Genomic DNA, 115343 nt, shown 5'->3' with positions numbered 1-115343 from the left:
ACAACAAAATCCCCTGCTTTCCGACGAGTCACAATAACATCATCTTCTAATTGAATGGATTCAAACGAAGTAGCACTCTGGTTTTGGAATATTTCTGTACATAGATTACTGCTGTACACCATACCGGCATGCTTATTTGGATTACTACGATTTACCTCATCGCGGTAAAACATATAAGGCACACCTGTTTCGAGTTGAGAACGCATAATTCGTTTCATCAAGTCAATCGCTGGAACTGTTTCACGAGATAAACGACTATCATTTACACATTCCTCGTATTTTTCTCGGAATGAACCTTCTCCACGTTTCTCATCGTAGAAATCTTCTAGAGAATAGCCTTTTAACTGACGAACTTCATGTGGATCAAATAAATGCCACTCATCACGAGCATCTACTTTTTCCATGAATAAATCCGGCAAGCACACACCCGTGAAAATGTCGTGCGCACGAAGACGCTCATCCCCGTTATTTAAGCGTAAATCTAGAAATGTGAAAATATCTTTGTGCCAAACATCTAGGTAAACTGCAATTGCCCCTTGACGCTGACCTAGCTGATCTACACTCACTGCAGTGTTGTTTAATTGTTTGATCCAAGGAAGGACCCCGCTTGATGCGCCGACAAATCCACGAATAGAAGAACCACGACTACGCACTTTCCCCATGTATACACCAATTCCGCCACCAAATTTAGAAAGCGTCGCTACGTCTGTATTGCTATCGTAAATCCCTTGAAGACTGTCATCAACTGTGTCAATAAAACAACTAGATAGCTGTCCGTGAGGCTTCCCTGCATTAGAAAGTGTTGGTGTTGCAACAGTCATATATAAATTACTCATTGCCCAATATGCTTCTTTTATCTTGCCAAGACGATTTTTTTTCTCATCTTTCATAAGTGTCATTGCAATAATCAACCAGCGTTCTTGCGGAAGCTCGACGATCGATTTATCAAAGTCCTTTGCTACATAACGATCAAGTAACGTTTTTAATCCGATATATGTAAATAAAAAATCTCGTTGCGGCACAATAAGTTCTGCTAACAGTTGCAGTTCTTCTTGGGAATAAGATTCTGCAAGACGTTTGTCGTATAGACCTTTTGCCACTAATGCTTGTACATTGCTTGCAAACTTACTGTATACTGCGTCTGGCGTTGTGTTTCTATGTATTGCTACTTTTTCATATACATCAGCTAAATGAATGCGAGCGGCGACGAATGTCCAATATGTTTCTTGTTCATCTAAAAAGCTTAGTGCCTCGAGTGACATGGACTTGGACCACGCAGACGTTGTACCTTCTGGGAATTTCTTCATCCATCTTTCATGAGTTTTTAGAAGAGGTGCTATATTTTCTTCTCCAAACTCTTTTATTAATTGATGTAATACTTCTTGTTTTTCTGTATTCGTAACAGTTGTCATTTCTTATTCCTCCTTGTTTTTAAAACAGCAAAAAAGCGATGCCTCTTAGCCTCTTCGGCTGAGTCATCGCTCACGTTTAAAAAGTAGGAAACAACAGACACATCAATGGTTCGAGATAGAGTCTTCGCCCCCACCTCTCAACCCCCGAAGAAAGTGTTGCTTCACCGATGAAGAGGCAGGTCTACTGGCTCGTGCTTCGTTCTTCTGTTGGCCTTCCCACGATTGCTCGCAGTGGCTATTTCAACAGTCGTCCACACTTACAGTTGCGGGGACAGCTTCGGCTTTAACCGAATTCCCTTTTAAACCATAAAGGTACCTATTCATCGTTCACATACTATATATTGTGTTCACTTCATTTATACAATCTAACATATTGTGTTTATACTTGTATAGAGGGAAAAAAGAACTGTGTCTCTGAAAAGCAGTTCTCCCAACTGAATACGTCCGGATAAATATTTTTCTGACCGGATAGAAAAATTTATGACCGTATAGTTTCATTTCTGACCGGATAATATTTTTTATGACCGTTCAACCTTATTAATCATCCGATTCACCCGAAAATGTAAAAAGCAGACATCCTACTAAAATGTCTGCCCATACTTCCTTACATAAACACAATAACCGCTAACACAGCCGCTAAAATAAGACGATAGATTGCAAATGGCGTTAACTTAATACGTTCAACAAGTTTTAAGAAGAATTTAATAGAAATTAGTGCGAACACAAATGCACTTAAAAATCCTACAATATAAAAGCCCAGGTCATCCATATTAATTTGTTCCCAGTTTTTCAGAACTGAAACAAGACTTGCTCCAGCCATAATTGGTACAGCCATAATAAATGTAAAGTCTGCAGCTGTCTTATGACTCATTCCAAACAAGACACCACCAGAAATCGTTGCTCCTGAACGGGAGAAACCTGGCCATAATGATAGACATTGAACAAGACCTACTTTAAATGCTTGCGCATATGTAATTTGGTCAAGCGTAACAATCTTCGGTTTTTTAGGTCCAAATTTATCCGCAACAATCATCAAAATAGCACCTGCAACAAGACTGAAAATTACGGTTTCCACTCCAAATAAATGATCATCAATAAAGTCTTTAAAAGCAAATCCGAGAATAGTCGCTGGTAACATACCAACAATCACATGTAGCAAATTGAACTGCTTGCTCGATTGTTCACTTTCTATTTTATACAATCCTACTAAACTAAATAATCGTTTCCACATAACTACAACTACAGCTAAAATCGAACCTAGCTGTACAACAATTTTAAATGTATTAGCCGAGTACATCCCTAAAAACTCTTCTGTTTTCAGCCACATATCATCGACAATAATCATATGTCCTGTGGATGAAACAGGGGCAAACTCTGTCATACCTTCAACAAAACCTAATATAAGTGCTTTTAACAATTCTAGAATTTCCATAAGATCTCCTTAGTCACGTTTTTTAAAATACCAAACAAGAAATGCAACACCAACTATTGCTAAAATAATATACACTATGTTGGAGTAGATATCCATATACCCTACGATTTCATTCCAGTTATCACCGACAGCTGCTCCAACGGAAACTAACACTGTATTCCAAATTAATGTTCCTAACGTTGTAAACCATAGGAATAACCAGAATTTCATATTCGACATCCCTGCAGGAATCGATATTAAACTTCTTACTAGTGGCACTAGTCTTCCGAAAAATACAGCCCAAACACCGTACTTGTCAAACCACGCATCCGCTTTATGAATATCTTTAATCGACAATCGTAAAAACTTGCCGTACTTTTTCACAATTTTCTCCAAACGTTCTACATCCAAAAGTGTGCCTATCCAATATAAAATAGCTGCTCCAACAACAGACCCTGACGTAGAAGCAATGATAATACCTAGCTTTGTCATCGTTGTTGTTGTCGTCATAAATCCTCCAAGGGTTAAGATCACCTCTGAAGGAATTGGCGGGAAAATATTTTCTGCCAATATTAATAAAAATACACCAAGATAACCAAACTGATTCATCCAGTCTGTAATCCATGCTTCCATTATGCTTTCACATCCTCTAACTTAATATTTACCACCCACAACTCTGATTGGCTGCCTAATCGAATAGGTGGACCCCAAAACCCAAATCCTGATGATACAATCGCGTGCAAACTTCCCTTTTGTTTATATCCATAATCAAGTTCAAATATTTTTCGTGTGAAAATATGATTCGGCCACATTTGACCTCGATGAGTATGACCAGAAACGTGAAAATCTACTCCTTCTTTTTCAGGAATTAGTAAATTCGAAGGCGTATGATCCATGACAAACCATGGTAAATTGCGCTTTTCTGGCGCTAATCCCGAAAGTTGCTTTCTTTTTTTATTCGTCAAATCTTCACGACCTGTCAAATACAACGAATCTGCCAGTAAAATGGTTTCATCTAACAACATATGTACATTGGATGCTTCCATTTCTTCTACTAATAGAGGAATCTTTTTACCATAGTATTCATGATTTCCAAGGACCCCATATACACCATACGTGGAATCTAGTTGTTTCATCACTTCGGACATGCCGTTTTTCACAAACCAGATTGGATCATCATCTACCAAATCACCGACTAACAATATCAAATCTGGATGTTCTTCATTTGCTTTTTTTACAAAACGTTTTAAATGCGCCTTATTGGATAATAAACCAAGATGGAAATCAGAAGCAACTACTACTTTTAGTTTATCCAGCTTTGCATCCTTTTTCGTCATCTTTATGGATAGATCTCGAACAACTGGTGTAAAGGCGTTGTAAGTTCCAATCATCAAAATAAACAAAAATACAGCCAAGATCATCCAGCCAATCCATCTTAACTGACTTGGGAAAATCCACGTCACTATGGTCCCTATCGGAAAAAGAATAATTCCATACTGCATAATAATCATCCAGTAGGATCCTATTATATTAAATAATCGGAGCCGGTGGTCAATTCTCGCAATTAATATTGCATATCCAATTAAACCCCATACAACACCGAAGAACCATTTATTCACAGGTATGAATGTTTCTAACCATGCATGGACACTCCACCCAAAATAAAACACAATAGCCGAGTATACAAGGATTACTAATAAAATGGCTCCGAATCTTTTCATTTTAAGTCTCCATTTTTTGTATTTTTTATTTAGTATAACAGATTTTTAATGGGCTAATCCCTTCTACGTCTCTGGACCTAGAGAAATATCATGTTTAAGCCCGTTTGGATATGTTAACGGAATTGATAAGCTATATATACAAACGAGAGGAGGAACAAACATATGAAAAAATTTGGTTTAGTTTTACTTGGGTTTATCGCTGGGATTGTGGCACTAGTTAACTTAGGTCCACTTTTAGGGCTCGCGGTATCGGCGTTGATCGTCTTTGCAGGGGTGCATTTTTACTTAAAAAGTGAATCTACCTTTTTAAAAATCTTTTGGGCGAGTGTTGGAATCATTGGATTACTTTCCGCTGTTGCCAACATACCAGGATTCGTTGGAATATTAGCCATCGTAGGTGTGTATTACGTTGTGAAGACATGGAAAAAAGAAGATGTTAGCTTTTCATCATCCATTGTGAAATCGGATGACCCATTTGTAAACTTTGAAAAACAATGGAACGAGCTTTATAAATAAGGAGGAAACGGATATGTCATTATTAAAAAGATTAAAATACTCAATAGAAGCAGACTTGCACAAGCTTTTTGATAAAAAAGAAGAAAAAAATCCAATCACGATGCTCAATCAATACATTCGCGAAGCAGAAAAACAAACAGAGCAAACAGGTAAATGGTTAGAACGCCAAGGGAAATTAAAACAAGAACTTGAAAAAGAGCTAGCCGAAACATTACAAATGGTTGAAAAACGTCAGCATCAAGTAGAACTTGCAACCGCTAGCGGTGAAGAAGATTTAATCCTTTTTGCACAAGCAGAAGTGAATGCGTATAACGAACGAGCAAGTGTTTTACAAAATAGCATTCACCAAACGATGGAGGAGCTTTTCGGCTTAGAACGTAAATACGAAGAAATGAAGCATAAAGTAAAAGATATGAAAGTACGTCAATTACAATTGATGGGAAAAGAAAATGTAACACGTGCACATCATCAAATGGACAAAATACTGCAACCTGAGCAAAAGCAAAAAAACTTTGGTACATTTCAAGAGATGGAACAATACATCGATCGCCTTGGACAAAAAATTGAAAAAGAGCATGAAGTAACTTCTATGGAACAAAGATTAGAAATGTTAGAAAAAAACGAACAACCGAAGTCTGAAATTGTGTAAACTAATAAGTATAGTCGGGAGAAGGTACTCGCCTTCTCTTTCAATATTCTTAATGCGAAGAAGGAGGATTACTTCATATGAAAGAAAACCAAACAAACAAGTTAGCCTTCATTCTTATTTGCTTTGTTTTCCTTATGTTTATAGAAGCAACCGTTTTTGGTAATGGCAATATAGTATTAGTTCTTCTTGGCATCGGGATGATGTACTTTAGTTTGCGCAAACAAAGACGTTTTTTATTTTGGACTGGTTTTATTTTGCTCCTTATCGCTATTTTTTCTATGTGGAGCTTACGTCTATTTTTAATAGCAATTATGCTGTACGCCCTTCATAAGCTTTGGAAAAATGAGCCTATCTCTCAGGTGATTAGACCATTTGGGGCTGTTTATGAAGAAACACCAAATAGTATTATTCAAAATAAGTTATTTTCTGCACAAACGACTCCGTTTCAAGCGTATGAATGGCAAGATATTCACGTACAAAGCTTTTATGGCGAGTTTGTAATTGATGTGACAGAAACCGTTTTGCCAAAAGGTACATCGCTTATTTCTATCCGTCAGTCCCTTGGAAAAGTAGTCATTTATGTCCCATATGAAATTCCTGTCAGACTCCATTATGCAACAATTTTAGGAGAAGCGAATATTTTAGGTCGAGGAATTCAACGTTTATGGAATCAATCTGTCTTATTAAAGGATGGCTATTTAGAGGATGTAAACTATGCTTCAGAGCTAGTAATTTCCGTTTCTACATGGATTGGAGATATCGAGGTGATTCGTAAATGAAGATATTCCTAGGGCAAGGTTTCTCGATTTTTATTATTTTATTAACACTTGCAACCTTACTGTTGTACGCCATTTGGGGATGGCCAAACGAGGAAGCATGGTGGTTATTACTTGAAATGAAATATGCACAAATTCCTTTTGGTGCATGGGTCATTATTGTATTGGCATTTATAAGTTTTAGCTTTTCCTCAAATACACTACAGAAGGTTCGCGATCAGGAAAAGAAAATTGAAAAAAGTTTAAGACCTTTGCTAGATGCAGAAACATTCGTACCAAACAAAAAAAAATATACGTATTCGAAGCGAATGCATGTCACTGCCAATCAATTAGAGCAACTCATTTTGACCCAACGAAAAACATTGCAACGAATTACGAACGAAAAAGCGGAAGCTCAAGATAAAATTATACAAGAAAGAATTGTCCAAGAGCGTCAACGATTAGCAAGAGAGCTTCATGATTCCGTTTCACAACAATTATTTGCAGCATCTATGCTCCTTTCCACGATGGTTGAAATCGAAGTAGCCCAAAACGGAGAAGCTCCGAAAACCTTAATGCAAACAGAAAAAATTGTTCAGCAGGCACAGCTTGAAATGCGCGCATTGCTCCTCCACCTACGACCAGCAGCCCTGCACGATAAGACACTAAAAGAAGGTCTAGAAGAATTACTAGTAGAACTACAAGAAAAGGTCTTTTTCACAATCCGTTACCGATTAGAGGAAGTTTCTCTGTCGAAGGGCGCCGAGGATCATTTATTCCGCATCGCACAGGAAACGTTGTCGAATACGTTGCGTCATTCTAAAGCTACAGAGGTGGATTTATTATTTGTAGAACGTGATGGCTTAGCCATCTTCCGTGTGCAAGATAATGGCGTTGGATTTGAAATGGGCGAAGGAAAAAATGGCTCCTATGGCATTCAAAGTGTACGGGAAAGAGCAGTTGAAATTGGTGCTATCTGTAAAGTAGTATCTGTCCCTTCGCAAGGAACAATCGTCGAAGTGAAGCTGCCGATCGAGAAAGAGCTTGTTCAGCCACTTAGCGTTGAAAAGCAATCACTATCCGTAGTGCAGAAAGCAATTACCGAGGAGGAAGCTACTGAGTCACCAAAGTGACCTCGAGCAGCTATCGCTTAGGATAGTAGTAGAAGAAAGGGGATGCAGGGAATGATACGTATTTTATTAGCAGATGACCATGAAATGGTACGCATTGGCGTGTCTGCTTATTTACAAGCACAACCTGATATGGAAGTAGTTGCGGAGGCGGTGAATGGACGGGAAGCCGTGAGCCTTGCACTCGAACTTAAGCCAGATATTATTTTAATGGATATGGTTATGCCGATTATGAATGGTGCGGAGGCAACACGTGAAATCGTTCAAAAGTGGCCCGAAGCCAAAGTGATGGTTGTGACGAGCTTTATTGACGATGATAAGGTATATCCTGCATTAGAAGCAGGAGCAATAAGTTATTTATTGAAAACATCCAAAGCCTCTCATATTGCGGAATCCATTCGTAAAACATTAAATGGAGATGCAGTTTTAGAGCCTGAAGTGACGAATAAAATGATGAAGCGCATGCGTCAAGGATCTAATCACTCTCTGCACGAAGACTTAACGGAGCGAGAGCTAGAAGTGTTACTTCTTATGGCAGAAGGCAAAACAAATCAGGATATAGCGAACACTCTTTTCATCGCACTGAAAACAGCTAAAACACATGTCAGCAACATATTATCCAAACTGGAAGTGAGCGACCGCACACAAGCTGTTATTTATGCATTCGAGCATCAATTGGTTCCGCCCAAAAAATAACCTATATGAGCAGTTCATCATATGCTAATGGAAAGACGGAGTAAAGGATGTTTGTGTTCATGATACCGGAAGATCCAAATAACGAGCTGCAACCTAACTTGAGCGACACCATCGGATTCATTGGCTCTGTCATTGTTACATTTGGATACATTATTGGCACGCTCGGTGAAGGTATTGCATTATCTGAAGCGGCTCGTGCAGAGCAGAAAGACAAACAAGCAGGATTAGAACAGCAACAACAAATGAAGCAGATACAAAGTAAGCTGGATTATCTCGTACACGAAATGGAAACATTGAAAAAGAAGAAGAGATGACCTATTCACTAGGAAATCTCTTTTTTTATGAGGCATGAAGTAACCTAAATCAGAATGTTTTAGGTTAACCTCTTTTATTCCAGTTCCAGCCATTCTTCTAAAAACTCACTATATTCCCCTTGATAATACTCATTAAAGAAGAACTTTCTTCAATGTACCTCCCCCATAGAGTAGATTTAAAAAAGGATAATCCCGTTAAGGATTATCCTTTTCTCATATCATGTAACCATTCTTCAGTTTCTTCGGCGCTAATAAAATGATGCACTTTATGGGGGTATTTCTTGAACTTCTTTAGAAACTCCGGCTTCATTTGCTCTTCAAAATATTTATTCCATTTGAACATTCGGCAAAAAATAGTGAATGTTGGTCGATAGTTAGCTTTTTCTATTCTCAAGAGCTGCCGAATATACCGTATGATTATCCGCTGTAATCGCTTCCTAATAGGAATGTCTAAAAAAATAATGTGATCTGCTTCTTTCAACCCAGCGTCTGTCCAATCCATATGCACACCTTCTATGACCCAATTATCTAATGCGATAGCATTTTGTAACAATTGATCGCGCACTTCCACTTCATTACGAATATCGGCACCTACTGGATTTCTGGTCCATACGAAGTTATCAGTTTCAAAGTGGGGTACCTCCAGTTTACTTGCTATTTTTCGAGCAAGCGTTGTTTTGCCACTTCCCACCGATCCGACAATATAAATCTTCATTATTTATTCCGCTGTAGCACGATTTAATGCATGAATGATTCCAGCATGAATGCCTTCGTGCCAAATTATGAATTGCACAATAGCCTCTACTGTTTCCATTTGATGAAATTTACCGATTGCCATTGGTTCTGTTAAGCTATTTTGCAAATTATCTTTGAGTACCGCTTTAATTCGTTCAGGTTGCTCCTCTAATGCACGTACCAATTCATCCATTGTTGGGGGTTCTACTTCCCAGTTACCTGGGCTTGTACCAGGAACAAATAGAGGAAACCACTCTGGATGCATGGGCTCATATGACGGAATTGCACGTTTCGTAAGTGTTTCCATTGTCGCAAATAGATGCCCCGTGTTCCATCGAATCGTATTGTTAAATCCACTTGGCTTTATGTCGTAAGCAGCTTCTTTACTTTGTTTCACTTTCCCCAACGTGTAAATTCGTGCAAAGTTTAATTGACTTAGTGTTTCCATTATTCCAAAACCCCTTTTTTCATTAAATTATAGCATGCAATAAAACTTCGGAAAGTCTCTTCCGAAGTTTTTAATGTTAAATCACTGTTATTTTCACAGTTACTTTAAATAAATCACCGTCTACTTCCATCTTCAAGCTGCCTCCGTGTAAATCGACAATGGATTGGGCAATGGCAAGGCCTAGACCTGAACCGTCTGTATGACGCGATGTGTCTGCTCGTTTAAATCGCTCCGTTAATTCATTGACATTATTGCCTAATTCATACTTCGCAATATTTTTAATAACGAAAACGGCTTCTCCGTCGACCTGATCCAAATTGATATACACTCGTGTATTTGGAAGTGCATACTTCAATGTGTTGATAATTAAGTTATCTAGTACTCGCCACCATTTTTGTCCGTCTACATAGGACATTATTGGTTTTGTACCGATGACTACGCGGTATTCTAACCCCGATTTATCAATGTCTTCTTGGTGCTCGGCTATTGCTTGCTGCAATAACTGCGTTAAATCCACTTTTCGCTTATCTAACTCTATATTGCCTGAAGCCATTTTCGATACTTCAAACAAATCTTCTATTAACGTTTTCAAACGCATCGATTTTTTATCCAAAATGGCAATATAGGATGCTCGCTCTTCATCTGTTATGCTTGGATTTTTCAATAAGTCTGTATACGTAATAATAGAAGTTAATGGTGTCCGTAAATCATGACTTACATTGGTGATTAGCTCTGTTTTGAGTCGCTCACTTTTTGCTTGTTCGGAATGAGATGATTTTATTCGGTTCCGAAGCTCATTTAAGCTAATCGCATACCCTGCAATTGCAGATTTACCTTTTACTTCAATTTCATTTCCAATAACACCTTTCGCCATTTCTTCCGTCTTTACGAAAATACGGTTCAAGTAAGCCATTCTGGATAATAAAACCACAAGTACCGGGATTCCTATTAATAAAGTCGCTGGTATCCAAACAATTAATGCCACCGGTAGCATGAATACAAGCAACGTTCCAGCTCCCCAGAAAAACACTACGATTAACATGATTAACGTTTGTAACCCGATAGATTGTTTCAAGAAAAATCCTTCTAAAGATTTTCTCCATCTATAAACAAGACTCTCCTCCCAATCAACCTTACCAAGCCCAGCACGCATCCACTTCCATTGATACAGCGTGAACGCTGTAAAAATAACCGCTAAAATAAATGTAATTATTTGCATGTCATAGTCTCTATATAATACGAACCCTACTAAACTTCTCGTGGTAGTAATAGCCAACAAAATACTTAAGAGGAAAAATGCTAATTTTACATCAATCGGCAACTCTCGATACTTTTCTTCCCTACCTTCATGTCGAAACGTATCACTTTTTCTTCTCCACAATAAAGTAAATGCAACCGCTGCTAATACTCCAACTACGAGTATTCCATAAAACTTGCGTTGGTTAGCTAAAAAGGATTTATATTCATTAGCTCTTTGCCCGCTTAAAATACTAGATTCCGAAATAGCAATTGTTCCTTCAAAACGTGCAAATGGGTTTCCCATTATGTCAGTGACTAGCCAGCTGCTATCATTGACTTGTTGATAGACCGTGCGTTCTTTTAAGTAACCATACTTACTAGAATATTCTTTTATAAATGCGTTTTTCGAACTTATTTCTCCGTTTGTAAACTCTTCACCAGTTTCAACGTTTTTTAAGTTATATACAAAGTCTTCTTTTTGACTTAATAGATCATTTTTTGCATGTTCAATCGCTTTGTAATAAGCATCGACTTGTGCTTCTTTTTCCGCTCGAATCTTTTTTTCTACATAGCTATCATCTGTGAAGTTTTTCGTGATATCCGCTAACTTTTTATCACGCTCTGCAAGTAAAGTCTCGTTCGGTGTTTGGACTGTTGTGGTTTCTTCTTGTACTGCGTCTGAGGCTGCTTCTTTCGTTACTTCCCCTGTCTCACTTTCGTATTGATATCTTATCGAATCTAACTGGCTTTGCAGGTCCCCGTACCGATAGCGATATTCTTCTATTTCCTCTGACGTTACCGTGATCTTTTTCTTCACTTCTACTTTATCTGGAACCGCTAAAACTACTGGAACGATAGACGTTTCAAATTCGGATAGCTGCCACCCAAAATCATCACTTTCGAAATAGTTCGTACCGATAAACTTTCTTCCTTGTTCTGTTAGAGTAAATAGTGAACTTATAGTGAGTACCAACAACGCGCTAAGTAAAATATTTCTTCCTATTGCATGCTTCATCCTGCAACGCCTCCTTTCATATTTCGAATAATTTGAACAAAACTTTCTTTAATTTCTATTATTGGCATCCAGTTAGCTAGACAGTAGGTTAGACAAATGATGCCGCACGCAATTGCTAAAATAGACAATAGTAAATTCCATTTACTTGTCGATTTTATAGCCAACACCCCACACCACCTTCACATATCTCGGGTTCTTCGGATCTGTTTCTATTTTTTCGCGTATTTTACGAATATGAACTGCCACAATATTTTCAGCGTTATATGCGGGTTCATTCCAAACACGCTCATAAATTTCATTGATAGAAAAAACGCGCCCTGCATTGATCATAAGCAGCTCCGTGATTTTAAATTCAATTGGCGTCAGTTTAACCGATTCTCCATCTACACTAAGTTCCTTTGCTTCTTGGTTCAACGTAAGACCGTCAACCTCAATCACCGCTTGTTGCCCCTGATAAGTACCAAGTTTTGTGTATCGTCGCAGCTGTGATTTTACTCGTGCTACTAGCTCCATTGGATGGAATGGCTTTGTCACATAGTCATCTGCTCCAACAGATAGACCATGTATTTTATCCGAATCCTCTGCTTTTGCACTCAGCATGATGATAGGAATATTTTTTTGTTCTCTTATTTTAAAAGTCGCTGAAATCCCGTCCATTTTCGGCATCATAATGTCCAACACTATCACGTGCACTTCATTTTCTTCTATTAACTGTAGCGCTTCTAGACCGTCCGCTGCTTTCAAAACGTTATAACCTTCATTTTTCAAATAAATTTCAATTCCATCTCGAATATCCTGGTCATCATCCGTCACTAATACTGTAAACTGTGTCAATTGCTTACCTCCTAGGCCCGCACGATGCGGGTCATGCATCCGTTGCCACAGAATGTGGTGTACTTAGGATGACTTCCTCATCGTTTCTTATGTTTCTTATTGTACCGTTCATTTCTTAACATTCCAGCAGGATAATTATGAAGAAATTCTTAAGAATCCAGTTTATTTACTAATATTCGATTTCCTATTGTTTAAAGCTTTTTGAAAGGTTCAACAGATTTAATATGTTTATTTTATTTCAATAAGTGAAAAAGGGGTTCTTCCATTTAGCTTGGTTCTGCAACACGATTACATTTCCATTACATCCCCTAGCTAGTCATTCTCATATATCTTTCCGATTCAAATCACCTGTGATATGATGACAGAATAATAAAGTGTGATTTTAATCAAGGGGTGTTTAAAATGTATCAGGAGACACATAAGATCGATTTAGTGCAAAAGGTTTTTAAAAACTGGAAAGGCTTTTTCATCCCATATGAGATGGCATTATATGAGTTGAAGAGTGATTTCAATATTATTGATCTTGAATGGAAATCGAAACACGGATACTCTCCCATTGAGCATATGAAAACACGCATGAAAACTATTATGTCATTGGTTGAGAAGATTGAAAATAAAGAATTACCGCTGACTCAAGAATCTATTAAACAAGAAATACGAGATATTGCTGGAGTACGAATTGTCACTAGCTTTATTGATGATGTATATTTGCTGAAGGATCATATCGAGCAGCGTGAAGATATTCGCGTGATTAGAGTAAAAGACTATATTAAAGAACCTAAAAAGAGTGGCTACAAAAGCCTTCATCTTGTTGTGGAAACGCAAGTCATCTTATCTAATGAAGTAATATGGGTTCCCGCGGAAATCCAAATCCGAACATCCGCTATGGATTTTTGGGCATCAACAGAACATAAACTCAACTATAAATATCAAGGTGAATCAATACCGGAAGAAGCTCAGAAACAATTAATTGAGCTATCCAATGCTTCCTCGTTACTGGACAAAGAAATGTCTAAATTAAGACTTCAACTACTATCTGGTGAAACAGATTCAAATGGATAAATAATGAAAACAGAGACAATCTACTTGTTAGGTTTTCTCTGTTTTTTGTTATTTCTATAATAGTTCTTAAGAATTTAGTTTTTGTACATGATAATAATTAAATAATAGACAATTTCTTTTGGTTTTAATTTTTTCTTTTCAATTAAAATAAAAACACCCCGTAAAAGTTAGATTTTGTGTCTAACTTTTACGGGGTGGTTCATAATAGTAGTGGTTTCTTCATCTATTTTACTATCTACTTTTACCAACTTGTCTGCTTTGTTTTTCGGCGTGTGAAGTAACATATCTAATGCGCCAATGACTTTCTCTCGAGGATATTCTTTCAACATGTCTTCAATAAATTTGTCGATTCTTTCTTGTTCCATGGCAGCCACCCTCTAGTTTAATGTTGCATTGTCACATCTTTTGAAAAATTTATCCTGCAGTTTATCATTTCAACAGTTTGAGTTCGCTTATATAGCTTCTCAAGTGGTATGCACACTAGTTCTTCTTATTATACGAACATCTGTTTCTTTTTGCAACTAAAATCCACTTACCTTGAAATGTAAAATTAAAGAGTGAGGATAAAGCCAAAAGTAAATGCTAAAAAAGTTTCCTGTTGTATGGTCATTAATAATATCGGTAAAGATTGAAGAAGTGTTAAGCAACTCATTAACGGCCAAGTGCAAACTTAGCGTTTAATTTGATAGTGTAATTTAATTTCTTCTTCCATCTATCGTATCCATATTGTTATTCTGTTGAATAGATTGAATCACCTCATTTCTAATAAGCGAACAATCTATTTAGCCGTGAGAGCAACCAAATCAATAAAGGGGCTGTCCCTAAAGTCATACATTGACTGAGAGGATGGTCCCTTTTCCAATGTATTGATTTCCATTCCAGACGGGCGCTTTCCGCGGGGTGAGCGATAAGCCAACACAACCGCTACGCGTCGTTTGTGATGTATTATCTGTCTCACTCATCCCGCTGGAGTCGCCACTTGCCGCTTCAATCAACAAAGTGATAAATGTTTGCATTTTAATAACAAAGTACTTTTTATCAAATTAACTTATTTATCTTTCATTTTCAGAGCCAAAATAAAATAAGCGTTCGTTAAGTGAAAATTCCACTCTTACGAACACCTTACTATTTCTTTTGAAAATATCATTTCATAAACATATCGCATTTTTTTCTACTTCCGTATAATCATTTGCAAAATCAATCTTCAGATATAGTTCCAAGGAATTTTGAGGTATAAATTTAGGTCCTCTTCATACTACACTCCATATTAATCTTTTTTATATGAGTATTTATTAAATAAATAATATTGAACAAAGAATCCTTCTTTAATCGCATCATATTGCTCTGGATTAACACCAAAACCAAATTGTTCTGCCGGCCCGGTACCCCATTGTCCATGTGGTATTTCGTTATGATTAACATCAAATAAAAGAACATCATTCATACCACTGGTCGATGAAAATCCATCTGGACTGATGATATAATTAACGAGTAAATCTCCACTTTGACGGTCTAATTTATACTCGCTTCCGAAGGAAAAATAAATATCGTTCTCTCTATTCCACACTTCCATGAGCACCACGTTTGTTTGGTCGTCCTTAAATACCACTTGATCAATTGTTTGGGGTTCTTCTGAAGTGAATGATATCCATTCCGGCTTAATAAAAAATTCGGTTGGTACACTTTCTTTTTGAAGTTTAATTATATAACCTTCTTGATTTATAATTCTCTCTTTCACAGCATCCTCACTAAAATTTTCGTTATAGATAAAAACTCCGGCCATTATAAAAAGCAATAAAAAGAATAGAATAGAATGAATTTTCTTCATTTATTACCACTCCTTTTTTACTAACTATACCAATCTACTATTTATTTTTCATTATATTTGTAACTTTCTGAATAGCTATCAGTCTAATTACTTAAAGGAGTGAACAAGATGAAAAAAATAGTATGGGCTGTATTCTCTGTCTTAATGCTTTTAATCATTACTAGCTGCGGAACTAGTAATTCTAATACTACAACTGGGGGCCAAGAACCTGATAAAGGTATTTTAACTAAAATTGATTTAAACGATGATGGAGATGCGATCTTCATTATCAAAAATGAAGGAAAGGATGAAGCTAGTTTAACGTTTACGAGTGGGCAACAAATAGAATTTCAGCTGTTAAATGAGGCGAAGGAAGTCATCTACACATATTCTGCCAATAAGTTATTTATGCAAGAGACGCAAGAGAAGAAATTACAACCTGGAGAAGAATGGGCTATTCCACTATACCTTCAGGCAGAACTTGCAGGAGTGCCAGCAGGAACTTACACGTTAATGGTTTGGTCGACAGCGGAAGGGCTAAATGATCTTAAAATAGAGATCACCTATGATTGGGCTGGAATTGCAACGTCTGAATCAACTGGAAAACTCGTCGTCGAAATACAGAAAGTAACTTATATCGGCCAACAGGACCTCCATTCAATTGAGGTGAAAAATCTAGAAGGCACTACCGAAGCAATGCGCCTATCTGAAGTTGCAATCCCTTTCTTTGATGGGCTAGAAGAAGGAACAAAACTTATCGTTGAGTATGTAGTAGAGAATGAACAAAAAGTCATTCAATTTGCCAGCCTAGCAGAATAAAACGAGCAAGGGGAATATAAAAGTTCCCTTTGCTCGTTTGCTTTTGTTAAAAAGTAGATGTTAAGATAACCGGTTTGAACTCATCTTTTACTTCTTGATATCCATTGTTTATATCGTAATTTTCTTCACGTTCTAGGTTGAATTTCTCCATAATTGGTAGATCGTTTGTTTGGAAAAGTAAACTGTCAGTAGTTGCAACATGCTCATGCAACGACCAGTTGGTACAACATCTGGTTTTTTCTTTTTTAAGTCATTCTTCGTTCATGCCGATGCAACGTTCGCACTCGTAAAGGGATGATTCTACGTGCTCATTAATAACACATCCGCACTCGCGACAATGTTTGGTGTTTACTTCTTGAGTAGTTGTTTTCATGCAAATCACCTCCTATAAGGGTTCGTTTTTTTTAGTTAATTTTTTCGTAACCAGGCAACGTCAGAAACTCGATAAATTCATCTTTGCTTATTAAGGAAAGAAATAGGTCAGCAGCTTCCATGTAGCGTCCTTTTGAATAGGCTTCATTGCCAAACGTTGCTTTTATCTTTCCTAATTCTTCTGTCAAAATCTGTTCGGCTAGTGAAATGGTGATATTACGACCGTCTTCTAGTTTTCCTTCTGGGTGACGAATCCATTGCCATACTTGAGTACGGGAAATTTCAGCTGTTGCGGCATCTTCCATCAAGTTATTGATCGGCGCTGCGCCATTTCCACGTAACCAAGAGGCTATATATTGAACCCCTACGCTGCAATTTAGACGAAGTCCATCTTCTGTAATTGTCCCCTTAGGTACTTCGAGTAAATCTGCTGCTTTTACTTGAACATCTTCCCTTTTCCGATGGATTTGGTTCGGTGTTGGCATATGTTCTTCAAATTGCTCCAAAGCGACAGTCACTAAACCTGGATGCGCTACCCATGTTCCATCGTGCCCATCCGTTGCTTCTCTACGTTTATCTTCTCTCACTTTGGCAAAAGCTGCTTCATTCGCTGCTTCGTCGCCTTTGATGGGAATTTGTGCAGCCATTCCACCGATTGCAGATGCATTCCGACGGTGGCAAGTTTGAATACAAAGTTGTGAATACGCTCTCATAAATGGTGACGTCATCGTTACCTGACCGCGATCTGGCAAAATCACTTGTGATTGATTACGAAGTCGTTTAATGTAACTGAAAATGTAATCCCAACGTCCGCAGTTTAAACCTGCCGAATGATCACGGAGTTCATATAAAATCTCATCCATTTCGAATGCCGCCATGATTGTTTCTATTAACACAGTTGCTTTGATCGTACCGTTTGGAACACCTAGTTGCTGCTCCGCATAGAGGAAAATATCATTCCACAGCCTTGCCTCTAAATGGCTCTCTAGCTTTGGCAAATAAAAGTAAGGACCTGTTCCGCGAGCAATCGCTTCTTTCGCATTGTGGAAGAAATAGAGTCCAAAGTCGAAGAAACTACCAGATATCGCTTCTCCGTGAATTCGTGCATTTTTCTCCAAAAGATGTAATCCTCTTGGGCGAACAATTAACACTGCGGTTTCTTCCTTCAAGCTATATACTTTCCCTGTTTCAGGTTGTGTGTAAGAAATCGTTTTTCGAGCAGCATCTCGCATATTGACTTGGCCCTTGATCATATTCTCCCAAGTTGGAGAAGTTGCATCTTCAAAACAGGCCATAAACGTTTTTGCACCAGAATTTAAAGCATTGATAACCATTTTACGATCCACTGGACCTGTAATTTCTACTCGGCGATCTTGTAAATCCTCGGGAAGTGGAGCAATTGTCCAGTCCCCATCTCGAATTGCTTTTGTTTCTGGTAAAAAATCTAGCGTTCCCCCGTTATCTAGCTTTTCTTGGCGAACCTGACGCGCTACCAACAATTCTTTTCTTCTATGATCAAATAGGTGATGTAAAGAAGCCACGAATTCTAATGCTTCGGGCGTTAAAATTTCACGACTACCTTTTACATCCTTCCCTACGATTTCAATCATTTTAGCAGTAGTTTGTTCCATAAAGATTCAGCCTCCTTTCTACTATAATTATCAAGCAAATTGTGCAACTTCTGTTGAGCCTTTCATTGCTGTTGTAGAGGAAGTTCCTCCAGATACAATTTGTGAAATTTCATCAAAATAGCCTGTTCCTACTTCACGTTGATGTTTCGTCGCAGTGTAACCATTTGCTTCATTTGCAAATTCTGCTTGTTGAAGCTTCGAGTAAGCAGCCATACCATTCGTTTTATAGTCATGTGCTAATTCGAACATGCTGTGGTTTAATGCGTGGAAACCTGCCAGTGTTACGAATTGGAATTTGTAACCCATTTTTCCTAACTCCACTTGGTATTTTGCAATTGTTTCATCATCTAAATTCGCTTTCCAATTAAAGGATGGTGAACAGTTGTATGCAAGCATTTTATCTGGAAACTGTGCACGGATAGCGTCAGCAAATTGTTTTGCTTCTTCTAAACTTGGGTGAGACGTTTCACACCAGATAAGATCTGCGTAAGGTGCATATGCTAAACCTCGTGCAATTGCTTGTTCAATGCCTGGTTTCGTTTTGAAAAATCCTTCCGGAGTTCTTTCTCCAGTTATGAATGCAGCATCACGTGAATCGATATCACTTGTCACCATATCTGCTGCATCTGCATCTGTACGAGCGATTAGTACAGTTGGTACGCCAGAAACATCTGCCGCAAGACGAGCTGCCACTAGATTGCGAATGGCATTTTGTGTTGGAAGAAGTACTTTCCCACCAAGGTGACCACATTTCTTTTCAGATGCAAGTTGGTCTTCTAAGTGAACCCCCGCTGCTCCCGCTTCAATCATGCCCTTCATTAGTTCAAAAACATTTAAAGGTCCACCGAATCCTGCTTCTGCATCTGCAATAATTGGTGCAAACCAGTCAAAATTGTCTTCTCTACCTTCCGCTTGATCAATTTGATCTGCACGTTGTAATGCTTGGTTAATACGCTTTACTACAGCTGGTACACTGTTTGCCGGGTAAAGGCTTTGATCGGGATACATTTGACCCGAGAGGTTTGCGTCTGCTGCAACTTGCCAACCACTTAAGTAGATTGCTTGAAGCCCTGCTTTTACCTGTTGTACAGCTTGATTTCCAGTTAAAGCTCCAAGTGCATGAATGAAATCTTCTTTATGAAGGGAACTCCATAAACGCTCTGCTCCTTTGCGAGCTAGCGTATGTTCAATTTGTAGTGAACCACGGAGTCTGATTACTTCTTCCGGTGAATATGGACGTTCTATCCCTTTCCAACGACTTTCTTCATTCCATTGATTTTGTAACTCTTCTACTTGTTGTTGTCTTGTTGACATGTGCAACACGCCTCTCGATTAATTTTATTTGGAAAAATGTAAAATATTACTTTTTCACTGTATCATAACAGTGTTTTTTCTTGTAATCTAATATATAACAGAATGACTTTTTCTGTATGTTTTTTTGGATAAAACACCTTTTTTTAAGGATGAAAAAGTAATAGAACGGATGAAAACGGAATATTTTGATTTTGGAGGTGTATTAGTGGAAATTACGAGGGAGCAATTAAAACGGTATAGTAATTTATTAGAAGAGTGGATTCCCAAAGAGGCATCCATTGCAATAGCAGCAAGAGATCAATACATTTACTACGCTGCTGGAGAACATGATTTACAGTTAAAAGAAGGTCAAAAGGTACAGCCTGGAAGTATTGCAGACTTGGTGTTACAAAATGGCATTCGAGCAGAGGCTGTATTAGATGATGCACTGTTTCATATCCCCTATTACGGGGTGGGTTATCCAATTGATATTAGTGGAGAGAACGCGGCATTAGTAATCATACTTCCCCCTCCACATGCCATATCTCCCCCTCCACCTTATCGTTTTTTGACAGGTAAACAGGATGAAGATTGGCGCCCCATACCCGTTGATAAAATTGCTTACATGGAAAGCTTGCAGAAAAAAACATGGTTCTATACGGAGAAAGAACCTTATAAAACAAACATTCCTTTAAAGGATTTACAACAACGATTACCCGACAACTTTTTACGAATACATCGCTCTTATATCGTTAATGTTTCATTTATCGATCGTATCATTCGAGATTTTACATCCAATTTTTTAGTCCTTCTTCATGATGGCACGGAGCTTCCTGTAAGTCAGTCTTATATAGCCGAAGTTCGCAATACTTTAGGATTTTAATAGCTTCTATAAGTTCGCCATTAACAAAAAAAATCACCCATTTGGAGTAAAAGGTTCGGTTAATGGAGAGAAAACATTAAATAACACCTAATCGGGGAGACAAAGGAAGGCGTAGGTAGTAATAAAGGGGAATTATTAAACTACCATGGAAGAACGTAATTTTCTTGCATATTCGAAGCAGGGCTTCATGAATGGCTACCGGGTGCTTTACTTAAAGATCATTGAGCTGTTTAGACAGCTCATTTTTCTTATTCAACTAAAGCTGCAATTTAGTCGAATAAGGAATAGCTTAATTACTTTGTGAATACTAAATTATTTAAAACTTTTAGGGGGGATTAATATTGGAAAAAACAAAAGTTCAAGCTTACTTTAGCTTAAGCAATAATGATGATGATTTTCCATTAGATGAGGTAACCAAAAGATTGAATATACAGCCGTCTAGGACAGCAAAGGTAGGGGAACCATTACCTTTAAATTCAGCTAGACATTATTTCTATACCACTTGGGAATATGGTTTGGGATATAAAGAAACGCTTGATGTGGATGAAGTATTAATGCCTGTTATTGAAAAATTCGAATCAAAAGTGAATGATATTTTGCTTTTGAAAAAAGATTATAATTTAGTAGCCAAATTTTACATTGTAATTGAAATACATAACAGGTGTTCTCCAGGTCTCGCCATTTACACAAGGGCAAGTAAATTAGCTACTGAAATTGGTGCAGATTTTGATATAGATTTGTATGCATATCCGTTTAACGAACTAGACGAAGTGTAGTTAATATTTTTGGAAGAAGGGAATGGAAGATATTAAACTAACGGAGTGCTTTACTACAAAAGGAGTAAGCCTTTTTCCTTCTTCAACTAAAGCAGCAGGTTGGTTGAAGAAGGAAATAATGAATGGATTGGAGAAATCATTTGTAAACGAGGAGGAAAGTTAATGAGTAAAAATTTACAGTCTTTTTCTATTGTGTTCTTGGGAATATGTATTGTTTTAGGTTCATGGCTAATTTCCCAATCTTTAATAACCAATCACGTAGATATTGAAGAGACTGAAAACGAACAAATTAGATATGATTTTATCACAATAGCAGACGATTACTTTGTCATCTTCGATAAACAAAAAGGGGAATATTGGATGAAGTTAGGTTCTTCTGATTGGGAAAAACAGAAATCTTTTTCTAATTTAACAGAATAACTAATTCTGTTGGATTAAGTTTTCTCGCTAACTCAACAAGAAATATGAGTTCTTTTTTAAATTAAGAACTAACGCTCTTATTTTGGCAATAAAAAATGACCAGGCTCACAAATTTTTGTGATTACCTGGTATTTTTTTAGATGAATTTAATGTAACGGTTGGTAGCCTCTCAAGAACTAATAAACATTATTAATTCGAAACTTGAGTTTTTTTCATCATTGAAATTAGCGCCATTCCAATTAAAGAAACAATCCCTAAGAAGAACAATAAGAATCCAATTGGGATTAAGAAGAAGGGCTCTTCTAAGGTACCATCTGGTGCTACATTACTTCCAATGATAGCCTTTGCAATAAAGCAGATTACTCCTAAAAAAATTGGTGTTGATGCGATAAAATATTTTTTCTTCATATCATTATTCCTCCATAAAAGTTAGTTTAATCATTTTTTATATTCCAAGATATCACCTGGCTGACAGTCTAATACTTCACATATTTTTTCTAATGTTGGAAATTTGACAGCTTTTGCTTTTCCATTTTTTAAAATTGAGACGTTTGTCATTGTGATACCCAGTTTTTCCGATAATTCAGTAACACTCAATTTCCTCTTTGCCAGCATTACATCAAGATTAACTATGATAACCATGTTACCCCTCAAAAATCGTAGCCTACATTAATGTCTGAATAGATACTCCAACCTATACATAAAGCAAAAAAGTAAGGAATGCCAGTTATCCAAATAAAAGCAATTAAAGGTTTATATGACTCTTTTAAGGAATCAGAATCTAACAATATATTCTTCCCTGTTTCTGGTCCAACATAGACACAGAACAATAAACCAAATAACCAGCAAAACACAATAATAATTTTTAACCAATTTGCTAATTCCTTCTGTTTCAATGATTCACCGCCTTCTCAACTTTCTAATGCTAGAATAACCAACGGCACATCCTTAGTCAATGTTTTTTTATCGTAAAACGATAAATTGTTATTACTTTACTATAAATGCCCATTTTTCGAATAATTTTTCGTAAATTAAAACCAGGTACTCATGAATACAGTGAGTCCTGGTCTTTTGCTTAAATGTTGTTCATTTATAATTAAGTTTGATTTAGAATCATCTATCCTCTATAGATTTCTAAGAGGTGAGATGATTTTTTATTGGATATTTATGTTAATATCACTATAAAGATTGTGAAGAAATGTACTTAAACTAACGCAGCAGTTTAGTTGAAGAAAAAGAAGGGGGATTTAAATGGCTTTTGGAATATTAATGATAATTTTCGGGTTTAGCCACCTAATGAAGAGTGACTTTTTTTTATCAAAAAAAACAAGAGTTATTTTAGGCGAGAAAAAGTTTCAATCTTATCAAAAAGGATTAATTTTTCCTTATTTATTTTTAGGAACCTTAATGATTTGTATGGGAATAGTTGAGAATATGGAAATTCTCCAAACATCAATATTTATCACTTTATATATTATCTTAGGCATTATTCCTTTTATATTGTTGATTGCAAATAATAAAAAAAACACTGGTAGATATTGGTTTTGGGTAAAAGATATTTAAGTAAAGTGGTAACGTAAAATATTTCTTCTTCAACTAACGGGTGCTTTAGTTGAAGAAGGCTCATTTAATTGATCAAACTTTTTTATAAAAATCTCATACTTAGTTAGAAAGATTAACTCCATTTTGATCAATCTTTTTTCAAAATGGAGTTTTTGCATTTGCTTATAAATGAAGGTTGAAGGAAATTTTTTAATCAATCTTTATTCTAAAGATTATCTTTTCATTCTTAAATAACGTCGGGACTATCTGTATTTTTGACACCTACATCAAACTTTGAAACTGTTTTTTCAAGTTCTTTCACCATTTTATTAAGCTTTAAAACGGCATAAAGGATATCTTGATTGTAGTTTTCTTGTTCAATTGTTCGGTCGACCACACTTCCTGTTGCCTTTGCAGCCTTATTTGCAAGCATCGTCGTTTCCATTATTCCTGCTGTGATTTCCTCCGAGAATGCTGACATTTCTTCTGAAGTTACAGAGACTTGCTTCGTATGAGATACTACGCCCTGAATAGAATGGAGAATACTTTCAAATGATTTTCCAGCTTCCTCAACAGCTTGTATACCGTCTTCTACATTTCCTGTTACAACATTCATTGTTTGTACTGTTAAATTCGTATCCACATTTATTTTAGAAATCAAATCCGATATGCTATTTGCTGATTTTTCCGATTGCTCAGCTAGCTTTCTTACTTCCTCAGCTACTACAGCAAAGCCCTTTCCAGATTCACCAGCTCTAGCCGCTTCAATCGCAGCATTTAATGCAAGTAGATTCGTTTGTGTAGCAATGTCACGAATGATATTTATAATAAGCGAAACTTCGTTTGATTGATTCTCGAGTTTTTTAATTGCATTTGCCGATAATTGAACAGATTGATGAATAACATTCATTTGATGAATCACTTTTTCAATGCTACTATTTCCGATCTCTACATTTTGTAGACTAATCGATGATAATTGAGATACATTTGAAGAAGCTTCAGCAATTTGTTGAATGCCCTCTGACATTTGCTCTAATGTAACAGAGCTTTCCTCCGAGCTTTTATACTGTGCATGCGCTCCTGCCGATACTTCCTGAACGGACGCAGAAATCTGGCTAATTGCTTCACTTGCCTTCTCGCTACTTTTAGCCACTGAATTGGTCGTGTCAATTAACTGCTTGGACCCAACATTAATGCCAAGAATGATATTTTGTAAATCTAATACCATTTGTTGAAACGCTTGCGTTAGAAGTCCAATTTCATCTTTTCGACCAGTTTCTATCACGACAGTTAAATCACCATTACCAATTTTTCTCACTTGTGATGTTAATTTTCGTATAGGTTTCGTTAAATAATCTGTGAAGAAATAAACAATGCAGATTCCTACTAATAAGACAATCAGTGTAATAGTAATAATTTTCATTTGATTGGCATCCATGGCTTCATAAACTTCTGTGGCATCCAAATCTGCCCCCAATAATCCAATCACATCTCCAGCCTTATTTTTTATCGGAGCATAAATAGCTAGTATAGCACCATATTCTTCATCATTTGATAACTGAAATTGTACTTTCCCTGTTTCAAATACTTGTCTCATCTTAGGATAGGATTCTGGTGATTCCTCTTGAACACCAATCGTTGAACCCTCACTTGGCGTACTATCTACCATATAGTAGTATTCGTAGTCTTCACCCTTCTTCACACGAGACATCGTATACAAACTAGATACCTCATAAAACTCTTTAACAGAGCCTAGTTCTTTTTGTAATTCTTGATAATACCCTTCCTTTTTACCATAAATTTCTAAATTTTGATAACCTTTATCATCTATCTTAGAGATTGCATGATCAATCATAGCTAAATTTTGTTGACCAACAGTCTCTTTCACTAGATCTAACGATGAACGATAAACAAAAAAGCTAATCAGAAAACACGAAATAACAAGTAAAATTGAAAAAACCATTAACATTTTAATTTTTAAGCTACTTCTCATCGATGAACTCCCTTTGATTATTTTAATATTCCATTTCCTACCGTGGACATATCCCGCAAATTTAAGAATATCAGGAGTTATAAATTTTGCAATATTTTCCGGAGTATAATATTGGTATTTCTAAAATATTATTTTACTTGTTTATTTATAATAAAGTTGATTTAAAATCATCTTTCCTCTATAGATTTCTAAGACGCGAGATGATTTTTTTATTGGATATTTATGTTAATATCACTATAAAGATTGTGAAGAAATGTGCTTAAAAATGGCAGATTGCTTATGGTCTAGGAGAAATCAGTGAAGAAAAATTATCGATTAGAATATTTTTAAATGATTTCTTAAAAGATGAAGACGATTATGTACGAAGGCGTGCTTCCTTTGCATTGGACAAACACTTAGGGCAATGATTGAACCAAAACTTCTTATTGAACTACCATGGAAGAACGTAATTTTCTTTCATATTCTGTGGTGAAGCTGGTCTTCATGGATGGCTAACGGGGGCTTAAGTAAAAAAACATGGGGTTGCCAGAGGTAACTCTTTTTCTTATTGAACTAACGAGCAGGTTAGTTGAAGAAGTAATATCTTATTTTTGGAGAATAAGGAGAAAACTTAAATGAAAAAAACTATTAATTACGATAAACTCATTGAAATTGCTTTAGAACATTATGGGATTACTGATTTTTCATCAAGTTTTATAAGACATAACGACAATATTACAATAAAAATAGATAATAATGAAGATAACAATTCTTATGTTTTGCGGATTCATTCCCCTATTATTTCTGGACTACAAGGTGTACAGCATACCTTTGAAGGACTAAACGCAGAGATGGAATTGCTAAATAGTTTAAACGAACAAACTTCTTTACCTTTACAGCAACCAATTAAAAACAAAAAAGGAAACTTGGTTTCTACAATTGTTGATGTGGATAATAATTTTATTCAATTGGCAACGCTCCTCACTTGGAAAGAAGGCAATGTTTATACCGGAAAGGAAATAAATTCAAAAAATATTGCTTTTGAAATAGGAGTTGTATTAGCTAAATTACATAATTTCTCAAATAACTGGATTATTCCACAACCATTTATACGACCAAATTATGATATTGAAAAGTATAGGAATTTGACTGATAGATTACAGTATGGTGTTGAAATTAACTTATTCACATCAGAACAATATGATCTGATCTTAGATACAATGAAATATATAAAAATTATTTTTGCTAGAACACCAAAAACGAATAATAATTGGGGAATTATTCACGCCGACCTACAAGGTGGAAACATAATTGTAAATAATGACACTGTTATCCCTATTGACTTTGGTTTCTCAGGTTATGGTTATTATCTATTCGATATTGGCATTACGCTCACTTCTTTTAATATTAATTATAGAAAAAAAGTGTTAGAAGGATATAAAACATTAAGAAATCTTAATGATGAAGACGAATTTCTAATAAGTGCGGGTTTTATTTTAGCTATTTTTGGGGGTTTTGGTTTTAAAGTCAATAACCAAGAAGCTCACGAATGGATACAGCGGAGAATGCCCTATGTTACACAAAATTATTGTAGGGCTTTCCTCGATAAAAAATCTTTTCTGTTGGAAATAGAGTAGTAAATGACTTTTTTCTTCAACTAAAGGAGTGCTTGAGTAAAAGATCATGGGGTTGCCATAGGTAACTCTTTTTCTTATTGGACTAACGAAGCAGGTTAGTTGAATAAGTAAGATAAAAATTACATCAAAATTCACAATTCAAGTGAGCATAAGATTTCGAATAATTTTCTTTTAGAAAGGTGCTTGAGAGTAAATCTTGTAAGGTAAAATGCACATAAATGATTATGTGCATTATGAATATTTGATATTTATGAATTTGTCTTTTCCGCCTCATAATACCCTAATTTATGGAAATTATAAAGCTGATTAATATCCTCCTTAGGATATGCTTCTAATAATTCAAGAATTTCTTTTGCAAATTCTAATGAAGCTGTTCCATTTGCGGTCACAATTTTTCCGTCAGAAACTGCTTGCTCTAGTACATAATTCATTTCATTTCTGTAGTTATCTTTTGCATAAGTTTTCAAATCATTAAGATCATTGCTTGTATGCTTTATTTCATTTAACCATCCATTGGCTCCCATAAAAACTGTTGCATCACATATTGCCCCTACTGGAATATCCATTGTAAGTGCCTTTTCCATTATTGGAATGACGTTATTGCTTAGTGGCTTACGCCAAGATTTTCCCCCAATTAGTATTAAACCATAAAAGATTTCCGGTATACTTTTTAAGGTATAATCTGGAAGAACATTTAATCCGCCGATTGACTTTATAACGCCCTCACTTATACTAACTATCTTAGTGATGTAGTTGTCTGTATTATTTAAAAAAGCTGCTACATAAGCCATTTCCCAATCAGCGAATTCCTCCAACACTACAATTAAAATCTCTTTTTTCTCAGTCTGGTTCATTCTTAATCCCTCCTAATTAAATTACAAAAATTTTAATAATTTGATACTGTCTTCAGTATATAATGTAATAGTGACAAATGATGACACAATTAGCAAAAGGGGGAAAATTTTGAGTAAGGCAATTAGATTAAATGAATTAAGGTTGTATATTAATCGAGTCAAAAAGTTTAAGGTAGATGATTTAGCAAATGAATTTAATGTTTCAAGAAGGACGATTCTTAGGGATTTAGAAGAACTAAGTATTTTAGGGGTTCCATTAATTTCAGAGGTAGGAGCTAATGGAGGATATCAAGTTTTGGAAGAAAAAAATCTACTTGCTGTTTCTTTTACAAAAGAGGAAACTTTCTCTATCTTTTTTGCTCTTTTATCTTTAAAACATTTTATTAGCTTACCTTTTGAATCGGAATATAATTCAATCATCAAAAAATTCTACCTGAACTTAAACGGAAAAATGAAAGATGAAATTGATTTAATCAAAAATAAGATTGATTTCAAAATAGATAATCAGAGTAAAGAAAGTCCTCTATTAAAAGAGTTATTTATGGCGGCAATAGGAAATGAGCCGCTTTGGATTTCTTACTTAGGGGTTAAAAGAGACATTCAACCAATTGGATTATTTTCTCAATATGGACGATGGTATTGCCCTTCGTATTGTTATCTTAGGAAGGAATTTAGACTTTTTCGTTGCGATCGAATATCAGAAATCGGATTAAGTGCAAGAAATGACAAGATGGATCTAAAAGAAACCAACTTAAATGATATTATTAACATTTTATCAACAAAAAAAGAGTATGAGCTTATTGTGGAATTAACACCAGAAGGAGTAGAAACATATAAATCTAATGTTTCGCCATATTATCAAATATCAATAGACAGTAAAGGTTATGGAGTCATTAAGGGTTCAATAAGTGAAACAGAAATAGACTTTTTGGCTGATTATTTCATACAAATGGGAAAGCATGCAAAAGTAGTTGAACCCATAGAGTTAAGAGCTGAAATAAAAAAGAAAATTTTAGTATTGAGTGATTTATACCGTGATTTGGTATAGGAAACAATAATAAAGTCATTCATCTATACTCATTTTGTTGAACTTATTCAACTAACCTGGACTAGTTACTTTTTAATCATCGAGATAAAAAAATAAAAGAAGGTGTTAATAAGTGTCTGGTAAACCACAAGATTCAATCGAGAGTTATATAGATTCACCAGAAAAACTAAAGAGCTTGTATAAACGTGTGTTGTTCGTTGTAAGTCTATCACAAATCTTCGGTGGTGCAGGGCTTGCAGCAGGAGTTACTGTAGGTGCCCTAATGGCTCAACAAATGCTTGGGACTGATGCTTATGCAGGAGTGCCGGCAGCTTTATTTACTTTAGGTTCGGCAGGAGCTGCTTTAATTGTAGGAAAAGTTTCACAACGATATGGACGCCGTACAGGATTATCAACAGGTTTTATTATAGGTGGACTCGGTGCAATTGGAGTTGTGATTGCTGCCATGATGAATAGTGTAATTTTATTATTTGCTTCTCTACTGATCTATGGTGCAGGTACTGCGACAAATTTACAAGCTCGTTATGCAGGAACTGATTTAGCAAACAAAAAACAACGAGCAACAGCTATTAGTACTACGATGGTTATGACGACATTCGGGGCAGTTGCTGGCCCAAACCTAGTAGAAGTTATGGGTGAATTTGCTAGTCTCATTGGTGTTCCGTCACTTGCAGGTCCATTCATATTATCAGCTACTGCATTTATTTTAGCAGGTCTTATACTTTTTATTATGTTGCGTCCCGACCCGTTAGATATTGCAAACAGGATAGCAGCTTATAAACAAGAATATGAACCTGTAAATCAAACGGATTCTGTTGATAAAGCAATAAATAGAAGAGGTCTAATGGTCGGTGCCACGGTTATGGTTCTTACCCAAATTGTAATGGTTGCAATTATGACTATGACACCGGTACATATGAAACATCATGGTCATGATCTAGCCGAAGTTGGAATTGTTATTGGTTTTCACATAGGTGCAATGTATCTTCCCTCACTTATTACAGGAGTCCTAGTAGATAAAGTGGGTCGAACAGCTATGAGCATAGCCTCGGGCATTACATTGTTATTAGCTGGTTTATTAGCAGCATTCGCACCAAGCGATTCAATGATTCTATTAGTAATTGCTCTTTCTTTACTTGGATTGGGATGGAACTTTGGCTTAATTAGTGGTACTGCTCAAATAGTGGATTCTACAGAGCCTTCAACACGTGCAAAAACTCAAGGAACACTTGATGTTTTTATTGCATTAGCAGGAGCTTCTGGCGGTGCGCTTTCGGGAATGGTAGTAGCTAATACAAGTTATGCTACATTGTCTTTGAGTGGAGGACTTTTATCCTTAGTTCTCATACCTATTATAATTTGGTCGCGAAGAGGCAGAGTAATAAAGTAAAAAAATTACTTATTATTCATTAAGGATTAAATAATTATATAAATTAAAAATGAGACAACAGTAAAAGCCTTGTTACGTAAAATTATAGCAAGGCTTTTATTTTTCTCCCACTGAAGATGAAGTGATCACCTATTCACTATTACTAATGAAACTGATGTTAAAACAGTTATTGAAAAAATCATTAATTTAGTTTAAGTGAAAGAGATAAGACGCTTTTATTCTATATTTATAGCAGAATATTTATTCAACTAACGGAGTGCTTTAGTTAAAGATCGTGGGTTGCTTAGGCAACTCTTTTTTCTTATTGAACTAACGGTGCAGGTTAGTTTAACAAGCCTTATGCTTTTAATGGTAAAAAATAATAAAATTCTGGTTTAGAATTAAAGGGGGAAATTATGTCTTATAATGCTATATTATTCGCAGTTGTTGCAGGTGTTTTAACATTTACACTTATGAATACATTGAATCCTATAAACCCTATTTTAATAACCAATATTTTATTAGGACTAATAGTAGGAATACTGATAGATAGAAAGAAATCTTAAGCTAACGGGTGCTTTAGTTGAAGATTGTTGAGCTGTGCAGACGGCTCTTTTTTCTTATTCAAATAAAGCGACTAAAGTTTAAAGTCAATTAAAATAATTTGAGTTAACCAAAAAGAGATATGAAATATACAATTGGATAAACGAGAATCAAGAACCTTTTTTGTAGCTACTATCTCATTATTTCAAGAAGACTAAATGATTATATATTAACATCCCTTTTTTAATAGAAAAGTTTACACCATGTAAATTATATCAGGTAAATGTCGATATATATTATGAAGGCGAGTCCATTGGATTCTATATTAAAGAAGAGGTGTAATAATATGAACAAAACAGATTTGATTGAAAAAGTAGCAGAAACATCTGAAGTTTCTAAGAAGGATGCTGCCAAAGTGGTTGACGCATTATTTGATTCTATAAAAGGTGCATTATCGTCTGGCGATAACGTTCAAATTATTGGGTTTGGAACGTTTGAAACAAGGGAACGTTCTGCTCGTAAAGGGCGTAATCCTCAAACGGGGCAAGAAATCAATATTCCTGCTTCCAAAGTTCCTGCATTTAAGTCCGGAAAAGCATTGAAAGATGCCGTGAAATAACTATTACGACCATACATACCAAGGGGTTTTAGAGTAACTACTGAAGTTAGTTAATTAAAATTATTGACAAAAATTGAAAAAGGCAAACTTATCGAAAGATAAGGACGCAAAGCTGCGGGTCTAAGGTTCTATGAACTATGATAGCCGAGTTTCCAAAAGTTTGTGATTAAATTAATATATCGGTTATAGAAGTAACCATTTATTCAAATTTATCCACCATCTTTTTGGTGGATTTTTTTTGTAGCAAAAGTAAAGGGGCTTCTATAACTGGCAGAATCAATACACAATATATCTTATTCAAAAGCAAACATGAATGATATTTTTTTTGTGAATAATGGAAAAGAGATTATGGGTACAGTGATCAATATATGTGAAAATACATAGTTATTGAGATAAATTTAAAAGTAGCAAAAGAAGTAGAAATTGAAAATGCACGTACGGTTATAAATCATAGGAACTACAAGATTGTTAAAAGGTCTGAAAAACGGTCTCAATCTCTAACTGAATATGGTTGTAATTTGTCATGTATTAATTAAATCAAAAAAATAAACGCAGGCTGCTATAAATGTTTTTCTTGAATCTTATTTTTATAAGTGAAGTAGAACGAGGGAAACTGGAAGAAGAAATACTCTTATCCAATTCTAAAGTAAATAGAGAAGTGATATTTTCAATGGTGTTTTGGTATAAAGGCATTCTTATTGAAGAATCGAATCAAGATTAATACGAAAGAGAGGTTGAAATAAGATGAAAGCTATCAGTAAAGAACAAGTCTGTTTTAATTGTAAGGAACGAAAGTGTATTAATGACTTTTATGAGAAAGGAAATCGCTTTTTAAATTGTTCAGAATGTCGTAAGGCTAGAGTCTATAGAAAAAAATCATTTGAGTTTTTTTTGAATAAAGAGAAGAAAACAAGCCAATATATTTAATCTGAAATTTATACCCAACGTCTGTAATTATAAATTAGTAATGGTAGTTATCTTGACTGATATTGGCTGTTCTAGCCATGATTTTCACATAGAAAGGGGATGTTTATCTTGACCGTGTTATTTGGATCTGTCGAATATTTCGAAAAAGAAATAGTGAACCATATGACTAATGAACAATTGCAGAATTTGTCCATTAGTAAAAGTTTAGAAATTGCCTATTCATCCATAAAAAATCATCTTGCGAATGTTTTTATATGTAGCGAAATAATTCGGAGGGTTTTATTGGAGAATCTTGTAAAAGCATATGAAAATGTTAGAAATTCTATGGAGGGCGTTAATCAAAGGTTAACTTAAGCATGTGAAGGAATGTACTTAATCAAAAAGGGTTATGTACATTTAATAAGGCTTTATATACAAGATTTTTTATGCAAGTCTTATATATAAAGCCTTATTTTTATTCAAAAAACATACTGCCAAATAATTTGCTGTTGAAGTATATGCTGATTAGTATGAAATTTACTTTGTTTTTAACATTTTTCTCCCCACAAACCGAACCCGCTACATTTAGAGGCAAATCTCTTTTTATATTTCTATTACTATTTTCTTCGTTGATTTGCTACCAACCGTTAATACAACTATGCTTCCAAGTAATAACAAAATCCCGATCCAAGACGTTGTACTGAGCGCTTCTCCAACGATGAATACTCCTAGCAAAGCGGCTGTTGTTGGCTCTGCTAAGGATAAGGTGAGTGCAGAGGAAGATGGTATTTTGTGAAGACCTCTTCCATATAACACATATGCCACACTCGTTGTCGCTAGTCCTAAATAGAAGATAATGCCTACATTTCCGACGTCCATTAACCAACTGACATCATATAGGAAGAAGAAAGGCATCATTAGCAACGCACTAACTGAAAAAGTCATAGCTACAACGGGGATTGCTTCTTCCTTTTGTAATAATGCTTTACTCGACATCGTATATAAAGCAAATATAATTCCTGCTATAAGAGAATACACGATTCCAATAGGATTGATCGTGATTTCTCCTTTATTTAAAAATAAAAACAAGCATCCTACAATAGCGAAGGAAGTTGATATTCCCCAGATTCTTGTTGGCCGTAATTTTAAAAATAACCATTCTATTATTCCTGAAAATACAGGAGCACTTCCAATCGCAACAACACTTGCAATGGCCACACCTGTTAATCGAACGGAAGAAAAGAATAATAGCTGGAATAAGGATATACAAATGGCTGCATACAAGGTTTCTTTCCACGGCCAGGTTTTAAATTTAATTTTTTTTAGTAGAATCATAAAAATGAGTAAGGAAAAGCCTCCAACCGCTGAACGACCTGCACTTATAACAAAAGGGTGCGCATCATTTGGTAAAAAAGTTTGTGCAGTACCCGTCGTACCCCAAAGAATTGCACCTAGTAAAACAAAAATATACGGTAGAACAGACAAACTATTTCACTCCTTTCAGATATTTCGTGACCAATCAAAACAAACTGACAAACTTGCCAAGTTGTATACAATCGAGCATATTGAGATACTTCTTTCCGTACATTATACTATAAGAGATAGGAGGCATTTGCACATGTATATGACAGTGGACGAAACTGCGGATTATTTATCCATGCCTATTGATCAAGTAAAAAGGTATATTGCTGAAAAAAAGATTCGTGCTATCTTCGACGGTGAAGACTATTATGTAAATAGTGCGCAATTTCAAACACATTTGCAACAAGTAGAAGATCTGAAACGTCAGATTGATGAATGGCGAAACACCCCCATTCCAGATGATATTGACGTAAAAGACGAGGATTAATGTAAAAACAATCGATAAATAGAACTTAAGTGTGTGACAGACAAAAAGGACTTTCTCCAAATGAGGAGACTGTCCTTTTTCTATTGTAAAATTTTAGATGCTTGCCATTTTATTATATTGTTATAAAAAACCCTGCTCGTTTTCCAATAATCTCTGCATAATCTTCTACCATAACACTTGCCGTTGGGTACATCCCTGCTCCAGGACCAACTAGTGTAAGTGTCCCAATGTAGTTTGTATCTAAAGAAACAGCGTTGTTTACTCCCTCAATTGCGAATAAAGGATGATCCGGACCTACAAGTTGTGGACCTACTGATGCGTAAAGTTCCCCATTGTCATCTTGTTCAATTTCTGCAACATGACGATAACGAAGCCCTTCTTTTTTCGCTTTTCTAACATCTTCTAAAGAAATCCCATCAATTCCAACAACTCTTACGTCCTTCCAGTTTGGTTGCTTACCAAAAGCAAGTGCACTTAAAATCATTAGCTTTCGGAATGCATCTTGACCAGAAATGTCGTTATACGGATCTGCTTCTGCATAACCAAGGGCCTGTGCTTCCGTTAGGGCATCGCCAAACTGGCATTCATCTAAACGCATTTGCGTTAGAATATAGTTCGAAGTCCCATTTAAAATCCCTTGAATCTTCTTCACCGAATTCACTTGAAGTAAATTTTTCAGTGTTTTAATAACCGGAACCCCACCTGCAGTAGTCGCTTCAAACCCGACATAGACACCACGTGATTTTGAGCGTTCTTGTAGGGGGATACTATATTTAGAAAACATCACTTTATTTGCCGTAATAACGTGACACCCTTTGTCAATCGCTCTACATAAATAGCTATACGCTGGTTCTTCATTGACTATAGCTTCAAAGACAACTTGAAGGCCAGGGATATTCATAATATCCTCGAAATTATCTGTCACAAGTACTCCAGGCGTTTCTGGTCTATCTTTCGATAAATTATTAATAAGAATGGCACTAATTTCAATATCCAATCCTAACGATTTTTTTAAGTCTTCTCTTTTTTCATTCACAATATGATAAATCCCTTGGCCAACTGTTCCAAAACCTAAGATTGCCGCTTTTATTTTTGCCATACTTTCTCCTCCAAATGAATCTGCACAATTGAGTTCAAATATTCATATTCTAATAAAACACCAACCGAACATTGATTGACTATTTTACATATTGTAGACTATTTTCTCTCAACTAACAACAAAATTCTATCTAGAGAGGACATTTGTTTTCCCTACGAGTACTTTATCTAGTGCGTTTTGCAAGTCTTCCACTGCTTCTAACCCTACAGACAAGCGAATTAAGTCCTCTGTAACACCTGATCTTACTAAGTCTTCAGGAGTTAATTGTTGGTGTGTGGTAGATGCAGGGTGAATAATTAACGATTTTGCATCACCTACGTTTGCTACATGCGACCAAATTTCAATGTTATCGATAATATGTCGGCCAGCTTCTTTTCCACCCTTTACCCCAAATGTAAGAATCGAACCAAAGCCATTGTATAAATACTTTTGTGCCAGTTCATAAGATGGATGCTCTTCTAATCCTAAGTAGTTAACCCATTCAACACCCTCGTGATTGGATAAATAATCTGCAATTTTTTGAGCGTTTTCATTGTGCTTAGGAACGCGTAAATGAAGTGTTTCTAACCCTTGAAGGAAAGAAAATGCTGCATCTGGGCTTAAGGATGGACCAAAATCACGAAGCAATTGAACGCGTAGTTTAATCGCAAATGCTACGGTAGGCACATCAATGCCATATCGCAAGCCGTGATAGGTTACGTCTGGTTCTGTGAATCCAGGGAACTTCTCTGAATCCCAATTAAAGTTTCCTCCGTCTACTACTACTCCTCCGATTGTTGTACCGTGACCACCAATCCATTTCGTCGCAGAGTGGATGACTACATGAGCACCGTGTTTAATCGGATTCGAGCCATATGGTGTTGCGAATGTATTATCTACTAAAAGAGGAACTCCTACTTCATTTGCAATCGCTGCCACTTTTTGAACATCTAACACGTTCAAACTTGGGTTACCAATAATCTCAGCGAAAAATCCTTTTGTTTTTTCTGTAACTGCTGCTCGGAAATTTTCTGGGTCTGTGGAATCTACAAATTTAACTGTAATTCCATAGCGTGGCAATGTATGTGCAAATAAATTAAAGGTACCACCGTACAAGTTTTCCGCTGCAATGATTTCGTCTCCTGCTCCCGCAATATTCAAAATAGAAAATGCAATTGCTGCCATTCCAGAAGAAAGGGCAACTGCTGCTGTTCCACCTTCTAGTAGAGCAATTCGCTGTTCAAAAACATCTACAGTAGGATTTGTAATACGAGAGTAAATATTACCAAATTCTTTTAAAGCAAATAAATTTTGTGCATGCTCTGTGTCACGAAATACAAAAGAAGTCGTTTTGTGAATTGGAACTGCTCGTGAACCTGTTACTGGATCTGGTTGTTGACCACCGTGTAAAAGAAGTGTTTCTGGTTGAAGATTTGTCATTTGAATTCCTCCTAGAAAGTAGTTTAGATGGATACTTCGGAGACGGGAGAGGATTGAGAACAAACAAAAACCCCTCTTCAATTTAGAAGAGGGGTGCGATTTCGCATGTTCCTCCTCTTATCTTCCAAATTCGTAACCTGAATTTGTAGGATGTAGCACCTTTCCAAGTTTAGAACTTGTTGGTTGCCGGGCATCGTAGGGCCTAGTCCCTCCGCCACTCTTGATAAGAGTATTAGATTATTTTTCCATCTTGTTACACAGTATATGATTCTATTTATCTGTTCGTCAAGTGTTTTTCACAAAAATTCTGAAACTTCTTTGTACTTGATACGTTTAATATAGTGGAATACTTTTTGGGGAGTGACATACGATGGTAATTTGGAGTATTAGCATCATAGTAATTAGCTATTTAATTGGAGCTATGCATGGTTCAAAGGTAGCCCAATTTTTTAGTGGAGTGAATATTAAAAAAGAAGGCTTAAAAAACTCTGGTGCCTCCAATGCAGCAATTGTTCTTGGAATGAAGTACGGGATGTTAGTTGCAGCAATCGATATTTTAAAAGGTGTGTTCGTTATTATCGGTGTCCGCTTTTTTACAGAGCAATTTGCTACTTTTTCAATTATCGAGTTGGATTTATTGCTTTATCTAGCTGGTGCCGCAGTCATTTTAGGACATAACTTCCCTATTTACACTCGTTTTAAAGGTGGAAAAGGGACTGCATCCATTATTGGTGTGCTTCTGGCTATTCATTGGCCTATTGGGCTAATCGGTCTTTTATTATTAATTGGTGCTACTTTTTTAACAGATTATTTATTAATTGGTGTATTTGTATTTTACTTTGTATTTGTGGGTGCTTCTATTTGGACTGCAGATGGAGTTGCACCAATTGCAATTGCTGCACTTTTATTATTCATGGCGTCTATTTTGCATATCGAAAACTTCCAACGCTTAGCTAGGAAAGAAGAGCCAAGGATATCTGCATTTCTAAGGAAAAAGAAGACTTCCATGTAAATGAAATGGGTGATTTGCATAAACAAAAAGAAGAGGTGGATTGTGCTTATACCTTTATTAGTGATTGCTTCTAGCGGAATCGGTATGTGGATGCTTACTAGTAAATGGATCAATGATGGACTGGAACCTAAAGCAGATGGCTCGAATGAATACGCCATCGTTTTTGGTGCCAAAGTGAAGGTAGGCAATATCCCTTCCCTCGCGTTACGTTATAGATTGGAATCTGCACTAACTTATGCTACAGAAAATCCGCATGTGAAGCTTGTATTGTCTGGTGGACAAGGACCGGACGAAGACATCGAAGAAGCTGCGGTCATGAAAGCTTTTCTATTGGAGCACGGAATAGCGGAAGATAGACTTATCGTAGAGGATCAATCTACTTCTACTTATGAGAATTTGCTATTTTCTCAAAAGCTCCTTCCGAAAAACGTAGAATCCGTAACGATTATTACAAGTGACTACCATTTACAACGTGCGAAAATTCTTGCAGAAGAGATCGATTGGGACGCAGATGTTGTAGCAGCTAAGACACCAAAAATTAGCGAAATGAAGTCGCGTTTACGTGAACGCGCTGCATTACTGAAAACCTATATTGTAGGGAAATGACTCCGAATGTGTACGTTTAGGGTCATTTTTTGTCGTGTTCATTTCCGTCGAGACCGCTCTCGTTTGTACACGCGGGCTCTCGCATAGACATGGTGAGCTCTCGTAAGAGTGTAATTGCTCTCGGATCAACCTAGATTGCTCTTGTTCGGACGCAATTTATCTAGCAAAGGATGATATTTCAACCTGTAAATAGTACTTTATTAATTCATTTAAAAAAGGCTTCCAATTCCTCGGAAGCCTTTCTATTTCAAATTTTCTTCGTATGGTATCCCTTATCCCCATATGGCTGTAATTGTTCCATCCATTTGTCCAATAGCTTTTCTAGTTCTTTCTTTTCAGACGTGGAATGATTTTTAGATGCTTTATATACTTCTATTTGCTCGATTTCAAATGCTTCTTTACCGAATTGTTTCCAATCTTCTTGGAGTAATCGATTAGTATGCGTTCCTGTTTCTAACGTGAATTTGGTGCCATTTAATGTTTTGAAGTTTCGTGTAGAAGCGACAAACTTTTTTCCGTTTTGTTTGTTCGTGATGACATAGATGCCACATTCTATTTTAATTTCTTTATACTCTTGTTTTAGTTCCTTTTTTCGCTCCATTTTTTATCCAATCCTCTACTTTAGTTTTTCACCCAGTACGCACTGCCGTCGTCTTTCCTATCTAAAAAGCCGTATTCGATTAGATAACGTCTTAAAGTGACGAAGTCAGCATATACATTTTTAAGTACTTCGTTTATTTCTTTTTCGCTGTAGATGCGTTCTAGTTCAAATCGTTTGATGATGACACGAAGTGTAGCCAGCTTTTGTTTTTCTTTCTTTGGAAATTTTACTAGCGGCCCGTCTATTCCTGCTGGGAAAAATTTCTTTTCAACCTCTTGCTGCTCTTCGGTTGTTATATTGTAACGGTCGTCCACCATCGTTGCATTTTTATGAAGTGGAAGAAAGGTTGGTGCATGGTCATCTTTTTCCTTCAACAATTCCATCATCGTTAAGAATATTTTTGCTTGGCGCTCTTTTTCCTTCAATACAAAGCGATGGTTGCGAATGGTTGATGCACTTCCAATATTTAATTCTAATTGTATTTCCGCATCGTTTTTGCCTTCATAAAATAATCGTAGGAGGCTATTTTGATGGTCGGTTAATCCAGTTAATTTTTTATTTAACCCGATTAGATAATGGAATACAGATCCATGCTCCGTTTCGATATGCCGTTTCATATAACGTTCTGCTTCATAGAGCACATTATTCTCAGGATAAATAAGCCCTTTCTCTACCTGTTCTCCACATAATAGGCAAACAAATACTTCTTTTTCTTCCATGTAACCTTGCCTTAATTGATTATCACCAGCATTCCAAAACAATTCTGAAATCTCCACCAATAAACACATCCAATCTTTGTTTGTTAATTTATAAACATTTTATAATATAGTCTATAAAAAATCAAATTAAGTTTAATAGTTGCAATTTATCTGAAAATATTAAACAATTAAGTTGTAAACGCTTTTATTCTAAGAAGCGATCGAGAGGAGAATACCTTTGGTTACATTTCAAGATTATGAGTACAAACGACCAAATTTAGAAGAAGACAAAGTAAAGTTTAGTGAGGCATTGGCAAAGTTTAAACAAGCTTCTTCAGTTGAAGAACAAAGTGCAACAATTAAAGAACTGAATGGACTTCGCAATGATTTTTCGACGCAATCTAATTTAGTTTACATTCGTGCATCTATTGATACGAATGATGAATTTTATCAAAAAGAACGTGATCATTTTGATGGAATACTTCCAGAGATAGAAGAGTTGGTTACGGAATATTACAAAGCACTTGTTGATTCACCTTTTAGAAAAGAATTAGAAGACAAATGGGGCAACCAATTATTTGATCTTGCTGATTTTCAAATCAAAGCCTTTTCTTCTGAAGTGATTTCACTTTTGCAAAAGGAAAATAAATTGTCTTCTGACTATTCGAAGCTTGTTGCTTCTGCACAAGTGGAATTTAACGGGGAAACATTGACACTTGCACAGCTTGGCCCATACGGAGAATCGACGGATCGTGATGTGCGTATAAAAGCTATGGAAACAAGATTCGGTTTCTTCCAAGAGCATGAAGCGAAGTTCGATGATATTTATGATCAGCTTGTAAAGGTACGTCATGAAATTGCTACGAAGCTTGGATATAAAAACTTTGTGGAGCTAGGCTATATCCGTATGAATCGAATCGATTATAATGCGGAGATGGTGAAAAAATTCCGTGATCAAGTTCGTGACTTTATCGTACCTGTTGCAACTAAGTTATATGAGCGCCAATCGAAGAGAATTGGGATTGATAATATGAAGTATTATGATGAATCCCTTAATTTCTTGTCTGGAAATGCTACACCACAAGGGTCACCTGAGTGGATTGTAGAGAATGGAAAGAAAATGTACGAAGAGTTATCTCCTGAAACCGCTGAGTTTTTCCAGTTTATGATTGATCGTGATTTATTGGAACTAGTTGCTAAAAAAGGAAAAGAGTCAGGTGGTTATTGTACATTTATCGATAACTATGAGTCTCCATACATTTTCTCTAATTTTAATGGAACTTCTGGTGATATCGATGTGTTGACTCACGAAGCAGGGCACGCATTCCAAGTATACTCCAGCCGTGATATTGGAATTCCAGAATACCTTTGGCCAACATACGAGGCTTGTGAAATTCACTCGATGAGTATGGAATTTTTCACTTGGCCTTGGATGGAATTGTTCTTTAAAGAGCAAACAGACAAATATAAATTCGCTCATTTAAGTAGTGGCTTGTTATTCTTACCTTATGGTGTAGCTGTAGATGAATTCCAACATACTGTTTATGAAAATCCAGAAATGACACCAATTGAAAGAAAAGCGGCTTGGAAAAAAATTGAGGAAATTTATTTACCTCACCGTGATTATGATGGGAATAGTTATTTAGAAGCGGGTGCTTTTTGGCAACGTCAAGGACATATCTACAATAGTCCATTCTATTATATCGATTATACATTAGCACAAATTTGTGCATTCCAATTTTGGAAGCGTTCAAGAGAAGATCACGAAGCGGCTTGGAAAGATTATTTACACCTTTGCCAGCTAGGCGGTTCTAAATCGTTCACAAAATTAGTAGCAGAAGCGAATCTAATCTCTCCATTTGAAGAGGGTTGTGTGGAGTCTGTTATTGGATCGATTGAAGATTATTTAAATAGCGTGGATGACTCTGCTTTGTAAGAAGGGAGAGAATAATGACAAATCCGGCTGGATTTTGGATACGTTTTTTCGCAGGTATCTTTGATAGTTTAATTATTGGTATTCCACTTTCATTCATTAGTTTCTTGATCTTTGGTGATTGGGAAGAAACTCCTGTAACGAGTCTCGGAAATTTAATGTATACATTACTAGTTCCTGCTTTATGGTATGGATATACAGTAGGAAAGAGAATATTGGGTATTCGAATTGTGAAAGTAGATGGCACAAATCCTGGCTTTGGAACAATGATTTTTCGAGTTATTGTTGCTGGTTTTGTATATGTATGCACTTTAGGAATAGGCCTTATCGTAAGTGCATTTATGGTAGGACTACGAGAAGACAAACGAGCAATTCATGATTTTATTGCAGGAACGTATGTAACTAGTAATCCCCCAGAATATTAAAAGATGCAAGAACAGGCTTGAGCAATTATTCAGGCTTGTTCTTTTTTTATTTTTCTTTTGCATACAATATTGCAGGATATTAAATTTCAGTAACGAATATAAGAATAGAGGGGTGTTGCTTTTTTATGTGGAGTAAAATTATTTCGGTTTTCATTGCGGTTATGGGAATTGTTTATATATTCTTCATACCAGAAGATCCTGTATCTACTAAAATTATTTTTAAACTTATTCCAATGCTGCTCATTTTATTGTTGGCATTTATTCAACCTTCTGAGGAACCTAAAAAGTATAAATTGCTCATTATAGTGGGGCTATTTGTTTGTATGCTTGCAGATGGGTTAATTTATTGGTTTATTATTGGACTGATTACATTTTTAATCGGGCATATTTGGTATATTTTCGCTTTTAGACAAATAAAAGCAATACTTATTCCGAAATGGGCTGCTGTAATGTTGCTTGCGTATGGAGTTGCAATGGGCATCTGGATTGCAGGTACTGTATGGTCACAAGGTGAATATATTTTAACTGTTGCAGTAGTTATCTATATGCTCGTTATTTTAACGATGGGTTGGAATGCTTTTCAAACGGCTAATAAATTTGCTATCATTGGGGCAATTTTATTTATTTTCTCGGACTCTGTACTTGCGATTAATAAATTTATTATTGATATTCCCTTTTCGGACGCCTTTATTATGATTCCCTATTATGGAGCACAATTTTTAATTGCTTTTAGTATCTATGCTCATTATTCCGCATCCCGAAAGAATCTGCTAAAATAAGAATATACTTATAATTTTGAAAGGGGATTTATTCTCATGAAAGAAACATTAATCGAGCGCTTAACACGCTATGCAAAAATAGATACACAATCTGACGCTTCTAGCTCGTCTTGCCCATCTACTGAAGGTCAATGGGATTTGCTTCATCTTTTAGAAAAAGAACTTGCCGAATTAGGTTTGGAGGAAATTACTTTAGATGAAAACGGGTATTTGTTTGCTACATTACCTTCTAATACAGACAAAGATCTTCCGACAATCGGTTTCTTAGCACATGTTGATACGGCGACAGATTACACAGGGAAAAACGTAAACCCTCAGCGTATCGATAAATACGATGGCCAAGATATTAACTTGAACGCAAGCACAGTTATGACTGTGAAGGACTTCCCTGAGCTTAACAATTATGTTGGACATACACTTCTTACAACTGATGGTACTACTCTTTTAGGTGCCGATGATAAAGCAGGTATTGCAATCATTCTGACCGCAATGGAATATTTCATTCAAAATCCAGAAGTAAAACACGGAAAAATCCGTGTTGCCTTTAATCCTGATGAAGAAATCGGCCGTGGACCTCATAAATTCGACGTGGAGAAATTCGGAGCAAAATTCGCTTATACATTGGACGGAGGCCCTCTTGGTGAATTGCAATTCGAAAGCTTCAATGCAGCTGGTGCAAAAGTTGTAACAAATGGCACAAGTGTGCACCCTGGTTCTGCAAAAGGTAAAATGGTAAACGCGATTACCATGGCGACTAAGTTCCAATCACATATGCCAACAGATGCTGTTCCCGAAAAAACAGAAGCTTATGAAGGATTTATCCATTTAATGAATATTAATGGGGATGTTGAAAAAACCGAACTTAGCTATATAATCCGTGATCATGACCGCGAAAAATTTGAAGCGAAAAAGCAATTGTTCTTAGATACCGCAGAGAAAATTAAAGCAGAATACGGAGATGCTGCTATTTCAGTTGAATTAAACGATCAATATTACAATATGGGTGAAAAAATTACACCTGTTATGGAAATTGTAGATGTAGCGAGAGATGTGATGGTTTCATTAGATATTGAACCACTTATTATTCCAGTTCGTGGTGGTACAGATGGATCTCAACTTTCTTATATGGGAATGCCTACTCCAAACGTGTTTACAGGTGGAGAAAATTATCACGGAAAATATGAATTTATATCAGTGGATGTTATGGAGAAAGCAACAGAAGTAGTAAAAGGTATTATTCAAGCGTTTGAAAAACAAGCGTAAGTAGGTGGTCATTTGCGTGAAATATTACTTGGTATTTTAGCGTCTTTATTTTTTGCAGTAACCTTTATACTTAATCGTTCGATGGAAATATCGGGTGGAAGCTGGCTTTGGAGCTCTTCCCTCCGATTCTTTTTTATGGTGCCATTTTTGCTTCTTATCGTATCTTATCGAAGAGGTCTATCTTCTACATATAAAGAGTTAAAAACTGCTCCGGCACAGTGGCTGATATGGAGCTTTGTTGGTTTCGTATTGTTCTATGCTCCACTAACGTTTGCAGCAGGCTATGGACCAGGCTGGTTGATATCTGGAATGTGGCAATTTACAATTGTAGCCGGTGTCCTTCTAGCACCATTATTCACTATAAAGATAGAGAATCGAATTATTAAACAAAGAATTCCAATCGTCTCTCTTTTCATCTCATTAGTTATTTTAATAGGTATTATCCTCATTCAGATTCCTAATACGCAAGCTATTTCGTTAAGTATGATCCTTCTTGGAATTTTACCCGTTATAGTAGCGGCATTTGCTTATCCATTAGGGAATCGGAAGATGATGGGGCATTTAGACGGGCGACTGGATACATTTCAACGGGTTTTAGGTATGACAATTGCTTCTATGCCCGCTTGGATCTTATTAGCGATTTACGCAATTTTCACGGTAGGTTTACCTTCTATAGAGCAAATTGTTCAATCTCTAATTGTTGCTGTCAGTTCGGGTGTTATCGCAACGATTTTGTTCTTTATGGCAACTGATCGTGTTCGTGGTCATCAAGGAAAATTAGCGGCTGTAGAAGCAACACAGTCCACTGAAATCATTTTCGTTATTATTGGAGAAATGGCGTTGCTCCATGTTCCATTACCAGAACCAATTGCTCTAGTTGGACTCAGCGTTATTATTTTGGGTATGTTTTTACATAGCTACTATACGAAAATATTAAATACGAAATCATCGGTATTAAAATCAAAAGAAAATACGTGAGAAATTAGCTTTAATAAAAAATGCAGCATTATCACGGCTGTTGATTATCCAATTTGACCATAAAAATTTCACAAGAAATGCGAAGAATCCCATTTCGCATTTGTACGTTTTTGGTTCGCTTTGGACGAAATAATCGCTACATCATTACCGAGGGCAAAGTGTAGCAGGAAGTGACTGCTACACTTTTTTCGATCATCCTGTTGTGGATATTTGTCCGTTACGTACCTACAGCGCTCAAATTGGTTAATCAACATGTGTGTAGCATTATGAATGTTTTCATTTATAACGTTGTATTTTTTTTATTTCTTATATCATATATTTCCCTAAAACCTTTTCCACAGTATTTACAAAACTTCCTCCCGCTCCCCAATCAAAGCGAAGAAATACCCCCTGTCCTCCACCTGAAGCAACAGCGTGCACTTTCGTTTTATTCTCCAAATTATCAATTGTTATAGTTAATGAAGTACGATTACTTGATCGCATATAGTACTTTTCTAGAACACATACAACCACTTGATGCTCTCCAACTACACGCTCATATACATCTACAACTGCCCCTGAAATACTACCTTGAATTAAAGAATTTTGGAAAATGTCTATCGCAGCTTTTGGTGATAATGATACATAAAATTCACGTACATCCATTTACATATCCCCTCTTTTCCTCTTGTTCTTCCATTTACGTTTGATGAGAAGAAAAGTTTCTATGAAAAATAGCATTTTCTCAATATCGCTATTGAAATGGATAAAAGGGTAAATAATAAAATGGATTATCCACACTATTTTGTTTGAAATCCAGAATATTTGAGCGTCACCAATCCAAAACTTATATTAAAAAAACGTTCCAAAGAGACAATTATAGCCTCTTAGAACGCCTTAATTATGGTTACGATTGTTTTAATGCCGGTTGAAATAAAACAGAAACTCCTGAATCGATTGCAGCATCTTTAACTGCTTGCGCGACCACATTCACTACTCTTTCATCAAATGCATCCGGAATAATGTAATCCTCTCGTAATTCGCTATCTTCAATAAGGGAAGCTATTGCTTGCACGGCTGCTAGCTTCATTTCTTCGTTAATATCTGTTGCTCTAACGTCTAGTGCACCTCTAAAAATACCTGGAAACGCTAAAACATTATTCACTTGGTTCGGATAATCAGAACGTCCTGTTGCAATAACCTTAACGCCCCATTCTTTCGCTAATTCATAGGCAATTTCCGGTGTTGGATTTGCTAAAGCAAAAACAATTGGATCCTCATTCATCGCATCAATCATATCTTTTGTTAAAAGATTCGCTACGGAAACACCGATGAATATATCAGCCCCATCCATTGCATCTTTTAATGTTCCCTTTAAACCGAGTGGATTCGTCGTACTAGCAATAGAATCTTTAACGGAATTCATTCCTTTTTCTCGACCTTTATAAATAATCCCTGTCGAATCACACATTATTATTTGTTGATACCCAAGTTGTTGGAGAACTCTTAAAATAGCCATCCCTGCTGCACCAGCACCGTTTATTACTACTTTCAAAAAAGGAATTTCTTTATTAACAAGCTTCACTGCATTTTGAAGACCAGCACCAACTACAATAGCTGTACCGTGTTGGTCATCATGAAATACCGGTATATCTAACTCCTGACGAAGGCGGTCTTCTATTTCAAAGCAACGTGGGGCAGAGATATCTTCTAGATTAATCGCTCCAAATGTTGGACTTAATGCCTTTACAATTTGCACAATCTCATCCACATTTTTTGTATCCAGACAAATTGGAAAAGCATCAACATTTGCAAATCGTTTTAATAAAATTGCCTTTCCTTCCATAACAGGTAGAGCTGCTTCTGGTCCAATATCACCAAGTCCTAATACGGCTGTTCCATCTGTGACAACTCCAACTAAATTGCCTTTCATAGTATACTCGTAAACGGTAGAAGGATTGTTTTTTATTTCGATGCAAGGCTCTGCTACTCCAGGGGAATAAGCTAAGCTCAAATCCCCCATACTATCCATTGGAACCTTAGAAATCATCTCCATTTTCCCTTTGTAACTTCGATGCATTTGTAGCGCTTGTGCCTTTAAATCCATTTTCTCACAACTCCCTTCTTAGATTTTTTAATCTTCTATCCCTACTATAAGCAGAATTGGGTATTTCATACTTAAGCAGTATCATATTCTGAAAATTATAGAGTCTCCTCTTTTGTAAGTCAATTTAGTGAAGTGTTGCACATAGCAAAAGTCTTTATAAAAACTGTATACTGATTTTATGACAACTTTATCGAACGATCAAATCCGACAATTGAATAATTATAGCGTCTACTTGGCACCCATAGGAAGATCTCTATTCGATGCAAAAAACGTCGAAAATGCACTTCCCGTTATTAAACTTATTTCCCAAGCACCAAATGATCCAATTGCTGCATCTTATTTCATGCGTAGAGTAGGAATGTTTATTTCTATGCAATTTTATATGATGACCATGTACGATGAAATTTGGGACGGTCCACTAGAACAATTACACTTTTTTTCAACGACAGAGTATGGAAATAAAACGATTGGCACATATATACGAGAAGAACATTTTCGACATGTCCGTGGAAATCGTTCTGAAGAAGTTCAACTAATCTTGGAACATCAATGCGATGCCATCATTCAAAAACTACGATCGCAGTGTAGTATCTCTCCTATTACGTTGTGGGAAAATGTATTTGGCTACTTACTATGGCATTATTACGTTTTTTTTGATAATCCAGCAATTGCAGATCAAGCTAAGCAGGACTGGATATTGTTGCAGAACGAAGAAATATGGTCTTCCTTTACCTCTAAATCATATTTAGCTGTTTATTTGAAAGGAAAAAGCCCTGCAGAATTAATAAATAGCAAAGTTCGCTCGACATGCTGCTTTTCAAAAGATATTCCAGGATTGCAGAAATGTGGCTTTTGTCCAATTTAAAAATAATTTTTCATGCATGTTTAATAATATTTCGGGAATAGCTAATAAGAGTTCAACATAAAAGGAGTGAGGAAGCTTGGGAAATAATATAGATGACCGCGTAGAAGCAAAGTTAGGCAGTATTAGTTCAGAGGAAAAAGAAGAAATTCTTAAAAATTTTTCTACCTTCAAGTCATATTTATCTGGAAAAGTGGCTGCAGGAGAAAAGATGGGACTAAGTGACGAAGTGTTAGCAAAAGCCACTGAAAAAGTAGCTGGATATTTGGCAAATCATGAAGATCCCCGAAATCGTGAAGAACACCTTCTGCAACAACTGTGGAAAAATGGTGACAAAGAGCAACAGCACGCACTTAGCCATATGTTATTAAAGCTTGTTAAAAATGACTGATAAAATTCGTAAAAATTTGGGTGGTCGATTTCTAGACAACCCAGATAGCGTACGAACAATAAAAGAGAGCCTGTTTGATATGCATGAAGACATGCAAACTGTTGATGCAATTCCAGTGGAAGATCTCAACATTCAAGTACAGGATGAAAAAAACCACCACCATACAAAAAATCGTTCCTCAAGTGAAGAACGATTCCCCTAAGTAAGAAAAATGCTCCGAACAACCTTCGGAGCATTTTTTTATAATTCCAATTTACATGAAAAAAACGAATAATACTAAAGGAACTAAAGAAATATATATTTTACATAGAATAAAGTATAGTTGATTTCCACTATAGGCGGACGAGTGCTATTTATGAAATTAACTCAGTTATAAAAAGGCTTAACGAGACCAATTGACATTTTACTTTTTTCTACCTATCAAAAAGGCTCTGTTAAACGTTCAGGTTGTTTTTTACGAAAATCAGCTCGCTTTCCGCGGACGAACTGCCTAGCCTCCTCGGCTACATCAAAATATACCCTTCTAAAAAACAACAACTTAATATAACAGAGACTTTTAAAAAACAAGGTCTTCTCAAATTAGAATGAGAAGACCTTGTTAGTTACCACCTTTTGCTCGCTGCTTCAACTGTTTCCAAGCGAACAATCCCTTTTTGCATTGGGGGTGGACATGATTTATTGTATTCTATAATTTTTTCATTCACTTTCGTTACTCGAAACTGCAAATCGCTCTTTTGACCGTTCACGTATTTTTCAGCTATGTCTTTTAATTCATCGCGAATCTCATGTTGCAGCTTTAGCCAGTGTGGTTTAAAGCCTGCATCTTTTGCAATCTTTTGGAAGTGTTGAAATATGTCTCCGGATAAATAATCTTCTGACAAGGGTTTTCCTTGCCCTTTTAGATTATCCATTCCACCAGTCTTTTCATAATTTCTTAAGATGTCTCCAATTAAATCATTTGTTGGTTTATTGAAATTGTCTTGATCCATTATTAGCAATCCCCCATCATTTAACTGAATGAATATGTGGTGCTTTTTGATATAAGACTTTCAAAAAATCATCTTGCTTGGCAGGTGATATAATAACACTTCCTAAAAATGCTCTTTTATATTGAATCTCAAGGGCATCTTTAGAAGAAAGAATTCGGTAGCCTATTAGGATATTTGATGTTGGATTCACTTTCGTTATATCCATATACGGGATTTTACTGCGGAATAATCCACCCCGGACAAATAAGTAGTCTTCCTTAAAAGTATATTCAATATCGAAGGAAATCCAAAGAATGAATGCTGCCACCAATACAAATAGAACAATCATCACCCAAATAGCTATAACGTCAGGTGTCTCCGTAAAAAATAATTCAAATACAATCGGCCAAAGTGTCGCTAACGCTACTATACCGATAGCAACAATAATTAGACTGATAAAAGTACCATCTCTTTTTGAACTAAATGTCATCTAATCACCTCGCTATACTGATTTCGTGGCAGTATCCTTTATTTCTTCTCGTTGTGCATAAATATTTTTCAATATCGATTTTACAATTGCATAGGTTGGAACACCTAAAATAATTCCCCATAATCCAGCGATGTTTCCTCCCGCTAAAATAATCGTAATAACGGTTAATGGATGGATATCTAATGATTTCCCCATGACATTTGGTGTGATGAAATTACTTTCAATTTGTTGTGATACAAGCATAATAATTGCCACATAAATCGCAAGTCTGGGCTCTTGTATTAAAGCCATAATTAGTGCGGGTACGAGTGCAATATATGGTCCCAAAAATGGAATTACATTCATGATCATTCCGAATAAAGCAAGTAATAATGCATATTCAAGCCCAATTGCAAAATAACCGGTGAACAGCATGAGACCTACCAGAAAGCTGACAAATAATTGTCCTTGAATATATGCGCGTAATGTATCGTCAATATCTGCTAATGTTTTGCGAATCCATATTTTTTTATCCCCTTTAAAAAACTGAGCGACAAAAGGAGCAAATCGTTCGTGATCCTTCAGCATGTACACCAGGAAGAACGGTACTAGTACTAATAAAAATACCCCTTGAAATACATTTTGGATGAACTTAATCAGTAATCCACCAGCTGCAACCGCAATTGTATCAATCTTTGCTATAGCTCCATCAATAGTTTTTTTCAGGGATTCTGGTATTTCAGGAATCCTCTCCTTTTGGGATAGCGTATATGTTGTAAAATCCTCTATTTCTTTTACAATTTCCGGTGTGTTTTTCACAAGTAAGTTTACTTGTTTTGTAAGTGGTGGACCGACTAATGCATAAAATCCCCAACCTAATAAACCAATTGCAATGAAGACCGATAAAATACTAGCCCATCTTGGGAATTTCCTAGACTCTAACCATTTTTGAAGTGGTTGTGATAAATAAAATAACACACCCCCAATTAATAAAGGCATAAAAATTGTTTGCCCTATAATCACGATTGGTGAAAATAAGCTTTTTACTTTCATGAACATAAAAATGATTAATAATGTAAGTAGTATTGCTGTCCCTACTTGAAACCACAATTTCTTTGTCACCCAACGATCACATCCTCTTTTATTTCTTACTTCGTTATTAGTAATACGATTCTACTTAAATGAAGTTTCACTTTATTACGTATCTTACCATTTTTTAAGATAAACTGTTAATAAATTCAATGTCACGGAATGGTTGATAAACATGGAATATTATAAAACATTACGAAAACATGTTGGTCATGCGCCACTGATACTTCCTGGATCAGTAGTAATTATATTAAATACGAACAATGAAGTATTACTTCAAGAACGCGAAGTTGGAATTTATCCGCGGACGAACTGCCTAATTTAACATTGTCTTCAAATAAAAGAGACTTTCCAGTAATGGAAAGCCCCTTTTTTATTATTTATTCGCAATATGCACTTTTAGTAGTTTGCCTTTGATTGTTGTATTTCTCATTGTTTTCAAAACAAGTGGACCCTTGCCGTTTAGTATTTCAACGTAAGAGACATTGTCTTGAATGGTGATAATACCGATGTCATCAGCGGAAACTCCGTCTATTTTCGCAAGAGTTCCTACGAAATCGACTGCACGAATTTTCTTTTTCTTGCCGCCATTAAAGTATAATTTCGTAATGTCCGCATTTAATTGCTCACCTTTTGATTTCTTCAATTCTGGTTGCTCCTGCATCTTCAAATCAAATGCAGTACGATTTTTCGCTACTGCTTCAGCAGATAATTCAGCACCTGTAGGAATCTCAAAGCCAATAAATGCTTCGATCTCTTTTACAAATTTATCTTCATGCGGAGTAGCTAGCATGATTGATTTACCACTTCGCCCCGCACGGCCTGTTCTACCTGTACGATGCACATAGCTTTCTTGCTCAAGTGGAACATCATAGTGTACAACGTGCGTAATCTCTTCAATATCAATACCACGAGCAGCTACATCCGTTGCAATTAAATAGCGGAAATCGCCTCTTCTAAATTCATCCATTACTTCAAAACGATCTTCCTGCATCATACCGCCATGTATTTTATCTGCAGTATATCCTTTACTATCAAGCGCATCGACAAGCTGATCGACACGTTCTTTCGTACGGCAGAAAATAATGCAGCTATCCGGATTTTCAATAATCGTAAGCTTCTCAAGGAATGCAAGCTTTTGATCATCCTTCACTACATACTTCACATGCTCAATATTCTGGGCATTTTCTTCAATTTTCGAATCAATTTCAATTGAAACTGGTTGCTTCATGTACTTACTACTTAATTTTTTTATTCTATCTGAAAGAGTTGCCGAAAATAGCATCGTTGTACGTTCTTTTGGGAGGAGCTTAATAATGGATTCTACTTGCTCTAAAAAGCCCATGTTCAACATTTCGTCTGCTTCATCAATAACTAAATACTCGATTTTAGATACATCCAGCGATCCTTTTTCGATATGGTCCAGTACACGTCCTGGTGTCCCAACAACGATATGTGTTTTTTGCTTTAATGCTAATTTTTGCTTAGCAAAAGGAGATTTCCCATAAAGAGCAAGTCCTTTTATTCGCTTATAACGACCGATATTCGTTATGTCTTCTTGTACTTGAACTGCTAATTCTCTTGTTGGTGTTAATACCAATGCTTGAGGCTTGTTTTCTTCCCAGTCGACAAGCTCACAAAGAGGAGTAGCAAACGAAGCTGTTTTCCCGCTTCCTGTTTTGGATTTCACAAGTATATCTTGTTTCCCAAGGGCAACTGGAATAACCTTTTGTTGTACTTCTGTTGGCTCTGTATAGCCTAATTGTTCAATGGCACGTAATATTTTTTCATCTAACTCTAACTCTTTAAAATGCACGATGCATATTCTCCTCTTTAAAACCTAATTTTACTTCTTCATGTAAAGCTTCCCCACAAGGAGTTTGTTTAAACTAATTCGTAAACCGCCTCGGTTAATCTCTTAACACTATCATAAACAATATTCTACGAAAATCAAACTATTGCCCGCTTAAGAGTCGTAATACCTTCTTCTTTCAGAGTATTTTTAGGACATAATATCGATTCTTTCTTCCATTAATTGTGCAGGTTCGACATGATTCCTACTTATTCCCCTTTTATTAATCTCTAAATCAGATTTTTGTAGCTGAACTATGGTATAATTAACATATCGCTTTTGCGTGAATAAAACCTGAAAAGAGGCATATACATGAGTTTCCAAAGACAACCAAAAGAAGTTTCAGACTTCGTAGCAGCAAGGACAATTGATGAGAAGATCTCTTTTACACGTAATGATCACGAAGTGCAAGGTACTATATTCAAGATTTTAGAACAATCGGTAATTGTCGAAATATCTACAGAAGATGCAAAGAAAATTAATGTTCCTTCGAATCTAACTGTAGTATCCCATAAAAATTACACAGTGCTATAACGCCCAATTTCTTCGAGAAAAGCTTTTCCATACTTATCTCGTTTATTAGCACCTACACCGTGTATATCTAATAATTCTTCTTCGGTTTGCGGACGCTTTACACACATATCTTGTAGTGTTTTGTCTGAAAAAATAACGAATGGTGGTACACCTGCTTCGTCCGCAATTTTTTTCCGAAGTAATCTTAAACCTTCAAACAATGGATCATTTGTAGCCAGTTGTTTCGTTACAGCTACTCCTTTACGCATTACTTGTCTTTTTCCAAGTAATACATCCTTCCCTGCATCCGATACATAGATGGTCGGTAAACTCCCGTGATTCACTAGTAATATCCCTTCTGCAATCATAAACTCCATAAGACCAGATACTTCTTTTAAAGATTTATTTTTTAATATCCCATACGTTGATAGTTTCGTAAATCCAAAATCGAGTACTTTTTTATTTTGCGAGCCTGTTAACACTTGAGCCGTAATGGTTTTTCCAAACTTCTGTCCCATCCGAACAACACATGACAACACCATTTGCACTTCCTTTGTCACATCCTGCACTTCTCTTTCATCCGTACAATTTACGCACTGACCACATGGTTCACTATCGGGCTCTCCAAAATAAGTAACGATGAATTGTTGCAAACAATTTTCCGTATGACAATAATCAACCATACCTTGTAGCTTTTCGAGCTCTTGCGGAATTCGATCACGGTCCAATGCTTGGTCAACTAGAAAACGTTGTGTTTGCACATCCTGCGATGCATATAGGACAACACACTCACTTGGCATGCCATCTCGTCCAGCTCTTCCAGCCTCTTGATAATAACTTTCCATATTCTTAGGTAGCTGATAATGAATGACATATCGCACATTAGATTTATCGATACCCATTCCAAATGCATTCGTAGCAACCATCACTTGTGCTTCATCTGTTAAAAACCGCTCCTGCTCCTTGTTTCGAAACGCTTCTGGGAGACCAGCGTGATATTTTGCGGCACGAACTCCTGCCTTCGTTAACAACTCATGCAATTGGTCGACGGTCTTTCTTGTAGCAGCATAAATGATTCCAACTTCTTGCGCATTCTTTTTAATAAAATCCTTCAGAAATCGACTTTTATCTTGTCCCAATACAACTGAAAAAGATAAATTGGAACGAGCAAATCCAGTAATAACTGTGTTGCCTTCTTCAATTTGAAGTATTCTACATATATCTGCTCTCACATCAGGTGTGGCTGTAGCAGTTAATGCCAAAACGACTGGTTGTACTGCAAATACTTCCTTTAATCGATGAATTGCCCGGTAGCTTGGTCTGAAATCATGACCCCATTGTGAAATACAATGTGCCTCGTCCACAGCAATTAGTGGCACTTTCACCTTTTTTAATTGATTTAGAAAGCTTGGAGATTCTAATCGTTCAGGAGCTATATAAAGTAAGCGATACTGACCATTTTGCACTTCTTCCATCGTTTCTCTTACTTCTTCCGCAGTTAATGTGCTATTAATAAAAGTCGCTGGAATTCCCGCCTGTAATAATGTGTCTACTTGATCCTTCATCAGTGAGATTAGCGGGGAAATAACTATCGTTGTTCCTTCTAATAGTAAGGAGGGAATCTGGTAACATAGAGACTTCCCTCCACCTGTTGGCATCACGCATAAACTAGGTTTGTTGTCTAAAACATAGTTAATAATCGTTTCTTGTCCTTCTCGAAAGGAATCATATCCAAAATATTCTTGTAGTAATTGACGTGCGTTTTCTAACATATGAGTCACTCCTATCATTAAGAAAGGCGCTGTTAATGTACATGGTTGTTTTTGGTAGAATCCGCTTGCCTTCCTCGGGCGATCGAACCTCCTCGGCTGCACCTATGGGGTCACCTATGTCTCGCTTTCCCGCAGGAGTCTGCGCGGATTCTACCGCAAATGATATGCTAAAAAACAACAGTAAAATATAACAGTGCCTTAAGAAAAAAGGGCAAACAGATTATTTCCTGTTTCCCTTCTTATTGTTAATCATGTTATTTGTTGGTTTTGGATCTACTTTGTCCACGTCTGAGCCTAGTAGGAAATATCCTATAACAGACGAAACAATAGCTGCCCCTACAATGATGAGGATTTTATTTATAATGGTTACTTCATTATAATCTTCTTTATTTAGAATAATTGTTGCTAGTACAGCTACGACTATCATAATCGGCACGATTACTTTTGATTTTTTCACAGCGAACGTCCTTCCTATACATGTGTATAGTATATTGTACCATAAGAATATAGGCTGAGAGGAGTGAACGGGATATGGAAACATCAGTATTATATTTGCATTAGGTACTAAAAATGTTCCAAATTTTTTTTACATCAAACTATGTATAGCCACATTCTCGGGTAAAGAATCTGGCTGCTATCAAAAATTAATCATACCGGTACTTAATAAGAACGAACGATTGTCCCTAAATTGAGTTGTTTAAATAACAAATTTTATCCTTGATAGCTGACTTTTCCCGTCTCAACTAATTCCTTAAGTCCCATAAACATTAAATTCCAGCCATGTTCAGATCCATCACGATACTCTCCAAAAGCTTTCTCGATATCAGATTCGGTCCAATTTTCTTCATGAGGAACGTGAATGTTTTGTGAAAATGTCATTTCACAGCCTTGTTGCAGTTCTTTTAACTCAACTGTAATCGTATCTTCTAATTCGCTAAACTGCGGCATTTTAAAGGTAAACACTAATTTTTTTGGAGGGTCGATTTCAAGGTACTCCCCAATTGCTCGATAATCTTTTCCACCTCGATGGTCGATAATTTCCCAATCTCCTCCCACTTGAGGATTATTTTGTGTTACCTTATTTGTTCCCTCCAATGTAAAGAACCACTTTCTCATCATCTCAGGGTTCAGCCATGCATCAAAAACTCTTTCAGGTGCTACATCAAAATTTCTTGTCATTGATAAAGTGGTTGTTGAATAGTTTTTCATCTTATTGCTCCTTTAATTAATTTATTGTTCTTTCTTCTTTGCTTTCAATAACATGAAAATTTCATTTAAGTTGTCATTACCATAGTTAACCATATAGTTAAATATAACGGTTACCTCCTTAATATCCAACTATTTGGATTAATATAAAAGCGCTATAAAAAAGGCGTTGAAACAACAACTATTCTGCATTTCTTTTTTTAAATGGCCACATATGGGATAATAAATAAAAAACGAAATTTGAGGATGACATAGATGCGACAAGAGCTAGATATTAAAGTAACAGAAACACTTGCACAGGATTTGCAAAAAGGAGTACCAATTTTATTCAAAGACGGGTTCCACGAGATAGAGTCTTTAAATGAAGGGGAAATCCTTAAATTAAGAAATCCTGCTGGCAAGTTTATAGGAAAAGGTTATGTAGGAAAGCAAAATAAAGGCGTAGGTTGGATCCTTACGAAAAATGAAAATGAAACAATCAACACATCCTTTTTCCAAAAGAAAATTGCAGCTGCAATCAAATATCGTGAGGACTTTTATAATAGTAGTGATACAACTGCCTTCCGTGTGTTTAACGGGGAAGGTGATGGAATTGGCGGACTAACGATTGATTATTTCGATGGCTTCTATTTATTGAGTTGGTATAGTGAAGGTATCTACTCCTTTAAAGAAATGATTTTAGAGGCACTTGAGGAGTCTGTTTCCTATAAAGGAATTTATGAAAAGAAACGTTTTGATACAAAAGGCCAGTATGTAGAAGACGATGATTTTGTAAAAGGTGAGCGCGGTGAGTTCCCACTGATCGTAAAAGAAAATGGTCAAAACTTTGCCATTTACCTAAATGATGGCGCTATGGTTGGTGTCTTTTTAGACCAGCGTGATGTTCGTCGAACGATTCGAGATACTTATGCAAAAGGAAAAACGGTTCTTAATACATTTTCTTATACAGGAGCTTTTTCTATTTTTGCTGCTGCAGGTGGATCGAAGAAAACCTCCAGTGTCGATCTTGCAAAACGAAGCTTAAGTAAAACAACTGAACAGTTTGAAGTGAACGGAATTGATGTAGAAAAGCAAGACATCATCGTAATGGATGTCTTCGATTACTTCAAGTACGCCAAACGTAAGGAATTATCTTTCGATGTCGTTATTCTAGATCCACCTAGCTTTGCTCGTTCAAAGAAATATACATTTAGCTCTGCAAAGGATTATACGAACTTATTAAAAGATGCAATCGCTATTACTGAAAAGAATGGCATCATTGTTGCTTCTACTAATAACGCCACCTTTGGAATGAAAAAATTCCAAACCTTCGTTGAAAAAGCTTTCAAAGAAAGCAATCGAAAGTACACAATTGAAGAAGAATTTTCACTTCCAAGTGATTTTAAGACATCTCCTTTGTTCAAAGAGGGAAATTATTTGAAAGTGTTGTTTGTGAGAGCGAAATAATAAAATATACAAAAAAGACTGGCGCATATGTATTTGTGTCAGTCTCAGACTGTAGACAAGCCCATACACTTGAGTTTGTTTACAGTCTTTTTTGCGACGAGTAACCGCAGGAGCAGTCTTTTTTCTTTCGAGATGGATATATCCGAAAAATTCGTTGATTTCCGCTACGGCGGACGCTTTTCGCGGGCATGGCTTCAGTCTCCTCAGGCCAACACGATGTTGGTCACAAAGGCGTTGTGGCCCACAGGATGTGGGTCATGCAATCGTTGCCGCAAAAGTTCTTTTGCGACGAGCTTTGCGCAGGAGCAGGACGCGGCGAACTTAGATTGACTTCCATTGGAGGTGGCGTTCTTAGCCTTTGTTCCTTTGTTCATTCCTGCGGGGCCTTCAGCTCATGCACCTGCCACTTCGCTTTCGGTGCAGAAAACATCTGCTATTCCCGCAGAAGTCGCCGCCTCCGCTCCAATCAACAAGTGTGCGTCTATAAACCCGTGATAATAGGCCGCATACGGATTTCACATATTTATTGTCATTGAAACGGAAAAAGAACTTAGCAATGAGCAAAATAATAAGTAAAGATGGAAAAAACATACCTAGAGTAGAGGCGATGGCACCAGGTAAAAGTTTTTCAAAAATAAAATATTGACAGAATCCAAGCAAGTCCGTATAGTGTTCGATATTAAAGAAATTCAGATTCACTTTTGTAAACGCAATGATTAGGAGTAGTAAAAGCTCATTATTTGGTAAAGAGAGCTGCGGGTTGGTGCAACGCAGTCCAATAATACTTTGAACTTGCCTAGGAGTGGTAGGATGAAAAGGTTAAATAACTTATTCTTTTTATTTTAACGATTAACCTTCGTTACCAGGTTTTATAGTAGGGTTCTATAAGAACCAATAAGAGTGGTACCGCGGTTTGCTTAAGGCATATCGTCTCTTCTTTCATTTGATTATGAAGGAAGAGACGATATGCTTTTTTGATTAGGGGAGGTAATGACATGGAGAAAGACAGACAGAATTTACAGAGAACAATGACTTCACGTCATATTACAATGATGGCTTTAGGCGGTGCCATTGGAGCCGGGTTATTTAAAGGGAGTAGTTCTGCCATCGATATGGCAGGTCCATCAGTTCTAATCGCTTACTTAATTGGTGGGATCATTCTATTATTCGTCATGCAAGGTCTAGCTGAAATGGCCGTCCGCAATAGTGGTGCAAGAACATTTAGAGACTTAGTTCAATCAATACTAGGAAGCTACCCCGCTTATTTTCTAGATTGGATCTATTGGAAAATGTGGGTATTAAATATTGCTGCCGAATCGGTGGTTGCGGCCATTTTCATTCAATATTGGCTACCAGATTACCCAATTTGGATACTGGCTTTATCCGTATCTGTGTTGGTTACAGTTATTAATTTACTATCAGTTAAAGCTTTTGCTGAAACTGAGTACTGGCTAGCGTTAATTAAAATTACCGTTATTATAGTGTTTATCATAGCTGGATTGTTGTTACTTCTCGTAAATTTTGGCGATCATACATCAGTTGGCTTTTCTAACTTAACTGACCACGGGGGGTTCTTCCCGAATGGACCGACAGGATTAATTGCCGCGATGCTTGTTGTTATCTATTCTTACGGAGGTACTGAAATTATTGGAATCACTTTAGCTGAAACGAAAAATCCTGAAAAAGTAGTTCCGAAAGCGGTTCGTAGTACGTTAGTCCGAATTATCTCTTTCTACTTGCTTCCATTTTTTATTATCGTTAGCTTAATTCCTTGGAATGAAGTAAACGGGGTTGCAGAAAGTCCATTTGTGATGGTATTTAAAATGATTGGAATCCCAGGTGCTGACCATATTATGAACGCTGTTGTAATACTAGCAATTATTTCGTCGATGAATTCTGGATTATATGGCTCGTCACGAGTTCTATATACACAAGCTGTGGACGGTCGTATCCCTAAAATATTTTCTCATCTATCGAAAAAGAAAGTTCCAACTTATGCAATATTAATGTGTACATCTGCTTTATATATTGGTGTACTAATTTCTTTATTTGCTGGAAGTAAAACGTTTGAGTTTCTAATGGGCTCTCTAGGCTATACAGTGTTGTTCATCTGGTTAATCATTGCGTTTGCTCATCTAAAATCGCGTAAAAATCAACCTGAACAACCAAGTTCCTATTCGGTTAAATGGTTCCCTTATACAACTTGGGCTGCAATTATCGCATTATGTGCAATCCTAATCGGAATTATTTTCACAACATCTATCATCGTAACAACTATTACACTATTGATTTATATCTTTATTACTTTAACTTATGTATTTAATGGTCGTTTTCATAAAAATGTAGCTTAGATTGGAGCATAAAATAAAGGCTGTCTGGGAGATTGTTCCCGACAGCCTTACATAATTTTATTTGGATTCAGTTTATAAATTCGTCTCGGTCTTCCTCGCGTTGGATAAGGTTCTAGACCAATGCATTCAGCTAATCCTACATCACATAAACTTTCTATGACACGGCGCATATTTCTTTCATCCTTGGATAATTGGGTTGCAATGTCATTACAAGAGTCAATCCCTTTTTAATAGGAATCGACTCTCATCTCGTTTGTTTAACTTTATATCTATTTAAACCTCTGCTTGTACTTCTTCTACTGTTGCTTCAACTTCTGCTCGAGTCATTTTTTCTTTACCGTTTTTAAGTGCTTTTAATGTTTTATGTGCAAGCGCAAGGGGTAACTTACAGAATAAAACAATACTGCGACGATGAATACTCTTGATGTATTCATCCGCCAATGCTAAGTTGTCTTCTGCATAGACAAACATATCTGCTCGTGTCCAGCCTTCTGGGAAGAACTGAACTCCACGTTCGCTATCTTCGTCTTTATTTCGTAAAATATTAACTGCTTGAAGTCCGCGTCCGTATGCAATCGCTAGTTCACGGTCCGTATCAATGTCCGCATTCCACTTCCATAAGTCAGTTAACATAACCCCAACAAGACCTGCAACGTAATATGTATACTCATCTAGATCTTCTTTTGTTTTCACTTGCCAGTTCTTCCCTACCCATTTAGCCATTCCTTCTGCCATCTCGCTCGTATAGGTTTTCACTGTTCCCACTAAATCCGTTGGACAAATTGATAGCCAATCTCCAAGTCTTAATGAGACCTCAGGAAGAATGTCTTGGTACGGTGCTACAAACTGTTCATACTCTTTCTGATTAAAATCTTTTAGAAGCATCTCGCTCGTTGCAAGCAATAACTGTTGTTTTTCTTGCGCCCCTAATGCTTCATGATCTTCTATTTCATCTATCGCACGCATGCACAAATAAGCAGAGGCAACCGCCTTTTTTAGTGTCGGTTCTAAAAAAGTGATTGGGATATAAAATGTTCTGCTTGTCTTTTTTAACATGTCCATTGCTTCTTTATGTAAAGCTGCTACTTCACGCACAACTAGTCCTCCATTTCACAATCAAATACTCTACCTACTATTGTATCGGATTTTCGCGAAAAGACAAAATGGCTTCATTACAGATTGCGTAAGTCGGTTAGAACTTCTACTTGATAAAATTGATCACTTTCAATAAATCGGATCAGCTTTTCGGCTACTTCTTGTGCACTACTAAGTTGTCCCGTAACTTTATATTCCTTAAATCGATCGACTAACGGAAACTCAGATTCTGTCGATTGACGTATCTTCCCTTGCATATTAGTATCGATAATCCCCGGTGCAATAGAAACTAATTTTACACCATTTGGCTTATTAGATTCTTCTAATTGAACAGCCTCCGTAAATCTGTCGAGTCCAGCTTTTCCAGCGCAATAGCTACTCCAGCCTTCATAAGCTTTCCGTCCTGCTCCAGATGAAATTTGAATAACCTTTTTCGGAATTTCTTTTTCAGCCAGTCCTCTAATAAATGCACCCGTTAATAACATAGGAGCTGTTAAATTAACGGCAATACTTTTCGCAATAAAATCACCGTCTATCTCCCCTGCCATCCCTATCGGCTCAACTGTTCCCGCATTATTTATAAGCACAAAAGAACTTGCTTCTGAAGAAGGCTTTTTTATAATCTCCTGCATTATGTCCGCAAGCTTAGAAGTCTCTGTTAGATCTAATAAAAAATGGTGGTAGCGATGATGGTCAATACCGTTTTCTTTTCGCGCAATCCCATAAACAGTATGGCCAGCTTCTAATAATTGTTTAACAAGCTCTAAACCTATTCCACTCGTCGTTCCAGTAACGATATAATTTTCCATTTACTCACCTTTTCCTTATTAAATTTTTTGCTCTTTCCAAATTAACGAGATTGCAAAGCTAAGTGCAAGTACGAACATCGCTAGTACATACGGATAATCGACATTCACGTCAAATAAAACACCCGCAATACCAGGCCCTATAATATTACCGACACTCGTAAAAGTGGAATTTAATCCACCTACAAACCCTTGCTCATTGCCAGCTATTTTAGATAAATACGTTGTCAAAGCAGGACGTATTAAATCAAACATTAAGAAAATCACAAAAGTCACCAATAATATTGACCAGTACGCTGACACTTTAATCATAGCAAATATAAATACTGCTGATACACCCATACTAATTTGAATCAATCTAATTTCCCCAATTTTCCCGACAATACGATCGAAGGATAGCACTTGGGCAATCACACCTAAAATCCCACTAATTGAAATGATTAATGCAATATCTTTTGGTGTAAATGCAAATTTATGATCGACGAAAAGAGAATAGACTGTTTCAAAAGCCGCCAAGCCAAAACTAGAGACAAGAATGATGATCATAGGAATCAGATAAATCGGTTCCAATACTTTACGGAACCCTGATTTTGCTTTTGGTTTATCTTTTTCCTTCTTTTCTACTATTGGTCTTTTAGGCTCTTTCAATATTACAAGTGAAAAAATAGACCCTAAAAAGCCTATTGCTGCTGCAAAAAAGAAAGGAATTCTGGTTCCATGTTCAGCCAAAAACCCGCCAATCCCAGGACCTATGATAAAGCCAGTACTTATAGCAGCGGCAACATAACCCATTGCTTTTGGTCGTTCCTTTAAAGAGGTAATATCTGCAACAAAAGCTGTCACTGCAGGCATCATGAATGCTGCACTAACACCACCTAACATTCTAGAAATATACAGTACCTTCACATCTTGTCCAAAACCAAAGAGCATTTCCGACAACGCAAAGAGAAGCATACCAATAACAATCATTTTTTTGCGACCAAATGTGTCGACCCATCTTCCCGCTATAGGAGATACTAATAATTGAGTGAATGCGAAAGCTGCCACTAAGTATCCCATCGTCGATCCTTCTAAATGCATTTCTCTCATTAATGTGGGAAATACAGGAATAACTAATCCGATCCCTAAAAATACAATAAATAAATTCACTAACACCAAAAATATTGTCTTGTCCAAACCACTTTTTTGTAAAACCATATCCAAACTCCTTATTATTCAACTTAAACTTACAATAATAAAAATAAACCCTATAGTAACTATAGGGTCAAGTAGCTTGAATCTGTATTTTAAGTTCCACTAAAAATTCATCCTCTTTGGATGATGTAAAATTTATTGGCATCCAGATATCATACACGGTTGGTTCTAGTTTTATATGATTTTGCTCTATATAATCCATTAATTTCCGATAACATACTTCGTATTCATCATCCCCTAATACAAAAGTAATACTGAGATAATCACCGGCTGGTAACGAACTAATTTCCACATCTTCGTAGTTAACCTCAAATTCCTTATCTGTCACAATATGTGTAAATAGATAATCGTAATTAATGTCATCTAACGACTCATACTTTTGCAAAGAAAATGCGCCTCCATATAATGTATCAAATACGCTTCCCTCATCTTCAAGCACCTGACTAATACGTCCATATTCCTTGTTCGGAATATCATTAAAGCTCATGTTGGAGGTTTTGATCTTTACTATTTTTTGTAAAGGCATTTTCTTCACACATACAGTCATCATATTAGACTCAATCACTAATGATTGGATTTGTTCCTTTTTTCGCTGTAACACCTCTTTTGTTTTTTTCAGTCTTTGAAATTGTTGCTCAATTCTATCCTCTTGATTCGCAAGATAAATTACTAGTTCTTCAGACTTCAATGTTAGCACCGATTTAACCTCTTCTAACGATAATCCAAGATATTTCAGTGATTTAATAATGTCTAAATAATATAACTGTGTATTTTGATAGTATCTATATTGATTTACTGGATCTATTTCGATTGGTTTAAATAAATCGATTCGATCATAATACCGCAAAGTTTGAACCGATATATTACTTAGTTTTGCCACTTCGCCTATTGTTAAATAATAAACTTTCAAGAAATCACCCCATTTTTCTGAGAAAGCGAGTTTTTGGTTGCTATATATCTATGTAATCATTTTATAATGAAGGGGCTGTCCCTAAAATCATATAATAACTGAGAAATGGTCCCTTTTCCAATGTATTGATTTCCGTTCCAGACGGACGCTTTCCGCGGGCATGGCTTCAGTCTCCTCGTCGCTTTCGCTCTTGCGGGGCCTTCAGCTCATGCTATTCCCGCTGGAGTCGCCGTCTTCCACTACAATCAATTGCCAACAAAAAACAGGTGTAGAAAAAGACTCGTTTTTCTACACCTGCTTCAATTTATGGGCTTATTGGACAGCCCCTTCATTTAAATATTACTCAATTCCTTGAATTATTACTTCTTTAACAGGTAGGAATAATTCTCCTGTATTTAAGAATTTTACTTGTACGAAGTCACTTTCTTGCATATACACAGCAAGTGGAGCTACTTCCGAAGAGACAATATAATTTTGTTTATTATCTAGCAAGAAAGATACTTGTGTAAAGTCCCCAACACGCTCTTTAAATACACGCACAACGGTACCATCTACAGATTTTTCTTCTGCACTGGAGCTTCCATTGACAGAACTTCCGCCACGTTGAATGGCTGTTTTATACAACTTCAATGCTTCATTTGGTGTATTTCCATATACCGAAATTTCCGGATTAGCCGCAGATACGATGAAGTAATTTTGTAAAAATCCATTCGAATCCAGCACTGGTGTTAACCAACTAGCTTCACCATAGAAATTGTACAGTACGGGCATCTCGCCTGACCATTTCTTTTCAATAAATTTCTTTTCAATTATTTGAAGGGCACCTTGAGAATCCATATAAGAGTCCTCTAAATTACCTGTGTAGTAGGTCGCTTTACCAGTTCTGCCGTCCGTCAGGGAATAACCAAGCATCGAATCGACACCTTCTTTAGGGCTTGTGAAATCTGTGAAGTAATACATATTCCCATCTTCACCGAAAATCGGACTAACATTAGCCTCTGTTCCTTCATCCGAAGGTAATTTAACATCTTTTTTACCAAAAATGCTATTAATAAACCCATGTACATAATTCCCGTAATAACTATTTTGTAAACTAACAGTTTCCGGTGATACAGCTCCATCAATAAAGGCTGGGACATCTGCAAGCTTAAAAGAATCTGTTTGACCTGTTGCCGGGTCCACTACAACAATCCCTTCTACATCAAAGCCATCTCGAGCAGAAACAAATTGGCCATAAGAACGGATATAATAAGGCTTTCCATCTTCGTCAATCTCTAACTGTGGATCTCCATAAAAAATCTTAGTTGGATGCTCCATACGCATCTGTCTTTCTAAATTCTTGTGTAGAAATGATGAAGGTGTATAACTCATATCTGCCTTCACAAATTTGGGGTTATCCGAAGAGTCCGTCGCACTCATCGTGAAGTATCCAGGAGTCACATCTCCATTCCACCATTTAAAGAATCCAGAAAATTCTACAGGCGCAATATATACGTACGCGTCTTTTACTTTTTGAATTTGTAAATTTCCTAACTCATAATAGCTTGTATTTGGTACTTGCCCAAATGCTTTTTTCATTTTATTTCGTGCAAATTGTGGTGGTACACTAGCAGGTGTTTTTGTTTCGTCAAACGGTTCAATTTCCACCTTTTCATCCATTTTTGCTACTTCATATTTTTCACCTGCATTCCAAACTGGTGCTGACAACATGAAAATTGCAACACCTAAACTTCCTAAGAAAAGCAATCCTTTTGTCTTTTGCTCTTTCCCTTTTGAAAAAAATGTTCCTGCAAAGGTAGCAAATACAATCAATGGCCATAAAGCTGTCCAGTTTCGATCTAAATTTGTTACATAATATATAATTGCTAATACGATAAAGACTAAAATCGCTAGACTAATAATGGAAGACACAGTGTCTTTCCTTTTTGCTGTTAATGGTACGACTAATAATGCAGTCAGTACCGCTACAACTGCCGAAATCATAAATACGAAAGCCATACTATTCATCCTTCCTTCTCTTTTTCTACTTAACTATACGGAAGAAAGAGAATATGGTTTCAGAAAATCTTCACGAATGGCACGTTACTGATAATCCAATTTTCAGAAATAAATAGATGTTATGTAGCTTACATGATACGATAACATATACAATAAAATCCATATATAAACATTTTTGTTTCTTGATTGGAATAAGATTTTAACATCTATAGGATGCTCCTTTTTACTTAGGCTTCTTAAAACGTTCACGTCTTTTGGGTGAAACTCCACTCGCTTTCCCCGGACGAACTGCCAAGCCTCCTCGGGGCAACAGGATGTTGGTCACGAATCCGTTGCCACATGGTTGTGGCGAACTAAGGATTTGTTCCTATATGCCCTCAATGGGGTCTTGGCAGCCCGTTTTTCCGCAGGAGTCTCGTGGATTTTCGTAACAAAATTATTTCTCTAAAAACAATGGCCTAATTTAACAGTGCTTTTACTTAAAGAAAGATGTTCATTACTTTTATAAATAGGGGGCGAGTGGATTGAAAAATGAACGAAAAAAAGATGAGATAATAAGAGATAAAAGTTTTTTTTATACAGCTCTTGTTCTGTTTATCATTTTCATGGTATTGAACTTTCCATTTCCACATCAAAACGCTTACGGTCAAGTAAATTTTATATTTTTTGATATACCCATTAGAACTGAGATTGGGATTCGGGTCATAGGAATCGTTAATCTACTCCTCTTGGTCAGTGGTTTAATCTTTCTTTCTAAATCATTAAAGAAATATCGTATCCGTTATATTTTACTTGTTTTAATTCTTACACCAACACTGCCCATAATCCTCGTTGATTTATATCAAAAAACACTAGCAAGCGGCATCTACGCTATTTCATATGAAGAAAATAAAAGTATTTGCAGAATTGAAACAAGCGACCCAAACACCTTACACGGCACCTGTGAATTCATTTTTGAAAACTACAGTAAAAATGATGTTCCATTTGAGATTACGTTTTACGATCAATATCAATTTGCAGAAGATAATCCGGTGATTTCATTAATGAACAACGAAGCTCCTTATAAAGTATTGCTGGAAGGCAAAAAAAGAAAAACAATCATAATTGAAACGGATATTCCCAAAAAGAACAACTATATGGAGAGTGGAGAAACTACAATAATTCATTTAATTATTGAACAAGGGAAAATGAAAAGGAATTTGTAGAGTTACCTAAAATCGTACATTTTGTATACGAAACATGATATGGGAAGGGGAACTGAAATGACTTATCGTTTAAAAAACTCAAGATGGGGTTTGTCATTTTTATTATTAATAACAACTTTAAAAATAATTACTAGCTACTCTTTATCTCATGACAAATTCTTATTCTACTTTTCCATATTAACTGCCCTCTTAATAATCACTTTATTTTACATTAGTTATACATTCACCATTCAAGAAAGTTTATTAACATATAAAATTTTGCTTTTTAATATACTGATTTATCAAAGGGTAGTACTTCCTGAACATATTAAAGAAATAAAGTTCAAACGATTTGGTTGGAATACAAAGGGCGCAGTAATTCAAACAACAAAGGGTTTTAACATGAGAATTTTGCTTTATTCCCCCGATGGCATGATGGAAGATTTAAATAAATATGCAGATGAAAATAATCTATTCATATCTAAAACAAAAGATTATCAACTATTGGAGAGGAGAAGTAGGTATGTCTCCTAATCTCTCTGAGAGATATGATATCGACCCACAAATAAAGCTTTATATGAAGAAAAACACCTAGCGAAAAACATTTTCATTAGGCGCTTTCCTTAAGACTTCCATATCCATCAGTTACTTACAACTATTTCGCAATCTTTCGCCTTTAATTCAAAGCCTTTTTTCCAGGAAAAAATAATGCAGACAGAAGCAATAGCTAATATTCCACTAAGAACGAGAAAACAATAAATAATTAGACCTGAAGAGACCATTCCAGTGAAGATAGCGAGTAATACAACCCTTACTAGCAAACCAATTGAGCGGAATAAACTGTCCACTCTTCCGATTATTTCATTGGGTACCTGATCCATTAAAAAAGAATTTCTAGCTACTCTAGAACTACTATTTCCTATTGCAATAAAAAACATAAGTGATAAGTAAACAGGTATATTGGCGATCAGTATAAATGAAATAGCAACCGTGTAAGTAATCACTCCGTTAGATGATTGTTTTTTCATTCCCAATCTTTCTAGCAATAATAGGCGCAACTACTGCGCCTACTCCATAGATCATCCCTTGAATTCCATACAAACTCCCCGACGCCTTTAGCACATCTGCTAAATATACAGGAAATAAATAATTCGAAATCATTACACCAATAAAAGGCATAATAGAAAAAAACAAAAATAAGAACATGGCTGGTCTTTTTAACATATAACTTAAACCTTCTGTACCATTTGATTTTAAAGTTTTCTTCGAGTGATCAACCGCATTCTTTCTATAAGGAATTTTTAAGAAGAAGTAGATGGCTGCAGCGTAAGTCAATACATCAAGGAGCAAGATGTATTGTAATTCCCATGTTGATAACAAGATACTTGCCAAAGCACCAGCAATTACACTAGATAATTGCCCTTGAACTTCCATTGTTCCATTTAAAGTTTTGTATTGATTCTTGTTAAAGATTTCTTGATTTAACGCGAACATGGTAGGATAGAAAATCGTGTAATACAAGCTCCCAATCATGTAAATGAACATATAATGCCAAACCTCATAAGATAAGCCTATAAATCCAATCATAGAAAAACATATTAATAATACAAAACAAATAATTTCACTTAAGATCAATAGTTTCTTTCGCGACATTTTATCAACTAGATTACCTACAAATGGTGTAATGATGAAACTAATAATGGTCATGCTTATTGTGACATAACCAAAAACAGCATTTCCGTTATCACTAGACACCAGCATCCATGGTATCGCAATCATGGTTATTCCGGATCCAATCGATGAAGCAATATTAGCAAAAATAATTAAGCGAAAACGGGAATCGTTATATAAATTCTTCATTGTAGTGCACCCCTTTCATAATCTTATTATTCTTACTTTAATTGAAATTCCCTATTTTGAGTTCCGTCATTGGTCTTGATTGCATCTCATACAATTGACTGAGTCTATCATGTTGTTACCTACCGAAAATCCGCTCGTTTTCCGCGGACGATCTGCCAATCCTCCTTAATCGCAAGCACACTCTAGGGTCTTGGCAGACCGTTTTTCCGCAGGAGTCTCACAAATTTTCGTCACTAAAAATATGCTTCTAAAAAACAACAACCTAATTAACAGAGCCTAAAAATAAAAACACCCAGTGAATTTTCTCACTAGGTGCTCATCAAATTTATATGTAATCTTTATTTTCCTCGTAAGTCACATACCAATTATCATCTTTCTGCAATATACCTGTTCCAATCCACCCGTCTGCTAGAAGCTGCTGTTGTCTTTCGGAATCTCCCATACTGATTTCCAACACTTCACTGCTCGGTTTACGAGTTTCATGTAATTTCTTATAAAATACATAGCGTAGCATGTCTTCGTATTTCTTTTTTAGCGCTCCTATAACCATGCCCTGACTTAGCTTGTCTTTTAAACTAGCTATGTTAAATGGTGCAACCGTTGCACATACATGTGTATATGGCGTAGCATCTAAAAGCTCCATGGCAATATTTCCAAGTTTTTTTTGCAAACCGAATCCACGATAATCCGGATGAACATTCGTAATTTCTTGATAAACAACTTTGTCTAATTGTTCTGCCTTCAGACCAATATCAAACCCTAAATGATGTTCATCTATTTCTGGTAGAGCTAACGCACGAAATGCTATTAACTCCTCCTCCACAAATACGCCTACCATTAGGCGATTCGCGATAGAACCTTCGTATTCTTCCTTTGTTAAGGGCGATAAGAAATCATTGTTTTCAAGACTTCCTAAAACAATATCCTGAATGCGAAATATATCATCCACATGGTCTATTGTTAGTTCACGAACGACATATTCTTTCTCTCCGAGCATGCCTTTCCATTCTTTCATTCAATCACTTCCTCTTACTTCGTTACTTTTGTCGAAAACTCCGTTAACTCTAGTAATACAGTTTCATCCACATCAATACCTAGTCCTGGACGCTCATTTAGTTTAATAAAAGGAACATCATAGTGCAAATTCCCAACGTCTTTTGAGAATTTTAATGGGCCAGTTAACTCTACACTAGTAAATGCTTTTTTAGAAAACGCTACATGGAAACCAGCTGCTGAACCAATCGAAGACTCTACCATTGATCCGATTTGGCATTCAATGCCTGCCATTTCAGCCATATGTGCAAGCTTCATAGCAGGGTAGATTCCACCGCATTTCATTAATTTAATATTCACCTTATGTGCCGCATTTTTCTCGATTAATTCGCGCATATCACGAAAACCTCTTAAGCCTTCGTCCATCATTAGTGGGGTACTTGTTTTTGCTTTTACTTCTACCATTCCGTTGAAATCATCGGCAACTACTGGCTGCTCCAACCAGTCAAGCCCTGCGTCCTCTAGCTGACGCATTGCAGTGATTGTATTTGCACTGTTCTTCCAGCCTTGATTGACATCCACGCGAATGGCGATATCGTCTCCCACTTTTGCACGCACTGCTTGAATTCGTTTTACATCCGCTTGAATTTCTGTTCCAACTTTCATTTTAAACGATGAATAACCTTCTTTCATACGTTTTTCTGCTTCTTCTGCCATAGATTCAGGAGTTCCAATACTTAATACATGGGTAATTGGGAACTTCTCATGATAACGACCGCCAAGTAGTTGGTATACTGGAACCCCTAGCTTTTTCCCAACAACATCGTAACATGCAATGTCCATTGCAGCCTTTGCAGCTGGCGCATGATAGACCGCTTTATCCATTTTTTCATGTAGGCGTTCAAATTCCATTGGATTTTCTCCAATTAATAAAGGTGCCAATGTATGTTGTAATATTGCATAGGTACTTTCCCATGTCTCACCCGTTACATGCTCATCCGCAACAGCTTCTCCGTATCCAACTAGACCATCCTCTGTTGTTAGCTTCACAATAATAGAGGGCATATCGTCGTATGTGTGATAGCTAATGATAAACGGATCGACTAATGGTAATCTAATTGCATAAATATCGATTTCTTTAATTTTCATCGTAAAATTCCTTCTTTCTTTACAAATAGTATTTTTTTCTTTATAGTTGTCGTTAAATGGTCGTTAAAAAATAAAAAAAAGAGGTGCAAGGATGGTTATACGCATTGCAGTCTTAGGATCCAGTAAATTTATCGAGCGTTTAATGCAATTTGAGCAGGAACTCCCATCTATTCGTATGGACTATTATATCTATAATACGCCGATGGAAGCAAAAGATATAGTTCCTACTATTAAACCATGCGATGCCGTATTTTTTTCTGGGTCACTTCCGTATATTTACGCAAAGGAAGTTAGAGAAAAGCTACCTATACCATCTCATTATTTAAGGCAAGATGAAACAGCTATTACTACAACACTACTAACTATTAGCTATTCTACCTCTATTCCTGTGCAAAAGATTTCTATTGACTTGATTGAGCCGCAAAGTGTGCAAAACGTTTTGGAGGATATTGGGCAAATAGAACATTACCCATATATGATGAAAATTGATCCTACGTTTGATTTACACGATGTTGTTTCATTTCATTCGAATTTACAGGATAGCGGAGAATCCTCTCTTGCGGTAACTAGTATTCATGCGGTTTATCAAAAAATGAAAGAAAATAATCTTTCTGTCATGCGAATGATTGACCCGAAAAATTCTATCCTAAATTGCCTGGAAGAAACAAAATCCATGGCACTACTTGCAAAAAGTCAGTCGGCTAAAATTGCTGTTGGATATATACAATTAACCAACCATACTGCGATTACAAGTGATCTATTAAAGAAAATTTCAAGCTCGATACAAGCAAGCTTTGTTAAAACGGAAGATAATTTATACATGTTGTACTCCACACAAGGTGATGTGCAACATGTATTGAAAAACAATACGCTAGAAAAGTGGTTTGAACTTGCTTCTTCACCGCTTAAAGTTGCATTTGGATTTGGAAAAACAGTTGTAGAAGCGACGCAAAATGCAAAAGATGCTCTCGATTACGTAACAGAGAATACTGCTTATTTAATAAACGATCACAAGGAATTATTAGGACCTTTTCCAACAAACCAAAAGCAAGTTCAGTTGAAAACAAACGACCCAAAACTAGCTCAATTAGCGAAAGAAACAACGCTGAGTCCTGCGAATGTTTCAAAAATAATACAGTTTAGTCGTTCTCGTAAGTCCACCGAGTTTACAGCACAGGATTTAGAATACTATTTACAAGTTAGTAGACGAACTTCGGAACGAATCTTGAAAAAGCTATTAGATCATGGATATGCTCGTATCATCGGAGAAGAAATGACCTACCAACAAGGTCGCCCTCGTGCCATTTACGAATTAAACTTCCCTACTTATTTATAGGGACTATTAAACTAAATGGTTGTTCTTTGATAGAATCCGCTGCTTTCCGCGGGAGTCTGCGCGAATTCTATGCTAAAAAACAACAGTAATAAAATATAACAGTTCCTATTTATAAAGAAAGGAAAGTTCACTTTTGCTGAACTTTCCTCTTTTCTTATGCTTGCATAGCTTCTTTTTCGTTTATTTCTGCTATTTCTGAATTTGTTAACTTTTGGATTGTAAAGCCAGTCATCGCATATACAATCGATAAAAGAGGTACAACATAGTTTAATATTGCATATGGAGCATACTCAAATGCACCTACACCTAAAGTCCCTAAAATAAAGACTCCGCAAGTATTCCACGGTATAAAGACTGAAGTAAGTGTTCCTCCATCCTCTAATGCACGAGATAGGTTTTTAGAATGCAGTCCCATTTTCGTATAGGCGTTTGCAAACATTCGTGCTGGAACAACAATTGAAATGTATTGTTCTGAACATGTTGCATTTGTTGTAAAACAAGCTAGGATTGTAGATGCTACTAGTGTACCTGCTGATTTTGCTAATTTAAGTATTTGATTCATAATGGATTGAAGCATACCAGAATATTCTAGTATTCCTCCAAATGTCATCGCGACAAGCGTCATTGATACAGTATACATCATTTCATCTAAGCCACCACGGTTAAATAAATCATCTACCATAGCATTTCCAGTTTCAATAACGAAACCACTTTGAAGTGCCCCAATTGCCTCTGAAAGACTTCCTCCTTGCACAAATACTTGAGATAAAGATCCTAAAATAATTCCGATAACTAATGCGGGAATTGCTGGAACCTTCATGGCAACAAGTACAATTACCGCTACTGGTATTAATAATAACCAAGGAGAAATGACAAAGCTCTTCTCCAACATGGAAATTGTTTGAAGAATGCTCTCCTGATCGATATTGCTGTCTTTATATTCCATACCTAAAAAACCGTATACAGATAAAGCGATAAGAATTCCAGGTACTGTAGTAAAAAACATATGTCGAATATGTACAAATAGATTTGTGTTCGTTAACCCAGCTGCTAAATTTGTTGTGTCCGATAGAGGGGACATCTTATCTCCAAAATAAGCTCCTGAAATAACCGCTCCTGCAATAATCGGGGCTGGAATTCCCATACTAAGTCCAATTCCCATCCCTGCAACACCAATTGTTCCCATTGTGGACCAAGAACTACCGATTGCAAGTGATACAATCATACAAATTATGCAAATCGTCACTAAAAACAATGCAGGAGTAATAATTTTAAGGCCAAAATAGATCATAGTAGCAACTACTCCGCCACCAATCCAAGAACCAATTGTTAAACCTACTAACATAATGATTACAACTGCTGGTAAAGCTAGTTTAATCCCTTTATACATCATTTCTTCAATGTCATTCCATTTAAATCCATGCTTCCAAGCAACTAATGCAGCAACAGATGTTCCTATGATTAATGGAATATGTGGACCTTGTTCTAATCGTACTACCGCAATATACATGCAAGCTATCATCACTATTAATGGAATAATTGCCCATATTAAAGACATCTCTTTTTTAGCGGTTGTGTTTTTTGTTTCCACCATACTATTTCCCCTTTGTTACTATATTGCGACAGTTCTAAATTGCCGTTAAATAGTCGTTAATAGTGTTATGATAAATGGAAACGAAAGCCTCGTCAATCCTTTTTCGAAATTTTTGTAAGCGTTTTCGAGATTACTTTGGCCCCAATTAGGAGTGAATCTTGATTAAAACTCATTTTTGGATGATGTAATCCAGGCGCAAGGTCCGCTCCAATTCCAATCATCGCTGCTTTTACCTCAGGATGCTTAATCGTATAGAAGTGGAAATCGTCACTTCCAGAAGTAATCGCTTCTTCCGCTAGATTTTCTATCCCAACTGCTTCTATTATTCCTTCTTTAGCAATTGCAGCAGCTTCTTTTGACACTTCAGCACCTGGTGTTATATCTTGCCATTCCCATTCCATTTCTATATCAAATAACTGTTTAAGTGCATGTAAGTTTCTCTCTATTTGATCTTTCATTTTGAATAAAATCTCATTTTTTTGTGCGCGAGCATCAATCGAAAATAATGCTGTACCCGGGATAATATTTGCACTATCTCCCCCTGCATGAATCTTAGTTAATTTGGCCGAATAAGCTTCAAATGGAGAGAAATATAAATTTTTCAATGCTTGATGAATTGCCACAGCTACGTCAATAGCATTTTTTCCTTGCTGTGGACGTGCACCATGGGCATCGATTCCTTTAATTTTTCCTTCTAGAAACATTGCAGCTCCGTGGTGAATAGCAGGCGACACTTTTCCGAATGGAAGCTCTTCGATTGGTCGTAAGTGCACACCAAATAAGTGTGTCACTCCTTCGAGTGCTCCACGGTCAATCATGGCATTTGCACCATTACCTTTTTCCTCTGCCGGCTGAAATATAAAGCGAATTCGTTTTTTTAGCTTCTCATCCTTCAGTAATAGTAATGCTCCGAGCACCATAGAAATGTTAGCATCATGTCCACATGAGTGATTTGCACGATATTCTCCGTCTACTTCTTGCCATAATGCGTCGATATCTGCACGAACAGCAATGACTTCTTCACCTTCTCCGATTTCTGCCAATAATCCTGTTACATCATCGAAGCGTCGATAAGGTACCTTTAACCCATCTAGTATCTCAGCCAGCTTATTCGTTGTTTCGTATTCTTTCCAACTTACTTCTGGGTATTTGTGAAAATGATCAAACCATTGCAAAATTTGAGTTTCTACTTGCATCTGTCTTGCACTCCCTTTTCAATCAATAATTTATTCTATGATTTCACACACACGTCCTATTTGTCCATCGGTTAATCGAACTTTTATCCCATGTGGATGGAAGGACGAATTCGTTAAAAGATCTTTCACAATACCTCTTGTTTTTTCACCTGATCGCTGGTCTTTTTTCAAAATGATATATACTTCTACTCCCGGTTTAACATCTTTTCTATTTTGTCCATTCATTATGATTCACCTCTTTTTGTATCGTACCACTTTCATGCTATACTAATGAAGGATTTTATTTGAAAAAGGAGTGTTTTGAATGACTAAAAAAGGATATATCTTAATGGATTCTGGCGAAAAAATCGAATTTGATTTATTCCCAAATGAAGCACCAAACACAGTTGCAAACTTTGAAGAGTTAGCAAACAGCGGATTCTACAACGGGGTAGTTTTCCACCGTGTTATTCCTGGCTTTGTAAGTCAAGGTGGAGACCCAACTGGTACAGGTATGGGCGGAAGCGGCAAAACAATTAAATGTGAAACTGTTGGCAACCCACACAAACACGAAGCTGGTAGCTTATCAATGGCACATGCCGGTAAAGACACAGGTTCTAGCCAATTCTTTATCGTGCATGCACCACAACCACATTTAAATGGCGTTCACACTGTTTTCGGTAAAGTAACAAGCGGTCTTGAAATAGCAAAAGCTATGAAAAATGGCGCGAAAATGGAAAAAGTAGAAATATTCGACGCAGAATAATGGAAAAAGGGTAACTCTGAAAAAATCAGAGTTACCCTTTTCTTTATTAATCGCTCTGTTAAATCAGGCTGTTGTTTTTTTAGAAGAATTTATTTTGTGACGAAAATCTGCGAGACTCCTGGGAAAAACGGGCTACCAAGACCCCCAAGCGAGCTTATAGGAACAAATCCTATTGCCCCGAGGAGGCTTGGGAGTTCGTCCGCGGAAAGCGAGCGAATTTTCGTCTAAAACAACATGATCGTTTAACATAGCCTTTATAATAAAAATGCAATTGCTAAGATAATGAAAAGTGGTACTAAAAAAACAATCCAACTCAAAGGTTTCGCAAAATTGAGCGTCCATCCTACACCAAAGCGTTTTTCGACTAAAATACTTGGATCGTCTTTGTTCATGTAGAACATGCCACCTTTCCAGTATTTATCATCGTTTACTGCTGCAATCGCATTCTCTAACCTAACGCTCTCCCCATTTACTTTAATGCGTGAGCCATTTTGGCCTACTTTTATTGTATATATGGCTACACCAATAAATGTTGAAACTAAAAATACAAGCGGTAAGGAGAACATAATCCATGAAGATGAGATTTCCGGATGAATTGTTTGTAGGTGTAGATACCCTAATAAGAGAGTGACAATTATCGTGATGAATAATGCGAACCAGCTTGAATATTTTCGAAATGCAAGTTGTTGTACTACAGACGTTTTTTTATTTGCTGGGTTAATCTTTGCTCCTGAAAACCTCATCCCTTCGCTCATCATTAGGAACATACCTTGCATAACAAGCAAAATGACCGGCAACGATATTACCCTAAAATATGTCTTTTCACTAAATGCATCTGGCTGACCACTTGGCCCCCAATGTGTAGGGATTAAATCTGGCATATCGGGATACTTCATAAACGTATATAGGATGAGTCCGACTGTTACAATCATAGGAATAATAAATACAACTCGTGGTATTAACTGAAGCTTTTTCTGAAATTGCAAATCGACTACACGGACTTCTTTCTTATTGGACATCCATTTTTGTTCTTCTTTCAGCTGCTTCACGCGTACATGCATAATAAAATAATACGCAATACCAATAAACAAAGTCGTAAACAGAACTCCCATACTTATAAGTGCAAGAATTTCTTCTGTTGGATTTTGTGTGAGTGCCCAAAGTAGATAGGCTGCTAAAATGACTAGGTCTGTTGTAAACACAACAACGGTGTATCTTTTTTTCATTCGAAGGATGATTTCTTCTTTCGCATATTGTTCCGGTACATAGACCCCAAAAGCCTCTGTTTGCTTCAAAAATGTCGGCATAAACGCTTGTAAAACTGTAATAAATAAAAGAATAAATCCAAATAACAAAATGATCATTGTTTACCCTCCTTAATATCTCGAACAAGGTTACATAACATGTCTACCATTTCATCCTCTGAAAGCTTTAGCACCATCCCTTCCGCTATTAAAGGCCTTAATTGCTCTGCAAGCTGTTGTTTTTCTTCCTCTGAAGCTTTTGGTATCCCATTGGGTTGTATGATAACGCCGGATTTTGCAACAATTTGAATGAATTCTTTTTCCTCTAAGTAATGATATGCTTTGTTTACCGTATGCATATTCATGCCAAGGTCTGCAGCAAACGCTCGAACCGATGGCAACGAATCGCCTGGTTTTAGGTCTCCCCTAACTATCCCTTCAATTATTTGCTGAGCTAACTGTAAATAGATTGGCACAGATGAGTTTGTTTGTATTTCAATAAACATGAATTTCCTCCTACTTACCGTTTGTTCTACTAGTAGTGTAACACACCTGTTCTACATTTAGTAGAGCAAAAAATACCTTTTTTCGATCAATATAGTATTTCAAATGAATTATTCCATAAAAAAAGCCCCACCCACGTATGTGAGCAGGGCTAATCATTCTTTATTTCACCCTTAACACTTGTCCAATATAAATTGTGTAGTTAGCATCCAGACCATTCCAATCCTTAATTTGTTGTACTGTGCTACCATAAGTCGCACTTAACGAGTAAACTGTATCACCACTTTTTACAGTATGATAAACTGCTGTGCTTTTCTTTGGAAGATTGAAGCAATTTGCAATTCCATTCACATGACCTCGGGCCAGTGATTCAATGAAGGATGATGCTTTCAACTTTGCCGCATCATTTGCATTATCAATAAATCCATTCTCCGTCAAAAGAGCTGGCATATTGGATACACGTAACATATGAAAGTCTTCTTGTTTTTTACCACGATCAGTAAAATTCACAAGCTTTAATATTTCTGCATGAATCGTATTTTGATAAGTTGTAGTAGGTGCCCCTACTCCCGGGTATACATAATCCTCATAGCCAGTTCCACCGCCTGAATTTATGTGAACTGAAAGGAGGAAATCTGCCCCCCAAGCATTAGCTGCATTTGTACGTTGCGTCAACGTCAAAGTCTGATCCCCAGTTCGACTCATTAATACACTTACATTGTTATACTCAGCAATCAGAATATCTTTGACTCTAGTGGCAATTTGCAATGTTAGATTTTTCTCCTGTAAACCATTTCCTACTGCACCTGAATCCGTTCCACCATGTCCTGCATCAATAAATACTTTTACCATAATTATCACCTCATATTAGTTTTGAATTACTAGAAAAGAATGCTTGTACACCAGTTTAAATGTCACATAGCAATCACCACCTTAAAAGAAAAAGCTACCCGAAGGCAGCTTATTTTGGTTCGATATATTTCATTGCTCTTGGGCTATCCGCAAAATTATTTGTTGTAGGATCTTGAATAATCCCCATTGTCGCTAATAATCCAAACACTACATTTACAAAAGCAAATATCCAATCTTTCATTTCTTCCGTTAAATAGAAATTCATTAAACCAGCAGTATGAGCACTTATCAAAAGTAGTTCAGTTAATAGAAATATTTGGGCAATAAAACCTGTAACCCAAATCTTATTTTTAAAACGTACTTTCCAGTTAATCTTCATACTTATTGTGCCTCCTGAATAATTTTGAGATTATCGATTCTTTTGTGAGCATGCTTCGAGCTTTCCTCCACTCGCGCTACACGTTCTGCTAATACGTCCATTTGTTTCTCATTCGCTTTCAAATCGATTCGAATCGATTCCACACCATTACTAATCGTGTCTAGCTTAGTTTCAATAACTGCCGTTTTTGCAGCATCTGCTTTCACATCCTTGTCGCGGTTACGACCAAATGCAAGCAGACCTATTAATAAACCCAACACAGTGCAACCAAAACCGATAAATGCCTCCATTTCTCACCTCCATCCAACTCTACTTGTCCAAATAACTCTCTTCACTACTAGGTGGGTTCATACGTCAAGTGTACGTCAGGAAACGAGTATTTTGACTTTGTCCTTTGCACGATCAATGTATTGTTGCACGGTTCTCTTCTTTAAATTTAGCTCCTCTGCAATCTCTGTAAGACTCATCCCATATGCCATATGCATTAAATAGCATTGTCTCTCTCTATGGGAAAGCTCTACTAAAATAGTTAATATCTTTTGTTTCTGTTCTCCACTTAAATTAGTTTGCTCTGTATCCAATTCAATCGTAGGAAATAAGTCCATGTCCAACAATGCACGACGTTGATATATTGACCTTTTGTCAGCCCCATGAAGATTGCCTGGTCTTCTCCCCTTTTTCATCCATTCAAGTGCGTAAGACATATCATCAATCATGCTGTTAATAATTTTGAGATCTGCATTATCTTTAGGATTCATTGGATCTAAACGTTCCTTTAGGTGCTCCAACTCTTTTTTATGATATGAATACTCTTGTATCAATTTATCCGCCCAATTTAACATAAGAAGTTCCTCCTTTTCTTTTTAAAACCCAATAAAAAAAGAGGACAACAAATGACCAGCAAGATGCTGAAATCATTTGTTATCCTCCAGATGACTGGTGGGACTATTATGATTTATTCTACTCAAATTTAAAAATCTTCTCCCTCATTCCATTTAACACGCACAACTTTTCCTTGATGTGTCTTAATGGTCGTTTCAGCGAATGAGGGTAACTCTATCATTTTCGCTTTATCTTTACTAATAACTATGATGCATGGATTTGGAATTTCCTTTGTATTGAGATTTATATCACCTTTGGGATCTACTTCCACCTCTCTCATTCTCATAAATGCCCTCCCTTTATATTTCCGTAAATGGAACATAAAATAAATAATAAATCCCACCTCCGCTAATAAACAAACTATTAACAACTAATGACCCTTTTCCAATGTTCCGTTTATGGAATAAACACATCATAATATTAACGGAAATCTCTGTCAACACATTTATTCCTAAAACGGAACTAATTATTCGATTTGTTGCATTTTCGGAAATTTGTCTGTAAAATTCTAACTATAGATAATATGTAAGGAGATTACTGCTGTGAAGAATTTCGGAACACTATTAAAAGAGCTAAGAATAAATAGAAAACTCACCATTGAACAATTGGCAGATTCTTTAAATTCTAAATTTGGTAGTAAAATTAGTAAGAGCTCCATAAGTCGTTGGGAAAATGGAGAAGCCGATCCTAAGTTAGAATTTGTTCGATTACTCGCTGATTTTTTTCAAGTTCCTGGCCAATATTTCTTAGGTGAAGACGATGAAAAAAGATTTGACAGCCAGAAAATCGTAACTATTGCAGCACATATTGATGATGATGTCACTGAGGAAGAAATGGAAGACATTAAGAAATATATTGAGTTTATTAAATCGCAACGCGGATAAATGAGGTGTTTTATGGCGTATGATCAACTGATTACGGAGTACCCGCATATTAAAATTATTGAGAAAATATTACCTAAAGGTCTTCCAGGTTTATATTATGATCACGTAATTGAAATTGATAAATTCAAAAATAATTATGAAAAACATTGCATTTTAGCAGAAGAGCTTGGTCATTACGAGACGACCTATGGGGACATTACAGACTTAAATGATATGAGAAATGTAAAATTAGAGCAAATAGCTCGAAGATGGGGTTATGAAAAAATTGTCTCTCTGGATCAGCTGATTGATTGCTACGAAAAAGGACAAACAACACTAGAAGAAGTATGTATAAATCTTGAAGTAACTCCGGAGTATTTGAAAAACGTGATCGATTATTATATTGAAAAATATGGTCTCTTTAAATTACACAAAGAATACAGGATTACCTTTGATCCACTTAATATTAAGATGATAGAAAAATAAGATTAAATTAAACCTTTATATCCTCTTTTCCAGCTGCATTCTCATAAATTAGAAGGATGACTTAAAAGCTATTCTTCCTTTAAGTCATCCTTCTTTTCTTCTTTGGGTAGAAAACAAAACCGACGCGGATGGTCTAGCAGTAGGTCGACCTTCTGGATTTGTCGGCAAAACACTAGAGCAGCTTTTAAGCTATCTCAAAAAACATGAATTTCCTCTTACTTATCGTTTGTTCTATCTATATTTAGTAGAGCAAACTGATACTATATTATATATTTTTTATTAGGTCTCGGTTTTAGGCCAGTTGGTCTCGAATTTTGCTAAATGGTTGTGTTAAGCCATTTCATGTAATATAAATCCAATAATTTACAACTTCTTTATTAGTATATGGATAAAAAAAACTGCCACTAAAACCCGATAAACAAGGTTTTAGTGACAGTTTGAACTGTCTATATTTATTACGCGATAACCGCTAATTCAGCTAAACGTTTTGCAGAAGCTTTTACTTCTTCCATACCTGCAGCAATAATATCTTGTGCTTTATCAGGCATTGCATTGTGCCCTTCGATAATTACTTCATCGATGATTTGCATACCGAATACGCCACCGAATACATTGCGCATATAGTTAACAGCCATTTCCATAGGAGCTGCTTCTGGTGCAGAGTAAACTCCACCACGAGCGTTTAAGAAGATAGCTTTTTTGTCAGTCATTAATTGGATCATGTTACCTTCAGCATCATATTTGAATGCAAATCCAGCAGCATATACATAATCGATAAATGTTTGTAATTTAGCTGGGATTGTTAAGTTCCATAATGGGAATGCGAATACAACTACATCTGCAGCTGAAATTGCGTCCATTGCTTTTTGCTTTGCAGCTAAGAGGCGTGCTTCAACGTCTGTTAATTCTCCACCGTTTTGTACTTTACCGAAAGCATTGAAAAGTTCTTGACCGAAGTAAGGCATGTCTTCTTCGAAAACATCGTAAGTTGTTACATTTACGTCTTTACCTTCTAATTCTGCCATGAAAGTTTCATACATTTTGCTTGAGATTGCTGCTGTTGCTGGGCGGTTATTTGCTTTAACTACTAATACGTTCATTATTTTAAAATCTCCTTTATATTTAGGTATTGTTTGTTTAAAATACTTTATCTCACATTCGAGACTTTAACATAATATATTACTATAGGTATTAATGTCAAAGAGTTAGTTTCGGAATTTATCTTTCCATCAATTTAAATATGTGCAAATTTAAAACGCCCTTAAAATTAGAAAACATTTAAGGACGTTTTATATGTTAGAAAGCTATATAGTTAAACTATCTAAAAACGAATCTACAATTTAAGATACTGTTGGCCTTTTTTATAGTAGATTCCCTTTTCATTGTCTGGAACCATACCTCCACCAGTCGCCCATACTATATGCGTTGCATTTTCTAGATTGAAGTTATTCCTTGTTAAATGTATTGGGCCTGTCATTCCAGCAAGCGCAGAGGGTTCCAGCTGAATTTCTTCCGTGTCGGCGATTAAAGTGAGTAATGTATACATCGTTTCATCACTTATTGTATAGCTCCCACTTATTAGCTGTTCCATTGTTTTCCCTACAAATCCAGAGGGTCTTCCAACTGCTAACCCATCCGCTGCTGTTTTATTATCTAGCCCAATGTCTCCAACTGCGATCTTGTCATGCAATCCTGTCAGCATTCCTAGTAACATGCATGGCGAATGTGTTGGCTCTGCAAAGTAGCAGTGTACATGATCACCAAATATAAGCTTCAATCCAAATGCGACGCCACCCGGACCTCCACCAACTCCACAAGGTAAATAGACATACAACGGATGATTTTGACTCACTACTCTACCTTGCTGCTCCAACTGTGTTTTCAATCTATTTGCAGCAACTGCATATCCAACAAATAAGTCGATGGAGTTTTCATCATCGATAAAGAAGCAGCTAGGGTCTAGTTCGGCTTGTTTTCTTCCCTCTTCAACAGCAATGCTGTAATCAGAGGCATATTCAATGACTTCTACCCCTTTTTCGCGAAGCATATCTTTTTTCCACTGCTTTGCATCACTCGACATATGAACAGTTACTCGAAAACCAAGCTTTGCACTCATTATGCCTATGCTTAGCCCTAAGTTTCCGGTTGAGCCTACAGCAATCGAATAGCCCGAGAAAAACTGTTTTAACTTATCTGTAGCAAGAACAGCGTAATCGTCTGTTTCCTTTAATAAACCTTCTCGAATTGCAAGTGTCTCTGCAGTTTTAAGTACTTCATAAATGCCACCACGCGCTTTAATAGATCCAGATATCGGTAATGCGTTGTCGCATTTTAATAAAAGCTCTCCACCAAAATCAACTTGGAAGTAATCCTTTATGGCAGATTCCATTTTTGGAATAGCAACCAGTGGTGATTCAATGATTCCGTTTGATTTTACTGTTTCAGGGAAAGCAATTTGTAAATACGAAGCGAATCGATCTAATCGATCACTTGCATCTTGCACCATTTCTTTTGTAATAGGGACCTTTTTCAAAGCGTCCTCCGTCTTTATTTCATTCGGGTTGAACCATATGGTCTCTTCCGTCTTTTGAAGCTTTTCTATTAAAGGAAATTGCTTTATTAATTGTTGCATGTTCATGATTGTAAAACCCTTTCTACTCTAAGCTAAGTACATGTGTTGTATCGGGTGAACGTTCTTCTAATGAAAATCCATTTGCACGATAAAAAGCATCCACTTTTGCAGATTCCGTTTTCGTTGTTATTTTGCTAAACTGACCTTTTGCATTGTCGGTGATTATTTTGAATAATTCACTTCCGACTCCTTTTCTGCGGTGTTCCGGTAAAGTATAAAAACGATATAGTCTTGCAGAATTGTCGTCGGCACTAGTCGTACTTCGATTTAACCCACCGATTCCAACTAGTTCCTCATCATCCCACACCCCGTAAAGTGCTTCCCCTTGCTCACTGAATCGATTTGTACCGTCTTCATATTCGGATGCTAGTCTCGATACAAAACGATACCCTTCTTTTTCGCTTTCTTGAATTAGTTTGGATACGTTGACTTCTTTCAAATCTGAAATTTTCTTCACTTCGATTGCCATTTACGTTTCCCCCATTCCTAAATTCAATTACACCTCGGAGTATTTGCGTACAGATAGATAAGGAAGTTAGCCTAAGAACGTCGCATCCATGCGACAACGGTTAACTCCATTACAAAATCTGTGGCATCTGCCGGAGGCTTTAACTTTATTCAGTGGGAGTTATACCCCTGCTGAATAAAGCTAAAATACGAACTCTTAGTTACTTTCGATATGGCTAGGTCAATTCCCTTTATAGCAAAGTGTTATATTTTATGCAACCAAAAAATAAACACCTTACCCACATCTTATCCACCTTTTCCACAACTTATTACATTTTATTATTACAGAAGTGTTGCTGGTGCCAGGCACCAGTAACACTTCTGTAATAATCCTTCATAATTCTCTGGTTAAAAAAAGCCCATAACACCCTTTCCCTTGCTAAATTAGGTTGTTTTTTTTGAAGAATATGTTTTGTGACGAAAATCCGCGCGACTCCTGCGGAAAAACGGGCTGCCAAGACCTCGCAGGCGCAGCCGAGGAGACTTGGCAGTTCGTCCGCGTAAAGCGATCGAATTTTCGTCCATAAAAACATGAACGTTTAACAGAGTCATCTTTAAAATAAACGTTAAAGATCCCACGCTAGTTTCATCAGCGTGGGATAATGTTGTTTTTATACAGTTTCTTTAATAGCAGCTAGTCTAGCTTCTACTTCTTCTTCAGATAAATTATGTTCTGCGATGTAACGGTTTCGTGGGTGCTCGCGACATTCGTCTGAACAGCTGCGTAAATATTTATGCTCGTTTTCTTCTGAGCATAGAATCTTGTCGTTACAATCTGGGTTTGCACAGTTTACATAGCGCTCACATGGCTCCCCTGTAAAATGATCTTTCCCTACGATGACCTGTTCTACTTGGTTGATCGGCACAGCAATTCGCTCGTCGAATACGTACATTTGACCATCCCAAAGCTGTCCGCGCACTTCTGGATCTTTTCCGTAAGTTGCGATTCCACCATGTAATTGGCCTACACCTTCAAAGCCTTCACGAACTAACCAGCCAGAGAATTTTTCACAGCGAATTCCACCTGTGCAATACGTTAAAACTTTTTTACCTTCAAACATTTCTTTATTATCAAGCATCCATTCCGGTAAATCGCGGAAATTGCGAATATCTGGACGAATTGCTCCACGGAAATGACCTAAGTCAAATTCATAGTCATTACGAGCATCGATTACGATTGTATCCTCTGCTTGCATTTGCTCAAAAAATTCTTTTGGCGATAAATATTTACCAGTTAGTTCATTTGGATTGATATCTTCAGCTAATCCTAAATGTACGATTTCTTGCTTCGGACGAACGTGCATTTTTTTGAATGCATGGCCCTCTGCTTCATCTATTTTATACACCATGTCTGCGAATCGAACGTCCGCTTTCATCATGTCCATGTATGCGTCAGTTTGTTCAATTGTTCCCGAGCATGTCCCGTTTATTCCCTCGTCTGATACTAAAATACGCCCTTTTAACCCAAGTTCTTTACAAGCAGCAAGATGTTCTTGTGCAAATGTTACTGGATCTTCAATCGGGACATATTTATAGTAAAGTAATACTCTGTATGCATTTGTTTCCATTTTTTACTCCACCTTTTCTAAATTTTGTCCATTCGGTTTAATATATCAAAAAAGTAGGCGTTTGTTAAATAGTTAGTTTACTTTTTATAATCAAAAAAAGAACAATCATGCAAATGAATGCTTCTTGTTCGTCGCTTTTTACCTATTTTAATTTTCCATTACGTCATTTTCCTTCATGCATCTTGTACAACTGTTTCCTCATATGATAATAAATGATGAATACCTAATCGTCTCTGAATTTATATCTCTTCTCTTGAAAGGAGATTTCTCATGCGAAAACAACATATCGTACTCGTTTTATTTTTACTAATCGCTGGGTGTGCGGATAAAAGTGCAGTTCCCATTCCCTCCAATGAGTTTTTAATTATTGCGCATCGCGGAGCTTCTACATATGCTCCAGAGCACACGATGCTTGCTTATGAAATAGCACAACAATCTGCGGCCACTTATCTTGAAATCGATTTACAGATGACAGAAGATGGCGTATTAGTAGCTATGCATGATGAAACAGTAGACCGCACTACAGATGGGGGTGGATTAGTAAAAGACTACACAATAGAAGAATTAAAACAGCTAAATGCAGGAGAATGGTTTAATAGTACTTATCCTAGTATGGCAAATGAAGCATTTGAAGATTTGGATGTACCTACATTAGAGGAGGTATTTTTGCGTTTTGGAGACGAAGCGAACTATTATATTGAAATGAAATCTCCAAAAATATATGAGGAAATGGAAGAAGAGTTAATTGCTTTGCTACATCAATATGATCTAATCGATGTAAATAAGAAGCTTCCTAAAGTAATTATTGAATCATTTAGCAGGGCTAGTTTAACAGAGTTTCATGAATTAGAGCCGAGACTTCCTCTTATTCAACTGTTCAGTTTCAAAGAGAAAGCCGCTCTTTCCGACCAAGATTATAATAGCTTAAGTACTTATGCAAGTGGAATTGGAGTAAACCTAAACGCGGTTGATAAGAACTTTATTCATGAAGTCCAACAACATGCATTTCAAATTCATCTTTACAATATTAATAACGAGATGGATATGAAAAAAGCACTTAATTTAAAGGCTAATGGAGCTTTTACTAATACCCCCAACCTAGCTGTTGACTTACTTAAACAACCTAATGAATAGTTTTAGTTATTTAATGCTTGTGCACATAGCTTCTTAAAGCTCGCTTCGAATTTTTCATTGTCTTCCTTTTGGCGTTTTTTAGGACCTTTTAATCGGCCTCCAGCTTGCCGTATTTTTTTCGAAATATGGCGACTGTCTAAAAGCTGGTCTATATTATCAGGCGTGTACCAACGTCCATTTTGATCAATTGCAAACCCTCGTTTCGCTAAAACCATTGCAGCAAGTCCATAATCTTGTGTAACCACGATATCTCCTTTTTGCACTTTATTTACAAGCACAAAATCTACCGCGTCTGCACCTTTCGATACCATGATCGTTTCAGCACCTTGTCTTTGCATATAATGAGCCGTATCACATAGCAATGTCACTTTTAATCCAAAATGCTGTGCTACCTCAATCGTTAAGTCTACTACTGGGCATCCATCTGCATCTACTAAAACACTTACCATCTCACGCACCTCATTTACCATTCGATATTTCCTCATTGTATACTATCGAGTACATTTAATGAACAAAAGAGCAAGTTCCTACATAATTACCCAATCGTCCTTTTTATAAAAAAACGCCCAATTAATATTGGACGTTTATTTCTTATATTCTCCTAAAATCTCTACCGCTTTTTCCGTCATGGACGTATCCACTGCTTTGTCAAAGTCCACATCTCCATCAATTGCACCATTTTCTTTGTAGGAATTGTATTGTTTCACAACATCATCTAAAAACATTTTCCCATCTGGATCTAACCCTGTTACAAATACTTTCTCCCATAGTGCCGGATCTTTTAAGGAAGTATGCTTTGTCATAATGTCGATCACTTCTTCTTTTCCTTCTCCTTTAATAAAGGCATCGTTATAGTCCCGAACTCCTTTTAAATAAGCCGTCATAAAGCGTAGTGATACATTTTTTTCCTCACTCATAAATTGTGGAGAACCAAGTACCATTGCAATTTGTGATTCTGGCGCATAATCCGTCGTATCTCCAAAACGAACATGGAAACCATTTTCTATCCCTTGTGCTATTAACGGCTCAATTTGGAGTGCAGCATCAATGGAACCATTTTCAATTGCTCCAAGCATACTTCCAAAATCTCCAAGCAGTACAAATTCTACATCGTCATTTGTTAAACCAGCATGTTTAAGCATTTCCCAATAAATGTACTCATCAATCGAGTTTTTAGATGATACACCGATACGTTTTCCTTTAAAATCTTTGTAGTCTTTAATTTCATCTTTCATTTGATTGCCAATAACAAACGAGAAATATGATTTCCCTGGTACATTATGCCCTTTGTCTGCAATAATTTTCACGTCAATCCCTTGAGCAATTGCGTTGAAGAAAGAAGCTGTTGATACTCCTCCAGCAATATCTACATCACCAGATGCAAGAGCTGGCAGCATTTCATCACTATTCGCAAATTGTGCAAATTCTACTTCAATATTGTAGTCTTCAAAATATCCCTTTTCTTTCGCAATATAAAATCCTGCACCGGATGCTGCTCCATCTTCCGCAATAACAACTTTGACTTTCTTTTCGAGTGGAGCTAAATCACCTGAAGGATTATCTTTACTTACTTTGTCGTCCATCTTGCCCGTACCCTCATTATCCTTTGAACTACACGCACCTAATAAAAGAACAGCGGATGCGAATAGTAATAACCAACGTTTTTTCACAAACTTCCTCCTTTATCTTCTCGATTTCTGTACTTCTTGTTGTAAATGATTCCAAATAACAATAAATTGTTCCGCCATCTCGACATTTGCCCGAACTTGCTCCATCGTTCGTGGCCTTGGTACCGGAACAATTAATTCTTTTATGATTTCCCCTGGGTGTGCACTCATTAGCACAATTCGATCACTAAGTAACAAGGCCTCATCGATACTATGCGTAATAAATAGCACAGTCTTCTTTGTTTCGGACCAAATAGAAAGTAATTCTTCTTGCAAGATAAATTTATTTTGCTCATCTAACGCCGCAAACGGCTCATCCATAAGTAAAATTTCAGGATCATTTGCAAATGCTCTTGCAATACTAATTCGTTGCTTCATTCCACCAGATAGCTCTTTCGGATATAGTTTTGAAAATTTACTTAAACCTACTTTTTCCAAATAGTACGCTGTCTGTTTTCGAATAAAATCCTTCGGTAAATGTCGCATTTTGAGCCCAAATGCAACGTTCTCCTCCACTGTTAACCAAGGAATAACTCCTTTTTCTTGAAACACCATGGATTGTAAAGGTCGAACGTCTGATTCTGAGGAGATTGTAAACGTACCTGAGCTTGGTAATTCTAAGCCTGCCAGTATTCGTAATAAGGTTGTTTTTCCACACCCACTCGGTCCAACTAAACAGACAAATTCCCCTTCGTCTATTTGAAGGGACACATCTTTGACAGCTGTCACACTATTATTTTTCTTGTAAAATACTTTCGTTAAATTTTCAATATAGATTTTAACAGAATTACTCATTTACTCACCTCCATGGGACAATTTTCTTTTGTAGCCCACGTAAGAAAAGGGAAAACAGAAACCCAAAAAAAGAAATAAGCACTAAGCCTACAAACATTTCTTTTAACATAAATGCTTTATAAGAGGTCCAGATTAAATACCCGATTCCTGAAGTGGCTCCCATCATTTCCGCAGCTACAATTGTTAAAAGTGCAATTGCCTGCCCCATTTGAATACCTTCTAGCATGACAGGAAGTGCGCCTGGAAATGCTATTTTAAGAAAAAAATCCTTTGGACTGGCACCGTAATTTTTTGCAACATCTAAATGTACTCTGTCTATATTCATCACGCCTGCTACAGTATTAATGACGACTGGGAAAAATACGCTACCTGCAATTGTTACTACTTTTGAAAAGTCTCCAATCCCAAAGAGAATAATAATGATAGGCATTAAAGCTAGTGTAGGTATTGGCATAAAAGCCATTACAATAGGAGATATAAAATGTCGAATTGGTGCGTACAACCCCATCAGTAACCCAATAATTACCCCCGGAATCACACCCAATAGAAATCCAACTGCAATTCTATATAAAGAAACAGATATATGTGTCCATAACAAACCGTTTGCTGCCAACTCGAGAAATGTAGATACTATTGCACTAGGCGGGGGGAAAAATCGAATATCGAGTATACCTGTTCGAGAACAAAACTCCCAAAGCAATAAAATGAATATAGGAGAGATAATGGTTAGTAGTTGTTTGGCTCTTTCTTTTACTTGTTGCTTCTTCCATTCCTGTTGTTCCGTTTCATAAGGATCGTAGAGTACGAGCCCTTTTTCATCGCGCATCTTTCACCACCTCTTGTAAAAATAATATGTCGTGTTGAGTAAATGTGTGAAAACCATATATTATTCATATTGACTTTTCTAGCAATATTTAGTAAGTTTATTAATATTTTGAGGAGGTGTAGAAATTGTCATTAAAAGAGTTAACGTCTAATAGAGAAACACCCTATTTTGTTTTAAGTGTTATTTTTAGTTTGTTTGTATACATACTTGCAGTTGCATCTATATTTGGTATTGCAATTCTACTTATCTTATTGGCTGTTTTACTGTATGCAAATGCCATTATGTTAGGCTCCATTCGTGGGAATGGAATACGTATTAGTGAAAAACAATTTCCAGATGTCTATGAACGTGTTGTAGCTCTTTCCACTAAGATGAATTTAAAAAAAGTGCCGGATGTATTTGTGATTCACTCCGAAGGTGCTTTTAATGCATTCGCAACAAGATTCCTTGGAAGAAACATGGTTGTTATTTATTCGGAAGCTTTTGAGCTTGCTAGAGAACAAGGCGATGCTGAGCTAGATTTTATCATTGCACATGAGCTTTCCCATGTGAAACGTAGACATGTATGGAAAAGTATAATGATCATGCCAGCTCAATTTTTCCCTTTTCTTTCCCAAGCATATAGTCGTTCATGCGAGTATACTTGCGATCGGGAGGCTGCTTATTATATACAAGATGGAGTAGCAGCTAAACGAGCTCTCACCATTCTTGGAGTAGGGAAAAAACTATATGCAGAAGTGGACGAGAATGCCTATTTAGAACAAATTAATTCGGAGTCAAATGTTGCAGTATGGTTGAGTGAGGTACTATCAAGCCACCCACTTTTACCAAAACGAATTCAATCTGTTGGAAATTTTATGCGAGTAACTGGTACGCCTAGTTACTATTCAAACACAACAAAAATTGCATTAGGTATAGGTGCGTTACTCGGAATTTTCTTTGCAGTATATATGGGGGTTATTGTTCTTTTTACGGCTGGAACATTCACATATGCAAGTTTATTTTCGGGGAGCATTTTAGGTGAAACATTTTCTGATGAATCTGACATGTTTACAGATACTTCTTATGAGTTAACGCCTTTAATGGAGGCAGTGGTGGATGCAGATGACACAAAAGTTCAAGAAATTGTTGCAAGTGGAGTAAACTTAGAAGAACAAGATGCTGAACAAACGACTGCGCTTCTTCTCGCTGTATATAATGGCTATACTTCTATAGCAGAAATTTTATTGGAGGCTGGTGCTGATCCAAATACTTCGGATCAATATTCAAGCGCTTTAACTACTGCATTATATAGCGAAGACTACGAATTGGCAGCGTTATTGTATGAATTCGGTGCAGATCCAGCAGTTTTAGACCCTGAAGGTTATTCTGGCTATAACATTTTAGGCGTTGATAATGATGAAGACTTTTTAGCAATACTTAAAAATGAATAAAACGAAAAAGGTGGGTCCTCTACTAGAGGCCACTGAAAAATTTACGTTGTTAATACAGTAAATTTTTTATAAACAAAAATCTGGCACTTCTTGTTCAAGTTTGAACAGGAAGTGCCGGATTTCTTTGTCTATTTCTCCTCTTTTTCGTTCAGTAATTTCAAAATCGGTTTCAGATTGAAATAACATCTAGGAGATTCCGTTGCAGGCGGACGCTTTCCGCGGGCGGTCCGTGAGCCTCCTCGTCGCAGGCTCCTGCGGGGTCTCACCTGGACGCGCTTTTCCCGCTGGAGTCGCCGCCTTCCACTCCAATCGTCATAAAATAAATACTCATTAAACTAAAAAGAGGCGTGTTTCTTTTATAATAATAGGAACTAATTTTGGAAAAGAAGCCATCGAAGATTACGAAACGCAATTAAGCTATTCAACAGATCCAGATGCCCGGATACAATCCAGCACCCTTTAGGCTCATCCTATTCTTATTTAATGACAAATTTTGTTTTGCTGTACCCTTCTTTTAACTTATCCACTTCTAATATAGCTGGGATAGCCGCCTTTAGTTCTGCAACATGCGAAATGACACCAATCATTCTTCCTGATTTTTGTAAATCGATCAACGTATCAATAGCTTTATTTAGTGATTCCTCATCCAAAGAGCCAAACCCTTCATCGATAAACATCGTTTCAATTCGAATGCTCCCTTGGAAGCTTTGTATCACGTCCGCCATTCCAAGTGCTAGACAAAGTGATGCATTAAACTTTTCTCCTCCTGATAGTGTTTTTACATCTCTCATTTGCCCTGTGTAAGCATCATAGACATCTAGGCCTAATCCACTCTGCTTCCCGTGCGTTTCTTGTCGTTCGCTTCTGACTAAGTAATACTGACCATTGGATAAATGTTTTAATCGCTCGTTCGCAGCGTGTATTATTTGCTCTAAGTATTCCATTTGTATAAATCGTTCAAACGATATTTTTAATTGATTTTGACCTCTCAGCATGTCATACAGATCAATTATGCGACTTAATTGCTGCTCCAACATAGAAATCCGAGTGCTTGCAGAAACAATCTTTTCTTCTAATTCGAGTCCCACTTTTGCATATTCTTTTGAGCTGTTCAGTACATTTAATGCCACTTCATAAGCAATTTTTAATTGAGATAACTCATCTTCTAAGGGAGTTAGCTCGACTTTTACATTATCCTTCAGCTGCTCTTGCGCTTCTGTTACTTGCTCTGTAAGTGTATGAAGAGCTTGCTTATATGCGTTATATAATTCTTTTAGAGCGCTTCGATCTGTTTCCGACATTTTCGCTGCTGTGTACAATTCCATCGTATCAAAGCCTGCTTTTGTTAATGCTCCAACAAATTGAGCATGTGCTTTTTCTCTCTTTTCACTTGCCTCCTGAGATGCAGTTGTAGCATGTTCTAGAGATAATTTTGCTCTTGTTAAAGCTTCTGATACTAGCTTTTGTCGTTTTTGTGCTTCATCCCAAGCATTTTCTAATTGTTCTTTGTACTTCTTAGCTTCTATTAGTTGATCGTTTAACTCTTGTAAAGATGCAATATGTGCAGGTATAGAACTCTTTTTAGATTGGTATACCGCTTTTACTTGTTCAAACAAGCTTTTATGTTGTTGGTAGGTAGTTTCCAAACTGTTTTTTTCTTGCTCTAGTTTATCCATTTTTAAAAGGTTGGCTTTATAAGGTTCTCTTAAAATAGCGAGTCTTTCTTTTTCTAATCGAAGTTTTGTTACTTCTTCTTCTAGTTTTTCGACATCCTCTTTTAGTTGATTTGCTTCTAGAGCAGTTACATGAAACTCTTCTAACTGAGCTTGCATCTTTTCGAAAGCTTCTTGTGCCGTTTCTTTTTTTGCACGAATCGTTAATAAACTCGACTCTTGCTGTGATAACTGTTTTTTAACACGTTGTATTTCATCTTCATTAATCGTTTGATTATGCATGTTTGCACTTATTTCTTTGTGTTCCGTACTTCCGCAAACCGGACAAGCCTCTCCAGCTATAAGTTTGGATGCAAGTATACTCGCTTGATTACTCATCCAATTGCTTTCTTTTAACTGATATATTTCCTGCATCTCCAGAAAGAGCTTTTCTTGTAAAGCTTCTTCTATTTTCAAAGAATGTAAAAGTCGTTCATTCGCGCTGAATAGTTGCATCAAGTTATGTTGAGCTTGTAAAATGGCAAGCTGTTGTACTTCATTGTCTAAAGGTTCTACCAGCGCTTCTAGCGTATCTATCTCTTCTTTTTGAGATGAACAGAATGCTTTTTCTTCTATAAACAGCTTTGTTTTCGATGTCACTTGTTTGTTTAGTTCCTCTGTATGTTTTTCATGTTCGAGCATGTCGTTTCTTTTCGTTTCCAACTCTTCAAATAAAGGTAGTAATGCATTTAACTGAATAAGTGCTTCTACACTTTTTTCCCGAGCTTCTTTTTTATTTGCTTCCATCGTATAAGAAACTTCGACTTGCCTTGTTGATTCTTCTGCCTCTGATACTGTTGCTTTTGCTATTTCGAGTAGCTTCGACTTATTACTTGCTTCCTGCTGGAGTTCAACATAGTAGTTTTCCACCGTTTCAATAGCGCTTGCTCGTTCAGCCTCCACTAGTCGGTGTTGCTTCCCGGCGTATTCTTCCGATTGATCTTTTAAGTTATTAAGTCTCTGTTCTTTTATGTCCAGCTCTCTAAATCGCTCATTTATCGTTTTTGCTTCGTGATAGGCACCTAGTTTGCTTGCGTGTGTTCTATGCACTTCGTTGTAAGCAAGCTCGTCCAATTGAGTTTTCTCTTTATAGAAGCTTGTTTCTTCTTTTAATGCTTCTACAAGCTGAAAAGTATTATAATTATCCGATTCGATCAGTTGAAAAAGGTTGGAATCTCTCCTTGGAAAGGAAGCAATAATCTGTTCGGTATAACTATGTCGAGTCGTTTCTTCTTTTTTCAGCTCAGCTTCTGCTATTTGCTTTTTATCTCTAAGTCTCTCGCTAATCATTTTATATGGCTCTGTTTTAAAAATTTTGCGCAAAATAGCTTCCTTATTTTCTGTTTGAGAAGTTAATAATTTTCGAAACTCGCCTTGTGGAAGCATAACAATCTGACTGAACTGATCTTGTGTTAGCCCAATGATTTCTTCTACTTTTTTATTAATTTCCGAAACAATTTGTCTTTCGACTACAGGCACTTCGCCTGTTTCCTTCACTTCAAAAAATTCGTAGCGTTCTCCCGTTGCTCCCTTATTTCCTTTTTTCACATGGGAAAGCTGTCTTAAAATGCGATATCTGCGATTGTGAATCTCAAATATTAGCTCGACAGCAGTGTGCGTCTCATCTGTAGCGAAATCACTTCGCATCATTTTAGTATCTCGTCGATCTTCGCCGCTTCCCGATCCGTATAAGGCAAAACTAATTCCATCAAAAATAGTTGTTTTCCCAGCGCCAGTCGCCCCGGAAATAACAAATAGACGATTATCTTTTAACTCTGTAAAATCAATTGTTTCGGTAAATTTATATGGCCCAAATGCAGTCATTTTCAGTTGTATCGGTTTCACGCATTTGCCCCTCCTTCCCGTTCCTCATGCATCATGCTTGTTAAAACCTCTTTAAATAATTTTTCTGTTTCTTCCGACGGTTTCTTTCCACTTACTTCTGTATAAAAAGATTGAAATAGCGTAAAATTGTCGATTTTTTTGCGACTCGATTGTTCCTTTTCTCTTCCCTGTACTGCTGATTGAAAAACCTTTCTTTCTACATGCATCGCATTTGGATAAACAGTTCGAACTTGTTCCATTGGAGATAAAATGGGTGCCTCATCGATTAATTTAACAAATACATAGTCTTCACTCACAGGCTGTTTTAGTATTTCTTGCATATAACCTTCCACCGTTCGCATGTCTCGATTGGGAGAGAGCAATCTTTTCTCTACAGTAATATTTCCTTCTTCATCCAGTTCAACCATTAAAAATCCTTTTTTATGATGTTCTTCGGAAATAGAGTACTTTAAAGGAGATCCAGCATATTGAATCTTTTCGTTTAAGACATAGTGTGCCTGGTGTAAGTGCCCTAGTGCTGTGTAATGAAAGTTCTTGAAAAGTGCAGCGTCTACATACTCTGCTCCTCCAATCGCAAGCGGTCGCTCGGATTCACTAGTGTTTTCTTCTGCTTGTCCATGAGGAGTAACAAATGCATGTCCAATAAATACATGTCTTTTGGTAGCATCCATTTTATCGTTAATTTCTTCTACAATTCTTTTCATTGCTTGGTTATGAGTGGTGATCGTTTCATCTTCTAATATATAACGGACTTGAGAAGGATCTGTGTAGGGTACAAGATGGAAATGTACTTCTCCATACTCGTCATTTAATACGACGGATTTTAGTTCTTTATTTAACTGACCAACAATATGTAATCCTGTTTCTTTCATTAGATTACTTCCAAAATTTAAGCGTCCGGGACTATCGTGATTTCCTGCAATACTTAAAACAGGTGTTTGACGCTTTAAGACTATTTCCGCTAATAAATCATCTAATAAATTTACAGCTTCCGTCGGCGGTACTGCTCGATCGTACAAATCCCCTGCAATCACTACTGCATCTGGTTTTTCTAGATCAATCGCCTCCAAAAACTGATTGAAAACAAATCGTTGTTCCTCTGTCATATATATACCTTGCACGAGTTTTCCTAAATGCCAGTCTGCGGTATGAAAAAATTTCAATCGAAAATCTCCTTTCGTATCTTATTAAGATTATTTTAACATTAGAAAGAGTTAGTAAATTAAGGAATTACTAAAAATTCAGTGCATCAAATTTATTGACATGGTATTATGTTTGTCAGAGGAGGATGTTTATGTCAACAGAAGCTTATCAACTTACAGCCATCATAATTTATATGGTTGCAATGCTAGTCATTGGCTGGTATTCATACAGAAAAACGTCAAATTTAACAGACTATATGCTCGGTGGGCGCTCACTAGGTCCAGCTGTAACTGCATTAAGTGCAGGTGCTGCAGATATGTCTGGTTGGTTATTGATGGGATTACCTGGAGCTATTTATCTTTCAGGAATGGGGCAAGCTTGGATCGCAATCGGTCTTACAATTGGTGCTTACTGTAACTGGTTATTTGTCGCACCAAGACTACGTGTGTACACACAAGTATCAAATGATTCCATTACAATTCCAAGTTATTTAGAAAGTCGTTTAAAACAGTCATCTCGTTTATTACGTGTGGCATCAGGTTTAATTATTTTGTTATTCTTCACATTTTATGTATCTTCTGGAATGGTAGCAGGTGGAGTTTTCTTTGAGAGCTCATTTGGTCTAGATTATCATACAGGTCTTTTAGTTGTTTCCGGTGTAGTAGTTGCATATACACTTTTTGGAGGTTTCTTGGCGGTAAGTTATACCGATTTCCTTCAAGGTCTACTAATGTTCCTTGCACTTATTGCCGTACCTATCTGTGGTTTATTCATGACAGGTGGTATAGGTGAAACGATAGATTCCATTAAAACGGTGAATCCAACTCACTTAAGTCTATTTGCAGGAACAACTGTATTAGGTGTTATTTCTACACTAGCTTGGGGTCTTGGCTACTTTGGTCAACCACATATTATTGTACGCTTTATGGCAATTAGTTCTGTTAAAGAAACAAAACAAGCTCGTCGTATCGGTATTGGTTGGATGATGTTAAGTCTTGGTGGAGCAATTGCTACTGCTTTAGTTGGGGTTGCTTACTATCAACAAAATCCTGATCTTTCTTTAACAAGTCCTGAAGCTGTGTTTATCGCACTTGGACAAATTATTTTCCATCCATTTATCGGAGGTCTTATGCTTGCTGCTGTTCTTGCTGCTGTTATGAGTACGATTTCTTCTCAATTAATCGTAACTTCATCTGCTTTAGTTGAGGACTTATACAAAGCAATTATTAAAACAGATGCATCCGATAAAACATACGTGAACTTAGGTCGACTAGCTGTACTATTAGTTTCTATTCTTGCTGCTGTTTTAGCTTGGAGAGAAAACGACACAATCTTGAAACTAGTGTCATTTGCATGGGCTGGTTTCGGTGCTTCTTTCGGACCAACTATTTTACTTTCACTTTATTGGAAGAAGATCACTTCAGCTGGGGCACTTACAGGTATGATTGTAGGGGCAATTACAGTAGTTGTTTGGGGATCTATCGATTCTCTTACAAGCACATTGTATGAAATCGTTCCTGGTTTTGCACTTGCTTTAATCACTACGGTTGTTGTCAGTCTAATGACATATAAACCTAATGCAGAAATCGAAAAAGAATTCGATGAAACTGTTCGCATATTAAAAGAAGAACGTAAATAAATTGTTATAGAAAGCTGACCTATTTACTTGGTCAGCTTTTTTTGTTCTCTTCTATCCTATATGACCTATATGATATTTGTCATACCTATGACTTGACGTTTATGTCTACTCCTAATACCAGCATTTCTATATAGTTACGGTAATGAGTCCGTTTAGGAGGAATAATATTGAGCAGAGAAAAAACGCTTGAATTACGTAAAAATGTAAAACCATTTGAAAACTCTGAGTTAAAAAAGAGTATCTTTCAAATTATTAATACGATTCCACCCTTTTTTATCCTTTGGTTCTTAGCTTACTTAAGTTTGGACGTTTCCGTATGGTTAACGGTAGGTCTATCTATAATCGCAGCGGGATTTGTCGTTCGTATTTTCATTATTTTTCATGATTGCACGCACGGGTCTTTCTTTAAAAATAAAAAAGCCAATAATATTACAGGTACAGTTACTGGGATTATTACATTATTTGCTTATGAAAAGTGGAAACGTGAACATAACATCCACCATGCCACAAGTGGTAATCTAGACAAGCGTGGAGTTGGCGACATTTGGATGATGACGGTGGAAGAATACGTAGAAGCATCTCCAATGAAACGTCTTTCTTACCGATTGTATCGTAATCCAATCGTTATGTTTGGATTTGGGCCAGCATTATTGTTTTTAGTAAGCAATCGAGTTAACAATAAAGATGCTCGACCAAAAGAACGTAACAACACCTATTTAATAAATGTTTCGGTACTTGTTCTTTATTCGTTGATGATTTGGTTGATTGGTTGGCAAGCATTTGCAATCATTCAAGGAACTATTCTTTTCGTGGCTGGTTCACTAGGAATTTGGTTATTCTATGTACAACATCAATTTGAAGATTCTTATTTTGAAGATGAAGCAGACTGGGATTATGTAAAAGCTGCTGTTGAAGGAAGTTCTTATTATAAGTTACCACGTGTTTTACAATGGGTAACTGGAAATATTGGCTTCCACCATGTGCATCACTTAAGTCCACGGGTTCCGAACTACAACCTGGAAAAAGCACATGAATCGACACCACCTTTGCAAAAGGCGACAACGATTAATCTTCGTACAAGCTTACAATCTATTCACTTCCGATTATTTGACGAAAAAAACAAAAACTTTGTAAGCTTTAAAGAAATTAAGCATTTACTGAAAAACTCAAAAGATGCGGTTAAATTAAATGCAAAGAGCTCAACTTTTGAAGGAAAATAAGCTTCAACAAGAACCATTCCAATGTAATTAGGGATGGTTTTTGCTTTATAATGAAGAAAAGCATTATTGTATAAGAGAGGTGAAGTAATTGCCAAAGTGGTATCAGATTTTCCCTAAATATCCGTGGTTAAGTATATATGCATGGATTGTTTTTTGTATATTTCCTTTCTTTTTTATCTTCCGGTCTACTGGTCCTCTAGAAATTGTCATTGGACTAGTTTTAACTTTATTGTTTTTTATTGCATACCGATTATCGTTCATCTCTAATGGCTTGCTCATATATATTAGTGTTTTTGTCGAAATAGCCATCAGTGTGACAATGACTTTTCTGTACGGCTATATATACTTTGCAATTTTTTTATCCTTTTTTATTGGAAATATACAACGAAAAGTAAGCTTTTTTGTTATTTATAGTATCCATTTATTAGTTACCATTGTTGCGATAATTTTTGGTTTCCTTACGCAAATGGAATTATTTCTTTCCCATTTACCATTTCTCATTATTTGCTTGATTGGTGTAATCTTACTGCCATTTAACACATATAACAGAAACCAACGGGAAATGCTGGAAGGTCAATTAGAAGATGCACAAAAACGAATTTCTCAATATATCATAATTGAAGAACGAGAAAGAATCGCACGAGACTTGCATGATACACTGGGGCAGAAGCTTTCTCTTATTGGCTTGAAAAGTGATTTAGCTGGTAGATTGATTGAAAAAAATCCGGAAGCGGCCAAAAATGAAATCTATGATATTAACCAAACGGCCAGATCTGTTTTAAAAGAGGTTCGTGAACTAGTTACTAATATGCGTGGAACTAAGTTGGAAGATGAACTCTTTCGAATTAAACAGATTTTACATGCAGCGCAAATTACATGTAAAATTAGCGGTTCACCCAAACTTTTTAAAACTCCACTCCTCGTCGAAAATATGCTTAGTATGTGTCTAAAAGAAGCGGTCACTAATGTAGTGAAACATAGTGGCGCAACTTCTTGTTCGATTTCAATAAAACAATCAGCTAAGGAAACATTGATAAAAGTGTATGACAATGGGATTGGTATAGATGAGAGAAAAGATTGGTCAAAAGGCCACGGTATTCGAGGAATAAAAGAAAGATTAGAATTTGTAAATGGAAGTTTAGATATTTATTCAAAAAACGGTACAATCGTTAATATACATGTTCCTAATGTGATTCAACAAACAAGTCAGGGGGAATAAACATGATACGAATCGTCATTGCAGAAGATCAACGAATGGTCCTTGGGGCTCTAGGGTCTCTTCTAGATTTAGAAGAAGATATGGAAGTGGTAGGGAAAGCTAATAACGGGGAGGAAGCTCTTCATTTAATTCAGCAGATGCAACCTGATATTTGTATTATGGATATTGAAATGCCTGTAAAAAGTGGCTTAGATGCTGCCGAAGAGTTAAAGGAAGATGCATGTAAAGTAATTATTTTAACCACCTTTGCTCGGTCTGGTTATTTCGAACGAGCACGCAAAGCCGGCGTAAATGGATACTTGCTGAAAGATAGTCCGAGCGAAGAACTTGCGAATTCTATTCGTATTATTATGGATGGTCGACGTATTTATGCTCCTGAGCTAGTTGATATTGCATTCGAAGAGGAAAATCCTCTAACGGAGCGCGAAAGCCAAGTGCTGGAGCTAATCGCAGATGGGAAAAACACGAAGGAAATTGCTAGTGAACTATACATTACGACTGGTACTGTGCGTAATTACATTTCCGTTATCTTAGACAAATTAGATGTAGGAAATCGAATTGAAGCCATCTCTCGATTTAAAGAAAAAGGCTGGTTTAAATAATTGTCGACACTGCTTAAAGCCTAGCTTTAAGCTTTTTTATTTCCAGTAAATTTTATTTGTTGTAAGAATATATATAGGGTAATGGCGTGAAAACAGACAAAGAGTTTTTCTAGAAAGGTGATAAGGATGAAAAAGAGAAGTAAAGTTTTCCTTACTATTCTTGCAGCTGCTGTAACCATCCTTTTATTCTTTAACATTCAAACAGATGCAGGGATGTCATTTATTCAACAAATGAAAGATATATTTATACCTGAGAAACAAATAACACAAAGTATTGAAGGAACCGAGGAAATAACAGAAGTTGTATTGCAAGAAGGGAAAGACACAGAATATGTTATTTATATCGATGAAGAAAGATATAAACTAGTACAAGGCAAAAATTCAGATGTCATTACGACAAGGGAACCTTTGGAAGAAAGATATCCAGAAGTTTCGATGGAAATTGAACACTTTAAAGATATTGCTCCGGAAGAAATGATCGCTACTTTAGAATCGGAACTTGCTACTGAATATACAAAAGTGACAGAAACAGAGGCTGTTAAAGAACCATTAGCAGGCTTTAAGCTGCATGGTATTAGCGGCTCCGAGTGGAATAGCCCTGTCACAAATGTCTATGTAGTAGACAATAAAAACGGTGGAAGCTTTGTCATAACCGAAAAGTACTTCCTAGAAGCAGCTGAAGGTCACGGAGCAAGATTTTATGCGATGCTACAACAGTTTGAAATTGTAGAATAAGTTTTTCTCTCCTTTAATGAAACTTAGCCAAAGGTTGAAGGATAAAAAGTACGATTTGATCAAAAAATAATAATAGCTAGTACCTTGCCCCCTGCAAAATACCATTGGGGGCATTCTATATACTTTTTAATGTTACAACAATTATTTCTGGTGTATTAAACACTCTTATAGGCATAATACTATTCCCTAATCCCCTATTTACAATCATGTTTGTTTCATTTTCGGTATACACTCCTGCGGTATACATTGGAAATAGACCTTGTCCCGGTGCTACTAGTCCACCTAACCCTGGAATTCGAAATTGTCCCCCATGTGCATGCCCTGTAAAAATAACATCCATTCCACTATCTACATAATCTTGAAACGTTTCTGGGCGATGCGAAAGTACTAATGTGAAAACTTCATTTTTATCAAATTTACTTAATGCATCGGAAACTGCTATGCCGTTTAATGGATCTTCAATTCCAATAATGCGTATTTGCTGTCCATCTTTTTTTATTATTCTTTCATCATTTGCTAGTACGGTGACACCCAAATCTGATAAGGAAGCCTTTATATGGTCTACATCGTTTGTAGCAATTTCGTGATTTCCAGTTACATAGTAAACTGGTGCAAGTGATATAACCTGCTCCACTACATCTAAACTATTTTGTAAATTATATCGATTACTGTCGATCAGATCCCCTGTAATAAAAATAAGGTCAGGATCAGCTTTTTTTATCTTTTCTACAAGCTTAGCTTGATTTTCTCCAAATGTAGCATCATGTAGGTCCGAAATTTGAACAATCTTCATGCCGTTAAAATTAGATGGAATCCTTTCTGCCTCTAACGATATCTCGGTTGTTTTAATACGTACATTTCCTAAATAAAGTACGAGTGCTACTGCTAGTAATAAAACTATCCACTTCTTCATTGAAATTCTCCTAAATTATATATGTCAAGTTGGGCTCATGATACCTACTCTAAAACCAATGTGTTCATTCTTTAACAGCTCGTTTACGACAAATAAAGCCGTATCTCCCGTAGTAGTTTTAACCGCTCCAATCGGTAGCATATCTCGTTCAATTATATATGCGTTTGTTTCAGCCCCGGTAGGCAGAAAAGTAGGACAAACTATTGTCCAATCTAATGATGACGCTCTTAACATATCATACACTTTATGATGCTCTTTTGCTGCAGTTGTCGATTTACGTTTTGATTCCGATGATTGATATCGAAGCAATTTTGGATCTACTCGACTAGTTAATATACCCCCAGTACCAATAGTGACGACTCGTTTAATATTTTGTTTCTTCATAATAGAAATAATATGTTCTACCGCCTCAGTTAATACAGTCGATTGATCTGTACCAAGAGCACTCACCACTGCATCTGTACCCTCTAACGTCTTTTCTACATCTAAAGATACACGTGCATCCCCTTTTAAGATGATTAAATTAGGATGTGGTACCACTTTTTCTGAATTTCTAACGAGCACCGTCACTTGGTAACCATTTTCTAATAGCAAAGAGAGTATGTCGCTCCCTACTCGACCAGTAGCCCCTAGTAATGAAATATGCATCTTCTCCACTCCTTTTTTATTATAATAACAATAAAAAAAGCACTCCCGTTATAAACAGGAATGCTTTCAAATGTCGATAAATGCTATTTCCCGGGAAATAACATTTACTATAAATTTAATGAAAAAATAAATGCGAAAAAAACACCATAAAAAATAATGATAAGTACAATACTAATTGCCATCCAAATTAAGGACGCACGTGCATAATTACGTCGTGGGTCTGGATTTCCAAATCCCCATATGAATAGCATTACTATGTTCACAATTGGTATGATCATAATAAGCATCGTAAGAACCCACTCACCTATGGACATATCCTTTGCAGCCTTTTGTAAATTACCTTGAAATTCCTGAGGTTGCTCTTTTTCATAAGATTCCATTTTCTATCCCTCTCTTCCATTAAACTTGACATTTTCATGTCTATTTATATTTTACTTTAAAATATGGAAGAAATGTCTTATTTTTTTTAAAAAATTCCCGCAATTTATTTTACTTTCGTCATAGTGGCTGTCCCTAAAGCCATATAGTGACTGAGAGATGTTCCCTTTTCCAATGTATTGATTTCCGTTCCAGACGGACGCTTTCCGTGGGCATGGCTTCAGTCTCCTCAGGCCAACAGGATGTTGGTCACAAAGGCGTTGAGGCCCACAGAATGTGGGTCATGCAATCGTTGCCGCAAAAGTTCTTTTGCGACGAGCTTTGCGCAGGAGCAGGACGCGGCGAACTTAGATTGCCTTCCATTCGAGGTGGTGTTCATAGCCTTTGTTCCTTTGTTCCTTTGTTCCTTTGTTCGCTCCTGCGGGGCCTTCAGCTCATACTATTCCCGCTGGAGTCGCCATCTTCCACTACAATCAATTGCCTACAAAAAACAGGTGTAGAAAAAGACTCGTTTTTCTACACCCGCTTCAATTTATGGGCTTATTGGACAGCCCCTTTTTTATTTGGCTTACCGTCTTCTGTTATAAGAAGCGCTTCTAAAAATTTCCCTCTCGAAATTGCAACTTTAAAAATTTCTAATGCTTCATATACAGATGCATGTTGACCTATAAATTGATGACATCAAGTGATCTATCCGATTATATGACATAATAAATCGATCTGAACCTGCGAACAGTCATCTCTTCTCACCTCTGGTTTAGTATTTATTATATCTTTGCCTTCGAAACGTTCTTTTTAACAAAGTAAATTGCACTAGCCAAAAGTATAACTATAGCCAGCAAAGTAACAATTATACTCCAAATGAACGGGGTCTTATCAACTCCACCGTTTAATACGACTCCTGCATACATCGGAAGCTTCCAAGGAGAAATCGTCCAATACGTACCTAGTAAAGCATCGATCAGCTGCACTATCAAAACAAGTACAAGTGATACAGCAGAAGCAATGCCTGTCGAAAATGCTGCACTTGCAAATAAAACAATACTAATAACAAATAGCAGCCAAGTTATATAAGTTCCAAGAAATCCTATAAACGCACTGGCATCTACTGCTCCAAAAAGGACAGACGTATAATATAAATTCGCTAACAATCCCAGTAATACACTGCCAATCACTAATATGCACATGATAACTAATTTACTATACACATAGCTGGAATAAGCTATAGGACGAACGTATAGTAATGTTGCTGAACCATTTTTCCGTTCCCTTGCGATGATACCAGCGAATCCAAGTGTTACGACGAGCATCCCGATAAATTGATACTGGCCTATGGTCGACATGACTATTTGCTCTGGAGTAAATTCTGGTAACTGAAAAACTGTTCCTTCTGGCATATTGCCTACCGCATTTAATATTTGAGGTAGATAGTAATTCATTAATGGCTCCGAAATACCAAACAAGACAAACACTAAAGGTATCCAAAGTATTTTAAAATTCCGTACATTCTCGCGCCATTCTTTTTGAAATATTACTGTGAAATTATTCATCCTTATTCACCACCTGCAAAAAGATTTCTTCTAAACTAGCGGATGCGCGCTCTACCTTCGACAAACTTAAATTGCAATTCGCAAGTACCTGTAAAACTTCCTGCATCATCGGTTTTGCATCTTCTAGATGAATAAAGGCAATCGGACCTTCTTGCATAGCAGGCCATGGTGAAGTTTCTACAAATTGTGCCGCTTCGTTACTATTTGAAAAGTAAATTTTGTACATAGGATTTGCATATTTTTCTCGCACTTCTCTCATAGAACCTTGCTCCACTAACTTCCCTTTTCGTAAAAACAATAATTGGTCCGTCATTTCTTCTGCATCATTTAAAATATGAGTGGAATACAATATAGTCGTCGATGCCTGCAATTCTTTCAGTAAGTTCATAATTTCACGTCTACCTAATGGATCTAAAGCAGACACCGGTTCATCCAGCAGAAGTAGTAAGGGCTTATGCACAATTGCTTGCGCTAGACCTAAGCGTTGTCTCATTCCCCCAGAAAATGTACCTGTCTTTTTCTTTTTAGCATCTCCCAGACCTACAAATTCCAGTGTCTTTTCTGCTTCTAGTTTTGCCATCTTAGGATCTACTCCACTTAACTTCGCAGCCATCTCTGTAAATTCAAGTGCTGTTAGCCAGGAATAAAACTGAGGATATTGCGGAAGGAAACCGATTTCTTTTCGGATATCGCCTGTAATCTCCCCATCCATTACAATTGTTCCGTTCGTTTGTTTTAGTAATCCAGCGAGCATGGACAAAGTAGTAGTCTTCCCTGCTCCATTTGGACCGATTAGTGCAGTTGCCGTGTTTTTAAGTAACGAAAAAGTGACATTATTTACAGCTTTTTCTATTCCATATTCTTTTGTTAGTCCTTGCATATGAAGTAATGTGTTCATTCATTCCGTCTCCCAACGATGAAGTATATAATTGGTCCAATCATATTCCCCAAAATAATGATAATGGCCCACAACCATTTCGGACCGTTTGTTTTTGCTACCCGAACCAAGTCAATAATAGCTACCAACATTAAAATAAGTTGGATGATTATTAATGGCAATATAAGCATCCACGGTATTGATTCAAACCCCATTGTCATTCCTCCTTTGTAGTTACTTCTATTCTACTATATATAGAACAGAAAGGTTTCAATTTTTTTTTATGTTATAATAAAAAATTGGAAGGTGATTAATAAATGGAAGTTTTAATTAGAAATGCACGTAAAGAAGATGCTCAAGCAGCTGTTCCACTTATTATGGAAGCTATAGGCGATATCTCCATGCAAATGACTGGAGAAACGAAAGAAGCGAATATTAAGAAGGAATTTGCGCAATTATTTATTAGAACGGATAATAGACATTCCTATTTAAATACCTATATTGCTGAAATGGAAGGAAAAGTCGCAGGAGTTCTTGTATTTTATTCCGCAGAGCAAGCTGTTACACTCGATGCCAACTTAGAAATATATCTCTCCACCAAAAAAGGAACTTCTGTCCAAATAGATCTAGAAACATTGCCTGGTGAGTGGTATATAGATACAGTAGTTGTAGATCCTACATATCGAGGGCATGGTATTGGAACGAAGCTTTTAGCATACTCCGAACAGTTAGTTAAAAATTTTGGTGGCGGAAAACTATCTTTAAATGTAGAAATAGAAAAAGAAGCTGCAATTCGCTTGTATAATAGGCTAGGATTTGATATCGTATGTCCTTGGACAATTATTGGCGAGCCATTTCATCATATGGTGAAGACGGTATACGCTGATTAAAGGAGAAACGCATATGAAACTATGGATTTACCCTCTTATGGTTGTTTTTGCAGCCAGCTGTTATGGGACTTTATCAACGATGGTGAAACTTGCTATTGGAGAAGGTTATTCAGCCTCTGACGCAATTTCTAGTCAATATATTATTGGGTTTATACTTGCAGTCATTTTATATATTGCAACACAACGAAAACTGCCACGTCTATATGGTGGCTTTAAAGTTATTATGTTAGCTGGTATTTTTACCGCTACTACTGGAATTGTGTATGGACAAGCACTTATTTACTTACCCGCTTCCTTAGCAGTTGTGATGTTATTTCAATTTACTTGGATAGGTACCCTAATCGATTGTATTTTGAGAAGACGATTACCGACAAGACCAGAAGTTATATCTCTTATCATATTGTTTATCGGAACAATTTTAGCTGCTGGCGTCCTCGACGTCGATTTGAGCGGTATTGACTGGAGAGGTTGGGTTTATGGGTTTGCAGCTGCAGTGTCATTCTCTCTTAATATGAATGTCAATACAAAGCAAGTGGATGGAATGAATACGACGACTCGCCTATTGTTTGTTTCTTTCATAGCAATGCTCATGATTTCCATCTTTCAAAGCCCGGAAATAATTTGGAATGGGAAACTATTTACGGAGTCCCTTTTATTCTATGGACTAGCTCTTGGATTACTAGGTATCATTATTCCAATTTACTTTTTCGTAATTGCTGTACCTAAAGTGGGCGGCGCTATGTCCTCCATTTTAAGTGCAATGGAATTACCTGTTGCTGTAATGGTTTCGGTAATCGTTTTAAGCGAAGCAATATCATGGTTACAAATTCTTGGTATAATCGTTATTTTAATTGGCATGTGTATACCGACGCTTGCTAACATTTCGAAGAATAAAAAACGGAAAACTGCTTCATAACTTAATTGCCAAAATATTAAACAACAAAAAGAGTCTAATTCATACTAGAATTTGGACTCTTTTTGCGCTTTAGATGTTACACATAGATAGAAAAATCACTAATTCCAGCATAAGGAATTTTGTTCTTAATCTTTTCCTCCAAGTCCAACATAGTATACTTTTGCCATTCTTCCAAATTGTTCTTATCCCATTTCCGTGTAAATAGCTGGTATAAAAAGATTTCCCTCAGTTTTAGGAATATTGGAATTTGCTCTACAATGTCCTCATTGAGCAAATTTTCCGCTTGATAACCCGCAAGAAAATGGTTCATAAATGTCTGAGGAAAAGCTTTTATATCGCCATTGTAAGAGCTATGTTGCCAATATGCATGATAGAAGGCCACTGCTATATCTTGCGCATACCAATTAAATGCACAGTCATCAAAATCAATCGTAGTAATAGTACCATCGTTTGTAATGATTAGATTCCCTTGATGAAAGTCATTATGAATCAGACCAAATGTGCTTTCCATGCTATCAAACGCACACAGGCTTTGCATCAACCTGTCGTAACGATCCCTTAACCATGAGGATAAGTTTGCCCTAATACCAAACACATCAGTATTCTCAACCGTCCAAACAGGTCGATATATTTCTTCTACCTTGAACCTTTTAGATAGAACATGCATCCTTCCTAAAGTCTTTCCCCATTGTTCAAATACTTTTTCATTCCAATGTAATACGTTTGTCACATCCATCATATCGCCCTTAACAAATCCGAAATAAGCCCTCACCCGCCCGTTTTCATCTTCCAAATGCATTTCTGGCTTGGGAACAGCAACCTCTTGTTCGTATAGAAAATTCATCCATTCAATTTCCTGTAAAACCATTTCCTTCGTTTTTCCAGCATTAGACATTCTAACTACTTTTCCTTTTTCCTCAATGTAAAAAACGTCGTTATGAAACCCTCCATCTAGTCGGACACGAATTTCTCTCATCCCATTTCCCCCTATAACAAAAACTCCAAAAAGTTCAGCATTTTATATTCAACCACCAATTCATTTTACAGGTTCTTGCAAGAAATCAACTATGCCATCTATTAAACCTTTCGCTAATGGAAGATCGGGATTGGAATAGGTAGCGACATTTCCTTCTCGATCCGCAGGTGCTTCCTTCAATACATGGTTCATCTTATCAACAATGAGTAAATCTGAATCTTTTTTTACTTGATGTAATAGCTCTGCATCTTTTACAGGGACTTGAATATCTAAATTCCCATTCACTAGGAGTACTGGTCCATTTAACTTTTGCAGTTGTTCAGCCGGGTCATATTGTAGCCAAGATATCATATATGGTTGAACCGATGAGCGGAATAAAATTTGCAATTCCTGACTTACTGTTTGCACTTGCTCACCTTGTTTTAATTTTTCAAGAATCTTCGTAGATTCTTCCATTAGATTTGCAGGAAGTTGTGCTTCGAGCTGTTCCATAAGTACCTGATCAATAGGTCTTCCAGCTCCAGCAATGGAGATGAACACATCTGCATCCGCTTTTTGGCTAGCTACCATTCCAATTAACGATCCTTCACTGTGACCGATTATTCCAACCTTCGAAAAGCGTTCATCATCCTTTGCAAATTGGACCCATGCAGCCGCATCATCAATGTATTGATCAAATCGCAAATCTTCTTCCTTGCCAGCTAAGCTTGCATTTTTTCCAACCCCACGCTTGTCGTAACGGATACTTGCCACACCTTCTGTAGCTAAATCTTCAGCAAGCATTTTCAAACTATTGTTTTTACCAGGCAACGCTAGTGAGTTTCCGTTTCTGTCAGTAGGACCAGAACCAGCAATAATGACCATAAGAGGAAAAGGTCCCTCACCTCGAGGAATTTCCAGTTGACCAGACATCGTTCCATTCCCTACCTTCACCTCAACCAAACGATCTTCTTCTACTTCTTCCTCTTTTCTTCCCTTCAGCAATTCAAAAGGGAAAGCCTGCCCTTGTTGAGTAAATGTTCCTGAAATTTTTTCTTGTTCCATTTTACCGTTAAATGTAAGTTTCTGGCCTTGAATATCCATATTAAAGAGTATGTCCGAGTCGTTTAATTTCACATTTGTTAGTGGATAGTTGCTTAATCCTTGTACTGGAATACTAATCGTCCCTTTGTCTGCTTCAAATTCAATGATAATTGGCAGTGGTTGATCGGGAATATTAATGGACCCCTCCCATACTCCTTCTATGTTTTTTAATGAACCCATCTCTGACGCCCCCTCTTTTTCCTTACTACACGCAGTAAGCAATAAAAAAATAATTGCTATTAAAGAAAAAACAATTCGTAATCTCCTCATACAAACGCCTCCACTTCTGTTCTACTAATAATATAACAAAAGTCGGTTGAAGAGTAAAGACTGGTGAACTCTATTTCTAGTGGTAGTTGGGGGTATCTTACTTTTTTAAAATTGATAATCAAGATATCCGAAATCTATTATGAGTTTGCAATTAATATGCTTTACTTATCTTAGAAATTTAAAATAGAACAATAAGCTATAACACCATTTTCAGTAGAATATGGTTTCATGTGTTACATTTCTCTTTTTTGATTAACAGAATAACGATTGAATATAATTACTGTCGGGTCTTAACTATCTTTAGACTGCAATACACATTTAATATAAAAAAAGATAGAATCACAGATTAATCCGCGATTCTACCTTTTTCCACTTTAAAAGTCACTAAAACAAATATAGCAAAACTGATCAACAATATCGTACCACCTACAATATACGCGATTAACGCAACGGTCTCATTTATTTGGAAAGGGTGTATGAACTGTAAATACATACCTAATGTCAATCCGACTGCTCCAATAATAGCGGACCAACCATGGATTGCTACTAACTTAGGCGACTTAATCTTATATAACTTATAAAACAGCCCATAAACAAACAACGACAACCAGCCAACCAATAAAATGTGCGCATGAATAGGTCGTAACTCATATGATCCTGTTCCTGCAATATGGGAACCTAAATAAGCTCCTAACAAACCAAATAATGCTCCTACTCGTATTAACCGTAAACTCCACTTTTGTTGCATTTTATTCATTTCCTCCTTATTTTTACTTAAAATTGTTAATGAAGTTGTTAGTGGTGCAAAGGTAATCAAATCTCAAGAACTTTATTAATCGAAGCCTCATAGAAAGTACTCCTGTTCATTATACTCTCTACTTTAGTTTAACTATACATGCAGAAAATGAACTGAAAATGAACTAATCATTACAATTCTTATTATAGGTTACCTTTTTCGAAATAAATTGTTATTTTGTTTTACTATGAATTGCAATCAAACGGAAATCACCGCGACCAAGTCAAATTCCAACATATTCGCAACGATAAAAATACATCAAAAAAAGCCGCTTCCGATTTCTCGGTAACGACTTCTTAGTGCCCAGCGACGTCCTACTCTTGCAGGGGGAAACCCCCAACTACCATCGGCGCAAGAGCTTAACTTCCGTGTTCGGGCTGCGAAAGCAGATGGGTGGCAGATTTCTTCGTCAGCCGCAGTCTTTCGGTTCTCACGTATGTTATATGTTCCGAGCCTCTCTTCTTTGCTTCCTCGAACTCTTTGCCCCTCCACTTTCTCGCACACTTCTCTATAAATAAAATATTTGTTGCCTTTGGCCTTTTTTTCGAACACAAAAAAAGCCGCTTCCGATTTCTCGGTAACGACTTCTTAGTGCCCAGCGACGTCCTACTCTTGCAGGGGGAAACCCCCAACTACCATCGGCGCAAGAGCTTAACTTCCGTGTTCGGGCTGCGAAAGCAGATGGGCGGCAGATTTCTTCGTCAGCCGCAGTCTTTCGGTTCTCACGTATGTTATATGTTCCGAGCCTCTCTTCTTTGCTTCCTCGAACTCTTTGCCCCTCCACTTTCTCGCACACTTCTCTATAAATAAAGTATATGTTGCCTTCGGCCTTTTTTTTCGAATACAAAAAAAGCCGCCACCGATTTCTCGGTAACGACTTCTTGGTGCCCAGCGACGTCCTACTCTTGCAGGGGGAAACCCCCAACTACCATCGGCGCTGAAGAGCTTAACTTCCGTGTTCGGTATGGGAACGGGTGTGACCTCTTCGCCATCATCACTAGACCTTGAGTTGTTCACTCAAAACTGGATAAAAGACATTGAATTCTTCAAATTCTATTTTGGTTAAGTCCTCGATCGATTAGTATTCGTCAGCTGCACGTGTCGCCACGCTTCCACCCCGAACCTATCTACCTCATCGTCTTTGAGGGATCTTACTTACTTGCGTAATGGGAAATCTCATCTTGAGGGGGGCTTCGTGCTTAGATGCTTTCAGCACTTATCCCGTCCACACATAGCTACCCAGCGATGCTCTTGGCAGAACAACTGGTACACCAGCGGTGTGTCCATCCCGGTCCTCTCGTACTAAGGACAGCTCCTCTCAAATTTCCTACGCCCACGACGGATAGGGACCGAACTGTCTCACGACGTTCTGAACCCAGCTCGCGTACCGCTTTAATGGGCGAACAGCCCAACCCTTGGGACCGACTACAGCCCCAGGATGCGATGAGCCGACATCGAGGTGCCAAACCTCCCCGTCGATGTGGACTCTTGGGGGAGATAAGCCTGTTATCCCCGGGGTAGCTTTTATCCGTTGAGCGATGGCCCTTCCATGCGGAACCACCGGATCACTAAGCCCGTCTTTCGACCCTGCTCGACTTGTAGGTCTCGCAGTCAAGCTCCCTTCTGCCTTTACACTCTTCGAATGATTTCCAACCATTCTGAGGGAACCTTTGGGCGCCTCCGTTACACTTTAGGAGGCGACCGCCCCAGTCAAACTACCCGCCTGACACTGTCTCCTACCCGGGTTACGGGTATGGGTTAGAATTTCAATACAACCAGGGCAGTATCCCACCGACGCCTCCTCCGAAGCTGGCGCTCCGGGCTCTAAGGCTCCTGCCTATCCTGTACAAGTTGCACCAAAATTCAATATCAAGCTATAGTAAAGCTCCACGGGGTCTTTCCGTCCTGTCGCGGGTAACCTGCATCTTCACAGGTACTATAATTTCACCGAGTCTCTCGTTGAGACAGTGCCCAGATCGTTACGCCTTTCGTGCGGGTCGGAACTTACCCGACAAGGAATTTCGCTACCTTAGGACCGTTATAGTTACGGCCGCCGTTTACTGGGGCTTCAATTCGCACCTTCGCTTGCGCTAAGCACTCCTCTTAACCTTCCAGCACCGGGCAGGCGTCAGCCCCTATACTTCACCTTACGGTTTTGCAGAGACCTGTGTTTTTGCTAAACAGTCGCCTGGGCCTATTCACTGCGGCTCTTCTAGGCTATTCACCCAAAAGAGCACCCCTTCTCCCGAAGTTACGGGGTCATTTTGCCGAGTTCCTTAACGAGAGTTCTCTCGCTCACCTTAGGATTCTCTCCTCGACTACCTGTGTCGGTTTGCGGTACGGGCACCTATCACCTCGCTAGAGGCTTTTCTTGGCAGTGTGAAATCAGGAACTTCGGACTAAGTCCTCGCCATCACAGCTCAATGTTATAGAATGCGGATTTTCCTACATTCACACCTTACTGCTTGGACGTGCATAACCAACAGCACGCTTACCCTATCCTTCTGCGTCCCCCCATTACTCAAACGGTGGTTTGGTGGTACAGGAATATCAACCTGTTGTCCATCGTCTACGCCTATCGGCCTCGACTTAGGTCCCGACTAACCCTGAGCGGACGAGCCTTCCTCAGGAAACCTTAGTCATACGGTGGACGGGATTCTCACCCGTCTTTCGCTACTCATACCGGCATTCTCACTTCTAAGCGCTCCACCAGTCCTTCCGGTCTGACTTCAACGCCCTTAGAACGCTCTCCTACCACTGATACCAAAGGTATCAATCCACAGCTTCGGTGATTTGTTTAGCCCCGATACATTTTCGGCGCAGCGTCACTCGACCAGTGAGCTATTACGCACTCTTTAAATGATGGCTGCTTCTAAGCCAACATCCTGGTTGTCTAAGCAACGCCACATCCTTTTCCACTTAACAAATACTTTGGGACCTTAGCTGGTGGTCTGGGCTGTTTCCCTCTTGACTACGGATCTTATCACTCGCAGTCTGACTCCCAAACATAAATCATTGGCATTCGGAGTTTGTCTGAATTCGGTAACCCGGGATGGGCCCCTAGTCCAAACAGTGCTCTACCTCCAAGATTCTTAACGTTTGAGGCTAGCCCTAAAGCTATTTCGGAGAGAACCAGCTATCTCCAGGTTCGATTGGAATTTCTCCGCTACCCACACCTCATCCCCGCACTTTTCAACGTGCGTGGGTTCGGACCTCCAGTAAGTGTTACCTTACCTTCATCCTGGACATGGGTAGATCACCTGGTTTCGGGTCTACGACCACATACTCATTCGCCCTATTCAGACTCGCTTTCGCTGCGGCTCCGTCTTCTCAACTTAACCTTGCATGTAATCGTAACTCGCCGGTTCATTCTACAAAAGGCACGCTATCACCCATTAACGGGCTCTAACTACTTGTAGGCACACGGTTTCAGGATCTATTTCACTCCCCTTCCGGGGTGCTTTTCACCTTTCCCTCACGGTACTGGTTCACTATCGGTCACTAGGTAGTATTTAGCCTTGGGAGATGGTCCTCCCAGATTCCGACGGAATTTCACGTGTTCCGCCGTACTCAGGATACACTCAAGAGAGAATGAACTTTTGACTACGGGGCTTTTACCCTATCCTGCGGACCTTTCCAGATCGCTTCGTCTAGCTCATTCCTTTGTAACTCTATGTAGAGTGTCCTACAACCCCAAGAGGCAAGCCTCTTGGTTTGGGCTATTCCCGTTTCGCTCGCCGCTACTCAGGGAATCGATTTTTCTTTCTCTTCCTCCAGGTACTTAGATGTTTCAGTTCCCTGGGTGTGCCACAGATACGCTATGTATTCACGTAAATGTACTGCTCCATTACGAACAGTGGGTTTCCCCATTCGGAAATCTCCGGATCAAAGCTCACTTACAGCTCCCCGAAGCATATCGGTGTTAGTGCCGTCCTTCTTCGGCTCCTAGTGCCAAGGCATTCACCGTGCGCCCTTATTAACTTAACCTAATATGGCTTCCAATT

120 protein-coding genes, 2 rRNA genes, 3 riboswitches and 1 other annotated feature (1 of these 126 running past the window's edge) are annotated in these 115343 nt (G+C 37.0%); of the genes, 49 read left to right on the top strand and 73 right to left on the bottom strand.

Going from position 1 to position 115343, the window contains the following annotated elements; all coding sequences use genetic code 11:
- The 4 genes from MHH81_RS01115 to MHH81_RS01100 form a co-directional block, all read right to left on the bottom strand.
- Nucleotides 1–1412: the 5' portion of a ribonucleoside-diphosphate reductase subunit alpha gene (locus tag MHH81_RS01115; RefSeq protein WP_340916967.1), read on the bottom strand. It extends 814 nt beyond the left edge of the window; only the first 1412 of its 2226 coding nucleotides appear in the window; its start codon is at nt 1410–1412; the stop codon falls past the left edge of the window.
- A 157-nt stretch (nt 1413–1569) separates the two neighbouring features.
- A riboswitch (cobalamin riboswitch) is annotated at nt 1570–1747 on the bottom strand.
- Between the two features lie 269 nt (nt 1748–2016).
- Complete coding sequence (locus MHH81_RS01110) at nt 2017–2844, bottom strand: undecaprenyl-diphosphate phosphatase (RefSeq protein ID WP_340916964.1); 828 nt, start codon at nt 2842–2844, stop codon at nt 2017–2019.
- Between the two features lie 9 nt (nt 2845–2853).
- Nucleotides 2854–3456 (bottom strand): DedA family protein, encoded by a 603-nt coding sequence (locus tag MHH81_RS01105; protein ID WP_340916962.1) that lies wholly within the window; start codon nt 3454–3456, stop codon nt 2854–2856.
- A complete protein-coding gene (locus MHH81_RS01100; protein WP_340916960.1) occupies nt 3456–4544 on the bottom strand; it encodes a metallophosphoesterase in 1089 nt (362 codons plus the stop codon). The genes MHH81_RS01105 and MHH81_RS01100 overlap by 1 nt, the downstream gene beginning before the upstream one ends.
- Nucleotides 4545–4706: 162 nt before the next feature.
- Between MHH81_RS01100 and MHH81_RS01095 the strand changes: the two genes are divergently transcribed.
- The 6 genes from MHH81_RS01095 (at nt 4707) to MHH81_RS01070 (ending at nt 8604) form a co-directional block, all read left to right on the top strand.
- Nucleotides 4707–5060 carry a lmo0954 family membrane protein gene (locus MHH81_RS01095; RefSeq protein ID WP_340916958.1) on the top strand — a complete coding sequence of 118 codons (354 nt, stop codon included), beginning with the start codon at nt 4707–4709 and terminating at the stop codon, nt 5058–5060.
- 13 nt (nt 5061–5073) lie between these two features.
- Nucleotides 5074–5709, top strand: coding sequence for a PspA/IM30 family protein (locus MHH81_RS01090; RefSeq protein ID WP_340916956.1), 636 nt, complete (start codon nt 5074–5076; stop codon nt 5707–5709).
- A 77-nt stretch (nt 5710–5786) separates the two neighbouring features.
- Entirely contained in the window at nt 5787–6488 is a 702-nt protein-coding gene (gene liaF / locus MHH81_RS01085) for a cell wall-active antibiotics response protein LiaF (protein WP_340916952.1), read from the top strand.
- Entirely contained in the window at nt 6485–7597 is a 1113-nt protein-coding gene (locus MHH81_RS01080; RefSeq protein ID WP_340916950.1) for a sensor histidine kinase, read from the top strand. Before liaF ends, MHH81_RS01080 begins: the two co-directional genes overlap by 4 nt.
- A gap of 51 nt (nt 7598–7648) precedes the next feature.
- Complete coding sequence (locus MHH81_RS01075; protein WP_340916948.1) at nt 7649–8290, top strand: response regulator transcription factor; 642 nt, start codon at nt 7649–7651, stop codon at nt 8288–8290.
- A gap of 59 nt (nt 8291–8349) precedes the next feature.
- Nucleotides 8350–8604 carry a hypothetical protein gene (locus MHH81_RS01070; protein ID WP_340916946.1) on the top strand — a complete coding sequence of 85 codons (255 nt, stop codon included), beginning with the start codon at nt 8350–8352 and terminating at the stop codon, nt 8602–8604.
- Nucleotides 8605–8806: 202 nt separating this feature from the next.
- On the opposite strand, the gene MHH81_RS01065 is transcribed toward MHH81_RS01070, so the two are convergent.
- The 5 genes from MHH81_RS01065 to MHH81_RS01045 form a co-directional block, all read right to left on the bottom strand.
- Nucleotides 8807–9319, bottom strand: a complete 513-nt coding sequence (locus MHH81_RS01065) for an AAA family ATPase (RefSeq protein WP_340916944.1) — start codon at nt 9317–9319, stop codon at nt 8807–8809.
- Nucleotides 9320–9322: 3 nt separating this feature from the next.
- Complete coding sequence (locus MHH81_RS01060; protein ID WP_340916941.1) at nt 9323–9787, bottom strand: DinB family protein; 465 nt, start codon at nt 9785–9787, stop codon at nt 9323–9325.
- Between the two features lie 76 nt (nt 9788–9863).
- The gene (locus MHH81_RS01055; protein ID WP_340916939.1) at nt 9864–12041 is read right to left on the bottom strand and encodes an MFS domain-containing histidine kinase; all 2178 of its coding nucleotides are present in this window, start codon (nt 12039–12041) and stop codon (nt 9864–9866) included.
- On the bottom strand, nt 12038–12205 hold the full coding sequence (locus MHH81_RS01050) for a hypothetical protein (RefSeq protein WP_340916936.1): 168 nt from the start codon (nt 12203–12205) through the stop codon (nt 12038–12040). Before MHH81_RS01050 ends, MHH81_RS01055 begins: the two co-directional genes overlap by 4 nt.
- Nucleotides 12183–12875, bottom strand: a complete 693-nt coding sequence (locus tag MHH81_RS01045) for a response regulator transcription factor (RefSeq protein WP_340916933.1) — start codon at nt 12873–12875, stop codon at nt 12183–12185. Before MHH81_RS01045 ends, MHH81_RS01050 begins: the two co-directional genes overlap by 23 nt.
- Nucleotides 12876–13277: 402 nt before the next feature.
- Here MHH81_RS01045 and MHH81_RS01040 point away from each other — a divergent pair, with 402 nt between their 5' ends.
- Complete coding sequence (locus MHH81_RS01040) at nt 13278–13937, top strand: GTP pyrophosphokinase (RefSeq protein ID WP_340916928.1); 660 nt, start codon at nt 13278–13280, stop codon at nt 13935–13937.
- Nucleotides 13938–14104: 167 nt separating this feature from the next.
- Here the strand turns inward: MHH81_RS01040 and MHH81_RS01035 are convergent, their stop codons facing one another.
- On the bottom strand, nt 14105–14302 hold the full coding sequence (locus MHH81_RS01035; protein WP_340916926.1) for a hypothetical protein: 198 nt from the start codon (nt 14300–14302) through the stop codon (nt 14105–14107).
- A 902-nt stretch (nt 14303–15204) separates the two neighbouring features.
- A complete protein-coding gene (locus tag MHH81_RS01030; protein ID WP_340916923.1) occupies nt 15205–15765 on the bottom strand; it encodes a hypothetical protein in 561 nt (186 codons plus the stop codon).
- Between the two features lie 108 nt (nt 15766–15873).
- Between MHH81_RS01030 and MHH81_RS01025 the strand changes: the two genes are divergently transcribed.
- Nucleotides 15874–16563: a BsuPI-related putative proteinase inhibitor gene (locus MHH81_RS01025; RefSeq protein ID WP_340916920.1), complete on the top strand. Its 690-nt coding sequence runs from the start codon at nt 15874–15876 to the stop codon at nt 16561–16563.
- Between the two features lie 404 nt (nt 16564–16967).
- On the opposite strand, the gene aceB is transcribed toward MHH81_RS01025, so the two are convergent.
- Nucleotides 16968–18566: a malate synthase A gene (gene aceB, locus MHH81_RS01020; protein WP_340916918.1), complete on the bottom strand. Its 1599-nt coding sequence runs from the start codon at nt 18564–18566 to the stop codon at nt 16968–16970.
- Nucleotides 18567–18596: 30 nt separating this feature from the next.
- Complete coding sequence (gene aceA, locus MHH81_RS01015; RefSeq protein WP_340916915.1) at nt 18597–19880, bottom strand: isocitrate lyase; 1284 nt, start codon at nt 19878–19880, stop codon at nt 18597–18599.
- Nucleotides 19881–20085: 205 nt separating this feature from the next.
- On the opposite strand from aceA, the gene MHH81_RS01010 reads away from it, so the two are divergent.
- The 4 genes from MHH81_RS01010 (at nt 20086) to MHH81_RS00995 (ending at nt 21938) form a co-directional block, all read left to right on the top strand.
- Nucleotides 20086–20742, top strand: a complete 657-nt coding sequence (locus MHH81_RS01010) for a LytR/AlgR family response regulator transcription factor (protein ID WP_340916914.1) — start codon at nt 20086–20088, stop codon at nt 20740–20742.
- A gap of 341 nt (nt 20743–21083) precedes the next feature.
- A complete protein-coding gene (locus tag MHH81_RS01005; RefSeq protein WP_340916912.1) occupies nt 21084–21518 on the top strand; it encodes a DUF4279 domain-containing protein in 435 nt (144 codons plus the stop codon).
- Nucleotides 21519–21540: 22 nt separating this feature from the next.
- The gene (locus tag MHH81_RS01000; protein WP_340916909.1) at nt 21541–21681 is read left to right on the top strand and encodes a hypothetical protein; all 141 of its coding nucleotides are present in this window, start codon (nt 21541–21543) and stop codon (nt 21679–21681) included.
- Complete coding sequence (locus MHH81_RS00995) at nt 21681–21938, top strand: hypothetical protein (RefSeq protein ID WP_340916908.1); 258 nt, start codon at nt 21681–21683, stop codon at nt 21936–21938. The genes MHH81_RS01000 and MHH81_RS00995 overlap by 1 nt, the downstream gene beginning before the upstream one ends.
- A 189-nt stretch (nt 21939–22127) precedes the next feature.
- Here MHH81_RS00995 and MHH81_RS00990 read toward each other — a convergent pair whose 3' ends face one another.
- Genes MHH81_RS00990 through MHH81_RS00980 form a run of 3 tightly spaced genes read right to left on the bottom strand, consistent with a single transcriptional unit; the run spans nt 22128 to nt 22834 of the window.
- Nucleotides 22128–22346, bottom strand: coding sequence for a DUF3955 domain-containing protein (locus MHH81_RS00990; RefSeq protein WP_211894187.1), 219 nt, complete (start codon nt 22344–22346; stop codon nt 22128–22130).
- Between the two features lie 30 nt (nt 22347–22376).
- Nucleotides 22377–22580, bottom strand: coding sequence for a helix-turn-helix domain-containing protein (locus MHH81_RS00985; RefSeq protein WP_340916905.1), 204 nt, complete (start codon nt 22578–22580; stop codon nt 22377–22379).
- Nucleotides 22581–22588: 8 nt separating this feature from the next.
- On the bottom strand, nt 22589–22834 hold the full coding sequence (locus tag MHH81_RS00980; RefSeq protein ID WP_340916902.1) for a hypothetical protein: 246 nt from the start codon (nt 22832–22834) through the stop codon (nt 22589–22591).
- Nucleotides 22835–23189: 355 nt separating this feature from the next.
- Between MHH81_RS00980 and MHH81_RS00975 the strand changes: the two genes are divergently transcribed.
- Nucleotides 23190–23501: a hypothetical protein gene (locus MHH81_RS00975; protein ID WP_340916898.1), complete on the top strand. Its 312-nt coding sequence runs from the start codon at nt 23190–23192 to the stop codon at nt 23499–23501.
- Between the two features lie 226 nt (nt 23502–23727).
- On the opposite strand, the gene MHH81_RS00970 is transcribed toward MHH81_RS00975, so the two are convergent.
- The gene (locus tag MHH81_RS00970) at nt 23728–25473 is read right to left on the bottom strand and encodes a methyl-accepting chemotaxis protein (protein ID WP_340916896.1); all 1746 of its coding nucleotides are present in this window, start codon (nt 25471–25473) and stop codon (nt 23728–23730) included.
- Between the two features lie 614 nt (nt 25474–26087).
- Here MHH81_RS00970 and MHH81_RS00965 point away from each other — a divergent pair.
- On the top strand, nt 26088–27089 hold the full coding sequence (locus MHH81_RS00965; RefSeq protein WP_340916893.1) for a phosphotransferase: 1002 nt from the start codon (nt 26088–26090) through the stop codon (nt 27087–27089).
- A gap of 248 nt (nt 27090–27337) precedes the next feature.
- Here the strand turns inward: MHH81_RS00965 and MHH81_RS00960 are convergent, their stop codons facing one another.
- Nucleotides 27338–27943, bottom strand: coding sequence for a DJ-1/PfpI family protein (locus MHH81_RS00960; RefSeq protein ID WP_340916891.1), 606 nt, complete (start codon nt 27941–27943; stop codon nt 27338–27340).
- Nucleotides 27944–28052: 109 nt separating this feature from the next.
- On the opposite strand from MHH81_RS00960, the gene MHH81_RS00955 reads away from it, so the two are divergent.
- The 4 genes from MHH81_RS00955 to MHH81_RS00940 all read left to right on the top strand — a co-directional run bounded on the left by MHH81_RS00955 (nt 28053) and on the right by MHH81_RS00940 (nt 32243).
- A complete protein-coding gene (locus MHH81_RS00955) occupies nt 28053–28991 on the top strand; it encodes a helix-turn-helix transcriptional regulator (RefSeq protein WP_340916887.1) in 939 nt (312 codons plus the stop codon).
- A gap of 112 nt (nt 28992–29103) precedes the next feature.
- Nucleotides 29104–30381, top strand: coding sequence for an MFS transporter (locus MHH81_RS00950; protein WP_340916885.1), 1278 nt, complete (start codon nt 29104–29106; stop codon nt 30379–30381).
- 868 nt (nt 30382–31249) lie between these two features.
- On the top strand, nt 31250–31522 hold the full coding sequence (locus MHH81_RS00945) for an HU family DNA-binding protein (protein ID WP_340916883.1): 273 nt from the start codon (nt 31250–31252) through the stop codon (nt 31520–31522).
- Nucleotides 31523–31593: 71 nt separating this feature from the next.
- A riboswitch (cyclic di-GMP riboswitch) is annotated at nt 31594–31679 on the top strand.
- Between the two features lie 408 nt (nt 31680–32087).
- Nucleotides 32088–32243: a hypothetical protein gene (locus tag MHH81_RS00940; protein WP_340916881.1), complete on the top strand. Its 156-nt coding sequence runs from the start codon at nt 32088–32090 to the stop codon at nt 32241–32243.
- Between the two features lie 788 nt (nt 32244–33031).
- On the opposite strand, the gene MHH81_RS00935 is transcribed toward MHH81_RS00940, so the two are convergent.
- Nucleotides 33032–33913, bottom strand: coding sequence for a DMT family transporter (locus tag MHH81_RS00935; protein ID WP_340916879.1), 882 nt, complete (start codon nt 33911–33913; stop codon nt 33032–33034).
- Between the two features lie 133 nt (nt 33914–34046).
- Here MHH81_RS00935 and MHH81_RS00930 point away from each other — a divergent pair, with 133 nt between their 5' ends.
- Complete coding sequence (locus MHH81_RS00930; protein WP_340916877.1) at nt 34047–34277, top strand: excisionase family DNA-binding protein; 231 nt, start codon at nt 34047–34049, stop codon at nt 34275–34277.
- A gap of 112 nt (nt 34278–34389) precedes the next feature.
- Here MHH81_RS00930 and MHH81_RS00925 read toward each other — a convergent pair whose 3' ends face one another.
- Complete coding sequence (locus tag MHH81_RS00925; protein WP_340916873.1) at nt 34390–35376, bottom strand: homoserine dehydrogenase; 987 nt, start codon at nt 35374–35376, stop codon at nt 34390–34392.
- A gap of 126 nt (nt 35377–35502) precedes the next feature.
- The gene (locus tag MHH81_RS00920; RefSeq protein WP_340916871.1) at nt 35503–36795 is read right to left on the bottom strand and encodes an O-acetylhomoserine aminocarboxypropyltransferase/cysteine synthase family protein; all 1293 of its coding nucleotides are present in this window, start codon (nt 36793–36795) and stop codon (nt 35503–35505) included.
- A 114-nt stretch (nt 36796–36909) separates the two neighbouring features.
- Nucleotides 36910–37025, bottom strand: a riboswitch (SAM riboswitch).
- Nucleotides 37026–37165: 140 nt separating this feature from the next.
- Here MHH81_RS00920 and MHH81_RS00915 point away from each other — a divergent pair.
- Complete coding sequence (locus MHH81_RS00915; protein ID WP_340916868.1) at nt 37166–37807, top strand: glycerol-3-phosphate acyltransferase; 642 nt, start codon at nt 37166–37168, stop codon at nt 37805–37807.
- 42 nt (nt 37808–37849) lie between these two features.
- Nucleotides 37850–38413, top strand: a complete 564-nt coding sequence (locus MHH81_RS00910) for a YdcF family protein (RefSeq protein WP_340916865.1) — start codon at nt 37850–37852, stop codon at nt 38411–38413.
- Nucleotides 38414–38660: 247 nt separating this feature from the next.
- On the opposite strand, the gene MHH81_RS00905 is transcribed toward MHH81_RS00910, so the two are convergent.
- A complete protein-coding gene (locus tag MHH81_RS00905; RefSeq protein ID WP_340916861.1) occupies nt 38661–39014 on the bottom strand; it encodes a GIY-YIG nuclease family protein in 354 nt (117 codons plus the stop codon).
- A 20-nt stretch (nt 39015–39034) separates the two neighbouring features.
- Complete coding sequence (locus MHH81_RS00900) at nt 39035–39790, bottom strand: DUF2087 domain-containing protein (protein ID WP_340916858.1); 756 nt, start codon at nt 39788–39790, stop codon at nt 39035–39037.
- A 160-nt stretch (nt 39791–39950) separates the two neighbouring features.
- Here MHH81_RS00900 and MHH81_RS00895 point away from each other — a divergent pair, with 160 nt between their 5' ends.
- The 5 genes from MHH81_RS00895 to MHH81_RS00875 all read left to right on the top strand — a co-directional run bounded on the left by MHH81_RS00895 (nt 39951) and on the right by MHH81_RS00875 (nt 45090).
- Entirely contained in the window at nt 39951–41648 is a 1698-nt protein-coding gene (locus MHH81_RS00895) for a M3 family oligoendopeptidase (protein WP_340916855.1), read from the top strand.
- Nucleotides 41649–41662: 14 nt separating this feature from the next.
- The gene (locus MHH81_RS00890; protein ID WP_340916852.1) at nt 41663–42070 is read left to right on the top strand and encodes an RDD family protein; all 408 of its coding nucleotides are present in this window, start codon (nt 41663–41665) and stop codon (nt 42068–42070) included.
- 125 nt (nt 42071–42195) lie between these two features.
- Nucleotides 42196–42849 (top strand): lysoplasmalogenase, encoded by a 654-nt coding sequence (locus MHH81_RS00885; protein ID WP_340916849.1) that lies wholly within the window; start codon nt 42196–42198, stop codon nt 42847–42849.
- A 36-nt stretch (nt 42850–42885) separates the two neighbouring features.
- Nucleotides 42886–44112 carry a peptidase T gene (gene pepT, locus MHH81_RS00880; protein WP_340916846.1) on the top strand — a complete coding sequence of 409 codons (1227 nt, stop codon included), beginning with the start codon at nt 42886–42888 and terminating at the stop codon, nt 44110–44112.
- Between the two features lie 12 nt (nt 44113–44124).
- Nucleotides 44125–45090, top strand: coding sequence for a DMT family transporter (locus MHH81_RS00875; protein ID WP_340916843.1), 966 nt, complete (start codon nt 44125–44127; stop codon nt 45088–45090).
- 306 nt (nt 45091–45396) lie between these two features.
- Here MHH81_RS00875 and MHH81_RS00870 read toward each other — a convergent pair whose 3' ends face one another.
- Both MHH81_RS00870 and MHH81_RS00865 read right to left on the bottom strand, forming a co-directional pair.
- The gene (locus MHH81_RS00870; RefSeq protein ID WP_340916840.1) at nt 45397–45735 is read right to left on the bottom strand and encodes a DUF6054 family protein; all 339 of its coding nucleotides are present in this window, start codon (nt 45733–45735) and stop codon (nt 45397–45399) included.
- Between the two features lie 241 nt (nt 45736–45976).
- Nucleotides 45977–47176, bottom strand: coding sequence for an NAD(P)-dependent malic enzyme (locus MHH81_RS00865; RefSeq protein WP_340916837.1), 1200 nt, complete (start codon nt 47174–47176; stop codon nt 45977–45979).
- A 178-nt stretch (nt 47177–47354) separates the two neighbouring features.
- Here MHH81_RS00865 and MHH81_RS00860 point away from each other — a divergent pair, with 178 nt between their 5' ends.
- The 3 genes from MHH81_RS00860 to MHH81_RS00850 all read left to right on the top strand — a co-directional run bounded on the left by MHH81_RS00860 (nt 47355) and on the right by MHH81_RS00850 (nt 48631).
- Entirely contained in the window at nt 47355–48041 is a 687-nt protein-coding gene (locus MHH81_RS00860; RefSeq protein ID WP_340916834.1) for a hypothetical protein, read from the top strand.
- A gap of 76 nt (nt 48042–48117) precedes the next feature.
- Nucleotides 48118–48429 (top strand): DUF3243 domain-containing protein, encoded by a 312-nt coding sequence (locus tag MHH81_RS00855; RefSeq protein ID WP_340916832.1) that lies wholly within the window; start codon nt 48118–48120, stop codon nt 48427–48429.
- Nucleotides 48422–48631 (top strand): hypothetical protein, encoded by a 210-nt coding sequence (locus tag MHH81_RS00850; RefSeq protein WP_340916830.1) that lies wholly within the window; start codon nt 48422–48424, stop codon nt 48629–48631. Before MHH81_RS00855 ends, MHH81_RS00850 begins: the two co-directional genes overlap by 8 nt.
- 400 nt (nt 48632–49031) lie before the next feature.
- On the opposite strand, the gene MHH81_RS00845 is transcribed toward MHH81_RS00850, so the two are convergent.
- From MHH81_RS00845 to MHH81_RS00835, 3 genes are read right to left on the bottom strand one after another with little or no spacing between them, the layout of a single operon-like run.
- Entirely contained in the window at nt 49032–49418 is a 387-nt protein-coding gene (locus MHH81_RS00845; protein WP_340916828.1) for a DnaJ family domain-containing protein, read from the bottom strand.
- 16 nt (nt 49419–49434) lie between these two features.
- Complete coding sequence (locus MHH81_RS00840; RefSeq protein ID WP_340916826.1) at nt 49435–49887, bottom strand: PH domain-containing protein; 453 nt, start codon at nt 49885–49887, stop codon at nt 49435–49437.
- A gap of 12 nt (nt 49888–49899) precedes the next feature.
- Nucleotides 49900–50988: an AI-2E family transporter gene (locus MHH81_RS00835; RefSeq protein ID WP_340916825.1), complete on the bottom strand. Its 1089-nt coding sequence runs from the start codon at nt 50986–50988 to the stop codon at nt 49900–49902.
- 142 nt (nt 50989–51130) lie between these two features.
- Between MHH81_RS00835 and MHH81_RS00830 the strand changes: the two genes are divergently transcribed.
- Complete coding sequence (locus MHH81_RS00830; protein WP_340916823.1) at nt 51131–51280, top strand: hypothetical protein; 150 nt, start codon at nt 51131–51133, stop codon at nt 51278–51280.
- Between the two features lie 51 nt (nt 51281–51331).
- Here the strand turns inward: MHH81_RS00830 and MHH81_RS00825 are convergent, their stop codons facing one another.
- Nucleotides 51332–52780, bottom strand: coding sequence for a DEAD/DEAH box helicase (locus MHH81_RS00825; RefSeq protein ID WP_340925077.1), 1449 nt, complete (start codon nt 52778–52780; stop codon nt 51332–51334).
- A gap of 339 nt (nt 52781–53119) precedes the next feature.
- Here MHH81_RS00825 and MHH81_RS00820 point away from each other — a divergent pair, with 339 nt between their 5' ends.
- Complete coding sequence (locus MHH81_RS00820) at nt 53120–53341, top strand: DUF2187 family protein (RefSeq protein ID WP_340916821.1); 222 nt, start codon at nt 53120–53122, stop codon at nt 53339–53341.
- On the opposite strand, the gene recQ is transcribed toward MHH81_RS00820, so the two are convergent.
- The 3 genes from recQ to MHH81_RS00805 all read right to left on the bottom strand — a co-directional run bounded on the left by recQ (nt 53326) and on the right by MHH81_RS00805 (nt 56301).
- Nucleotides 53326–55092, bottom strand: a complete 1767-nt coding sequence (recQ, locus tag MHH81_RS00815) for a DNA helicase RecQ (protein WP_340916820.1) — start codon at nt 55090–55092, stop codon at nt 53326–53328. The genes MHH81_RS00820 and recQ overlap by 16 nt on opposite strands.
- 220 nt (nt 55093–55312) lie before the next feature.
- Complete coding sequence (locus MHH81_RS00810) at nt 55313–55549, bottom strand: hypothetical protein (RefSeq protein WP_340916817.1); 237 nt, start codon at nt 55547–55549, stop codon at nt 55313–55315.
- Between the two features lie 254 nt (nt 55550–55803).
- Nucleotides 55804–56301, bottom strand: a complete 498-nt coding sequence (locus MHH81_RS00805; RefSeq protein WP_340916814.1) for an SRPBCC family protein — start codon at nt 56299–56301, stop codon at nt 55804–55806.
- Between the two features lie 252 nt (nt 56302–56553).
- Between MHH81_RS00805 and MHH81_RS00800 the strand changes: the two genes are divergently transcribed.
- Nucleotides 56554–57744 (top strand): class I SAM-dependent rRNA methyltransferase, encoded by a 1191-nt coding sequence (locus tag MHH81_RS00800; protein ID WP_340916812.1) that lies wholly within the window; start codon nt 56554–56556, stop codon nt 57742–57744.
- A gap of 387 nt (nt 57745–58131) precedes the next feature.
- Here the strand turns inward: MHH81_RS00800 and MHH81_RS00795 are convergent, their stop codons facing one another.
- Nucleotides 58132–58443, bottom strand: coding sequence for a chromate transporter (locus MHH81_RS00795; protein ID WP_340916810.1), 312 nt, complete (start codon nt 58441–58443; stop codon nt 58132–58134).
- Between the two features lie 4 nt (nt 58444–58447).
- Nucleotides 58448–58682, top strand: a binding site (T-box leader).
- A 57-nt stretch (nt 58683–58739) separates the two neighbouring features.
- On the opposite strand from MHH81_RS00795, the gene MHH81_RS00790 reads away from it, so the two are divergent.
- Nucleotides 58740–60095, top strand: a complete 1356-nt coding sequence (locus MHH81_RS00790; RefSeq protein ID WP_340916808.1) for an amino acid permease — start codon at nt 58740–58742, stop codon at nt 60093–60095.
- 273 nt (nt 60096–60368) lie between these two features.
- On the opposite strand, the gene MHH81_RS00785 is transcribed toward MHH81_RS00790, so the two are convergent.
- The 5 genes from MHH81_RS00785 to MHH81_RS00765 form a co-directional block, all read right to left on the bottom strand.
- The gene (locus tag MHH81_RS00785; RefSeq protein ID WP_340916806.1) at nt 60369–61190 is read right to left on the bottom strand and encodes a phytoene/squalene synthase family protein; all 822 of its coding nucleotides are present in this window, start codon (nt 61188–61190) and stop codon (nt 60369–60371) included.
- Nucleotides 61191–61267: 77 nt separating this feature from the next.
- Nucleotides 61268–61999, bottom strand: a complete 732-nt coding sequence (locus MHH81_RS00780) for an SDR family NAD(P)-dependent oxidoreductase (RefSeq protein WP_340916804.1) — start codon at nt 61997–61999, stop codon at nt 61268–61270.
- 18 nt (nt 62000–62017) lie between these two features.
- The gene (locus tag MHH81_RS00775; RefSeq protein ID WP_340916801.1) at nt 62018–63193 is read right to left on the bottom strand and encodes an MFS transporter; all 1176 of its coding nucleotides are present in this window, start codon (nt 63191–63193) and stop codon (nt 62018–62020) included.
- A gap of 67 nt (nt 63194–63260) precedes the next feature.
- Entirely contained in the window at nt 63261–64100 is an 840-nt protein-coding gene (locus tag MHH81_RS00770) for a MerR family transcriptional regulator (protein WP_340916799.1), read from the bottom strand.
- Nucleotides 64101–64439: 339 nt separating this feature from the next.
- Nucleotides 64440–66098 (bottom strand): hypothetical protein, encoded by a 1659-nt coding sequence (locus MHH81_RS00765; RefSeq protein WP_340916797.1) that lies wholly within the window; start codon nt 66096–66098, stop codon nt 64440–64442.
- Between the two features lie 524 nt (nt 66099–66622).
- Between MHH81_RS00765 and MHH81_RS00760 the strand changes: the two genes are divergently transcribed.
- Nucleotides 66623–67303 carry a hypothetical protein gene (locus tag MHH81_RS00760; RefSeq protein WP_340916796.1) on the top strand — a complete coding sequence of 227 codons (681 nt, stop codon included), beginning with the start codon at nt 66623–66625 and terminating at the stop codon, nt 67301–67303.
- A gap of 57 nt (nt 67304–67360) precedes the next feature.
- Nucleotides 67361–67816 (top strand): hypothetical protein, encoded by a 456-nt coding sequence (locus MHH81_RS00755; protein WP_340916794.1) that lies wholly within the window; start codon nt 67361–67363, stop codon nt 67814–67816.
- Nucleotides 67817–67923: 107 nt separating this feature from the next.
- On the opposite strand, the gene MHH81_RS00750 is transcribed toward MHH81_RS00755, so the two are convergent.
- The 4 genes from MHH81_RS00750 to MHH81_RS00735 all read right to left on the bottom strand — a co-directional run bounded on the left by MHH81_RS00750 (nt 67924) and on the right by MHH81_RS00735 (nt 71284).
- Nucleotides 67924–68310, bottom strand: a complete 387-nt coding sequence (locus tag MHH81_RS00750; protein WP_340916792.1) for a hypothetical protein — start codon at nt 68308–68310, stop codon at nt 67924–67926.
- On the bottom strand, nt 68291–69142 hold the full coding sequence (locus MHH81_RS00745; RefSeq protein ID WP_340916790.1) for an MFS transporter: 852 nt from the start codon (nt 69140–69142) through the stop codon (nt 68291–68293). Before MHH81_RS00745 ends, MHH81_RS00750 begins: the two co-directional genes overlap by 20 nt.
- A 325-nt stretch (nt 69143–69467) precedes the next feature.
- Entirely contained in the window at nt 69468–70157 is a 690-nt protein-coding gene (locus tag MHH81_RS00740) for a GNAT family N-acetyltransferase (protein ID WP_340916788.1), read from the bottom strand.
- 14 nt (nt 70158–70171) lie between these two features.
- The gene (locus MHH81_RS00735) at nt 70172–71284 is read right to left on the bottom strand and encodes a mandelate racemase/muconate lactonizing enzyme family protein (RefSeq protein ID WP_340916786.1); all 1113 of its coding nucleotides are present in this window, start codon (nt 71282–71284) and stop codon (nt 70172–70174) included.
- Between the two features lie 91 nt (nt 71285–71375).
- Between MHH81_RS00735 and MHH81_RS00730 the strand changes: the two genes are divergently transcribed.
- Nucleotides 71376–72620 (top strand): hypothetical protein, encoded by a 1245-nt coding sequence (locus MHH81_RS00730; RefSeq protein WP_340916784.1) that lies wholly within the window; start codon nt 71376–71378, stop codon nt 72618–72620.
- 154 nt (nt 72621–72774) lie between these two features.
- On the opposite strand, the gene nhaC is transcribed toward MHH81_RS00730, so the two are convergent.
- The 3 genes from nhaC to MHH81_RS00715 form a co-directional block, all read right to left on the bottom strand.
- On the bottom strand, nt 72775–74178 hold the full coding sequence (gene nhaC, locus MHH81_RS00725) for a Na+/H+ antiporter NhaC (RefSeq protein ID WP_445678118.1): 1404 nt from the start codon (nt 74176–74178) through the stop codon (nt 72775–72777).
- A 128-nt stretch (nt 74179–74306) separates the two neighbouring features.
- The gene (locus MHH81_RS00720; protein ID WP_340916780.1) at nt 74307–75410 is read right to left on the bottom strand and encodes an amidohydrolase; all 1104 of its coding nucleotides are present in this window, start codon (nt 75408–75410) and stop codon (nt 74307–74309) included.
- A 30-nt stretch (nt 75411–75440) separates the two neighbouring features.
- The gene (locus MHH81_RS00715) at nt 75441–75635 is read right to left on the bottom strand and encodes a YwbE family protein (RefSeq protein WP_340916778.1); all 195 of its coding nucleotides are present in this window, start codon (nt 75633–75635) and stop codon (nt 75441–75443) included.
- Between the two features lie 79 nt (nt 75636–75714).
- Here MHH81_RS00715 and MHH81_RS00710 point away from each other — a divergent pair, with 79 nt between their 5' ends.
- On the top strand, nt 75715–76155 hold the full coding sequence (locus MHH81_RS00710; protein WP_340916776.1) for a peptidylprolyl isomerase: 441 nt from the start codon (nt 75715–75717) through the stop codon (nt 76153–76155).
- Between the two features lie 254 nt (nt 76156–76409).
- On the opposite strand, the gene MHH81_RS00705 is transcribed toward MHH81_RS00710, so the two are convergent.
- The 7 genes from MHH81_RS00705 to MHH81_RS00675 form a co-directional block, all read right to left on the bottom strand.
- Complete coding sequence (locus MHH81_RS00705; RefSeq protein ID WP_340916774.1) at nt 76410–77519, bottom strand: DUF1648 domain-containing protein; 1110 nt, start codon at nt 77517–77519, stop codon at nt 76410–76412.
- On the bottom strand, nt 77516–77905 hold the full coding sequence (locus MHH81_RS00700; RefSeq protein WP_340916772.1) for a GntR family transcriptional regulator: 390 nt from the start codon (nt 77903–77905) through the stop codon (nt 77516–77518). The genes MHH81_RS00705 and MHH81_RS00700 overlap by 4 nt, the downstream gene beginning before the upstream one ends.
- 160 nt (nt 77906–78065) lie before the next feature.
- Nucleotides 78066–78755, bottom strand: coding sequence for an N-acetylmuramoyl-L-alanine amidase (locus tag MHH81_RS00695; RefSeq protein WP_340916770.1), 690 nt, complete (start codon nt 78753–78755; stop codon nt 78066–78068).
- Nucleotides 78756–78864: 109 nt separating this feature from the next.
- Nucleotides 78865–79134 carry a phage holin gene (locus MHH81_RS00690; RefSeq protein WP_340916768.1) on the bottom strand — a complete coding sequence of 90 codons (270 nt, stop codon included), beginning with the start codon at nt 79132–79134 and terminating at the stop codon, nt 78865–78867.
- Between the two features lie 2 nt (nt 79135–79136).
- The gene (locus tag MHH81_RS00685) at nt 79137–79424 is read right to left on the bottom strand and encodes a hypothetical protein (RefSeq protein WP_340916765.1); all 288 of its coding nucleotides are present in this window, start codon (nt 79422–79424) and stop codon (nt 79137–79139) included.
- 75 nt (nt 79425–79499) lie between these two features.
- Entirely contained in the window at nt 79500–79976 is a 477-nt protein-coding gene (locus tag MHH81_RS00680) for a sigma-70 family RNA polymerase sigma factor (RefSeq protein ID WP_340916763.1), read from the bottom strand.
- 128 nt (nt 79977–80104) lie between these two features.
- Nucleotides 80105–80302 carry an XtrA/YqaO family protein gene (locus MHH81_RS00675; RefSeq protein WP_340916761.1) on the bottom strand — a complete coding sequence of 66 codons (198 nt, stop codon included), beginning with the start codon at nt 80300–80302 and terminating at the stop codon, nt 80105–80107.
- 256 nt (nt 80303–80558) lie between these two features.
- On the opposite strand from MHH81_RS00675, the gene MHH81_RS00670 reads away from it, so the two are divergent.
- Nucleotides 80559–80900 (top strand): helix-turn-helix domain-containing protein, encoded by a 342-nt coding sequence (locus MHH81_RS00670; RefSeq protein WP_340916759.1) that lies wholly within the window; start codon nt 80559–80561, stop codon nt 80898–80900.
- Between the two features lie 12 nt (nt 80901–80912).
- Nucleotides 80913–81365 carry an ImmA/IrrE family metallo-endopeptidase gene (locus tag MHH81_RS00665; protein WP_340916755.1) on the top strand — a complete coding sequence of 151 codons (453 nt, stop codon included), beginning with the start codon at nt 80913–80915 and terminating at the stop codon, nt 81363–81365.
- Between the two features lie 455 nt (nt 81366–81820).
- Here the strand turns inward: MHH81_RS00665 and MHH81_RS00660 are convergent, their stop codons facing one another.
- The 4 genes from MHH81_RS00660 to trhO form a co-directional block, all read right to left on the bottom strand.
- Nucleotides 81821–82465: an FMN-dependent NADH-azoreductase gene (locus MHH81_RS00660; protein WP_340916754.1), complete on the bottom strand. Its 645-nt coding sequence runs from the start codon at nt 82463–82465 to the stop codon at nt 81821–81823.
- 233 nt (nt 82466–82698) lie between these two features.
- Nucleotides 82699–84003: a D-serine ammonia-lyase gene (locus MHH81_RS00655; protein ID WP_445678058.1), complete on the bottom strand. Its 1305-nt coding sequence runs from the start codon at nt 84001–84003 to the stop codon at nt 82699–82701.
- 16 nt (nt 84004–84019) lie between these two features.
- Nucleotides 84020–84466, bottom strand: a complete 447-nt coding sequence (locus tag MHH81_RS00650; protein ID WP_340916752.1) for a GNAT family N-acetyltransferase — start codon at nt 84464–84466, stop codon at nt 84020–84022.
- A 649-nt stretch (nt 84467–85115) separates the two neighbouring features.
- Entirely contained in the window at nt 85116–86072 is a 957-nt protein-coding gene (gene trhO, locus MHH81_RS00645) for an oxygen-dependent tRNA uridine(34) hydroxylase TrhO (RefSeq protein ID WP_340916749.1), read from the bottom strand.
- A 270-nt stretch (nt 86073–86342) separates the two neighbouring features.
- Here trhO and MHH81_RS00640 point away from each other — a divergent pair, with 270 nt between their 5' ends.
- A complete protein-coding gene (locus MHH81_RS00640) occupies nt 86343–87206 on the top strand; it encodes a glycerophosphodiester phosphodiesterase (protein WP_340916745.1) in 864 nt (287 codons plus the stop codon).
- Between the two features lie 2 nt (nt 87207–87208).
- Here the strand turns inward: MHH81_RS00640 and MHH81_RS00635 are convergent, their stop codons facing one another.
- The 4 genes from MHH81_RS00635 to MHH81_RS00620 form a co-directional block, all read right to left on the bottom strand.
- Nucleotides 87209–87655 carry a YaiI/YqxD family protein gene (locus MHH81_RS00635; RefSeq protein WP_340925073.1) on the bottom strand — a complete coding sequence of 149 codons (447 nt, stop codon included), beginning with the start codon at nt 87653–87655 and terminating at the stop codon, nt 87209–87211.
- Nucleotides 87656–87790: 135 nt separating this feature from the next.
- Nucleotides 87791–88876: an ABC transporter substrate-binding protein gene (locus tag MHH81_RS00630; RefSeq protein ID WP_340916742.1), complete on the bottom strand. Its 1086-nt coding sequence runs from the start codon at nt 88874–88876 to the stop codon at nt 87791–87793.
- A 12-nt stretch (nt 88877–88888) separates the two neighbouring features.
- Complete coding sequence (locus MHH81_RS00625) at nt 88889–89668, bottom strand: ABC transporter ATP-binding protein (protein WP_340916739.1); 780 nt, start codon at nt 89666–89668, stop codon at nt 88889–88891.
- A 4-nt stretch (nt 89669–89672) separates the two neighbouring features.
- The gene (locus MHH81_RS00620; protein ID WP_340916737.1) at nt 89673–90494 is read right to left on the bottom strand and encodes an ABC transporter permease; all 822 of its coding nucleotides are present in this window, start codon (nt 90492–90494) and stop codon (nt 89673–89675) included.
- Nucleotides 90495–90619: 125 nt separating this feature from the next.
- On the opposite strand from MHH81_RS00620, the gene MHH81_RS00615 reads away from it, so the two are divergent.
- A complete protein-coding gene (locus MHH81_RS00615; protein WP_340916732.1) occupies nt 90620–91927 on the top strand; it encodes a M48 family metallopeptidase in 1308 nt (435 codons plus the stop codon).
- A gap of 476 nt (nt 91928–92403) precedes the next feature.
- Here MHH81_RS00615 and MHH81_RS00610 read toward each other — a convergent pair whose 3' ends face one another.
- Complete coding sequence (locus tag MHH81_RS00610; protein ID WP_340916729.1) at nt 92404–95484, bottom strand: SMC family ATPase; 3081 nt, start codon at nt 95482–95484, stop codon at nt 92404–92406.
- The gene (locus MHH81_RS00605; RefSeq protein ID WP_340916727.1) at nt 95481–96647 is read right to left on the bottom strand and encodes an exonuclease SbcCD subunit D; all 1167 of its coding nucleotides are present in this window, start codon (nt 96645–96647) and stop codon (nt 95481–95483) included. The genes MHH81_RS00610 and MHH81_RS00605 overlap by 4 nt, the downstream gene beginning before the upstream one ends.
- A gap of 131 nt (nt 96648–96778) precedes the next feature.
- Here MHH81_RS00605 and putP point away from each other — a divergent pair, with 131 nt between their 5' ends.
- From putP to MHH81_RS00580, 5 genes are all read left to right on the top strand, one after another.
- Nucleotides 96779–98266: a sodium/proline symporter PutP gene (gene putP, locus MHH81_RS00600; RefSeq protein WP_340916725.1), complete on the top strand. Its 1488-nt coding sequence runs from the start codon at nt 96779–96781 to the stop codon at nt 98264–98266.
- Nucleotides 98267–98433: 167 nt separating this feature from the next.
- Nucleotides 98434–99486 carry a fatty acid desaturase gene (locus MHH81_RS00595; RefSeq protein WP_340916722.1) on the top strand — a complete coding sequence of 351 codons (1053 nt, stop codon included), beginning with the start codon at nt 98434–98436 and terminating at the stop codon, nt 99484–99486.
- An 88-nt stretch (nt 99487–99574) separates the two neighbouring features.
- Nucleotides 99575–100705 (top strand): sensor histidine kinase, encoded by a 1131-nt coding sequence (locus MHH81_RS00590; RefSeq protein WP_340916717.1) that lies wholly within the window; start codon nt 99575–99577, stop codon nt 100703–100705.
- A gap of 2 nt (nt 100706–100707) precedes the next feature.
- Nucleotides 100708–101307: a response regulator transcription factor gene (locus tag MHH81_RS00585; RefSeq protein WP_340916715.1), complete on the top strand. Its 600-nt coding sequence runs from the start codon at nt 100708–100710 to the stop codon at nt 101305–101307.
- 126 nt (nt 101308–101433) lie between these two features.
- Nucleotides 101434–102042 (top strand): hypothetical protein, encoded by a 609-nt coding sequence (locus MHH81_RS00580; RefSeq protein ID WP_340916713.1) that lies wholly within the window; start codon nt 101434–101436, stop codon nt 102040–102042.
- A gap of 115 nt (nt 102043–102157) precedes the next feature.
- Here MHH81_RS00580 and MHH81_RS00575 read toward each other — a convergent pair whose 3' ends face one another.
- The 3 genes from MHH81_RS00575 to MHH81_RS00565 all read right to left on the bottom strand — a co-directional run bounded on the left by MHH81_RS00575 (nt 102158) and on the right by MHH81_RS00565 (nt 103983).
- On the bottom strand, nt 102158–102955 hold the full coding sequence (locus MHH81_RS00575; protein ID WP_340916711.1) for a metallophosphoesterase: 798 nt from the start codon (nt 102953–102955) through the stop codon (nt 102158–102160).
- A gap of 24 nt (nt 102956–102979) precedes the next feature.
- Nucleotides 102980–103603 (bottom strand): NAD(P)-dependent oxidoreductase, encoded by a 624-nt coding sequence (locus MHH81_RS00570; protein WP_340916709.1) that lies wholly within the window; start codon nt 103601–103603, stop codon nt 102980–102982.
- A gap of 107 nt (nt 103604–103710) precedes the next feature.
- The gene (locus MHH81_RS00565; protein ID WP_340916705.1) at nt 103711–103983 is read right to left on the bottom strand and encodes a hypothetical protein; all 273 of its coding nucleotides are present in this window, start codon (nt 103981–103983) and stop codon (nt 103711–103713) included.
- Between the two features lie 272 nt (nt 103984–104255).
- Here MHH81_RS00565 and MHH81_RS00560 point away from each other — a divergent pair, with 272 nt between their 5' ends.
- Entirely contained in the window at nt 104256–104645 is a 390-nt protein-coding gene (locus MHH81_RS00560) for a hypothetical protein (protein WP_340916703.1), read from the top strand.
- 103 nt (nt 104646–104748) lie between these two features.
- Here the strand turns inward: MHH81_RS00560 and MHH81_RS00555 are convergent, their stop codons facing one another.
- Genes MHH81_RS00555 through MHH81_RS00545 form a run of 3 tightly spaced genes read right to left on the bottom strand, consistent with a single transcriptional unit; the run spans nt 104749 to nt 106623 of the window.
- Nucleotides 104749–105531: an ABC transporter permease gene (locus MHH81_RS00555; RefSeq protein WP_340916701.1), complete on the bottom strand. Its 783-nt coding sequence runs from the start codon at nt 105529–105531 to the stop codon at nt 104749–104751.
- The gene (locus MHH81_RS00550) at nt 105524–106429 is read right to left on the bottom strand and encodes an ABC transporter ATP-binding protein (RefSeq protein ID WP_340916698.1); all 906 of its coding nucleotides are present in this window, start codon (nt 106427–106429) and stop codon (nt 105524–105526) included. Before MHH81_RS00550 ends, MHH81_RS00555 begins: the two co-directional genes overlap by 8 nt.
- Nucleotides 106426–106623: a PLD nuclease N-terminal domain-containing protein gene (locus MHH81_RS00545; RefSeq protein WP_340916694.1), complete on the bottom strand. Its 198-nt coding sequence runs from the start codon at nt 106621–106623 to the stop codon at nt 106426–106428. Before MHH81_RS00545 ends, MHH81_RS00550 begins: the two co-directional genes overlap by 4 nt.
- A 102-nt stretch (nt 106624–106725) precedes the next feature.
- Here MHH81_RS00545 and MHH81_RS00540 point away from each other — a divergent pair, with 102 nt between their 5' ends.
- Both MHH81_RS00540 and MHH81_RS00535 read left to right on the top strand, forming a co-directional pair.
- Nucleotides 106726–107298: a GNAT family N-acetyltransferase gene (locus tag MHH81_RS00540; RefSeq protein ID WP_340916691.1), complete on the top strand. Its 573-nt coding sequence runs from the start codon at nt 106726–106728 to the stop codon at nt 107296–107298.
- Nucleotides 107299–107311: 13 nt separating this feature from the next.
- Complete coding sequence (locus MHH81_RS00535; RefSeq protein ID WP_340916688.1) at nt 107312–108214, top strand: DMT family transporter; 903 nt, start codon at nt 107312–107314, stop codon at nt 108212–108214.
- A 76-nt stretch (nt 108215–108290) separates the two neighbouring features.
- Here the strand turns inward: MHH81_RS00535 and MHH81_RS00530 are convergent, their stop codons facing one another.
- The 5 genes from MHH81_RS00530 to MHH81_RS00510 form a co-directional block, all read right to left on the bottom strand.
- Nucleotides 108291–109190, bottom strand: a complete 900-nt coding sequence (locus MHH81_RS00530; RefSeq protein WP_340916685.1) for a phosphotransferase enzyme family protein — start codon at nt 109188–109190, stop codon at nt 108291–108293.
- Nucleotides 109191–109250: 60 nt separating this feature from the next.
- The gene (locus MHH81_RS00525) at nt 109251–110543 is read right to left on the bottom strand and encodes an alpha/beta hydrolase family protein (protein WP_340916683.1); all 1293 of its coding nucleotides are present in this window, start codon (nt 110541–110543) and stop codon (nt 109251–109253) included.
- A 346-nt stretch (nt 110544–110889) separates the two neighbouring features.
- Entirely contained in the window at nt 110890–111291 is a 402-nt protein-coding gene (locus MHH81_RS00520) for a hypothetical protein (RefSeq protein ID WP_340925071.1), read from the bottom strand.
- Nucleotides 111292–112225: 934 nt separating this feature from the next.
- Nucleotides 112226–112341, bottom strand: a 5S ribosomal RNA gene (gene rrf / locus MHH81_RS00515).
- Between the two features lie 56 nt (nt 112342–112397).
- Nucleotides 112398–115326: ribosomal RNA gene (locus MHH81_RS00510) — 23S ribosomal RNA — on the bottom strand.
- Nucleotides 115327–115343: the final 17 nt, after the last annotated feature.

Source organism: Psychrobacillus sp. FSL H8-0484, assembly GCF_038005325.1.
In the GTDB taxonomy this organism is placed as follows: domain Bacteria; phylum Bacillota; class Bacilli; order Bacillales_A; family Planococcaceae; genus Psychrobacillus.
This window is presented reverse-complemented; position numbering and strand designations above follow the sequence as displayed.

Excerpts from the sequence above, each read along its gene's own strand:
- MHH81_RS01110 (WP_340916964.1), bottom strand. The coding sequence starts at position 2,844 with ATGGAAATTCTAGAATTGTTAAAAGCACTTATATTAGGTTTTGTTGAA.
- MHH81_RS01105 (WP_340916962.1), bottom strand. The coding sequence starts at position 3,456 with ATGGAAGCATGGATTACAGACTGGATGAATCAGTTTGGTTATCTTGGT.
- MHH81_RS01100 (WP_340916960.1), bottom strand. The coding sequence starts at position 4,544 with ATGAAAAGATTCGGAGCCATTTTATTAGTAATCCTTGTATACTCGGCT.
- MHH81_RS01095 (WP_340916958.1), top strand. The coding sequence starts at position 4,707 with ATGAAAAAATTTGGTTTAGTTTTACTTGGGTTTATCGCTGGGATTGTG.
- MHH81_RS01090 (WP_340916956.1), top strand. The coding sequence starts at position 5,074 with ATGTCATTATTAAAAAGATTAAAATACTCAATAGAAGCAGACTTGCAC.
- liaF (WP_340916952.1), top strand. The coding sequence starts at position 5,787 with ATGAAAGAAAACCAAACAAACAAGTTAGCCTTCATTCTTATTTGCTTT.
- MHH81_RS01080 (WP_340916950.1), top strand. The coding sequence starts at position 6,485 with ATGAAGATATTCCTAGGGCAAGGTTTCTCGATTTTTATTATTTTATTA.
- MHH81_RS01075 (WP_340916948.1), top strand. The coding sequence starts at position 7,649 with ATGATACGTATTTTATTAGCAGATGACCATGAAATGGTACGCATTGGC.
- MHH81_RS01070 (WP_340916946.1), top strand. The coding sequence starts at position 8,350 with ATGATACCGGAAGATCCAAATAACGAGCTGCAACCTAACTTGAGCGAC.
- MHH81_RS01065 (WP_340916944.1), bottom strand. The coding sequence starts at position 9,319 with ATGAAGATTTATATTGTCGGATCGGTGGGAAGTGGCAAAACAACGCTT.
- MHH81_RS01060 (WP_340916941.1), bottom strand. The coding sequence starts at position 9,787 with ATGGAAACACTAAGTCAATTAAACTTTGCACGAATTTACACGTTGGGG.
- MHH81_RS01055 (WP_340916939.1), bottom strand. The coding sequence starts at position 12,041 with ATGAAGCATGCAATAGGAAGAAATATTTTACTTAGCGCGTTGTTGGTA.
- MHH81_RS01040 (WP_340916928.1), top strand. The coding sequence starts at position 13,278 with ATGTATCAGGAGACACATAAGATCGATTTAGTGCAAAAGGTTTTTAAA.
- MHH81_RS01035 (WP_340916926.1), bottom strand. The coding sequence starts at position 14,302 with ATGGAACAAGAAAGAATCGACAAATTTATTGAAGACATGTTGAAAGAA.
- MHH81_RS01030 (WP_340916923.1), bottom strand. The coding sequence starts at position 15,765 with ATGAAGAAAATTCATTCTATTCTATTCTTTTTATTGCTTTTTATAATG.
- MHH81_RS01025 (WP_340916920.1), top strand. The coding sequence starts at position 15,874 with ATGAAAAAAATAGTATGGGCTGTATTCTCTGTCTTAATGCTTTTAATC.
- aceB (WP_340916918.1), bottom strand. The coding sequence starts at position 18,566 with ATGGAACAAACTACTGCTAAAATGATTGAAATCGTAGGGAAGGATGTA.
- aceA (WP_340916915.1), bottom strand. The coding sequence starts at position 19,880 with ATGTCAACAAGACAACAACAAGTAGAAGAGTTACAAAATCAATGGAAT.
- MHH81_RS01000 (WP_340916909.1), top strand. The coding sequence starts at position 21,541 with ATGGAAGATATTAAACTAACGGAGTGCTTTACTACAAAAGGAGTAAGC.
- MHH81_RS00995 (WP_340916908.1), top strand. The coding sequence starts at position 21,681 with ATGAGTAAAAATTTACAGTCTTTTTCTATTGTGTTCTTGGGAATATGT.
- MHH81_RS00990 (WP_211894187.1), bottom strand. The coding sequence starts at position 22,346 with ATGAAGAAAAAATATTTTATCGCATCAACACCAATTTTTTTAGGAGTA.
- MHH81_RS00985 (WP_340916905.1), bottom strand. The coding sequence starts at position 22,580 with ATGGTTATCATAGTTAATCTTGATGTAATGCTGGCAAAGAGGAAATTG.
- MHH81_RS00975 (WP_340916898.1), top strand. The coding sequence starts at position 23,190 with ATGGCTTTTGGAATATTAATGATAATTTTCGGGTTTAGCCACCTAATG.
- MHH81_RS00970 (WP_340916896.1), bottom strand. The coding sequence starts at position 25,473 with ATGAGAAGTAGCTTAAAAATTAAAATGTTAATGGTTTTTTCAATTTTA.
- MHH81_RS00965 (WP_340916893.1), top strand. The coding sequence starts at position 26,088 with ATGAAAAAAACTATTAATTACGATAAACTCATTGAAATTGCTTTAGAA.
- MHH81_RS00960 (WP_340916891.1), bottom strand. The coding sequence starts at position 27,943 with ATGAACCAGACTGAGAAAAAAGAGATTTTAATTGTAGTGTTGGAGGAA.
- MHH81_RS00945 (WP_340916883.1), top strand. The coding sequence starts at position 31,250 with ATGAACAAAACAGATTTGATTGAAAAAGTAGCAGAAACATCTGAAGTT.
- MHH81_RS00940 (WP_340916881.1), top strand. The coding sequence starts at position 32,088 with ATGTTTTTCTTGAATCTTATTTTTATAAGTGAAGTAGAACGAGGGAAA.
- MHH81_RS00930 (WP_340916877.1), top strand. The coding sequence starts at position 34,047 with ATGTATATGACAGTGGACGAAACTGCGGATTATTTATCCATGCCTATT.
- MHH81_RS00925 (WP_340916873.1), bottom strand. The coding sequence starts at position 35,376 with ATGGCAAAAATAAAAGCGGCAATCTTAGGTTTTGGAACAGTTGGCCAA.
- MHH81_RS00920 (WP_340916871.1), bottom strand. The coding sequence starts at position 36,795 with ATGACAAATCTTCAACCAGAAACACTTCTTTTACACGGTGGTCAACAA.
- MHH81_RS00915 (WP_340916868.1), top strand. The coding sequence starts at position 37,166 with ATGGTAATTTGGAGTATTAGCATCATAGTAATTAGCTATTTAATTGGA.
- MHH81_RS00905 (WP_340916861.1), bottom strand. The coding sequence starts at position 39,014 with ATGGAGCGAAAAAAGGAACTAAAACAAGAGTATAAAGAAATTAAAATA.
- MHH81_RS00890 (WP_340916852.1), top strand. The coding sequence starts at position 41,663 with ATGACAAATCCGGCTGGATTTTGGATACGTTTTTTCGCAGGTATCTTT.
- MHH81_RS00885 (WP_340916849.1), top strand. The coding sequence starts at position 42,196 with ATGTGGAGTAAAATTATTTCGGTTTTCATTGCGGTTATGGGAATTGTT.
- pepT (WP_340916846.1), top strand. The coding sequence starts at position 42,886 with ATGAAAGAAACATTAATCGAGCGCTTAACACGCTATGCAAAAATAGAT.
- MHH81_RS00870 (WP_340916840.1), bottom strand. The coding sequence starts at position 45,735 with ATGGATGTACGTGAATTTTATGTATCATTATCACCAAAAGCTGCGATA.
- MHH81_RS00865 (WP_340916837.1), bottom strand. The coding sequence starts at position 47,176 with ATGGATTTAAAGGCACAAGCGCTACAAATGCATCGAAGTTACAAAGGG.
- MHH81_RS00860 (WP_340916834.1), top strand. The coding sequence starts at position 47,355 with ATGACAACTTTATCGAACGATCAAATCCGACAATTGAATAATTATAGC.
- MHH81_RS00850 (WP_340916830.1), top strand. The coding sequence starts at position 48,422 with ATGACTGATAAAATTCGTAAAAATTTGGGTGGTCGATTTCTAGACAAC.
- MHH81_RS00845 (WP_340916828.1), bottom strand. The coding sequence starts at position 49,418 with ATGGATCAAGACAATTTCAATAAACCAACAAATGATTTAATTGGAGAC.
- MHH81_RS00840 (WP_340916826.1), bottom strand. The coding sequence starts at position 49,887 with ATGACATTTAGTTCAAAAAGAGATGGTACTTTTATCAGTCTAATTATT.
- MHH81_RS00830 (WP_340916823.1), top strand. The coding sequence starts at position 51,131 with ATGGAATATTATAAAACATTACGAAAACATGTTGGTCATGCGCCACTG.
- MHH81_RS00820 (WP_340916821.1), top strand. The coding sequence starts at position 53,120 with ATGAGTTTCCAAAGACAACCAAAAGAAGTTTCAGACTTCGTAGCAGCA.
- recQ (WP_340916820.1), bottom strand. The coding sequence starts at position 55,092 with ATGTTAGAAAACGCACGTCAATTACTACAAGAATATTTTGGATATGAT.
- MHH81_RS00805 (WP_340916814.1), bottom strand. The coding sequence starts at position 56,301 with ATGAAAAACTATTCAACAACCACTTTATCAATGACAAGAAATTTTGAT.
- MHH81_RS00800 (WP_340916812.1), top strand. The coding sequence starts at position 56,554 with ATGCGACAAGAGCTAGATATTAAAGTAACAGAAACACTTGCACAGGAT.
- MHH81_RS00790 (WP_340916808.1), top strand. The coding sequence starts at position 58,740 with ATGGAGAAAGACAGACAGAATTTACAGAGAACAATGACTTCACGTCAT.
- MHH81_RS00780 (WP_340916804.1), bottom strand. The coding sequence starts at position 61,999 with ATGGAAAATTATATCGTTACTGGAACGACGAGTGGAATAGGTTTAGAG.
- MHH81_RS00775 (WP_340916801.1), bottom strand. The coding sequence starts at position 63,193 with ATGGTTTTACAAAAAAGTGGTTTGGACAAGACAATATTTTTGGTGTTA.
- MHH81_RS00765 (WP_340916797.1), bottom strand. The coding sequence starts at position 66,098 with ATGGCTTTCGTATTTATGATTTCGGCAGTTGTAGCGGTACTGACTGCA.
- MHH81_RS00755 (WP_340916794.1), top strand. The coding sequence starts at position 67,361 with ATGACTTATCGTTTAAAAAACTCAAGATGGGGTTTGTCATTTTTATTA.
- MHH81_RS00750 (WP_340916792.1), bottom strand. The coding sequence starts at position 68,310 with ATGAAAAAACAATCATCTAACGGAGTGATTACTTACACGGTTGCTATT.
- MHH81_RS00745 (WP_340916790.1), bottom strand. The coding sequence starts at position 69,142 with ATGAAGAATTTATATAACGATTCCCGTTTTCGCTTAATTATTTTTGCT.
- MHH81_RS00740 (WP_340916788.1), bottom strand. The coding sequence starts at position 70,157 with ATGAAAGAATGGAAAGGCATGCTCGGAGAGAAAGAATATGTCGTTCGT.
- MHH81_RS00735 (WP_340916786.1), bottom strand. The coding sequence starts at position 71,284 with ATGAAAATTAAAGAAATCGATATTTATGCAATTAGATTACCATTAGTC.
- MHH81_RS00730 (WP_340916784.1), top strand. The coding sequence starts at position 71,376 with ATGGTTATACGCATTGCAGTCTTAGGATCCAGTAAATTTATCGAGCGT.
- nhaC (WP_445678118.1), bottom strand. The coding sequence starts at position 74,178 with ATGTCTTTAATATGGGCAATTATTCCATTAATAGTGATGATAGCTTGC.
- MHH81_RS00720 (WP_340916780.1), bottom strand. The coding sequence starts at position 75,410 with ATGCAAGTAGAAACTCAAATTTTGCAATGGTTTGATCATTTTCACAAA.
- MHH81_RS00715 (WP_340916778.1), bottom strand. The coding sequence starts at position 75,635 with ATGAATGGACAAAATAGAAAAGATGTTAAACCGGGAGTAGAAGTATAT.
- MHH81_RS00710 (WP_340916776.1), top strand. The coding sequence starts at position 75,715 with ATGACTAAAAAAGGATATATCTTAATGGATTCTGGCGAAAAAATCGAA.
- MHH81_RS00705 (WP_340916774.1), bottom strand. The coding sequence starts at position 77,519 with ATGATCATTTTGTTATTTGGATTTATTCTTTTATTTATTACAGTTTTA.
- MHH81_RS00700 (WP_340916772.1), bottom strand. The coding sequence starts at position 77,905 with ATGTTTATTGAAATACAAACAAACTCATCTGTGCCAATCTATTTACAG.
- MHH81_RS00695 (WP_340916770.1), bottom strand. The coding sequence starts at position 78,755 with ATGGTAAAAGTATTTATTGATGCAGGACATGGTGGAACGGATTCAGGT.
- MHH81_RS00690 (WP_340916768.1), bottom strand. The coding sequence starts at position 79,134 with ATGAAGATTAACTGGAAAGTACGTTTTAAAAATAAGATTTGGGTTACA.
- MHH81_RS00685 (WP_340916765.1), bottom strand. The coding sequence starts at position 79,424 with ATGGAGGCATTTATCGGTTTTGGTTGCACTGTGTTGGGTTTATTAATA.
- MHH81_RS00680 (WP_340916763.1), bottom strand. The coding sequence starts at position 79,976 with ATGTTAAATTGGGCGGATAAATTGATACAAGAGTATTCATATCATAAA.
- MHH81_RS00675 (WP_340916761.1), bottom strand. The coding sequence starts at position 80,302 with ATGAGAATGAGAGAGGTGGAAGTAGATCCCAAAGGTGATATAAATCTC.
- MHH81_RS00665 (WP_340916755.1), top strand. The coding sequence starts at position 80,913 with ATGGCGTATGATCAACTGATTACGGAGTACCCGCATATTAAAATTATT.
- MHH81_RS00660 (WP_340916754.1), bottom strand. The coding sequence starts at position 82,465 with ATGAACGTATTAGTAGTTAAAGCAAATAACCGCCCAGCAACAGCAGCA.
- MHH81_RS00655 (WP_445678058.1), bottom strand. The coding sequence starts at position 84,003 with ATGAACATGCAACAATTAATAAAGCAATTTCCTTTAATAGAAAAGCTT.
- MHH81_RS00650 (WP_340916752.1), bottom strand. The coding sequence starts at position 84,466 with ATGGCAATCGAAGTGAAGAAAATTTCAGATTTGAAAGAAGTCAACGTA.
- trhO (WP_340916749.1), bottom strand. The coding sequence starts at position 86,072 with ATGGAAACAAATGCATACAGAGTATTACTTTACTATAAATATGTCCCG.
- MHH81_RS00640 (WP_340916745.1), top strand. The coding sequence starts at position 86,343 with ATGCGAAAACAACATATCGTACTCGTTTTATTTTTACTAATCGCTGGG.
- MHH81_RS00635 (WP_340925073.1), bottom strand. The coding sequence starts at position 87,655 with ATGGTAAGTGTTTTAGTAGATGCAGATGGATGCCCAGTAGTAGACTTA.
- MHH81_RS00625 (WP_340916739.1), bottom strand. The coding sequence starts at position 89,668 with ATGAGTAATTCTGTTAAAATCTATATTGAAAATTTAACGAAAGTATTT.
- MHH81_RS00620 (WP_340916737.1), bottom strand. The coding sequence starts at position 90,494 with ATGCGCGATGAAAAAGGGCTCGTACTCTACGATCCTTATGAAACGGAA.
- putP (WP_340916725.1), top strand. The coding sequence starts at position 96,779 with ATGTCAACAGAAGCTTATCAACTTACAGCCATCATAATTTATATGGTT.
- MHH81_RS00585 (WP_340916715.1), top strand. The coding sequence starts at position 100,708 with ATGATACGAATCGTCATTGCAGAAGATCAACGAATGGTCCTTGGGGCT.
- MHH81_RS00580 (WP_340916713.1), top strand. The coding sequence starts at position 101,434 with ATGAAAAAGAGAAGTAAAGTTTTCCTTACTATTCTTGCAGCTGCTGTA.
- MHH81_RS00575 (WP_340916711.1), bottom strand. The coding sequence starts at position 102,955 with ATGAAGAAGTGGATAGTTTTATTACTAGCAGTAGCACTCGTACTTTAT.
- MHH81_RS00570 (WP_340916709.1), bottom strand. The coding sequence starts at position 103,603 with ATGCATATTTCATTACTAGGGGCTACTGGTCGAGTAGGGAGCGACATA.
- MHH81_RS00565 (WP_340916705.1), bottom strand. The coding sequence starts at position 103,983 with ATGGAATCTTATGAAAAAGAGCAACCTCAGGAATTTCAAGGTAATTTA.
- MHH81_RS00560 (WP_340916703.1), top strand. The coding sequence starts at position 104,256 with ATGTGGGTCATGCAATCGTTGCCGCAAAAGTTCTTTTGCGACGAGCTT.
- MHH81_RS00555 (WP_340916701.1), bottom strand. The coding sequence starts at position 105,531 with ATGAATAATTTCACAGTAATATTTCAAAAAGAATGGCGCGAGAATGTA.
- MHH81_RS00550 (WP_340916698.1), bottom strand. The coding sequence starts at position 106,429 with ATGAACACATTACTTCATATGCAAGGACTAACAAAAGAATATGGAATA.
- MHH81_RS00545 (WP_340916694.1), bottom strand. The coding sequence starts at position 106,623 with ATGGGGTTTGAATCAATACCGTGGATGCTTATATTGCCATTAATAATC.
- MHH81_RS00540 (WP_340916691.1), top strand. The coding sequence starts at position 106,726 with ATGGAAGTTTTAATTAGAAATGCACGTAAAGAAGATGCTCAAGCAGCT.
- MHH81_RS00535 (WP_340916688.1), top strand. The coding sequence starts at position 107,312 with ATGAAACTATGGATTTACCCTCTTATGGTTGTTTTTGCAGCCAGCTGT.
- MHH81_RS00530 (WP_340916685.1), bottom strand. The coding sequence starts at position 109,190 with ATGAGAGAAATTCGTGTCCGACTAGATGGAGGGTTTCATAACGACGTT.
- MHH81_RS00525 (WP_340916683.1), bottom strand. The coding sequence starts at position 110,543 with ATGAGGAGATTACGAATTGTTTTTTCTTTAATAGCAATTATTTTTTTA.
- MHH81_RS00520 (WP_340925071.1), bottom strand. The coding sequence starts at position 111,291 with ATGCAACAAAAGTGGAGTTTACGGTTAATACGAGTAGGAGCATTATTT.